Annotated in this window: 101 protein-coding genes and 2 pseudogenes (2 of these 103 cut by a window edge); 39 read left to right on the forward strand and 64 right to left on the reverse strand. The window is 64.7% G+C overall.

Translation table 11 applies throughout. The features are described from left to right. From M1E17_RS22425 to M1E17_RS22440, 4 genes are all read right to left on the reverse strand, one after another. A protein-coding gene (locus tag M1E17_RS22425; RefSeq protein WP_457964285.1) for an N-acetyltransferase family protein crosses the window boundary here: on the reverse strand, positions 1–251 show its 5' portion. It extends 301 nt beyond the left edge of the window; the window shows 251 of its 552 coding nt (coding positions 1–251); it begins with the start codon at positions 249–251; its stop codon lies off the left edge, out of view. 129 nt (positions 252–380) lie between these two features. Next, positions 381–1,544, reverse strand: a complete 1,164-nt coding sequence (locus M1E17_RS22430) for a mannitol-1-phosphate 5-dehydrogenase (RefSeq protein ID WP_457964286.1) — start codon at positions 1,542–1,544, stop codon at positions 381–383. Further along, positions 1,544–3,607 carry a PTS mannitol transporter subunit IICBA gene (locus M1E17_RS22435; protein WP_457964287.1) on the reverse strand — a complete coding sequence of 688 codons (2,064 nt, stop codon included), beginning with the start codon at positions 3,605–3,607 and terminating at the stop codon, positions 1,544–1,546. Before M1E17_RS22435 ends, M1E17_RS22430 begins: the two co-directional genes overlap by 1 nt. 128 nt (positions 3,608–3,735) lie before the next feature. Then, positions 3,736–4,464 carry a TetR/AcrR family transcriptional regulator gene (locus M1E17_RS22440; protein ID WP_457964288.1) on the reverse strand — a complete coding sequence of 243 codons (729 nt, stop codon included), beginning with the start codon at positions 4,462–4,464 and terminating at the stop codon, positions 3,736–3,738. A gap of 160 nt (positions 4,465–4,624) precedes the next feature. Here M1E17_RS22440 and ptsP point away from each other — a divergent pair, with 160 nt between their 5' ends. Continuing rightward, positions 4,625–6,310: a phosphoenolpyruvate--protein phosphotransferase gene (ptsP, locus tag M1E17_RS22445; protein WP_457964289.1), complete on the forward strand. Its 1,686-nt coding sequence runs from the start codon at positions 4,625–4,627 to the stop codon at positions 6,308–6,310. A gap of 119 nt (positions 6,311–6,429) precedes the next feature. Here the strand turns inward: ptsP and M1E17_RS22450 are convergent, their stop codons facing one another. Then, positions 6,430–7,212, reverse strand: a complete 783-nt coding sequence (locus M1E17_RS22450) for an alpha/beta fold hydrolase (protein WP_457964290.1) — start codon at positions 7,210–7,212, stop codon at positions 6,430–6,432. A gap of 48 nt (positions 7,213–7,260) precedes the next feature. Here M1E17_RS22450 and M1E17_RS22455 point away from each other — a divergent pair, with 48 nt between their 5' ends. After that, positions 7,261–7,680 carry a helix-turn-helix domain-containing protein gene (locus tag M1E17_RS22455; RefSeq protein WP_457964292.1) on the forward strand — a complete coding sequence of 140 codons (420 nt, stop codon included), beginning with the start codon at positions 7,261–7,263 and terminating at the stop codon, positions 7,678–7,680. A gap of 74 nt (positions 7,681–7,754) precedes the next feature. Further along, positions 7,755–8,090 (forward strand): hypothetical protein, encoded by a 336-nt coding sequence (locus M1E17_RS22460; RefSeq protein ID WP_457964294.1) that lies wholly within the window; start codon positions 7,755–7,757, stop codon positions 8,088–8,090. An 84-nt stretch (positions 8,091–8,174) separates the two neighbouring features. On the opposite strand, the gene M1E17_RS22465 is transcribed toward M1E17_RS22460, so the two are convergent. Continuing rightward, positions 8,175–9,395: a PucR family transcriptional regulator gene (locus M1E17_RS22465; protein ID WP_457964295.1), complete on the reverse strand. Its 1,221-nt coding sequence runs from the start codon at positions 9,393–9,395 to the stop codon at positions 8,175–8,177. Positions 9,396–9,628: 233 nt separating this feature from the next. Between M1E17_RS22465 and ald the strand changes: the two genes are divergently transcribed. After that, positions 9,629–10,747, forward strand: coding sequence for an alanine dehydrogenase (gene ald / locus M1E17_RS22470; RefSeq protein WP_267276866.1), 1,119 nt, complete (start codon positions 9,629–9,631; stop codon positions 10,745–10,747). A 159-nt stretch (positions 10,748–10,906) separates the two neighbouring features. Here the strand turns inward: ald and M1E17_RS22475 are convergent. From M1E17_RS22475 to M1E17_RS22500, 6 genes and pseudogenes are all read right to left on the reverse strand, one after another. Beyond that, positions 10,907–11,975: pseudogene (locus M1E17_RS22475) on the reverse strand (Gfo/Idh/MocA family protein). Positions 11,976–12,172: 197 nt separating this feature from the next. Continuing rightward, positions 12,173–13,891, reverse strand: a complete 1,719-nt coding sequence (locus tag M1E17_RS22480) for an ABC transporter family substrate-binding protein (RefSeq protein WP_457964297.1) — start codon at positions 13,889–13,891, stop codon at positions 12,173–12,175. A gap of 52 nt (positions 13,892–13,943) precedes the next feature. Next, positions 13,944–16,178, reverse strand: a complete 2,235-nt coding sequence (locus tag M1E17_RS22485) for a dipeptide ABC transporter ATP-binding protein (RefSeq protein WP_457964298.1) — start codon at positions 16,176–16,178, stop codon at positions 13,944–13,946. Beyond that, positions 16,175–17,149 carry an ABC transporter permease gene (locus M1E17_RS22490; protein WP_457964299.1) on the reverse strand — a complete coding sequence of 325 codons (975 nt, stop codon included), beginning with the start codon at positions 17,147–17,149 and terminating at the stop codon, positions 16,175–16,177. The genes M1E17_RS22485 and M1E17_RS22490 overlap by 4 nt, the downstream gene beginning before the upstream one ends. A 2-nt stretch (positions 17,150–17,151) precedes the next feature. After that, entirely contained in the window at positions 17,152–18,135 is a 984-nt protein-coding gene (locus M1E17_RS22495; protein ID WP_457964301.1) for an ABC transporter permease, read from the reverse strand. A gap of 362 nt (positions 18,136–18,497) precedes the next feature. Continuing rightward, positions 18,498–19,103: a TetR/AcrR family transcriptional regulator gene (locus M1E17_RS22500; protein ID WP_457964302.1), complete on the reverse strand. Its 606-nt coding sequence runs from the start codon at positions 19,101–19,103 to the stop codon at positions 18,498–18,500. Positions 19,104–19,228: 125 nt separating this feature from the next. Here M1E17_RS22500 and M1E17_RS22505 point away from each other — a divergent pair, with 125 nt between their 5' ends. Together M1E17_RS22505 and M1E17_RS22510 are read left to right on the forward strand one after the other, a co-directional pair. Continuing rightward, positions 19,229–19,786 carry an NAD(P)H-dependent oxidoreductase gene (locus M1E17_RS22505; protein WP_457964303.1) on the forward strand — a complete coding sequence of 186 codons (558 nt, stop codon included), beginning with the start codon at positions 19,229–19,231 and terminating at the stop codon, positions 19,784–19,786. A gap of 224 nt (positions 19,787–20,010) precedes the next feature. Continuing rightward, on the forward strand, positions 20,011–20,904 hold the full coding sequence (locus M1E17_RS22510; protein ID WP_457964304.1) for a GerMN domain-containing protein: 894 nt from the start codon (positions 20,011–20,013) through the stop codon (positions 20,902–20,904). A 29-nt stretch (positions 20,905–20,933) separates the two neighbouring features. Here the strand turns inward: M1E17_RS22510 and M1E17_RS22515 are convergent, their stop codons facing one another. Then, positions 20,934–21,779, reverse strand: coding sequence for an isocitrate lyase/PEP mutase family protein (locus M1E17_RS22515; protein WP_457964305.1), 846 nt, complete (start codon positions 21,777–21,779; stop codon positions 20,934–20,936). A gap of 99 nt (positions 21,780–21,878) precedes the next feature. Between M1E17_RS22515 and M1E17_RS22520 the strand changes: the two genes are divergently transcribed. The 3 genes from M1E17_RS22520 to M1E17_RS22530 all read left to right on the forward strand — a co-directional run bounded on the left by M1E17_RS22520 (position 21,879) and on the right by M1E17_RS22530 (position 24,158). After that, a complete protein-coding gene (locus tag M1E17_RS22520; RefSeq protein WP_457964307.1) occupies positions 21,879–23,171 on the forward strand; it encodes an aminotransferase-like domain-containing protein in 1,293 nt (430 codons plus the stop codon). A gap of 66 nt (positions 23,172–23,237) precedes the next feature. Continuing rightward, a complete protein-coding gene (locus M1E17_RS22525; protein ID WP_457964308.1) occupies positions 23,238–23,666 on the forward strand; it encodes a universal stress protein in 429 nt (142 codons plus the stop codon). A 111-nt stretch (positions 23,667–23,777) separates the two neighbouring features. After that, positions 23,778–24,158 (forward strand): hypothetical protein, encoded by a 381-nt coding sequence (locus M1E17_RS22530; RefSeq protein ID WP_457964309.1) that lies wholly within the window; start codon positions 23,778–23,780, stop codon positions 24,156–24,158. Between the two features lie 103 nt (positions 24,159–24,261). Here M1E17_RS22530 and M1E17_RS22535 read toward each other — a convergent pair whose 3' ends face one another. The 4 genes from M1E17_RS22535 to M1E17_RS22550 all read right to left on the reverse strand — a co-directional run bounded on the left by M1E17_RS22535 (position 24,262) and on the right by M1E17_RS22550 (position 29,318). Then, positions 24,262–25,782, reverse strand: a complete 1,521-nt coding sequence (locus tag M1E17_RS22535; RefSeq protein ID WP_457964311.1) for a dihydrolipoamide acetyltransferase family protein — start codon at positions 25,780–25,782, stop codon at positions 24,262–24,264. Positions 25,783–25,811: 29 nt separating this feature from the next. Further along, positions 25,812–26,792: an alpha-ketoacid dehydrogenase subunit beta gene (locus M1E17_RS22540; protein ID WP_457964313.1), complete on the reverse strand. Its 981-nt coding sequence runs from the start codon at positions 26,790–26,792 to the stop codon at positions 25,812–25,814. Continuing rightward, a complete protein-coding gene (gene pdhA, locus M1E17_RS22545) occupies positions 26,789–28,051 on the reverse strand; it encodes a pyruvate dehydrogenase (acetyl-transferring) E1 component subunit alpha (protein ID WP_457964315.1) in 1,263 nt (420 codons plus the stop codon). The genes M1E17_RS22540 and pdhA overlap by 4 nt, the downstream gene beginning before the upstream one ends. Positions 28,052–28,199: 148 nt before the next feature. Then, a complete protein-coding gene (locus M1E17_RS22550; protein WP_457964316.1) occupies positions 28,200–29,318 on the reverse strand; it encodes a histidinol-phosphate transaminase in 1,119 nt (372 codons plus the stop codon). Positions 29,319–29,410: 92 nt separating this feature from the next. Here M1E17_RS22550 and M1E17_RS22555 point away from each other — a divergent pair, with 92 nt between their 5' ends. Next, positions 29,411–29,839, forward strand: a complete 429-nt coding sequence (locus M1E17_RS22555) for a phage holin family protein (protein ID WP_267276882.1) — start codon at positions 29,411–29,413, stop codon at positions 29,837–29,839. Between the two features lie 4 nt (positions 29,840–29,843). On the opposite strand, the gene M1E17_RS22560 is transcribed toward M1E17_RS22555, so the two are convergent. Next, positions 29,844–31,298, reverse strand: a complete 1,455-nt coding sequence (locus M1E17_RS22560) for a hypothetical protein (protein ID WP_457964318.1) — start codon at positions 31,296–31,298, stop codon at positions 29,844–29,846. Continuing rightward, positions 31,298–31,600: a hypothetical protein gene (locus M1E17_RS22565; RefSeq protein WP_457964320.1), complete on the reverse strand. Its 303-nt coding sequence runs from the start codon at positions 31,598–31,600 to the stop codon at positions 31,298–31,300. The genes M1E17_RS22560 and M1E17_RS22565 overlap by 1 nt, the downstream gene beginning before the upstream one ends. A gap of 225 nt (positions 31,601–31,825) precedes the next feature. Between M1E17_RS22565 and purB the strand changes: the two genes are divergently transcribed. The 6 genes from purB to M1E17_RS22595 all read left to right on the forward strand — a co-directional run bounded on the left by purB (position 31,826) and on the right by M1E17_RS22595 (position 39,207). Next, positions 31,826–33,268, forward strand: a complete 1,443-nt coding sequence (gene purB, locus M1E17_RS22570; protein WP_457964322.1) for an adenylosuccinate lyase — start codon at positions 31,826–31,828, stop codon at positions 33,266–33,268. Between the two features lie 267 nt (positions 33,269–33,535). After that, positions 33,536–34,207 carry a histidine phosphatase family protein gene (locus tag M1E17_RS22575; protein WP_457964324.1) on the forward strand — a complete coding sequence of 224 codons (672 nt, stop codon included), beginning with the start codon at positions 33,536–33,538 and terminating at the stop codon, positions 34,205–34,207. Positions 34,208–34,343: 136 nt separating this feature from the next. Then, positions 34,344–34,847 (forward strand): GNAT family N-acetyltransferase, encoded by a 504-nt coding sequence (locus tag M1E17_RS22580; RefSeq protein ID WP_457964326.1) that lies wholly within the window; start codon positions 34,344–34,346, stop codon positions 34,845–34,847. A 239-nt stretch (positions 34,848–35,086) separates the two neighbouring features. Continuing rightward, on the forward strand, positions 35,087–36,172 hold the full coding sequence (locus M1E17_RS22585; RefSeq protein ID WP_457964328.1) for an extracellular solute-binding protein: 1,086 nt from the start codon (positions 35,087–35,089) through the stop codon (positions 36,170–36,172). A 57-nt stretch (positions 36,173–36,229) separates the two neighbouring features. Beyond that, a complete protein-coding gene (locus M1E17_RS22590; protein ID WP_457964330.1) occupies positions 36,230–37,297 on the forward strand; it encodes an ABC transporter ATP-binding protein in 1,068 nt (355 codons plus the stop codon). Positions 37,298–37,377: 80 nt separating this feature from the next. Then, positions 37,378–39,207: an ABC transporter permease gene (locus tag M1E17_RS22595; protein ID WP_457967898.1), complete on the forward strand. Its 1,830-nt coding sequence runs from the start codon at positions 37,378–37,380 to the stop codon at positions 39,205–39,207. A gap of 32 nt (positions 39,208–39,239) precedes the next feature. Here the strand turns inward: M1E17_RS22595 and M1E17_RS22600 are convergent, their stop codons facing one another. Together M1E17_RS22600 and M1E17_RS22605 are read right to left on the reverse strand one after the other, a co-directional pair. Beyond that, positions 39,240–40,427, reverse strand: a complete 1,188-nt coding sequence (locus tag M1E17_RS22600) for a 4-hydroxybenzoate 3-monooxygenase (protein WP_457964332.1) — start codon at positions 40,425–40,427, stop codon at positions 39,240–39,242. Positions 40,428–40,544: 117 nt separating this feature from the next. Further along, the gene (locus M1E17_RS22605; RefSeq protein WP_457964334.1) at positions 40,545–41,288 is read right to left on the reverse strand and encodes an IclR family transcriptional regulator; all 744 of its coding nucleotides are present in this window, start codon (positions 41,286–41,288) and stop codon (positions 40,545–40,547) included. 226 nt (positions 41,289–41,514) lie between these two features. Between M1E17_RS22605 and M1E17_RS22610 the strand changes: the two genes are divergently transcribed. After that, positions 41,515–42,351, forward strand: coding sequence for an ACT domain-containing protein (locus M1E17_RS22610; RefSeq protein WP_457964336.1), 837 nt, complete (start codon positions 41,515–41,517; stop codon positions 42,349–42,351). 67 nt (positions 42,352–42,418) lie between these two features. On the opposite strand, the gene M1E17_RS22615 is transcribed toward M1E17_RS22610, so the two are convergent. The 17 genes from M1E17_RS22615 to M1E17_RS22695 all read right to left on the reverse strand — a co-directional run bounded on the left by M1E17_RS22615 (position 42,419) and on the right by M1E17_RS22695 (position 58,786). Then, a complete protein-coding gene (locus M1E17_RS22615; protein WP_457967900.1) occupies positions 42,419–43,345 on the reverse strand; it encodes a diacylglycerol/lipid kinase family protein in 927 nt (308 codons plus the stop codon). Positions 43,346–43,438: 93 nt separating this feature from the next. After that, positions 43,439–43,753, reverse strand: a complete 315-nt coding sequence (locus M1E17_RS22620; protein WP_457964338.1) for a hypothetical protein — start codon at positions 43,751–43,753, stop codon at positions 43,439–43,441. Positions 43,754–43,858: 105 nt separating this feature from the next. Then, a complete protein-coding gene (locus M1E17_RS22625) occupies positions 43,859–45,232 on the reverse strand; it encodes an NAD(P)(+) transhydrogenase (Re/Si-specific) subunit beta (protein WP_457964340.1) in 1,374 nt (457 codons plus the stop codon). Beyond that, positions 45,229–45,543 carry an NAD(P) transhydrogenase subunit alpha gene (locus M1E17_RS22630; protein WP_457964342.1) on the reverse strand — a complete coding sequence of 105 codons (315 nt, stop codon included), beginning with the start codon at positions 45,541–45,543 and terminating at the stop codon, positions 45,229–45,231. The genes M1E17_RS22625 and M1E17_RS22630 overlap by 4 nt, the downstream gene beginning before the upstream one ends. Next, positions 45,543–46,721: a Re/Si-specific NAD(P)(+) transhydrogenase subunit alpha gene (locus M1E17_RS22635; RefSeq protein ID WP_457964343.1), complete on the reverse strand. Its 1,179-nt coding sequence runs from the start codon at positions 46,719–46,721 to the stop codon at positions 45,543–45,545. Before M1E17_RS22635 ends, M1E17_RS22630 begins: the two co-directional genes overlap by 1 nt. A 201-nt stretch (positions 46,722–46,922) precedes the next feature. Continuing rightward, positions 46,923–47,735: an IclR family transcriptional regulator domain-containing protein gene (locus M1E17_RS22640; protein WP_457964344.1), complete on the reverse strand. Its 813-nt coding sequence runs from the start codon at positions 47,733–47,735 to the stop codon at positions 46,923–46,925. Between the two features lie 118 nt (positions 47,736–47,853). Continuing rightward, the gene (locus M1E17_RS22645; protein ID WP_457964346.1) at positions 47,854–48,534 is read right to left on the reverse strand and encodes a 3-oxoacid CoA-transferase subunit B; all 681 of its coding nucleotides are present in this window, start codon (positions 48,532–48,534) and stop codon (positions 47,854–47,856) included. 1 nt (position 48,535) lies between these two features. Further along, positions 48,536–49,219, reverse strand: a complete 684-nt coding sequence (locus M1E17_RS22650) for a 3-oxoacid CoA-transferase subunit A (RefSeq protein ID WP_457964347.1) — start codon at positions 49,217–49,219, stop codon at positions 48,536–48,538. A 4-nt stretch (positions 49,220–49,223) separates the two neighbouring features. Further along, positions 49,224–50,441, reverse strand: coding sequence for a thiolase family protein (locus M1E17_RS22655; RefSeq protein WP_457964349.1), 1,218 nt, complete (start codon positions 50,439–50,441; stop codon positions 49,224–49,226). Positions 50,442–50,526: 85 nt separating this feature from the next. Further along, a complete protein-coding gene (gene pcaC / locus M1E17_RS22660) occupies positions 50,527–51,030 on the reverse strand; it encodes a 4-carboxymuconolactone decarboxylase (RefSeq protein ID WP_457964350.1) in 504 nt (167 codons plus the stop codon). Then, positions 51,027–51,845, reverse strand: coding sequence for an alpha/beta fold hydrolase (locus tag M1E17_RS22665; RefSeq protein WP_457964351.1), 819 nt, complete (start codon positions 51,843–51,845; stop codon positions 51,027–51,029). Before M1E17_RS22665 ends, pcaC begins: the two co-directional genes overlap by 4 nt. Then, on the reverse strand, positions 51,838–53,364 hold the full coding sequence (locus M1E17_RS22670) for a lyase family protein (RefSeq protein WP_457964352.1): 1,527 nt from the start codon (positions 53,362–53,364) through the stop codon (positions 51,838–51,840). Before M1E17_RS22670 ends, M1E17_RS22665 begins: the two co-directional genes overlap by 8 nt. A gap of 26 nt (positions 53,365–53,390) precedes the next feature. Beyond that, a complete protein-coding gene (gene pcaG / locus M1E17_RS22675; protein WP_457964354.1) occupies positions 53,391–53,954 on the reverse strand; it encodes a protocatechuate 3,4-dioxygenase subunit alpha in 564 nt (187 codons plus the stop codon). A 1-nt stretch (position 53,955) separates the two neighbouring features. After that, positions 53,956–54,825, reverse strand: a complete 870-nt coding sequence (gene pcaH / locus M1E17_RS22680; RefSeq protein WP_457964355.1) for a protocatechuate 3,4-dioxygenase subunit beta — start codon at positions 54,823–54,825, stop codon at positions 53,956–53,958. A gap of 38 nt (positions 54,826–54,863) precedes the next feature. Continuing rightward, complete coding sequence (locus tag M1E17_RS22685) at positions 54,864–56,801, reverse strand: bifunctional sugar phosphate isomerase/epimerase/4-hydroxyphenylpyruvate dioxygenase family protein (RefSeq protein ID WP_457964356.1); 1,938 nt, start codon at positions 56,799–56,801, stop codon at positions 54,864–54,866. After that, the gene (locus M1E17_RS22690; RefSeq protein WP_457964357.1) at positions 56,801–57,682 is read right to left on the reverse strand and encodes a shikimate dehydrogenase; all 882 of its coding nucleotides are present in this window, start codon (positions 57,680–57,682) and stop codon (positions 56,801–56,803) included. The genes M1E17_RS22685 and M1E17_RS22690 overlap by 1 nt, the downstream gene beginning before the upstream one ends. Before the next feature lie 174 nt (positions 57,683–57,856). Continuing rightward, a complete protein-coding gene (locus M1E17_RS22695) occupies positions 57,857–58,786 on the reverse strand; it encodes an IclR family transcriptional regulator (protein WP_457964359.1) in 930 nt (309 codons plus the stop codon). A gap of 236 nt (positions 58,787–59,022) precedes the next feature. Between M1E17_RS22695 and M1E17_RS22700 the strand changes: the two genes are divergently transcribed. Then, positions 59,023–60,342: an MFS transporter gene (locus M1E17_RS22700; RefSeq protein ID WP_457964361.1), complete on the forward strand. Its 1,320-nt coding sequence runs from the start codon at positions 59,023–59,025 to the stop codon at positions 60,340–60,342. Positions 60,343–60,669: 327 nt separating this feature from the next. Next, positions 60,670–62,234 (forward strand): annotated as a pseudogene (locus M1E17_RS22705) (DUF222 domain-containing protein). Positions 62,235–62,408: 174 nt separating this feature from the next. Here M1E17_RS22705 and M1E17_RS22710 read toward each other — a convergent pair. Further along, positions 62,409–63,497 carry an ATP-dependent DNA ligase gene (locus M1E17_RS22710; protein ID WP_457964363.1) on the reverse strand — a complete coding sequence of 363 codons (1,089 nt, stop codon included), beginning with the start codon at positions 63,495–63,497 and terminating at the stop codon, positions 62,409–62,411. Between the two features lie 97 nt (positions 63,498–63,594). Here M1E17_RS22710 and M1E17_RS22715 point away from each other — a divergent pair, with 97 nt between their 5' ends. Then, positions 63,595–64,623: a TIGR03885 family FMN-dependent LLM class oxidoreductase gene (locus tag M1E17_RS22715; protein ID WP_457964365.1), complete on the forward strand. Its 1,029-nt coding sequence runs from the start codon at positions 63,595–63,597 to the stop codon at positions 64,621–64,623. Further along, positions 64,620–66,314 carry an alpha-amylase family protein gene (locus M1E17_RS22720; RefSeq protein WP_457964367.1) on the forward strand — a complete coding sequence of 565 codons (1,695 nt, stop codon included), beginning with the start codon at positions 64,620–64,622 and terminating at the stop codon, positions 66,312–66,314. The genes M1E17_RS22715 and M1E17_RS22720 overlap by 4 nt, the downstream gene beginning before the upstream one ends. Before the next feature lie 22 nt (positions 66,315–66,336). On the opposite strand, the gene M1E17_RS22725 is transcribed toward M1E17_RS22720, so the two are convergent. Next, a complete protein-coding gene (locus M1E17_RS22725) occupies positions 66,337–68,082 on the reverse strand; it encodes a glycoside hydrolase family 13 protein (protein WP_457964369.1) in 1,746 nt (581 codons plus the stop codon). A 284-nt stretch (positions 68,083–68,366) separates the two neighbouring features. After that, positions 68,367–68,576, reverse strand: coding sequence for a hypothetical protein (locus M1E17_RS22730; RefSeq protein WP_457967970.1), 210 nt, complete (start codon positions 68,574–68,576; stop codon positions 68,367–68,369). Here M1E17_RS22730 and M1E17_RS22735 point away from each other — a divergent pair. Then, positions 68,523–68,654, forward strand: a complete 132-nt coding sequence (locus tag M1E17_RS22735; RefSeq protein ID WP_457967901.1) for a response regulator transcription factor — start codon at positions 68,523–68,525, stop codon at positions 68,652–68,654. The two genes, M1E17_RS22730 and M1E17_RS22735, sit on opposite strands and share 54 nt — an antisense overlap. A gap of 1 nt (position 68,655) precedes the next feature. Here the strand turns inward: M1E17_RS22735 and M1E17_RS22740 are convergent, their stop codons facing one another. The 6 genes from M1E17_RS22740 to M1E17_RS22765 form a co-directional block, all read right to left on the reverse strand. Continuing rightward, positions 68,656–70,515: a beta-galactosidase gene (locus M1E17_RS22740; protein WP_457964371.1), complete on the reverse strand. Its 1,860-nt coding sequence runs from the start codon at positions 70,513–70,515 to the stop codon at positions 68,656–68,658. 171 nt (positions 70,516–70,686) lie between these two features. Further along, on the reverse strand, positions 70,687–71,949 hold the full coding sequence (locus M1E17_RS22745) for an ROK family protein (RefSeq protein WP_457964372.1): 1,263 nt from the start codon (positions 71,947–71,949) through the stop codon (positions 70,687–70,689). 25 nt (positions 71,950–71,974) lie between these two features. Beyond that, positions 71,975–74,914, reverse strand: a complete 2,940-nt coding sequence (locus tag M1E17_RS22750; RefSeq protein WP_457964373.1) for a beta-galactosidase — start codon at positions 74,912–74,914, stop codon at positions 71,975–71,977. A gap of 2 nt (positions 74,915–74,916) precedes the next feature. Beyond that, positions 74,917–75,771: a carbohydrate ABC transporter permease gene (locus M1E17_RS22755; RefSeq protein WP_457964374.1), complete on the reverse strand. Its 855-nt coding sequence runs from the start codon at positions 75,769–75,771 to the stop codon at positions 74,917–74,919. After that, positions 75,771–76,745, reverse strand: coding sequence for a carbohydrate ABC transporter permease (locus M1E17_RS22760; protein WP_457964375.1), 975 nt, complete (start codon positions 76,743–76,745; stop codon positions 75,771–75,773). Before M1E17_RS22760 ends, M1E17_RS22755 begins: the two co-directional genes overlap by 1 nt. Before the next feature lie 16 nt (positions 76,746–76,761). Continuing rightward, complete coding sequence (locus tag M1E17_RS22765) at positions 76,762–78,057, reverse strand: ABC transporter substrate-binding protein (protein ID WP_457964377.1); 1,296 nt, start codon at positions 78,055–78,057, stop codon at positions 76,762–76,764. Between the two features lie 324 nt (positions 78,058–78,381). Here M1E17_RS22765 and M1E17_RS22770 point away from each other — a divergent pair, with 324 nt between their 5' ends. Continuing rightward, positions 78,382–79,137 (forward strand): class I SAM-dependent DNA methyltransferase, encoded by a 756-nt coding sequence (locus M1E17_RS22770; RefSeq protein ID WP_457964379.1) that lies wholly within the window; start codon positions 78,382–78,384, stop codon positions 79,135–79,137. 270 nt (positions 79,138–79,407) lie between these two features. On the opposite strand, the gene M1E17_RS22775 is transcribed toward M1E17_RS22770, so the two are convergent. From M1E17_RS22775 to M1E17_RS22795, 5 genes are all read right to left on the reverse strand, one after another. Next, on the reverse strand, positions 79,408–79,905 hold the full coding sequence (locus M1E17_RS22775; protein ID WP_457964381.1) for a hypothetical protein: 498 nt from the start codon (positions 79,903–79,905) through the stop codon (positions 79,408–79,410). Then, positions 79,902–81,209 (reverse strand): serine/threonine-protein kinase, encoded by a 1,308-nt coding sequence (locus M1E17_RS22780; protein ID WP_457964382.1) that lies wholly within the window; start codon positions 81,207–81,209, stop codon positions 79,902–79,904. The genes M1E17_RS22775 and M1E17_RS22780 overlap by 4 nt, the downstream gene beginning before the upstream one ends. Before the next feature lie 73 nt (positions 81,210–81,282). Further along, positions 81,283–83,166 (reverse strand): DUF2264 domain-containing protein, encoded by a 1,884-nt coding sequence (locus M1E17_RS22785; RefSeq protein WP_457964384.1) that lies wholly within the window; start codon positions 83,164–83,166, stop codon positions 81,283–81,285. Positions 83,167–83,194: 28 nt separating this feature from the next. Continuing rightward, positions 83,195–84,376, reverse strand: a complete 1,182-nt coding sequence (locus M1E17_RS22790; RefSeq protein WP_457964386.1) for a substrate-binding domain-containing protein — start codon at positions 84,374–84,376, stop codon at positions 83,195–83,197. Then, positions 84,363–86,705 carry a heparinase gene (locus M1E17_RS22795; protein ID WP_457964387.1) on the reverse strand — a complete coding sequence of 781 codons (2,343 nt, stop codon included), beginning with the start codon at positions 86,703–86,705 and terminating at the stop codon, positions 84,363–84,365. Before M1E17_RS22795 ends, M1E17_RS22790 begins: the two co-directional genes overlap by 14 nt. A gap of 186 nt (positions 86,706–86,891) precedes the next feature. Here M1E17_RS22795 and M1E17_RS22800 point away from each other — a divergent pair, with 186 nt between their 5' ends. From M1E17_RS22800 to M1E17_RS22820, 5 genes are all read left to right on the forward strand, one after another. Then, on the forward strand, positions 86,892–87,905 hold the full coding sequence (locus tag M1E17_RS22800) for a hydroxyacid dehydrogenase (RefSeq protein ID WP_457964389.1): 1,014 nt from the start codon (positions 86,892–86,894) through the stop codon (positions 87,903–87,905). A gap of 111 nt (positions 87,906–88,016) precedes the next feature. After that, positions 88,017–89,300, forward strand: a complete 1,284-nt coding sequence (locus tag M1E17_RS22805; protein WP_457964390.1) for an ABC transporter substrate-binding protein — start codon at positions 88,017–88,019, stop codon at positions 89,298–89,300. Continuing rightward, the gene (locus tag M1E17_RS22810) at positions 89,297–90,220 is read left to right on the forward strand and encodes a carbohydrate ABC transporter permease (RefSeq protein WP_457964392.1); all 924 of its coding nucleotides are present in this window, start codon (positions 89,297–89,299) and stop codon (positions 90,218–90,220) included. The genes M1E17_RS22805 and M1E17_RS22810 overlap by 4 nt, the downstream gene beginning before the upstream one ends. Then, positions 90,220–91,161: a carbohydrate ABC transporter permease gene (locus M1E17_RS22815; protein ID WP_457964393.1), complete on the forward strand. Its 942-nt coding sequence runs from the start codon at positions 90,220–90,222 to the stop codon at positions 91,159–91,161. The genes M1E17_RS22810 and M1E17_RS22815 overlap by 1 nt, the downstream gene beginning before the upstream one ends. Continuing rightward, positions 91,158–91,931: a hypothetical protein gene (locus M1E17_RS22820; protein ID WP_457964395.1), complete on the forward strand. Its 774-nt coding sequence runs from the start codon at positions 91,158–91,160 to the stop codon at positions 91,929–91,931. The genes M1E17_RS22815 and M1E17_RS22820 overlap by 4 nt, the downstream gene beginning before the upstream one ends. Here the strand turns inward: M1E17_RS22820 and M1E17_RS22825 are convergent. Next, positions 91,928–92,401 carry a hypothetical protein gene (locus tag M1E17_RS22825; RefSeq protein ID WP_457964396.1) on the reverse strand — a complete coding sequence of 158 codons (474 nt, stop codon included), beginning with the start codon at positions 92,399–92,401 and terminating at the stop codon, positions 91,928–91,930. The two genes, M1E17_RS22820 and M1E17_RS22825, sit on opposite strands and share 4 nt — an antisense overlap. A gap of 180 nt (positions 92,402–92,581) precedes the next feature. Between M1E17_RS22825 and M1E17_RS22830 the strand changes: the two genes are divergently transcribed. Beyond that, positions 92,582–92,818 (forward strand): hypothetical protein, encoded by a 237-nt coding sequence (locus M1E17_RS22830; RefSeq protein WP_457964398.1) that lies wholly within the window; start codon positions 92,582–92,584, stop codon positions 92,816–92,818. Between the two features lie 119 nt (positions 92,819–92,937). Here M1E17_RS22830 and ligM (M1E17_RS22835) read toward each other — a convergent pair whose 3' ends face one another. Both ligM (M1E17_RS22835) and M1E17_RS22840 read right to left on the reverse strand, forming a co-directional pair. Beyond that, positions 92,938–94,389: a vanillate/3-O-methylgallate O-demethylase gene (gene ligM / locus M1E17_RS22835; protein ID WP_457964399.1), complete on the reverse strand. Its 1,452-nt coding sequence runs from the start codon at positions 94,387–94,389 to the stop codon at positions 92,938–92,940. Between the two features lie 41 nt (positions 94,390–94,430). Further along, the gene (locus M1E17_RS22840) at positions 94,431–95,783 is read right to left on the reverse strand and encodes an aminomethyl transferase family protein (RefSeq protein ID WP_457964400.1); all 1,353 of its coding nucleotides are present in this window, start codon (positions 95,781–95,783) and stop codon (positions 94,431–94,433) included. 210 nt (positions 95,784–95,993) lie between these two features. Here M1E17_RS22840 and M1E17_RS22845 point away from each other — a divergent pair, with 210 nt between their 5' ends. The 10 genes from M1E17_RS22845 to M1E17_RS22890 all read left to right on the forward strand — a co-directional run bounded on the left by M1E17_RS22845 (position 95,994) and on the right by M1E17_RS22890 (position 106,582). Continuing rightward, complete coding sequence (locus tag M1E17_RS22845) at positions 95,994–96,725, forward strand: PIG-L deacetylase family protein (RefSeq protein ID WP_457964401.1); 732 nt, start codon at positions 95,994–95,996, stop codon at positions 96,723–96,725. Continuing rightward, positions 96,722–97,477 carry a 4-carboxy-4-hydroxy-2-oxoadipate aldolase/oxaloacetate decarboxylase gene (locus M1E17_RS22850; RefSeq protein ID WP_457964402.1) on the forward strand — a complete coding sequence of 252 codons (756 nt, stop codon included), beginning with the start codon at positions 96,722–96,724 and terminating at the stop codon, positions 97,475–97,477. Before M1E17_RS22845 ends, M1E17_RS22850 begins: the two co-directional genes overlap by 4 nt. After that, positions 97,464–98,543, forward strand: coding sequence for a 4-oxalomesaconate tautomerase (locus M1E17_RS22855; protein WP_457964404.1), 1,080 nt, complete (start codon positions 97,464–97,466; stop codon positions 98,541–98,543). The genes M1E17_RS22850 and M1E17_RS22855 overlap by 14 nt, the downstream gene beginning before the upstream one ends. Before the next feature lie 61 nt (positions 98,544–98,604). After that, the gene (locus M1E17_RS22860) at positions 98,605–99,558 is read left to right on the forward strand and encodes a VOC family protein (RefSeq protein WP_457964405.1); all 954 of its coding nucleotides are present in this window, start codon (positions 98,605–98,607) and stop codon (positions 99,556–99,558) included. A gap of 45 nt (positions 99,559–99,603) precedes the next feature. Beyond that, the gene (locus M1E17_RS22865) at positions 99,604–101,097 is read left to right on the forward strand and encodes an aldehyde dehydrogenase family protein (RefSeq protein WP_457964406.1); all 1,494 of its coding nucleotides are present in this window, start codon (positions 99,604–99,606) and stop codon (positions 101,095–101,097) included. An 86-nt stretch (positions 101,098–101,183) separates the two neighbouring features. Then, entirely contained in the window at positions 101,184–102,488 is a 1,305-nt protein-coding gene (locus M1E17_RS22870; protein WP_457964408.1) for an MFS transporter, read from the forward strand. Positions 102,489–102,619: 131 nt separating this feature from the next. After that, a complete protein-coding gene (locus M1E17_RS22875) occupies positions 102,620–103,513 on the forward strand; it encodes a methylenetetrahydrofolate reductase (protein WP_457964410.1) in 894 nt (297 codons plus the stop codon). A 10-nt stretch (positions 103,514–103,523) separates the two neighbouring features. Further along, positions 103,524–104,396 (forward strand): formyltetrahydrofolate deformylase, encoded by an 873-nt coding sequence (gene purU / locus M1E17_RS22880; RefSeq protein ID WP_457964412.1) that lies wholly within the window; start codon positions 103,524–103,526, stop codon positions 104,394–104,396. 85 nt (positions 104,397–104,481) lie between these two features. Further along, positions 104,482–105,894, forward strand: a complete 1,413-nt coding sequence (gene ligM / locus M1E17_RS22885; protein WP_457964414.1) for a vanillate/3-O-methylgallate O-demethylase — start codon at positions 104,482–104,484, stop codon at positions 105,892–105,894. Between the two features lie 67 nt (positions 105,895–105,961). Beyond that, positions 105,962–106,582, forward strand: coding sequence for a PadR family transcriptional regulator (locus tag M1E17_RS22890; RefSeq protein WP_457964416.1), 621 nt, complete (start codon positions 105,962–105,964; stop codon positions 106,580–106,582). A gap of 69 nt (positions 106,583–106,651) precedes the next feature. Here M1E17_RS22890 and M1E17_RS22895 read toward each other — a convergent pair whose 3' ends face one another. From M1E17_RS22895 to M1E17_RS22935, 9 genes are all read right to left on the reverse strand, one after another. Continuing rightward, entirely contained in the window at positions 106,652–107,908 is a 1,257-nt protein-coding gene (locus M1E17_RS22895; protein ID WP_457964418.1) for an ABC transporter substrate-binding protein, read from the reverse strand. After that, positions 107,905–108,972 carry a branched-chain amino acid ABC transporter permease gene (locus M1E17_RS22900; RefSeq protein WP_457964419.1) on the reverse strand — a complete coding sequence of 356 codons (1,068 nt, stop codon included), beginning with the start codon at positions 108,970–108,972 and terminating at the stop codon, positions 107,905–107,907. Before M1E17_RS22900 ends, M1E17_RS22895 begins: the two co-directional genes overlap by 4 nt. A gap of 8 nt (positions 108,973–108,980) precedes the next feature. Next, positions 108,981–109,862: a branched-chain amino acid ABC transporter permease gene (locus tag M1E17_RS22905; RefSeq protein ID WP_457964420.1), complete on the reverse strand. Its 882-nt coding sequence runs from the start codon at positions 109,860–109,862 to the stop codon at positions 108,981–108,983. Positions 109,863–109,867: 5 nt separating this feature from the next. Then, positions 109,868–110,578: an ABC transporter ATP-binding protein gene (locus tag M1E17_RS22910; protein ID WP_457964422.1), complete on the reverse strand. Its 711-nt coding sequence runs from the start codon at positions 110,576–110,578 to the stop codon at positions 109,868–109,870. Further along, positions 110,565–111,347 carry an ABC transporter ATP-binding protein gene (locus M1E17_RS22915; RefSeq protein ID WP_457964423.1) on the reverse strand — a complete coding sequence of 261 codons (783 nt, stop codon included), beginning with the start codon at positions 111,345–111,347 and terminating at the stop codon, positions 110,565–110,567. The genes M1E17_RS22910 and M1E17_RS22915 overlap by 14 nt, the downstream gene beginning before the upstream one ends. 122 nt (positions 111,348–111,469) lie before the next feature. Further along, positions 111,470–112,822 (reverse strand): aminomethyl transferase family protein, encoded by a 1,353-nt coding sequence (locus tag M1E17_RS22920; RefSeq protein ID WP_457964425.1) that lies wholly within the window; start codon positions 112,820–112,822, stop codon positions 111,470–111,472. A gap of 182 nt (positions 112,823–113,004) precedes the next feature. Then, on the reverse strand, positions 113,005–113,325 hold the full coding sequence (locus M1E17_RS22925; protein ID WP_457964426.1) for a MoaD/ThiS family protein: 321 nt from the start codon (positions 113,323–113,325) through the stop codon (positions 113,005–113,007). Beyond that, positions 113,285–114,391 carry a WD40/YVTN/BNR-like repeat-containing protein gene (locus M1E17_RS22930; RefSeq protein ID WP_457964427.1) on the reverse strand — a complete coding sequence of 369 codons (1,107 nt, stop codon included), beginning with the start codon at positions 114,389–114,391 and terminating at the stop codon, positions 113,285–113,287. Before M1E17_RS22930 ends, M1E17_RS22925 begins: the two co-directional genes overlap by 41 nt. A 63-nt stretch (positions 114,392–114,454) precedes the next feature. Then, on the reverse strand, positions 114,455–114,539 hold the 3' portion of the coding sequence (locus tag M1E17_RS22935; RefSeq protein WP_457964428.1) for a hypothetical protein. 116 nt of this gene lie beyond the right edge of the window; the window shows 85 of its 201 coding nt (coding positions 117–201); the start codon falls outside the window, past its right edge; its stop codon occupies positions 114,455–114,457.

Here is a 114,539-nt window from a genome sequence, read left to right on the forward strand (position 1 = left end):
CCCACCACCAGCAAGTGGTTGGGGTCCGCGTCGATCGCCCCGAAGGCCTCCTCGTAGGGCGCCAGATCCTCCGCGCTTTCGCGAGCGGCCCCCAACGAATCATCGGCGAGCAGCCCAACGATGGCCGCCACATCCGTCCGCAGGGCGCGGCGAAGGAGGAACCTACCGCCGTCGACGTCGGCAGTCAGCAGGGCGGAGAGGGCACCTGGGTTTGGGGTCACCAGCCCAGCATTGCATATCCGGATCCCCATGAGGCAAAGCAGAGCAAAAGCAGAGCAAGAGCAGAAACGTCCGACGCCGGCACTCGGGTGAGTGCCGGCGTCGTGCGGGGGAGGGTTCCGCCAAAAGCTGCCAAAGGCGAGAGAGCGTCGGGGAGGAGGTCAGGCCGGGGCCTTGGCCACCTCCGCCTGGCGTTCCTCCACCAGGGTGGAGATGGCAGCAAACAGCGGATGCCCGGGAGCCAGGCCCGTGATCCTCTCTGTCGCGGCATCCGGAGATGACGATGCCAGGATCTGTGCCAGTTCCGTTGCCTCTGCGTCGGCGGGATCGTTGAAGCGCAGCGCGGCGGCGATGGCCCCCAGGAGGGCCTCCGGCACGATCCCGCGTTCGGCCAGCTCAGCAGCCGGACTGATGAAGCGTTCGTTCCGGCTGAGTTTGCGCAGCGGGGCCCGGCCTACGCGGTGGACAGTATCGGGCAGGTGCGGGTTGGAGAACCGGACCAGGATCTTCTGGACGTAGGCTTCCTGCTCGTCGCTGTTGAAGCCGTGCTTGGCCACCAGGAGCTGCTTGGTTTCCTCCAGGACCGCCCGCACGTCCTCGGCCACATCCTGGTCAGCCATGGCATCCGAGATCTTCTCCAGGCCTGCCTCGAAGCCGAAGTAGGCCGCCGAGGCATGCCCGGTGTTCACCGTGAAAAGCTTCCGTTCGATGTACGGCGAAAGCTCGTCCACAAAGGTGGCCCCGGGAATCACCGGCGCGGCCCCGGCGAAGGGCGTCTGGTCGATGACCCACTCGTAGAACGTCTCCACCGTGACATCCAGGCCCTGTCCGGGTTCCTGGTTGGGCACGATCCGGTCCACGGCCGTGTTCGCGAACACGGCCATGGAGTCGAGTGAACCTGCGGCGTCGTCCCAGAGCGCGGCAACCTCTGCCCGCAGGATGTCTGTGGCATTGATGGCGTTCTCACAAGCCATCACCTGCAGCGGCGGCAGCGAGGTGTCCCGGGCGGCGATCCCCTTGGTGATGGTGGGCGCCACGAACTTCAGGACGTGCGGCCCCACAGCGGTGGTGACGATGTCCGCCGTCGCAATTTCCGCCACCAGCCGTGCTTCCTCCATGCCCGAATTGAGTGCGCGGAAGTTGGTCACGGTCCTGACTGTGGGATTCTCGCCCACCTCATGAACCGCGTAGCTGTCCGCCCCGGCGAGCTGGTTGATGAGCTCGTCGGCGACATCTGCGAAAACCACCTCATACCCGGCCTGGTGCAGCAGGAGGCCCACAAAGCCGCGGCCGATGTTGCCCGCACCGAAATGTACCGCCTTCACTATGAGTTGACCTTTCCGAACAGCGCCAGCACTTCATCCACAGTGGTTGCTGCTTCCAGCTGGGCCACCTGGGACTTGTCGGTGAACACCTTGGCAATGGAGGACAGGATGTGGAGGTGCTCATTGTTGATGCCGGCCACGCCCACCACGAACTTCACCTCTTTGCCGTTCCAGTCGATGCCGTCCGGGTAGCGGATCACGGAAACCGCTGACCTCTTGATGTGGTCCTTGGCTGCATTGGTACCGTGCGGGATGGCCAGGTAGCTGCCCATATAGGTGGAGACAGATTCCTCGCGCTCGTGCATGGCGGTGACGTAGCCCTCGTCCACGGCGCCCCGCGCCAGCAGGAGCCGGCCGGCTTCGTCGATCGCGGCATCGCGGGTGGTGGCAGTGCCGTTGAGGATCACGCTCTCCGGCGCCAGGATCTCAGCACGTCCGACGGCGGGACTTGCGGCAGCGCCGGCGGCAGCGGTTCCTGTTGCGACAGCGCCGGGGGCTGTTCCGGCAGGAACATCGGCCGCATGGGCGCCGTGTGCGGCGGCGTCGGGAGCCTTGGCCTCTGACATTTCCATCTCGGTTTTCCCAGTGTGGCTGCTCTTGACCAGCTCGACGATCTCGTCGTACCGCGGACTGTTCATGAAGTTGTCCACGGAGAAGTGTGCGGCGCTGGAGGTGACAGGTTTGGCGCGTTCGGTGAGGTCCTGGTGGGTGACCACAACGTCGTAATTGTCGTCGAGACTGGCAATGGAGGCGTTCGTGACTTTGACTTCCGGGAAACCGGCAGCCTTGATCTTGTTCCGCAGCACGGAAGCTCCCATCGCACTGGAGCCCATGCCGGCGTCGCAGGCGAACACAATGTTCTTGATGGGTCCGGCGATGACAGCAGTGCCTGCGGTGCCTGCGCCAGTCAGGGCCGAGGAGACCGAGCTCTTCTTGCCCTTCATGGCTTCCATGCGGCTGGTGGCATCGCTGAGCCCAACTTCGTCGCTGTGCTTGGTGGTCTTGAGGATCACTGAGGCAACCAGGAACGAAACCGCGGTAGCGAGCACCACCGAGAGGATCACGCCCAGGTAGCTGTCACGGGCGGTCTGGGCGAGCACCGCGATTATGGACCCCGGCGCCGCCGGTGCCACGAGGCCGGAGTTGGTGATGGCCAGGGTGGCGATGCCCGTCATGCCGCCAGCGATCGCGGCCAGGATCAGCAGCGGGCGCATCAGGACGTAGGGGAAGTAGATTTCGTGGATACCGCCAAGGAAGTGGATGATGGCGGCGCCCGGAGCTGAAGCCCTCGCCGCTCCTCTCCCGAACAGCATGTAGGCGAGCAGGATGCCGAAGCCCGGGCCGGGATTGGCTTCCAGCAGGAACAGGATGGATTTGCCCTGGTCAAGCGACTGCTGGATGCCCAGCGGGGTCAGCACACCGTGGTTGATGGCGTTGTTGAGGAACAGCACCTTGGCAGGCTCAATGAAAATACTGGTCAGCGGCAGGAGGCCGTTGTTGACCAGGAACTGGACCACGTTGCCCGCCGCGGTGCTGAAGGCAGTGACCAGCGGGGAGATGCCATAGAAGCCGAGCATCGCAAGCAGCCCGCCCCAGATGCCGGCAGAGAAGTTGTTCACCAGCATCTCAAAGCCGGGCCGGATCTTGCCGTCCCAGAGGGAGTCGATCTTCTTCATGGTCCAGCCGCCAAGGGGGCCCATGATCATGGCACCGATGAACATCGGGATACCGGCACCCACGATCACGCCCATGGTGCCGATGGCGCCCACGACGCCGCCACGGACGTCATAGACCATCCGCCCACCGGTGTAGGCGATCAGGAGCGGCAGCAGGTAGGTGATCATGGGGCCAACCAGGCCTGTGTTTGGCACACCGTTTGTCTCGCCAAAGCCGCCCAGTTGGGGAACGGGAATCCAGCCCTTTTCGATGAAAAGCGCCGTGATCAGGCCCCAGGCGATAAACGCCCCAATATTGGGCATGATCATGCCGGACAGGAACGTCCCGAATTTCTGGACGCCTACCCGCATGCTGGTGCGGGGCTTTGCAACTGTCTCTGTTGCCATGTGATTTCCTAACCGTGATTCCTGCTGCTCCGCAGGATGGTCCGATGGTGACGGCAACTGTGTTCGCTGTCGCCGTTCTAAGGTGTCGCCGTTGCAAAAGGGTGAAGCTGCCTGGCTGCGGGCGCTGACTAGCCGTTGGAGCTGGACGAGATCCGGTGCAGCCATTCGAGGAAGAGTTTGAGTTCGGAGCTGGAGAGCTGGTCGGAGTGCGATGACTGAAGCGCGGCGTTCAGGGCAATCGCTGCCACCACTACCGAGGACTTCCCGGAGTCATCCGGGCCCGCACCGGCGGACTGCTCGGCGGACACCGCAAAAATCATGGCATCCCGGGTCATGGTGGAGAGTTCAAGGTTCCGTTCAGTGGCGGGTTCCACTATCAGCATGAGCGTCACACCCACGTTCGCGGCCAGGATGGACCTGGCTGCCTCCCGCGGCTGGACATTCAGCTGGCCCGCCATTGCTGCCTTGTTCAGCATCTCCTCCATCAGCGCCTCAGCATCAGCCACGATGGCGGGGCGGCTTTCAGGCCGGATATTGCCGAACATCACCAGGTACAGTTCCGGCTGGTTGAGGCCGAACTGTACGTGGTTGTCCCACATCCGCCGGATGTCTTCCAGCGGATGCCCGGACGGGGCGAAGTCCCTCTCGCCCGCAACATACTCTTCAAAACCTGCGGCGACGACGGCGTCGAACAGACCTTCCTTGTCACCGAAGTGGTGGTACAGCGTGGGCGCCGTGACGCCCGCCAGCTGGGTGATCTGGCGGGTTGAAACGGGAGCCCCCGCAGAGTTTGCCAGCAATTCGGCCGCCGCACGCAGCAGTCTCATTTTGGGGGGAAGCTGGCCATCCAAACTCATAGCCGCTACCCTATCACCTATAGCGTTGCTATATGAACTGCATCACATACAATTTTTTCAGGCGCGTTTCCGCCGTCGCACACAGCGGTTGCGGCGGCCCCGGCATGGCGTCGGGACAACCTTGGCGGGCCTGGCTACCGGCAGAGAATGAGGACCTTCAGTGCAGAACTTCCCAGGAGTAGGCGTGAGCCCCGGCCGCATCATCGGCACCATCCGGCAGATGCCCAAACCGATCAGCGAACCTCCGGCGGGAGAGCAACTGGCAGCGGAAACCTCCGCCGAGGAAGCCACCGCCGCGCTCAAGTCGGCTTCCCAGGCCGTGCATGACGAGCTCAAAGCCCGTGCCGCCCATGCCACCGGCGACGGCAAGGCAGTCCTGGAAGCCACGGCACTGATGGCCAAGGACACCATGTTGATCAAGGGTGCCGCCAAGCTCGTTGCCCGCGGCGTATCAGCCGAACGCGCCATCTGGGAGTCCGGGTCCTCCGTCTCGGAAATGCTCCACAACCTGGGCGGCTACATGGCAGAGCGCGCCACGGACGTCCTGGACGTCCGGGCCCGCATCGTCGCCGCGCTCCGGGGCGTTCCCGCACCCGGCATCCCCACGTCCAGCACCCCCTTCGTTCTGGTGGCTGAGGATCTGGCTCCCGCGGACACTGCCACCCTGGACCCGAACAAGGTCCTGGCCCTGGTGACCTCAGGCGGCGGGCCCCAGTCACACACCGCCATCATCGCGCGCTCCCTTGGCCTTCCCGCCGTCGTCGCCGCAGTCGGGGTGGACGAACTTCCGGACGGCACGGAAGTGTATTTGGACGGTGCCGCCGGCACCGTCGTCTCCAAGCCGGACGAATCCCTGCGTGCAGCAGCGGAGGCATGGGCGGCCACGGCTTCGCTGCTGGCCGATTTCACAGGCACGGGCGCGACGGCGGATGGCCATCTGGTGCCGCTGCTGGCCAATGTGGGCGGCGGCAAGGACGCCGAGGCGGCCGCCAAGCTGGGCGCGCAGGGAGTAGGCCTGTTCCGCACCGAGTTCTGCTTCCTCGAACGGGATACGGAACCCTCAGTGGAAGAGCAGGCCGTCGCCTATAAGAAGGTTTTTGATGCCTTCCCCGGCAAGAAGGTTGTGCTGCGCACGCTCGACGCGGGCGCCGACAAGCCACTCCCCTTCCTGACGGACTCCACCGAGCCCAATCCCGCCCTGGGCGTCCGCGGTTACCGCACCGATTTCACCACGCCTGGCGTCCTGGACCGCCAGCTGGAGGCCATCGCACTGGCGGAGAAGCAGTCCGAGGCGGACGTGTGGGTCATGGCCCCCATGATCTCGACGGCCGAGGAAGCCGCACGTTTTGCCTCCATGTGCGCAGATGCCGGCATCAAGACTCCGGGCGTTATGGTGGAGGTTCCTTCCGCGGCCCTGACCGCAGAGGCCATCCTGCGCGAGGTGGGCTTCGCCAGCCTGGGCACCAACGACCTCACCCAGTACGCCATGGCGGCAGACCGCCAGCTTGGCCCGCTCGCCAACCTGAACACGCCGTGGCAGCCTGCCGTCCTGCGGCTCGTAGGCCTGACCGTTGAAGGCTCCCGCGCGGAAGGAAACAACAAACCCGTGGGTGTCTGCGGTGAGGCGGCAGCGGATCCGGCCCTCGCCGTCGTCCTCACCGGCCTGGGCGTTTCCACGCTGTCCATGACCGCACGGTCCCTGGCCGCGGTGGCTGCGGTGCTGAAGACTGTCACCCTCGCAGAGGCGCAGCAACTGGCCAAACTTGCGCTGTCCGCGCCAAGCGCCACTGAGGCGCGGGCCTGGGTGCGGGAGAAACTGCCCGTGCTGGAAGAACTCGGGCTCTGAGGCGGTAACGCCGGGCCGCGGGGTCAGACGTGTCCGGGCAGTCGCGTCCGGGCGGCAAGAGGGGTTCGGGCCGTCAGACGCGTCGCAGTCAGACGCGTCCGGGCGGCAAGTGGGTTCAGTCAGGCGGTCACTCCGAAGCCGTCTGCCGCCCGGACCCAGCTGCTGATCGCGGCCGCGGTGGCCGCCGTTGCCGTGTGCTGGAGGACGTGGCCTACGCCGGGAACTTCGGTCAGGCTCCCCCGGGGTGCCGCGGATGCCAGGCGTTCGCACCAGGGCCGGCGGGCCACCGGGTCTTTGCCTCCGCGCATGACCAGTACAGGCTGGCTCACGCCGGGCAGCCTTGTTTCGAGCGGATATTCCATCATCACGGGCAGCTCCGTGAGGTACCAGCGCAGCCCGGCACGGAAGTAGTCCGAGAATACTGTGAGGTTGGAGGAGAGGGTCTCATATAGCAGGGCATCGCGGGCCAGTGCCATCGCCTGCCGTGGCACGGACTTCCGTTCGTCGTCGACCACCGGGCCCATCAGCACCAGGCCAGCCACCGATGACGGCTCCTGCAGCGCGAGTTCCACGGCGTACTGCACGCCCATGGAGTGGCCAATAACCACAACCGGCCCGGCCCCAGCCTCCGTCAGGACGGTGTGCACAAAGGCTGCGTACTCGCCTACCGGCACCTGCCGACGCGGCCGTGGTGCGTCGCCGAAGCCCGGGAGGTCAAAAGTGTAGACGTTTGCCGAGAGGGCCAGCTCAACATGCAGCCGCGCAAGGTAGCGGTGTGAGACGCCGATTCCGTGAAGCAGCACGTACGTTGGCCGCGGACCGTGGTTTTTGTGTTCCACGGACGCATACACCCGCCCGGTCAGTCCACCGGACTCCACGTCACGGCCACCACTGAGTTTCATCTGGCGAGCATACCCGTTGTCCGCAGGCGCAGGGATAGGCTTGAGCGCATGGCATTGATCGCCCCAAGGATGACGGCCGGCCTGCCGGCCGAGGAAGCAGAGAAACTGCAGCGCGCCCTTCAGGGCAGCCATGACATCACCGTATTCGTGGATGGCACCGTCCACAGGCTCCCGCCCCAGGCGCGGGACGCCGTCGTCGATCTCCTCAGCCGCTTCAGCAGGGGGGAAGCGGTGACCGTCAGCAGCGTCGAAGAAATGCTGACCACATCCCAGGCCGCCGAACTTGCCGGCATCTCCCACACCTACCTGCGGAACATGACGGACCGTGGCGAGATACCGGTGGAATACCGCGGCACGCACCGGCGAATCCGGCTGGCCGCCATTATGGCGTGGCTGGACCAGCAGAAGAAAACGGCACAGGCAACGCAACAGTCAGGCGAAAATGACGGCGCATCAGCCGCAGGGTGACGGAGTGATAAGGATCAAGCAACGATCCTGATCAAGCCCTGAAACAGGCCGCTGGCCGGGGTTACGCTTTATTCGTGGCGAAATTCAGAGGGTTGCACGTGGTGGCGGGCATCGCCGCCATGATGGTTGCTGCCGTGCTGGGGTCCGCCATGAAGCTGAATAATACGTCCATCGTGATGTCCAGCTGCGTCGTATTTGTTGCCGTGGCCATGTGGACCGACAGTGCCCTCACCCGCCGCCGCCGTGAGGCGCTGACCCTCCAGCAGGCGGCTTCCCTGAAACAGGCCACCTCCCTTGAGCCCGGCCGGGACACTGCCGCCGCGCCGCACCAGGATATTTCCCACCAGCCTCAAGCCGGGCAGGACGAATCCAGCGGCGGGCAATCAAAACACGAGGGCAACGCGGCCTGAGAACCGCGCCTGATATCCGCCCTGTCTGTTCGCAACGCGCCTAATAACCGCTGCGCCTGACAACTGGCGCGCCTGGTCCGGGCACTAGATCCGTGGACGCGCAGCCCAGCGCCGCATTTTCAGGGCTGCATGGAGTTCAAGCCGGGCCATCCCCTTGAGCGGATCCACACCAAGGAGCTGGCGGATGCGGCCCAGCCGGTTATAAATGCTGCTGCGGTGCAGGTGAAGTTTGCTGGCAACATCCTGGACGGAGCCATCGTTGTCGCATAACAGCTCCAGCACGGGGATAAGCTCGCCGTTGCGGTCGTGTTCTTCAAGCATGCGGAAGTAGACAGATCCTGTATCGGCCCAGGCGCCGGCTCCACCGCCGGCCGTTGCCAGTAACTGGTAGATCCCCGTGGCCCGGGAATCTACCAGCTCGCCGAGCTGCGGATCCACCGCGGCGGCCTGGGCCGCCTGTTTGGACTGCCGGTACGCCTCGCCCAGTTCCCTTGGCTTGGCGAACCCCTCGCTGATGCCAAGGATGATACGGTCCACGGGCCGGCCGGAGCGCTTGGCCAGTTCCAGCTGGTAGTGCACCAGCACCTGGGCGTGGTTGGCGCGGCCCACAGATTCCTGGAACAGCACCACGGAATGGGTTTCCGTACCGGCGCTGAACAGGGCCGCGTCCACGCCCACGGTGGCCTGGAGGGCAGCAGACCGGTGAATTAGCGTGGAAGCGATCGGATCGGAACTGCCGGTCCAGCCGTCGGCATCCAGCACAGTGACTACCTGCCATGGTCCCCGGCCCTGGATTTCCTTCCAGCCGGCCACCGCCGCCACCGCATTGGCCTCGCCGGAACACGCGGCGAGGAATTCCCGTTCCCTGCTGCGCCGGAACTCGGATTCGGCAGTGTTGGATTCCAGCAGCAGCCCGGAGAGCAGCTCCAGCTCATGGCCCACATCAGGCAATTGGGTGAGAATCGCCGTCGGGTTTTCCTCTGCCGAGTCCTGCTGGACCCACAGGTAGCCCACGCGGAAGCCACGCACCATCAACGGAACGCAGACCCGCCCCAGCATCCCCAGATCCGGATTTGCCGGAACCACGACCGGCCGGACCGCCGTCGCAATGCCATGGGAAAGCTGCCACGCGCTGACGTCAGCGGGGACCCGCTTGCTCAGCAGGAAGTTGACCCGGACGCGGTCAGCGTGGGACTGGTTCGAGCTGTACGCGAGCAGCAGGCCGTCAAGATCCTCGAGGGAAAGCCCGCGCCCGAGTTTCCCGGCAATCCGCTCCACGAGCTGTTCCACATCCTGCTGCTGCATGCGGCAACACTACTGCCCACGAAGGGGTTTGGGCCAACGGACACGAGGCGACACCTGACGCTCCGTCACTGTACAAATGTCGAGCTGCGGTGGACGAAAAGCCCGGAATCACGCGGTTTTTCGTTCGGGCTTCCGCACCATTTCTGTCGACTGGCTCACATCCGGATTTATTGTGGAATCACAACCTACCCCGCAATTTCAGGCCGACCCCGCCTGTGAACCTGGAGCCCACAATGATCATCGGTATCCCTAAAGAGATCAAGAACAATGAATTCCGCGTAGCCATCACCGCCGCCGGCGTTCACGAGTTCCGTACCCACGGCCACACCATCCTGGTGGAGCGCGGGGCAGGCCTGGGTTCAGGCATCACCGACGAGGAATACGCCATCGCCGGCGCGGAGATCATCGCCGAAGCAGACGACGTGTGGGCCCGCGCAGACATGGTGATGAAGGTCAAGGAACCCATCAAGGCTGAGTACCACCGCTTCCGCAAAGGTCTGGTGCTGTTCACGTATCTGCACCTCGCCGCCGAGCCGGAACTGACCCGCGAACTCATCAATTCGGGCGTCACCGCCATCGCGTACGAAACAGTTCAGGAGGGACGCACCCTTCCGTTGCTCGCGCCGATGTCCGAAGTAGCCGGCCGCCTTTCGGTGCAGGTGGGGGCAACGTCGCTGATGGCCCCGGCCGGCGGCAAGGGTGTGCTGCTGGGCGGCGTCCCGGGAGTCCGCCCTGCAAAGGTCGTGGTGCTCGGGGCCGGCGTGGCGGGAACAAATGCCGCCGCCATGGCCCTGGGCCTGGGTGCCGACGTAACCATCCTGGACATCAACATCAACCGCCTCCGTGAACTGGACGCCCAGTACCAGGGCAGGCTGAAGACCGTGGCGTCCAACAAGTACGAAGTGGAGAAGTCAGTGGTGGACGCCGACCTGGTGATCGGCTCCGTGCTGATCCCGGGCGCCAGGGCCCCCAAGCTGGTGAGCAACGAGCTGGTGGCGCGCATGAAGCCGGGCTCGGTGCTGGTGGACATCGCAGTGGACCAGGGAGGCTGCTTCGAGGACACGCACCCCACCACCCACCAGGAGCCCACCTACAAGGTGCACAACACCATCTTCTATTGCGTGGCCAACATGCCGGGCGCCGTGCCAAACACATCCACCTATGCGCTGACCAACGTCACCCTCCGGTACGGCGTTGCCTTGGCCAACCTGGGCGTCCGCGCCGCCTTCGAGCGCGACCCCGCCCTGGCCGCCGGCCTCAACATCGCCGCCGGCCACGTGGCCCACCACTCCGTATCCGAGGCACACAACCTGCCCCTCGTGGCGGACTGGCACGAACTGGTGTCGGCGTAGAAGTTGTGGGTCCTGCTGCGCTGGACGATACACATCCTCGGCGTGCTGCGCCCCACCGGCCCCTAACCTCGCAAGCTCGGCTAGGGAACCCTGCCGGCGTGGGCCCACACCGTCGCTTTGAGGCACGCTGCCGGATGTCTATCGTTCAGCGCCGGAGGTTTAACGATGCGCCGAGGCCAGTTCTCTTGCTTGTTCTATTAGTTTGAGGGCTTCGACGGCGTCTTCCGGGTTTACCGGGCGGGGCAGCTGTGATGCTGCTCCGCCGTCGAGGATCTTGTCTGCCAGGATTCGGTAGAACTCGGGGTAGGCGCCGCGCTCGGTGGGGAGGGCGTCCAGGTGGCCATCGCGGCCCAAGGAACCGGCCCACTCGGCAGCCTCAACCCCGTACTCGGCATCCAGGGGACTGCCGCCGGCTACGATGTACGGCTCCTGGGGGTCGATCCCGTGCTTGGTGAATCCTGCTGCGGAGCCCAGCACGCGGAAGCGGGGACCCTGCTGGGCGCACAGCGCATTCATGGACAGGTGGCTAATGACGCCTGAGTCATGGCGCAGCGCCAGGAACACATCGTCCTCCGCCCGTTCGTCCGGACGCCGCGCGAGAAGCTCGGCATGGAGAATGGTAGCGGAGCCGAAGAGCTGCAGGGCCTGGTCGATCAGGTGTGAGCCAAGGTCAAAGAGCACACCCCCGCCGTCGGCTGCTGATGCCTGTGCCTTCCAAGCCTTGGAAATTGCCGGTGACCACCGTTCAAAGCGGGACTCAAACCTTGTCACAGTGCCCAGGGCATCGCCGGCGAGCAGCTTGCGCAGGGTCAGGAAGTCCCCGTCCCAGCGCCGGTTGTGGAACACGGTCAGCACGCGTCCCAGCCGCTCCGCGAGTTCAACCAGTTCCTGCCCTTCGGCGCTTCGCACGGCGAACGGTTTGTCCACCACCACATCCAGGCCCGCCTCGAGTGCAGCCCTGGCCAGCGGATAGTGGGTTGCGGGCGGAGTGCCCAGCACCACCAGGTCAAGGTCCGCGGCCAGCGCAACCACGGCGTCGCCGGGGCACAGTCCTGGCGCCCGGGTACCGCTCTTCGACGGCTGCCTGCCTCCCGGCGTCGGACGTTGCGATGACTTCCAGCGAGTAGCGGGCGTCCGCCGCAATCAGCGGCGCATGGAAGACACTCCCGGAAAGCCCATAGCCGACGACGGCGGTGCGGATGGTGCGTTCAGCTTCAGTCCCGGCCATAGGGCTACGCTACCCCCGCGCAGCTTTGTGAGAGAGGGTTCCGGAATTTCCTGCAGAAAGTGCGAGAGCGTTCAGAAAAAACTGCAGGAAATAATCGGGCGTTTGGGGCGGGGCGTCCGGGAACGGCGAAGGCCGGCGCCTCCCGTCGACAGGGAGGCGCCGGCCTCAGCGTGAATGCTGTGATTCAGTGCAGAAGGTTACTTCTTTTCCCAGCCCAGGGTGGTCCAGTCCGGAACCTGGGACAGGCTCTGGAACAGTGACGGGCCGTAGTTGGCCAAACCGGTGCGGACGAAGGAGATCTGCGGGCCGTTCATCACCACACCCATGGAGAAGTACTTGGCCATGTGCTCCTTTTCCACCTCCATGGCGGCCTTGTTGCGCTCAGCGTTGTCCTCGATGGATGCCAGGTCAGCGATCTTCTTGTCCAGCTCGGCGTCACCCAGACCGTTCTCATTGGTCTTGGAGTCGTAGTACTGCTTGACGGCAGAGGTGGCGTCGGCGCCCACGGTGTAGCCGGAGACGCTCATGTCGAAGTCGCGGCCGCCGATGACCTTGCCGAAATCGGCTGACGCGCGCTGGTCGATTCCAACATCCATGCCGCCGGCCTGCAGCTGCTTCTGCAGTGTCTGCGTGAAGGCGAGCGTGGTGGGGTCATCACCGAAGTTGCTGATCTTGAACGCCGCGGGGACGCCGCCCTTCTCCATGATTCCGGCAGCGTTCGGAGCGTAGCCGGCATCCGTCAGGACCTTCTTCGCTGCCTCCGGACCCGTCTCCTTCACGGGGTAGTTGTCCTGGTAGTACTCAGAGAACGGCAGGAGCATCATGGAACCGGAGCTGGGCTCCTCCCAGTTCAGGCCGTTGAAGCGCACCTTGCGGAGGGCCTCACGGTCCACCGCCGCGAAGATTGCCTCACGCACGGCAACGTCCGTGACCTTCTGGGCATTGATGTTCATGCCACCGGCGAAGAGCCGCTGGCCACGGCGGACCTCGGAGTCCTTGGTGCCGTCGAGCTGTTTGTAGAGCGCAATGGTGTTGGCTGACATCGCGTCGATTTCACCGTTTTTGAAGGCGGCGATCTGTGCGCTGGTTTCGAGCTGGCGGAAGACCACGTTTTCCAGCACCGGCTTGTTGCCCCACCACTTCTCGTTCGGAACGAGGGTCACGGTCTTGGCTGCGGCGTCGTACTGATCCAGCTTGAAGGGGCCGGCCATCCACTCGGGGTGCATTTCGCCCACAAAGCCTTCATTGAAGATTGCCGGCGTGTTCACAGCCGGGTGGACCAGGCCGAAGAAGAGGTCCTCCAGCGGGTACACCGGCTGGCTCATCTTGACGATGACTTCCTTGTCGCTGCTCCCTGCTTCCACCGATTCAACGAACTCGTAGCCACCGGAGGTCACAATGTCGTAGCCGGCATCGGGGCTTTTCAGGATGTTCCAGGTGTTCTGGAAGGCCTTGACGTCGATCGGAGTGCCGTCGTTGTAGGTGGCCTTGTCATTGACCTTGATGGTGACGGTCTGCTTGCCATCCTTGACTTCGCTCTCCACTGACTCGCAGAAGTCCTTGTTGGGGGTGGCCTTGCCCTCGAAGTCGAGCTTCCAGCAGCCACCGATGCCGCCGCTGCTCACGGCCACAGTGTTGATGGGGACCATCAGGGCCGAGTTGTCCGAGCTGTTGCCGTTGTTGGAGAAACCATTGAAGTCCGGGCCGATGCTGCCCAGGGGAAGTGTCACTTTGCCACCCGGCTGAAGATCCGCCGCGGGCTTCTCGTTGATGCTGATCAGCTTGGACAGGTCACTGCCGGCCTCCTGCCCCTTGGCCGTCTCCGGTCCGGTGGCGGTGCCACCGCCCCCGCAGGCCGTCAGCGCCAGAGCCGCAGCTACGGCTGCCACCCCGCCAATCCTGGTCAGATTCTTCATGGTATTCCCTTCATTGGTGCGAGTGGTGGTGCTTGTGATGGGTCGATAAAAACTAGGGCGCATGGTGGTCCCCCGGATCGTGGACAACCAGCATGTCCTCGTCGAGTTCACCGTCCGGGAAGAAGCAGGCGAACTGCTGGTCCAATGGCGGTATCGGCCCTGCCTCAAGGGCCCGGACAGCGGCCGAGGGGCGAACCGATTCCAGCGGAGGCTCCAGCGTGAGGCATTTCTCCTTCTTCGCCACCGGCAGCGCGGCAAACACCGGGCACCGGGAGGCGAAGTTGCAGCCCTTGGGTGCATCCAGCGGCGACGGCAGGTCTCCCTGCAGAATGATCCGTTCCCGGGTGCGCTCGAGCTGCGGGTCCGGGACAGGAATGGCGGACAGCAGTGCTCGGGTGTAGGGATGGCGGGGACTGTCAAAGACACGGTCCACCTCACCGATCTCCACGATCTTCCCCAGGTACATAACAGCCACGCGGTTGGAGATGTGGCGCACCACGGAAAGGTCGTGGGCCACCATCAGGTAGCTGAGGCCCAGTTCGGCGCGGAGTTTATCCAGCAGGTTAATGACACCGGCCTGCACGGAGACGTCCAGGGCGGACACGGGCTCGTCCAGCACCACCAGTTTCGGGTTCACAGCCAGGGCCCTGGCTATGCCCACGCGCTGCCGCTGCCCTCCGGAGAATTGGTTGGGGAACCGGTTAACGTGGTCCGGCTGCAGGCCCACAAGGTTCATCAGCTCCATGATTCGTTTCTTGATGGCGGCTTTTGAGAAGCCTGCATTCTGAAGCGGCTCCGCCAGGACCTCGTACACCGTAAACCGCGGATCCAGGGCGCCGGTGGGGTCCTGGAAAACCATCTGGAGTTCCTTGCGCATGGCGCTTTTGGTCTTGGCGTCGGCGGCTTCCTTGTTGCTGATGCCGCCAATCGTCACTTCGCCGTCCTGGTCCTTATGGAACTCCATAATTTCCAGCAGTGTGGTGGTTTTGCCCGATCCCGACTCCCCCACAATCGAGAAGCATTCCCCTTCGCGTATATCGAAGCTCAGCCCGTCCACCGCCTTCACGGTGCCGATGCGCCTTTTGAGCAGCGCCCCCTTGGTGAGCGGGAAATGCTTCCGCACGTCCTTCAGCTGGAGGACGGTGGAGCGTTCTTCGCGGGGAATGAGGTCGAACCGGGATACGGGCACTTCAGGTGCAGAGAAGACCGCGTGGACGTTCACGTCCTCGAGGGAACCGGACTTGATGCAGGCGGCCCGGTGTGCGGTGCCGCCTGCCACCGGCGCCAGGAGAGGCTCCCCGTCCAGGCACGCCTCCGTTGCGAGCGGGCAGCGGGGCGCAAAGGAGCATCCGGTGGGGGTGTGGATCAGGTTCGGCGGGATGCCATCGATGGGGACCAGGGACGTCTTCTCCGCTACGTCAACCCGCGGCACCGCGCCGAGCAGGCCCATGGTGTACGGCATCCGCGGGTTGTAGTAGATGTCATCCACGCCGCCCGTTTCCACCGGTTTTCCCGCGTACATGACCATGATGTCGTCCGCCATGCCTGCGACCACGCCCAGGTCGTGAGTGATCATCACCACGGCGGCGCCCGTTTCCTCCTGGGCCTTATGAAGTACCTCCAGCACCTGGGCCTGGATGGTGACGTCCAGGGCCGTCGTCGGCTCATCCGCGATCAGCACGCGGGGATTGTTGGCGATGGCAATCGCAATCATCACCCGCTGCCGCATTCCACCGGAGAACTCGTGCGGAAACGCCTTGAGCCTGTCCTTCGGACTGGGGATGCCCACCATCGCCAAAAGTTCGACGGCGCGGGCTTCTTTGGCCTGTTTGCTCATGCCGGGGTTGTGGATGGCCAGTGCTTCGGTGATCTGGGTGCCCACCGTGTAGACCGGGGTCAGGGAGGACAGCGGGTCCTGGAACACCATGGCAATGTCATTGCCGCGGTAGGCACACATGGCCTTGTCACTGAGGCCCAGCAGTTCCGTGCCCTTGAGCCGGACGGAACCGGTGATCTCTGCGGTGGGCGGAAGAAGCCCCATGATAGCCAGCGAGGTGACGGATTTTCCGGACCCGGATTCCCCCACGATTCCCAGCGTTTTGCCCGCCATCAGGTCGAAGTCAACGCCACGGACAGCGTGCACCACGCCGTTCTCGGAATTAAAGCGGACGTTCAGGTCCCGGACGGACAGGACGGCGTCCCCGGCCATGTGCAGCCCGGCAATGTGCAGCCGCTCAGCTGTGGAGGGAGTGGAGTCCGCCGGTTCGATGTATGTCTCGCTGCTCATGCGCTCTTCTTCTTTGTGCTGTTCTTCCTGGCGCTGCCAATGGAACTGGAGCTCGGATCAAAGGCGTCCCGCAGGCCATCGTTCATCATGGCGAGCGATCCGGTCAGGAGGAACATCACCGTCAGCGGAACCCAGAACATCCAGGGAAAGGTCTGGACCTGGGATGTAGCGCCGCCGATCAGGACCCCCAGGCTCACGTCCGGCACCTTGATGCCAATTCCGATGAAGGAGAAAGCAACTTCGGCAAGGATGGCGCCGGTGACTCCGCGGGTGATGTCCAGGACCAGGAGGGAACCGATGTTGGGAACGAGGTGCCGCCAGACGATCCGCCGCGGCGGCACACCCATGTACTGGGCTGCCTTGACGTAGTCACGCTGCATCAGGGACATCGAGAGGGAACGGATCAGCCTGGCGGTGCCCATCCAGCTGAAGACCAGGAGCACAATGATGAGGAGCAGCCAACTGGGGAGGCTCTTTTTCAGGCCCTCCCCGCCGCCGCTGGTGGCCACTGCCACCACCAGCAGGGCAGGCATCATGATGAGGGCTTCGAGGACAAAGAGCATCACCTTGTCCACCTTGCCGCCGAAATACGCCATGGTGCAGCCGTACACCGCAGCGATGAGGACGGAGACAAGACCAACAATGAGGCCAATGAGGATGGAGATCCTGGTCCCCTCCACGGTCATGGCATACAGGTCGATGCCCGCCTGCGACGTCCCGAGGAAATGGTCAGCCGATGGCGGCATGCCGATGTTGAAGGGATCAATGGTCTCCTTGTCCCACGGCGTCAGGTATCCCCCCACAAAGGAGAACACGGTCAGTGCCAGGAAGATGAGGAGGCCGGCGACGGCGGTCTTGTTCCGCATGAATCGGCGGAAGATGATGGTGGATTTGGTGATCATCACATCTGCGTTTTGCAGGTGCGCTTCCTCCGCGGCTGCCGCCGGATCCACTGCATTGAGGTTGGTCATGGCTACTGGACCCTCACTCTCGGGTCAACAAGCGTGGTGGCGAAGTCAGCCAGGATGGCGCCGAGGGCGAAGATCACAGAGCCATAGGCCAAGGTGGCTGTTGCCGCGTTGACGTCCTGCAGCGAGATGGCGTCGATGCTCCACGAGCCGACCCCGGGCCAGGCGAAGATTTTCTCGGCAAAGAAGCCGCCGGCGAATATGGCCGGAATGGTGAAGGCGATGCTCTGGGCCACGGGGATGAACGACACCCTCAGGGCGTGCCGCGTGATGGCCTGGTTGCGGGTGAGCCCCTTGGCGCGGGCGGTACGGACAAAGTCTGCGTTGACGTTGTCCAGCAGATACTGCCGCTGGGCGATCTGGTAGGAACCCCAGCCCACCAGCGTGATGGCGATGGTGGGGACCGCATAATGAGCCAGCATGTCAATGAACTGCGCCCAGCCGGGCTCCATACCGGGAGTGGAGATGCCGGTGACAAAAAAGATCCGTTCGCCCACGGTCTCGTTGATGTTGATGGCCCCCAGCTGCACCAGGAAGTACGCGATGGGTGCCGGAACGATATACGCGAGATAGCTGTAGGAGGTGATGACCCTGTCCTGGAATTTGTACTGGCGCGCTGCCGAGTACACTCCGAGGGCAACTCCAATGACCAGTGTCAGGACTATGGATGCCAGGAACAGCCGGGTGGAAATCCACACCCTGTCGCCGAACTCAGCGTTGATAAAGGCACCGTTGGGGCTGCGGCCCCAGTCCCAGCGTGTCACGATGCCCGTTAGCCAGTCCACATAGCGTTCCCAGGGACTGAGGTCAGGATCCAGGCCCTTGAGGCGCATGGAGTTAGCAACCTGCTCAGGGGTTGGGCGCGGTATGCGCTCCTGCTCCAGCAGGGCCGGCTTGAGCGAGGTAACTGCCAGGAAATAACCGGCCGAGGTGGTCAGGAAGATCATCAGGAGATACGTGATGCCACGCTTGGCAAGGTATCTGAGCATGTGGCCGCTACTTCTGTATCGTCGCCGCCAGCAGTCTTTCCGGATACCCCACGGGGGGCCGATGCTGTGCCGCGGGGGCCTGGGCCTGAACAACAATCACGAGCTGATCCTTCCGTTTCCCGGCGAGGCAGGGGGTGCTCCGCCACTTCCGGGTATTCCACCAGCGGGTAGCCGGCCTCCCGCGGCCTTTGCAGGCCAGGCCCTGGTGGACTATGTTGCGGGTCACATTCCAGAGGAAACTACCACACAGTAGCCGTTGAAATGTTGACGGAAGTGCGTAAATCCGATGCCCCGTATCAGATTGTTATGAATTTTTCTGTGGAATTGATTTGACTGGACGATTCAGCCGATTCGGGCGTAATCTACGCCCCGCGCACTACCCGTGTGACAAGTTCGCGCCATGAATTCGCGAGGCGCTCTGTGGTCACGCCATGGACATGGACCGCGTGCAGCACCCATTCCGGATCCAGGCTGGCGCTAAGGGACATTGCCAGGAGCCACGGGTCCGCTTCCACGCCTTCCTCGCGCAACAGATGCTCAATGTGGCGATGCCACAGCCCGGCCGCCGGCACATCAAAGCGGTTGTGGACTGATTTGTCGGCCGCGCGCGCCAGTTCGCCGTACTGCATGACAAACGCTATGCGTTCGACGCCGAACGCCATGAGCCGCTCCATCCCCGGCGCTCCGGGGCCCAGCGGCGGGGGACCAAACATAAAGCGGGCTTGGAAGTCCGCCTCGGCGTCACTCAGGAGTGTCATCATGAGTCCGGCCCGGCTGCCGAATCGGCGGAAGACCGTCCCCTTGCCCACACCTGCCCGTTCAGCGAGTCCGTCCATGGTGAGCCCGTCAGCTCCGCACTCCTCAATCAGCTCACGGGCTGCCCCCAGCAGGCGTTCGCGGTTTCGCGCCGCATCACTGCGTTCATGGGGGCCGGCCAACGAACCGGGCCGCAATGGGATGAAGCTCACAGTCCACATTCTAGACCCCGGGAATATTAACCGGACCGTGGTCCGTTTAGCACGTGTAGGCCCCAACAGCCTCCCCCGTAAAAACGGTTCGCGGCCCCGCCGCAGCCCGACCTTCAGGAGTTCCTATGAGCAAGAGCACCGTCCTTACCCTCGTCGGCAGCCTTCGCGCCGAGTCCACCAACCAGAAGCTTGCCGAGGCGATCCAGCTAAACGCCCCGGAGCAGGTGGACGTGATCATCCACGAAAGCCTCGGCAACATCCCGTTCTACAACGAGGACATCGACGTTGAGGGTCAGGTGCCGGCCGCAGCCGCCGCTCTCCGCGCCGCAGCCAACGAAGCCGACACCCTGCTGCTGGTTACACCTGAACACAACGGCACGGTGCCCGCTTCCCTGAAGAATGCCATCGACTGGCTGTCCCGCCCCTATGGTGCCGGCGCCCTCACCGGAAAGCCCACCGCCGTCGTCGGTACCGCATTTGGCCAGTTCGGTGGAGTCTGGGCACAGGATGAGGCACGCAAGGCAGTGGGCATCGCAGGCGCCAACGTGCTCGAAGACGCCAAGCTGGCCGTACCGGGTTCCATGGTGCGTTTCGCTGAACTGCACCCGAAGGACGACGCCGAGGTTATTGAGCAGATCAAGGGTGTCTTCGACGCTCTTGCCGCTGCCCAGCCTGTCGCCTGACACCGGAGCTTCCTCGCAACAGAGCTTCTTAACAAGAGCAGCAAATGCCCCGGCCGCCGCATGGTGCCGGGGCATTTGTTATCCCTCCGTGCATCCCCGGCGCGCCGCAACGAAAAGCGTGACCAAGTCTTATCCCAACCGGTACCGCCCCGGCATTCTCCCCGGCACCGGGGCGCCGTAACGTTAATACACGGAACGTACCGGGACGGGAATGCGGTGCAGGAATGGCAAAACGACGTGGTGCCACAGCGAAGGCAGTAACTCTGCTGCTTCTGCCGCTTTGGCTCGCGTCCTGCGTTGCCGGATCCGGGCCTCCCGCGGACACAGCAGCGGGCGAACAGTCAACCGGCCAGGACGCTCCGCTGGTCCCTGCGCCTCAGCCGCAGGTGCCGCCTCCGGCCGGAACTCCGGCGCATGCCGATCCAACAAGCACCACGTCCCCCGATACTCCTGTATCCTCCGGCACCCTGCCGGGTTCATCAGGTGCCGCGTCGCCGGGCGGTGCAGGGCCGCCGGGCGGTGCAGGGCCGCAGGGCGGTGCAGGGTCGCCGGGCGGTGCCGCCGCCACTGAACCTGGCAGCGGTACCACGCCTGGTTCAGCAGGCGGCGCTGGAAGCTCCGGTCACGGACAGGCTTTTACCGGCGCTGCCCCTGGTCCCGTCACCGGCCCGTCCGCAGCTCCCGGAGAGCCCCCGCCGCCTCCGTCCGGCGACACTGCCGGGATGCAGACGGTCACGGCCTACTACGTGCTTCTTGACGACGGCGGCAGCAGCGGCGTGCGTTTTGGCTGCAATGACAGCCTGGTGGGCGTCCGCCGGGCCACCTCCGGTTCAACAGAGCCGCTGCCGGCGGCCATCCGGGCCCTGCTTGATGGCAGCGCCCCGGCAGGCGGACTCTACAACTCGCTGTCCGCTTCGGAGCTGAATTTCCTCGCAGGCAGCTTCGACGGAACCACTGTGACGGTCTATCTGGCCGGGTCCCTCCGGCCTGGTGGAGTCTGCGACGTCCCACGGATAGAAGCGCAGCTCACCCAGACTGCAGTCTCCTCAGTGGGAGCCATCAGGGCCGAAATCTATGTAAACGGCGTGGGCCTGGCCGAGACCCTCAATCCCCGGTAACTGCCGTAGCGTCCCAAACAACTAATTGTTCAACCGCCGAAGAGGGCGTCCATCGACGCGTGGCTGCGGGCACCCGCCAGTTCGGACCAGTTGCCATCGCCCAGCACTTCAAGGGCCACCTTGGAGACCGTTGCATACGCCGCCTTGGCAGTGTTGCCGCCAATGCTGATACGGCGCACGCCGGCGTCGTGCAGTTCACCTACCGACGGCGCCCCCACCCCGGCGAGGGCGTTGAGTGGGGCGGGAACCCGGCGTGAGAGTTCGTGCAGGACATGCAGGTCCGTCACCCCGGGCACAAAGATGCCGTTGGCCCCGGCGTCCAGGTATGCACCGGCACGCAACAGGGTCTCGGCAAAAGCCTGCTCCGGAAAATTGCCCGAGAGGTAGGTGTCGATGCGGGCATTGATGAAAAGATCAACCCCGGCACCGGCGGCGGTTTCACGCACCACTTCCAGCCGCCGGCACTGTTCGGCCACACTGGTGAGCGGCTGGTCCCCGGAGTCCTCGAAATTGATGCCCACCGCGCCGGCGTCAACAACAGCGAGGATGGTCTCCCGAAGGAGCGCATCCTCATAGTGGCCATCACTGCCGGCATAGCCGGTTTCCACATCAGCGGTCACCGGAAGACTGGTGGCCGCGACAATCCGCTTGAGCGCTTCCATGGCGAGCCCGCGGGGCAGCCTGTTGCCATCCGGGAATCCCAGGCTCCAGGAAATGGCAGAGCTGGACGTGGCGAGTGCTGTGGCTCCGGCTTCCTCAACCAGCCTGGCTGAAGCGGCATCCCAGACATTGACCAAGACCAGCGGCTCGCCTCCCTCATTGTGGAGGGCATGGAACGCGGCGGCGCTGGCCGGGGAGTGCGAGGCGGGAGTCATTGCTCCATTCCAGTCCTTGAGCGGCCGCACGTAAAGTGGCGGGCATGTCAGATCAACAATCGTTGTCTATTTAGCAACTATGCGCTGTATCCTGAGGATGTGACCAACGAGACACTTGATGCCGCAGCAGGGCTGCTGCCAGCAGAAGCCATTGACGCAATCGAACGCGCGGCCACGTCCGCCCACCGCCACGAGAACCTCTTCTCGGAGCGCGCAGCCAACATCAAGCAATCCGCCGTCCGGGATGTTTTTGATATCTCAATGCGCCCCGGTCTGGTCTCCCTGGCCGGAGGCAGCCCGTACCTGCAGTCACTGCCGCTTGACCGTCTGACCGGCACGGCGGGCAGTATCATCGCCGAGGACGGCCTCACCGCGCTTCAGTATGGCAGCGGCCAAGGCACTGAGGAACTGCGGGCCCAAATCTGCGAGGTGATGGCCGCCGAGGGGATACTGGACGCCCTTCCGCAGAACGTCGTGATCACGGCCGGTTCGCAGTCCGCCCAGGACATCGCCACCAAGGTATTCTGCAATCCCGGAGACGTGGTGCTCGTGGAGAACCCCACTTATGTAGGGGCCCTCAATACCTTCGAGGCCTACCAGGTCCAGGTGGAAACCGTGGAAATGGACGCGTCCGGGATGGTACCGGACTTATTGGAGGCCAGGATCGCCGCCCTCCAGACGGCCGGGAAAAGCATCAAGTTCCTTTACACCATTCCCAGCTTCAATAACCCGTCAGGAATCACCTTGGCTCCCGAGCGCCGCCAGGAGATCGTGGATATATGCCGACGGGCGAATATCCTGGTGCTGGAGGACAACCCGTACGGTTTGCTCCGGTTTGACGGTCAGCCGTTGGAACCCCTCCGGGCTGCGAACCCCGACGACGTGATCTATATGGGCTCGTTCTCGAAGATCTTCGCCCCGGGCCTGCGCATCGGATGGGCACTGGTTCCCGAGCACCTTCAGCGCCGCTACTACCTCGCCGCGGAATCAGTCACCCTTTGCCCTCCCACGTTCAACCAAATGCTGGTGTCTGCCTACCTTCGGGACTATGACTGGAGGGGCCAGATTGAGACTTACCGAGGGCTGTATGCCCAGAGATGCCAGGCGATGCTGGCTGCCCTTGAGGAGTACATGCCGCCCGGCCTGAGCTGGACCACACCCGAGGGCGGCTTCTTTGTGTGGGTGACACTGCCTGAGGGCGTGGACACCTATCCCTTGCTGAAGAAGGCGATAGATGCCGGCGTCGTCTTTATCCCCGGCGCTGCGTTCACTCCATCAGTGGAATCGTCCAATAAGCTGCGGCTCGCCTTCAGCGCCGTGCCGCCTGACGCCATCGTGGAAGGCGTGAGACGTTTGGCCCCCGTGCTGCGCGAAGCCATCGCGGCGCTGTAGCGTTGGCCTCACTGACCGCAGTTAAACCGATTAAACATCAATTAAACATTGAGCAAAGGAGCAAATATGAGCGGAATTATTGTTGTAGGCGTTGACGGCAGCGGAACAGCCAGGAAGGCAGCCGAGGCGGCGCGGGACCTCGCTGCGGCTATGGGTGCCTCGCTGCACGTGGTGTCTGCCTTTGACAGCGACCGCACCGAGGTCTTTGGCTCCGGCAGCGACCAGTGGATTGTCTCCGATGCCGACAGCGCCGAGACCGTGGCCCGCGGGGTTGCCCAAGCCCTGGGGCAGGACATCAAGGTGAGCTACTCAGCAGCCCGGGGCAAGCCTGCCGATGCGCTGATCAAGGAAGCGGACCGCCTGGACGCGCGCATGATCGTGGTGGGCAACCGGAGGATGCGTGGCATCGGCCGTGTACTGGGCAGCGTGGCAAACAGCGTGGCCCACAACGCCCCCTGCGACGTCTACATCGCCAACACCTACGACGCCGACTAAAACTGCCGGACACCATGCACGCTGCCGCACCGGCACCGTGCGTGGTGTCCGTTCTCACTCCGCGCAGACTGATGTTCGTGCCTCACCCTCGATAAAATGGAAGTGCCCCCAATGATGCGGACAGCAAGCATCCGCCCTACCCAAGGGGTCCCCTTGATCGCCTTCCAGCACCGCCACCTTGTTGGCCACGACATCCTCCTGGCCCGCCACGGCAACCACTTCTGCTCCGTGCGGCTGGACCGCAGCGCAGGGCGCGTTGTGGCCCTGCTCGACGACGGAACCACCGACAGCGCGCCGAACCTCATCTCCCCCGACCTTCGCCTGCCGGAGACTGTCCAGGGTGTCCTCCGTGAGGACTGGAAGGTCTTTACGGCCATTTCGGCAGCCACCGCCGGTCTGGGGGCCCTGGTGTTTGCTGCAGCCTGGTCCTTCAGTGGCACGGTCATGGATCCCGCCGTGGCTCAGATGATCTCCACTTACCCGGCGTTCTGACCGCAGTTCTGCTCGCCTTCCTGCCGCCGGTCGCCTTCCTGCCGCGGGCCCGGCGAGAGCCGGGCCGGCACCCGGGTGATCCCTTGGCCGGACAGCTTCACCCCTAGTCGAGCAGGAGCGCCGGCTCCTCCAGGATGGCCGCTACGTCAGCCATAAAGCGGGCGGACAGATCGCCGTCGACCACCCGGTGGTCGAATGAGCCGCCAAGCGTCGTGATCCAGCGGGGGATGACTTCGCCGTCCAGCACCCAGGGCTTCTGCTTGATGGTTCCAAAGGCAACGATCGCCACTTCGCCCGGGTTGATAATGGGGGTCCCGGTATCGATCCCCAGGGCACCAATGTTGGTAATGGTGAGGGTCCCGCCCTGCATTTGTGCCGGCTGGGTCTTCCCGGCCCTGGCGGTGGTGGCGAGGTTGTTCAACGCCAGCGCCAACTCCTTCAGCGAGAGGTCCTGCGCGTCCTTGATGTTGGGAACCATCAGCCCGCGCGGGGTGGCCGCCGCGATACCCAGGTTCATATAGTGCTTGACATGGATCTCGGCGTTGTCGGCGTTGTCCACCCACGTCGCATTGACACTGGGGTTCCGGGCGGCGGCCCAGATGACGGCCTTGGCCAGGATCAGCAGCGGGGACACTTTGATGCCCTCGAAGTCCCGCGAGGCCTTGAGCCGCTTCACGAACTCCATAGTGCGGCTGGCGTCCACATCCACGAAGATGCTGACATGCGGTGCCGCGAAGGCAGATTCCACCATTGCCTTGGCCGTAGCCTTACGGACACCCTTGACGGGAATGACTTCGATCCGCTGGTCCTGCGGCTTTCCGGCCTTGCCCCAGAATCCTTCGGCCATGTCCAGTTCCGCATCACGCTGCGCCTGGTAGCTGACCAAGTCCTCCCGGGTGACTTCACCGCGGGAGCCTGTGGCCACAACATCGGCCAGGTCAATGCCCAGGTCCCTGGCGATTTTCCGCACCGGCGGCTTCGCCAGGACCCGGTTGACCAGGCCCGTGATGGTCCCGCCGAGTGTGGGGCGGTTGTCCAGCGGCTCGTCCAGTTCAGGGGCAGCCGTCGTTTGCGCTGTCGCGTTTGCTGTCACGTTTGTCGCCGATGCTGCCGGGACCGGCGCCGGCGGAGCAGGCTCAGCCGCTGCTGGACCGGCCGCTGCAGTATTGGCCGCCGCTGTATCGGCCCCTGCCGTGTTGGCGGTGGGGGAGGCCTTGCGCGGCCGCCGCTTGACGGCGTCAGCCTTGGGGCCGGAACCAACCAGCGGGCCGCCCGCCAGGGCACTGTCCGCCGTGCCGCCGTCGGGCTCGGGAAGCTTGCCGTACAACGGCTGCACCGGGGTTGCGGGGGCGGGGACATCCGCAGGCGTCGGATCTCCGGAGACGGCGTCGGAGACGCTGATAATGGCTGTGCCGACGTCGATGGTCACCCCCTCGGGGACAAGCAGCTCGGTTACCGTCCCGGCAAAAGGCGAGGGCAGCTCCACCAGTGATTTGGCGGTCTCGATTTCGCACAGGACGTCATTGATGGCGACGGTGTCACCGGGCTTGACTTTCCAGGAGACGATTTCAGCCTCGGTCAGACCTTCGCCCACGTCGGGAAGGTTGAATTTATTGAGAGTCATGGTGTCCTCTGTTTCGGCAAGGTCATGTCCTAGTACGCCAGGGCGCGGTCCAGCGCCTCGAGGATCCGGTCGATGTCCGGAAGGTAGTCTTCCTCAACCTTCGCCACGGGATACGGCATGTGGAAGCCGCCCACCCGGATCACGGGGGCTTCAAGCGAAAGGAAGGCCCGCTCGCTGATTCGGGCGGCGATCTCCCCGCCCAGCCCGCCGAACGTTGGGGCCTCGTGGGCAACAATCAGCCGTCCGGTCTTCGTGACGGACTCGGTGACGGTATCGAAATCGATGGGCGACAGGGACCTGAGGTCGATCACTTCCACATTGCGGCCGTCCTCAGCCGCGGCGTTTGCGGCGGCGAGTGCCACCGGAACCAGGGGGCCATACGCCACAATGGTGGCGTCCGTGCCCTCGCGGAGAACGTGCGCCTTGAACGGGTCGGCAGCAGGACCCGCCGCCTGGACATCAACATCTCCCTTGAGCCAGTAGCGGCGCTTGGGTTCGAAGATGATGATGGGGTCCTGGCAGTCGACAGCCTGCTGGATCATCCAGTAGGCGTCGTGCGGATTGGATGGTGTGATGATACGCAGGCCGGCCGTATGGGCGAAGAGCGCTTCAGGGGACTCCGAATGGTGCTCAACGGAACCGATGCCGCCGCCGTAAGGGATGCGAATGACCACCGGGACTGTGAGGTTGCCATGGCTTCGGGCGTGCATTTTGGCAAGCTGCGTGGTGATCTGGTTGAAGCCAGGGAACACAAAGCCGTCAAACTGGATTTCGCAGACCGGGCTGTAGCCCCGTAAGGCCAGCCCGATCGCGGTGCCAATAATGCCGGACTCCGCGAGTGGCGTATCCACCACCCTGTCCGGGCCGAACTCGCCGATCAAACCATCGGTAACACGGTAGACGCCGCCGAGGGGCCCGATGTCCTCACCCATGAGCAGGGATTTCGGATTATTGGCCAGGGCTGCGCGGAGGCCTTCGTTGATTGCCTTGGCAATAGTCATGGTGGTCATCGGCTGCCTGCCTCCGTGTCTGCCTGTGTGCCCGGACGGGCGTCTGCCCCTTCATCCGGCCCGCCAGTGGCAAAACCTGCACTGTATTCCTCGAACCACGCCAGTTCCTCGGCAACCAGCGGGTGGGCCTCCACATAGGTGTTGGCGAAGGCACTGCGGATGTCCGGGGTTTCAAGGTCATGCGTTGTGCGCCTGACATAGGACGCAAGCTCGTCGCCGTCAGCTTTGACCTGCGCAAAGAAGGCGTCGTCGGCCAGGTCCTGGGCGCGGAGGTACTTCTCCAGCCGGATCAGGGGATCTTTGGCCCGCCAGGCGTCTTCCTCGGCGGATTCGCGGTACTTGGTGGGGTCATCGGCGGTGGTGTGGGCTCCCAACCGGTAGGTAAAGGCCTCGATCAGGACCGGGCCTTTGCCTTGGCGCGCGTGGTCCAGTGCCCACTCGGTGACGGCATGCACGGCGATGACGTCGTTGCCGTCCACCCGGATACCGGGGAAGCCATAGCCCTTGGCACGGTTGGACAGCGGGATCCGGGTCTGGACAGTGCTCGGCACTGAAATCGCCCAGTGGTTGTTCTGGCAAAAGAACACCACGGGGGCGTTGAAGGACGAAGCAAACACCATGGACTCGTGGACGTCACCCTCAGAGCTCGCACCGTCGCCGTAGTAGGCCATCACTGCTGCCGCAGGTTCGGTGCGTGCCGGATCCGACGTGGCAGCAAGCTTCTGGTCGCGCTGGATGCCCATGGCGTAACCCACTGCGTGCAGGGTCTGGGCCGCCAGGACAAGTGTGTAGAGATGGAAATTGGTGTCCTTGGGGTTCCAGCCGCCATTGGACACCCCTCTGAACTGGCGCAGCAGTTCGGCCAAGTCCACGTTGCGGGTCAGGGCAACGCCGTGCTCACGGTAGGTGGGGAAGATGTAGTCCTGGGGTTGGCTGGCGCGCCCGGAACCGATTTGTGCGGCTTCCTGGCCTGTCAGCGGAACCCACAGGGCAAGCTGGCCCTGCCGCTGCAGAGCGGTAGCTTCCACGTCGAACCGGCGGATGGCTGCCATATCGGCATACAGCCGGCGCAGCTTTTCGGGGTCCAGCTTTTCGGCATATTCACTGAAGACGGGGTGTGTGCCAAGCTTTCCCTCAGGGCACAGAAGCTGGACCATGGGGGCCGGCGGCTCGCCCATGGCGGCCTCGGCCTCAGCCTCAAGCTGGTCGTCTACTGCAGTTCCATCGAACTCGGTGGAGGGCAGATGTGTGGCGCCCATACCGTCTCCTTGCTTGCCGCATGCGGATGCGTTGCAATGTCGCTGGGATATATGCCTTAATGGGAATGCATTCCATGATGGGCATATATATGGCTTACTGGTCCTTACTTTATCTTCAGTAGGTAGCGCAGCCGCAACACGTTAAGCGCTAGGAACGGCGTGGCGGCTTTGTATAGTTCGCACACAGTTGGAGGAAGCGGGTATTCGCCTCCACCTCACCAATGCTCACCCGGACGCCCTCGTTTCCGAAGGCGCGCACGGAGAGTGCCTGGGTAGCCGCCAGTTCGGCGAATTCCCCACTGTTGGCTCCCAGAGCCAGCCACACAAAGTTTCCCTGGGCCTCCGGAACAAACCAACCCAGCTCCTTCAGCCCTGCCGTCACCCTGTCGCGTTCCTCCACCAGGCTTTGTACCCTTTCTACAATCTGGGGGTAGTTCTGCAGGGAAACGATGGCTGCGCGCTCGGCGATTTGTGAGACCGCGAAGGGCGTGGCTGCCACTCTCAGGTGCTGTGTCAATTCCGGGTTGGAGATGCTGTAACCTACGCGAAGCCCGGCCAGGCCATGGGCCTTGGAGAAGGTCCGGAGCACCACCACGTTGGGATACTTGCGGTACATCGAAATGCCGTCCACAGCGTCTTCGGCCCGGACGAACTCCTGGTAGGCCTCGTCGATGACCACAATGACGTCCGCGGGGACCGCCTGGATAAACCGTTCTGTTTCGGCGGTGGTCAGGATGGGCCCGGTGGGGTTGTTGGGCGTGCAGAGCAGGACGACTTTGGTGCGAACCGTGACGGCCGCGGCCATGGCGTCAAGATCGTGCCGGCCGTCAGGGGTGACAGGTATGACAACGCCGGTGGCACCCACCAGGCCCACGCTGATGGGATAGGCCTCAAAGGAGCGCCAGGCATAAATGACTTCGTCCGGTTCGCCGTCGTCGTTCTGGCCGGCGAACGTGGCCAGCAGTTGATTCAGGGCGCCCAGGCTGCCTGCGCCGGTAACAATGTCCTCCGCCGGGACAGCCAGGAAATCAGCCAGCGCGGCACGAAGCTTGCTGCTCAGCGGATCCGGGTATCGGTTGAAGTCTGTCTGGTGCGCAATGGCGTCCACAACGGCAGGCAGCGGCGGCAGCGGGTTCTCGTTGGAGGAAAGCTTGTAGCTTGCCAGACCCTCAACGGCGACGGGCGGTTTGCCTGCGGCGTAGCGGGGAAGCCGGCCTATTACCGGGCGGGGGCGTACTCCCCCAGCCAGGGTCTCTGATGAAGTCATGCCAACTAGCCTACTTCTCCGGGACTGGATCGCAGGGTGGCAGGCTTTTGATTCCCCAGGGCTCACTCAGGACAATGTGAAAGCATTGGCGCATGCGCTCCTTTATCGTTCGGATCCTCATCAACGGACTGGCCCTCTGGATTGCCAGCTGGATCCTGCCCGGCATGGACATTTCTACGTCGGCCGCCACTGAAGCCGTTGCCAAGACCGGGGTGACCCAAGGGACGGACACCCTCGGGATCATCGGCGCCTACTTGTTCATAGGCGTGATTTTCGGAGTGGTCAACGCGTTTGTCCGGCCGCTTGTCAGCCTCCTCTCCCTGCCCATCACCATCCTTACGCTGGGCCTCTTCACCATCGTCATCAATGCAGCCATGCTCTACCTGACGTCCTGGATCAGCAGCTACACGCCGGTGCACTTCACCATTGACTCCTTCTTTTGGACAGCGGTGCTGGCAGCCATCATCATCACAGTCATTTCCCTTGTAGCGGGAAGGCTCCCCGGCGCGCGGAAGCGCTGAGAGCCTAACCAGCGGGTGGCCTCGGTGAGGATTGAGGTTTGGGATTCGGTACCGTCAGCGGCGTGGACTGCGGATCGGGCGGTTTCTGCCTGTTAAGTGAGAAACGGGTGGCGGTGGCCGTCCCTCCGGCTCCGAGCACGCCGCCCAGTACGGCAGTGGACGCCACGAGCGAAGGATCGTCACTGGCCTCCACCTGCCGGGCGCCATCCACATAGCCGCTGAGCCGGTGCCCCGGGCCCAGGCCAAATTCCTCGCCTTCCGGGATCCGGGCCGGGTCGGTCAGGGTTACCGTGACACGGTCCACGGTGTCAGGACTGGGGGTTCCATCGCTCCCGGGAACCCAGTCCTGCCTGTGTTCCAGATGCATGCTGCTGATGCCTGCGGCAGGAGTGATCCCGCCTACCGGGGATCCGGCGGTCAGCACATACTTCACGTCGTACTCGTCCAGGAAGAGCTCGTCGGCTGCCAGGTTCATGGCGTGGACACCGCCCTGGCTGTAACCCACTGCTACGACAGGCGATCCTTTCTCGGCTCCGGCCGCTTCCAGGGCCTGCAGAACGGCTGAATTCACCTCGGCCGACCCATAGCCCAATCCTTCCCCGATTCCGGCTAGATCAAAGGGATTGGTCCCGCCCACCTCAGTTTCTGTCTGCGTGCCAGGAATCACCACGATATAGGCTTTCTGCCCGCCGTTGTCCACCTCAATGACTTCGATGTAACCCTGGCCCCGCTCATCAACAGCCCGGGCACGTTCCAAGAGGCCGGCGGCCGAAGCATCCAGTTCCAGAGGCAGGGACTCTTCCCGATCCACGGTGACCGGACGCGGCTTCAGCACGGGAACGGACTGCCTTGCCAATGCCTTGATCAGGGGAGCTGCAACCGAGATGTGCTTTCCCGCCGCCAGGTCCGCCGCCACAGCCGTCACAAAGTGTGCCGGCGACGAGAAAGCCAAGAAGGCACCCATGGTGACGGGGACGTTGCCTAGCATAATTTCCGCGACTTCCCTGTTGGGTACCGGGCCAAGGCCAAGGTCGGCAACCTGCTGCCCCAGCAGCTCCCAGCTTGTCAGCCTGAGACCAAGCCCATGAACTACGTTCGCCAGTGCTTCTGCGGATTCGTAGTCCCGCTTGCTGGCACGCACTTGGCCACTTATCCGCTGCAGCTCTGTACGGACTGCCTGGACGCTGCGCCGGGCCTCGCCCACTGAAATGATTGCTTCCATGCCCGAGTAGCGTGAAGCATTCTGGTAGGGCGACAGGTCCTCCCAGATGTGGTGCATTTCCACTTCCACGGCGCTGAGTTCACTCGCCAGGACGTCGAGCTTCTCTGCCCCGCCCATGAGTTCCTCAAGCTGGAAGCTGATCCCCCCGATTCCGCCGGAAATTACCAGGCCGCCATCGCGGGCAGGGCCAGCCGGCCGGAGGGGGCCTCCACTGTCCGAAGGCGTCACTTCTGACATCAGTAGCCGCCGCCCGGCGGCGCTTCGCAGACCAAAACCGCCCGGGAGTGGCGGTTGACGGCGTCAGCGGCTCCCTGAAGACGGTCTCGCGTCCGGCCGAGCGCGGCGGCCTGCAAAGCCACGGAGTCCCGGTAGGCGCGGCCCGCAGGAGACTGCCAGTCCAGCAACTGAATCTTCCAGAAGCCAGCCAGGACTTCCTCAACCCGCCGGGTACAGCCGTCTACCCGGGCAGCCAGCTGCTGGATGTCGTGGCTTCGGGACATGCGGAAGGCCATGTCTGCCGCCGCGGTATCACTGCTCATGTACTTGCTCCCCTCAACGAATGCTCCCCCTGGCGGAAACGTCCGGATTCGTGTTCACCGCCCCCACGCTAGGGGCGCGCAACGAGTCAATGAAGCGCCGCCGTCGCGTATGTGGATAAGAAGGAAAGAGGGCCCACCGGACGGACGAAGGGGTGCTGTGTGCAGGACAAGTCACACGGAATGGCCGGCTTAAGGCGCAGACGAAGTTCGTGAAAGAATCAGCACATGCCTGAAACTGCTGCCACAGCTGATATCCGTACGCCCTCCGGACGCCTTGCCCTTGCCGCGTCACCGGAACAGATTGCGCTCGGCCCACTGGACGGCCGCTACCAGTCCGCCGTCGCGCCCCTGGTGGACTACCTTTCCGAAGCAGCCCTCAACCGGGACCGTGTGGCCGTCGAGGTGGAGTGGCTCATCCACCTGACCAGCAACAACGTCCTTCCCGGGGCCGGTCCGCTGACCAGCGCACAGCAGGACGAACTGCGCAGGATCGTCACGGAATTCGACGCATCTTCCGTGGCCGAGCTGGCCGAAATTGAGGCGGTGACGGTGCACGACGTCAAGGCCGTCGAGTACTACATCGGCCGCCGCCTGCCGGCGATCGGCATTGAGCACCTGACAGCTATGGTGCACTTCGGCTGCACCTCCGAGGACATCAACAACCTCTCCTACGCGCTGGGCGTGAAGGGCGCTGTGGAGGACGTGTGGCTGCCAGCCGCCCGTGGTTTGGTTGCCCAGATCAGCAGGATGGCCGAGGACAACAGGGCCGTTCCCATGCTGTCCCGCACACACGGCCAGCCTGCCACACCCACCACGCTGGGCAAGGAACTTGCCGTGATGGCGCACCGCCTGAAGCGCCAGCTGGACCGGATCGACACCACCGAATACCTGGGCAAGATCAACGGAGCCACGGGCACCTACGCCGCCCATGTGGCGTCGGTCCCCGGAGCCGACTGGGAGCAGGTGGCCAAGTCCTTCATCGAAGGGCTGGGGTTGACCTGGAACCCGCTGACCACACAGATCGAAAGCCACGACTGGCAGGCAGAGCTGTATGCGGACGTCGCGCGGTTCAACCGGATCCTGCACAATGTCTGCACCGATATCTGGAGCTACATCTCCATCGGCTACTTCGCGCAGGTCCCGGTGGCCGGGGCCACGGGCTCCTCCACGATGCCGCACAAGGTGAACCCCATCCGCTTTGAAAACGCCGAGGCCAACCTGGAGATCTCCTCTGGCCTGCTGGACGTCCTGGGCTCCACGCTGGTGACGTCCCGCTGGCAGCGTGACCTCACCGATTCCTCCAGCCAGCGCAACATCGGCGTGGCGTTCGGGCACTCCCTGCTGGCCATTTCCAATGTTGCCAAGGGCCTGGACCGGCTGGACGTTGCCGAGGACGTGCTGGCCGCCGACCTGGATACCAACTGGGAAGTCCTGGGCGAGGCAATCCAGATGGTCATGCGAGCCGAGGCCATTGCCGGCGTCGAAGGCATGGAGAACCCCTACGAACGCCTCAAGGACCTGACCCGCGGACAGCGCGTGGACGCGGCCCGCATGCAGGAGTTCGTCCAGGGCCTGGGCCTCTCCCCGGAGGCTGAAGCCCGGCTGCTCGCCCTGACCCCCGGCAAGTACACGGGCATCGCGGACCAGCTGGTGGACCACCTGAAGTAGCCCGAGGCCAGCCCCAGGGCTGTTCGGACAATAGGTACTACAGCGGAATAAGTACGACGGCGGCGCCGGGCTCCCCAGGGGCCCGGCGCTTCTTTTGGACTGCTGTGGGCTTCTTGTGGGCTTCTTATGGGCTGCTTTTGGCTGCTTTTGGGCTGCAGTGGCCTTTGTTCCACTGTCAGTTCGCTCATGACCCAGAAACCGGCCGGGCGCCGGCGCCTTTGGTGTTGCCCGCGCTCAAGCCTTGCCCGCAAGTGGGAAACTGGGAGCATGAAGCTGCTGCTCATCCGCCATGGACAGACCCCCGGAAACGTCCTCGGCCAGCTGGATACGGCCCACCCGGGACCAGGACTCACGGAACTTGGTGAACGGCAGGCGGAAGCCATGGCACGGTCACTGGCCAACGAGCCCATCTCAGCTCTGTATGCGTCCACCCTGGTCCGCACGCAGGTAACGGCCGCTCCCCTGGCCCGCGTGCATGGACTGGACGTTGAGGTGCTGGACGGTCTGCACGAAATCGAAGCCGGCGCCCTGGAGAAACTGACCGATCACGAGTCCCATAAGCGGTACATGGGAACGGTTTTCGCATGGGCCGCCGGAGACCTTGACCGTCGGATGCCCGCCGGCACGGACGGCCACGCATTTTTTGAGCGGTATGACGCCGCCATCACCCGGATCGCCGAACGCGCCATGAAGGACGGGGACAACGCTACTGCCGCAGCGGTCAGCCACGGTGCCGCGATCCGCACGTGGGCCGGGCGGCGGGCCGCGGATACGGATCACGAGTTCGCCGCCCACCATGTCTTATCCAACACCGGAATTGTGGCCCTGGAGGGTGATCCCGATGCTGGCTGGACGCTCCTCCATTGGGACGGCAGCCCCGTGGGCGGGCTGGCCCTGGCCGACCCGACGGCGGAGGACCCCATGGGCGAGCGCGCCTAGTTGGTTGACCCGGGCTCGCTCCCTCCGCCCGCTGCCGTTTCTGACAGTTCTCTGGGCGCTTACGCACAGGAAACACCGCGGTAACGGTGCCGCCTTAGGCTTATCAGGCATAACCCTTCGGCGAATCGAGGCAGTCATGCAGACCAATCCCCGTCTCAACATCAGGCAGGTCACCTGGTCCAACCCCGTGGGCGCCGACCTGCGCAGGGCGCAGCAGGCGGAACTGGACGCCCGCTTTGGTACGCCGAACCACGAACCGGGGACCCCGCCGTCGGGCGCGGACTGTGCTGTTTTCCTGGTGGCGTACGACAAAGGCTCCGGGCAGCCAGTGGGGTGCGGCGGCCTGAGGCTGCTGGATGATTCAACGGCGGAAATCAAGCGGCTGTATGTCCTCCCGTACACCCGGGGAAGCGGCGTAGCGAGCTCCATCCTGGCCGCACTTGAAGCCGAGGCGTTCCGGCAGGGAATCAGCCGGATCAAGGCGGAGGCCGGGTCTGCGCAGCCGGACGGCCGGAACTTCTACCAGAACTCAGGCTTCGAGCCCGTGCCCAACTTTGGCCCTTACATCGGGGTGGAGCACTCTTACTGCTACGCGAAGAACATCAACTCGTACAGCGCCGCCAATACCGCTATGGCATAGGCCATGAGCGGACGACGGCGGAACGCGCCGGAAGCGGCCTCGTCACCAACTCCCCTGCAGGCCGGCCAAACGTTCACGGCGCGTTAAGGCAGAGGGCTCTGACTGTTCCCATATCTGGACCAGACTCGACTGGCGTTGAGAGTTTATCGAATCGATAGCTATAAACGTCCACAACTGGCAAACCCCGCTATAGGCTTGCCGGACCTGCTCCGATTCCAGTCCAGAAATGAGTCCTGCCCGTGCGAAAATTTCAGACTTTGGTTGCTGCTGCCGTCGCCGTTACCCTTCTTTCGGGCTGTGCAGGGGGTGCCGCCACTCCCGCAGCCTCCGGTGATTCCTCTTCGTCCGCGGCAGGCGCATCGGGCGAAACACTGGTCATTTACACAAATTCCAACGGTGAAGGCCGCGGTGAATGGCTGACGGCCAAGGCGGCTGAGGCCGGTTTCAAAGTTGAGGTAGTGGGGGCCGGCGGTGCCGATGCCACAAACAAACTTATCGCCGAAAAGAACAATCCCATTGCCGATGTCGCGTTCGGCCTGAACAACATGTACTTCGCCCAGATCAAGGCTGCGGGGGCGATCGAGCCCTACGAACCCGCCTGGGCTGGTGAGGTGGACACCGCCCTGGGCGATGCCGGCGACGACAAAGCCTATTGGCCGCTGGTCAAGCAGGCGATTCTCCTGGGCTACAACTCCGACAAAATCACCGCTGACGCCGCGCCCAAGGACTGGACGGACCTGTGGACCAGGGACGAATTCAAGTCACGGTATGAGCGGGTGACCGGGCTGGGTACCGCCACCGCGCAACTGGTGTTCGCCAGCCTGCTGACGCGCTATAAGGACGAATCCGGAGATCTGGGCATCTCGGATGAAGGCTGGAAGCAGGTGGAGCAGTACTTCCAGAACGGCAGCCCGGCTGTTGCAAAGACAGACCTTTTCGCCCGGATTGCCGCCGGCGACGTGGACATGGGCCAGATGCCGTCCTCGATCATCGCCGAACGTGAGAAGTCCTTCAAGGTCAACGTGGAGACGGTAGCGCCGTCCGTTGGGGTTCCGCTGGCCGTGGAACAGGTGGCCCTGGTCAAGGGGACGGACAAGAAGGAAGAGGCGCAGAAGTTTATTGACTGGTTCGGCAGCGCAGATGTGCAGGGCGCGTGGGCCAAGCAGTTCAACTCGATGCCCGTGAACAAGGGCGCCGCGGCTCAGGCCAATCCGGAGGTGGTGGACTTCTTCGCTGACGTCAAGCAGCAGGACATCGACTGGAACTTCGTGCAGGAAAACATGGGCGCATGGGTGGAGAAGATCGAGCTCGAATACATGACGTAGCAGCCGTCCGCCTTGAGGTTCAGAAGTTCCCGCCAACCCATCCAGACAGGTTTGCCAATGATCCGCTTGGACAACATCGAAGTCTCCTTCGGCGATTTCGTCGCCATCCCCCACTTGGACCTTCACGTTAAACCCGGGGAGTTCTTCACGTTGCTGGGTCCGTCCGGCTGCGGAAAAACGACGGCGCTGCGCACCCTGGCAGGGTTCATTGAACCGTCAGCGGGAAGTGTCCATGTGGACGGCAGGAACGTGACCCGGCTTCCCAGCGACAAGCGGCAGGTGGGCATGGTGTTCCAGAACTATGCCCTGTTCCCCAGCATGAGTGTGTGGGAGAACATCGCCTTCGGACTCAGGGTCCGGAAGGAGAAGTCCGCCGAGACGGACCGCCTGGTGCGCGATATTGCGCGCCGGGTGGAGCTCAGCGATGAGCAGCTGCACAAAAACGTGGCGGAGCTTTCGGGTGGGCAACAGCAGCGTGTGGCGGTGGCGCGGGCCTTGGTGCTGCGTCCCAAGATCCTGCTCCTGGACGAGCCGCTCTCCAATCTGGATGCCAAGCTGCGGCACCAGCTGAGGCAGCAGCTCAAGGACCTCCAGAGCGAGTTCGGCATCACCACCGTGTACGTCACCCACGACCAGGATGAGGCGCTGGCCATGAGCGACCGCGTGGCCGTTTTCAACAAGGGCGTGATCGAGCAGGTGGGCACTCCGCAGGCGATCTATGATGAGGCCGCCACAGAGTTTGTCTGCACCTTCATCGGCGACAGTTCCCCGCTGTCCGCTGGCTTCATCACCGAACTGAACCGGCTCTCCGGTGCCGGCCTCAGCCCTGACGCCAACTCCTACCTGCGGGTGGAAAAGGCGTCACTGACCGCCCCCGCCAATGGCGGCACCGCCGTCGGGCTGGCTGGAACGGTGCTGTCACGCACCTATCACGGCCTCCACAGCCGCTACGTGGTGCGGAGCCACGGCGCTGATATCCGGCTGTTGGTCAGGGAAGACGGCGGCGTGCACCCCGACGCCGGCGCGGAAACGACCATCTATGTCCAGCCGGGCCACGTGCTTCAGTACCACGCCGATACGGGCGCGGCCCTGGCCCGGAAGGCCCAGGCAGTGGCCCTGCCATGAGCAGGGTCTCCGTCTCCCTGAAGAACAGGGGCAGGAACAGCGGCAGGAGTGGTGGCAGGAGTAGTGGCGACGCCAGGAGCATGCTCCGCTCGCCGTTCGTCCTGATGGTGGGCGCGGTGCTCACCTGGTTCATCGCAGCGTTCCTGGTCTGGCCCAACCTGAACGTCCTGATAGCAACGTTCTTTCCGGACGGCAGCTTCTCCGGGCGGGCGGCCGAGAAACTGTTCTCCTCCCAGCGCGCCATGAAATCCCTGGGCAACAGCTTCCTGCTGGCGCTTGCCCTGTCCGTCACCGTGAATGTTGTGGGCATCTTCATTGTGCTGGTTACGCAGTACTTCAGGATCCGCGGCTCCCGGATCCTGTTTTTGGGCTACGCCTCCACCTTCATCTACGGCGGCATTGTGCTGGCTGCCGGCTACAAATTCATCTATGGCGACAAAGGGATTGTCACGTCCTGGCTGCTCACGGTGTTCCCCGACATGGATCCGGCGTGGTTCTCCGGCTTCTTCGCCGTGCTGGTGGTGATGACGTTTGCCACCACCACCAACCACATGCTGTTTGTGGGCAATGCGCTTAAGGGCGTTGACTTCCAGACCATCGAGGCGGCCCGGAACCTGGGCGCATCCACTTGGACCATCCTGCGCCGGGTTGTGCTGCCCATGCTCAAACCCACTCTCTTCGCGGTCACCATCCTGTCCTTCCTGACCGGGCTGGGGGCCCTGAGCGCCCCGCAGGTGCTGGGCGGCCGGGAGTTCCAGACCATCACGCCGATGATTCTGACCTTTGCCAACAGCCCCACTTCACGGGACCTGGCTGCGCTGCTGGCTGTCATCCTGGGCGTTTCCACCATCCTGATGCTTGCGGTCATGTCCCGGCTGGAGAAGCGCGGCACCTATTACTCGCTGTCCAAAGTGTCTTCGGCAATGCAGAAACAGCAAATCACCAGTCCTGTCGCCAATGCTGCCGTGCACATCATCGCCTACCTGCTGTTCGCGTTGTACACGCTGCCCGTGGTGCTGATTGTGCTGTACTCGTTCGCCGACGGCGCGGCCATCCAAACCGGCCAGATCTCCCCGGGCAGCCTGACGCTGGACAACTACGTGCGGATCCTGACCCAGCCATCAGGCCTGCATCCTTTTATTGTCAGCGTGGTCTACAGCGGACTGGCAACAGTGATTGCGGTGGGCGGGCTGCTGTTTGTGGCCAGGCTGCTTCAGAAGTACAAAAACTGGGTTGCCTCTGTCTTCGAATACCTGCTCCACATTCCCTGGATCCTGCCCTCGGCCCTGCTGGCCCTGGGGCTCATCATCAGTTACGACCACCCGAATCCGATGGTGGGCGGCGCTGTCCTTACCGGAACCACAGTGATCCTGCTGATCGCGTTTGTGACGGTCAAGATCCCGTTCACCCTCCGGATGCTCAAGGCATCATTCGCGTCGGTCAACACCTCGATGGAGGAAGCCGCCGCCATCATGGGCGCCAAGACGCTGTACGTGTTCCGGCGGATCCTCCTGCCCCTGGTGCTGCCGGCCGCCGCAGCCATTGCCGCCCTGAACTTCAACAACCTGCTGGACGACTACGACACCGCGATCTTCCTGGCTCATCCGCTGGTCCAGCCTCTGGGGCTGGTGATTAAGGCGAACACCGACGGCGCCGAAGGGGTGGAGGGCGTGGCCAACACGTTCGTCTACACCGTGCTGCTGATGGTCATCACCGGGCTGACCATGTACCTCGTCTACGGCCGCTCCAGCAGGCGCGTGGCCGGCCCGGGCCTGAGCAGTGGTGCCGGTGCGGGCAAGGGTGCGGGCGGGAAGCGGCCCGGCGCTTTCCAGGGGACCTCTGGATCCCGGGACGCACCGGTGGCCGGGGCGGCAGGGCCGGAGGCCCCTGTCTTGAGCGGAAAGCGTTAGCCGTTTTGCGGCCGCGGGCCCGACGGGACCTTCTAAGAAGCTGGCCAGCCTGTGTACGCCTCAGCCAGGTACGCCATGCCGTGCCTGGAGGACACTACGGAATTGAGTTCGCCGAGCTGGCGGGCACGGGAGAACTCGTCAGCATCGGCCGGCGTGTGCAGCATGGTGGTCATCCAGTAGGAGAACTGCTGCGCCTTCCAGACCCTCTCCAGGGCGCGGTCACTGAACGAGTCCAGGAGCTGACTGGAGCCGGAGCGGTAGTAGCTGTCCAGTCCCTCGAAGAGCACTTTGACGTCCTGAATGGCCAGGTTCAGGCCCTTGGCACCGGTGGGCGGAACCGTGTGGGCGGCGTCGCCGGCAAGGAAGAGGTTCCCGTGGCGCATGGGGGTGTGGACAAAGCTGCGGAACGGCAGGACCATCTTGTCGATGACCGGCCCTTCCTTTAGTTCAAAGCCGTTACCGTTGACGCGGCTGCGGAATTCGGCCCAGATCCTGTCATCGTCCCAGTCAGCCACGCTCTCCTTGGGATCGCACTGGAAGTACATGCGCTGGACAGTTTCGGTCCGCTGGCTGATCAGGGCGAAGCCGTTGGCTGAGTTTGCGTAGATGAGTTCATCGGAACTGCGCGGCGCTTCGGCCAGAATCCCGAACCAGGCGAACGGGTACTCGTGGAAGTACCACTTCCGGCTGGCCTCCGGGATCTGGAGCCGGCAGTGGCTGCGTGAGCCGTCAGCCCCCACCACAAACTCTGCCTGGATCTCATACTCCACACCGTCAGCGTCGGTGAACCAGACCTTCGGCCTGCCCTCCAGGTCATGCACCATGGTGTCAGTGACGCTGTAACGGACGTCCCCGCCGTCGGCCTTCCTTGCGGCGGCGAGGTCAAGGAATACATCGGTTTGGGGGTAGAGCCAGACGGATTCGCCCACCAGCCCCTTGAAGTCAATGCGGTGGCTTTCGCCATGGAACCTGAGCTCGATGCCGTCGTGCCGGTCGCCGTCGCGCAGCACGCGGTCCGAAACCCCGCTCTCCACGAGCAGGTTAACCGTGCCATGCTCCAGGATGCCGGCGCGGACTGTCTCGGAGATCGTTTGATGGCTGCGGGCCTCGATCACGGTGGAATTGATGTCAGAGGAAGCCAGGAGGTGGGACAGCATCAGTCCCGCCGGACCGGCGCCAACGATGGCTACTTGGGTGGTGACGACCTTGCGTGCTGCCATGAGTCTTCTCGCTTCATTGCGGGCCCGGGGCTGACGGGCCGGTTGGTGCTTCCGACTTCCAGTGTGCGGCGGAAGACCCTAGGGGCGGCACAGCAATTCCATTGAACGGAAGAGTTCTTAAGCTTCGCTCAGACGGCGGGCTATCCCGCGCGCTGCGGTTTGCAGCGCGGGAACCAGCGACTGCAGCCGCATCTCATGCAGGGGAACCACGACGCCGAGGGCAGCGACAGCCCGCTGCCTGCCGTCGAGCACGGGAACGGCAATGCCCCAGGTCTCCGGATCCACCGCTCCGGCCAGCTGCGCGAAGCCCTGGCGGGCGCTTTCGCTGAGGAGGCCGCGCAGGGCTTGGGGGGTCACCTTTTCGGCCGGATCCGAGAACTGGTCCAGATACTCCCTTTGCAGGGCCTTGGGCTGGTGGGCCATGAGGGCAAGTCCCACGGACGAGACGTGGACCGGCATCCTGCCGGCAACCCGCGCCCTGTTGGCCACGGAACCCCTGCGCGAGAGACGCTCTACAAACAGCACCTCCCAACCTTCCAGCACGGCTAGGTTGACGTTCTGGTTGAGGACGGCCTGAATGTCCTCCATAAAGGGCAGCGCCGCCTGCCGCAGCGCCAGGGTGGGGGAATTGCGGTTCACGAGCTCCCACAGCCTCAGGCCCAATCGAACCGTCCCGCCCGGCCCGGGTTCCAGCAGTCCGTGAGCCGCGAGCTGCCGGACCAGCCGGTGGGCAGTGGTGAGGGGAAGCCCCGCCCGGGCCGCCAGATCGGACAACTGCAGGCTTCCGGCACCTTCCGGGAAGGCCGAGATGACACGCACCACGCGGTCCACCACGGAGTCTCCAGAAACGGAGTTGGCCACGCGAACCTGCTTCCATTGAATGGGTCTTGTGCCCAGATTACTCCTGGCGGAGGAGCGGCACGCCTTCTGCAGGGTGGGCTTCTGCAAGTGCGCTTCTGCAGGTTCGGGCTTCAGGAAGGGCCATGCCGCAGGCCGTTAGCTTCCCTCGAGTCTTGCCACGGCGGCGTTCCCACGATCGGAACGGCGGGGCAACACTGCGGAAACAGCGCCACGTGATGCTTGAGGCATGAAGCCCCCTGCAAGGAAACCTGCCACGGCTGATTTGAGCTGCGAAGTCTGCGGCCTGATGCCGGAACCCACCAAGACCCGCCTCACCATGGCCAACGTGGCCGTTATGCTCCCCATCGAACTCCTGGTCCACGCCCTGGTGGTCCAGACGCACCTGCCCTACCTGGCCAAGGTTCTGGTGCTCACCCTCACCGCTACCGTCCTGGTCATCTGGGTGGCGGAACCCTCTGCCGCCCGGGTACTGAAGGGCTGGCTGCACGCCCCGGCACTGCGCCACCGGAGGCGCCTGGGCGCTGCGCCGGCGCTCTGGCGGGCGCGCACCGTGCTGCGGGACCAGCCCGGTGCCCTGCAGAAGATCACGCAGGCGCTGGCCCGCCTGGATACCAACATCCTGAGCATTCACGTCCACCCCGTCCCCGGCGGAGTGCTGGACGAGTTTGTCCTCTCCGCGCCGGGCAACCTCAGCGAGCGCAAACTCCTGGATGCACTGCACGACGGCGGCGGCTCGCGGTCCCATGTGTGGCCCACCACCGCGCTGGCCATGGCGGACGGACAGACCAGGGCGCTGAGCCTGGCCGCCCGGGTCGCCGATGCCCCAGACGAACTGCCGCTGGCAGTGGCCGAGCTGCTGCGGGCACGGATCGTCCCGGCGGCGGATGCGGCTCTGCAGGAAACGGACGACGCCGGCACCCGCCTGAAAATCCCCACAGCCTGGCACGGACCCATCACCTTCGCCCGTCCCGACGAACCATTCACGCCGGCGGAGTCAGCCCGGGCTCATCGGCTGGCGGAGCTGGCCGAGATCCTGTCGCACCGCCCGGCAGCGCCTGTCTAAACCCCCGAGTGACTGCAAGACCCACTCACCGGCCTATCGGCCAACCGCCCTTTAGCCAGGTGACTGTTTAACCGACTGCCATGCGGATGGTCAGCGCTTCCGGGTCGATGTTCATCTTTACGTGCTTGCCTTCGCCCTCGTGGTCGCCGTCGAGCTGGTAATCGTCGTTGTGCTCCAGCGTGATCTCCACGGATTTGCCCTGGAAGTATTGAACCGAAGTGTCTCTGTTCCGCCCCTTGATGATCATTCCGCCGATGACGGAGAACCAGCCGAAGCGGCCTTTTGGCGCCAGGACCACCACGTCCAGGAGGCCATCGTTCACTGCAGCGTCCGGGAAGATCTCCAAATTGCCCTGGACTTTTCCGCAGTTGCCCACCATCACGCCGCGGATTCGGCGGTGAACCACAGACTTGCCGTCTATCACGATCGTGGCCCTGACCGGCTTCCCGGGCAGGTTCCTGATTCCGGCGTCCACGTAGGCCAGCCAGCCAACCTTGTCCTTGAGCTCCTCGTCGGTGTCAGCCATGATAGTGGCGTCGTAGCCCATGCCGGCCATGACCACGAAGAGCTGCTCCTTGTCCGGGTCGCTGCGGACGGCGCGGACCACGTCGATCCGGCGTTCCCATCCCACCAGCGCGCCCTTGATGGCGCCCTCCACGTCTGTGACATCCAGGCCCAGGTTGCGGGCCAGCAGGTTTCCGGTACCCAGCGGCACCAGGCCCAACGGGGTAGGAGTTCCGGCCAGGACCTGGGCCACGTAACGGACGGTGCCGTCGCCCCCCGCTGCAATAACGACGTCGGCCCCCTGCTTGAGTGCCTCCTCCGCCTGCCCGACGCCGGGATCCTCCTTGGTGGTTTCCAGCCAGATGGGCTCGCCCCAGCCATTGTCTGCGGAGTGCTTGGCGATCAGCCCGCGCACGTCGATATCCACCGGCTTGGCGGGATTGATAATGACGGCCGCACGCTTGAGGGCTGTGGAGCTGTTGGCTGGCATGGTGTCCTCCGTGAACGTGGGAATGTGCGCCTTGGAAGTAAGCGTACTTGCCATTCCGGGATGGTGGCGGCGGTATCAGCCTCCGGCTTACGGCTACGGGCGGTGCCGGGCGTCCTGGTTCCGGATCGTGGTGTTCTGGCTTGCCTGGTTCTGTGAACTCAGGTTCCGCGCTTCCTGGTGGCGGGCATTTATCCGGGCCGATCGGATGATGGTGAAGACGCCGATGGCATCCACCAGAGCGATGACGGCGATCATCCAGTACAGGCCCTGGCCGGCCACAAGGAACATGCCCACCACGCCCGTGGCGATTGTCATGATGACGGGCAACAGCCAAACGGGACGCGCCTGCCTGGGTGTGGCGGACGAGGGTGTGGTGGAAGAGTCAGGGGCTGCCTGCGGCTCGCTCACGGATACGTCTCCTTCTGAGGTGTCGGCGTATGAAGTCCCAAGACATAAATCCCAGACATAAAGTCCGAAATCTAAAGTCTCAGGGTCGATCCTACGGTCAGCAGGCTACAGCGCCTTCACCGCGCCCAGCACCTTGGCCAGGGAATCCTTGGCGTCGCCGAACAACAGCGAGGTCTGCGGCTCGTACAGCAGCTCGTTTTCAATCCCGGCGAACCCCGGCCGCATGGAGCGCTTCAGGAAAATCACCTGCCGCGCGTCAGCTACCTCAAGGATGGGCATCCCGTAGATGGGCGAGCCGGAGGAAGTCTTCGCGGCCGGATTAACCACATCGTTGGCGCCCACCACCAGGGCCACATCGGCCGTCCTGAACTTGGAATTGATCTCGCCCATCTCCTTGAGCGACTCGTACGGGACGTTGGCCTCGGCCAGGAGCACATTCATATGCCCCGGCATCCGGCCGGCCACGGGGTGGATGGCGAAGTCCACCTCGATACCACGGGCCTCAAGGGCGGTCGCCAGCTCGGCGGCCGTGTGCTGGCCCTGCGCCACCGCCAGGCCATACCCCGGAACAATGATCACCCGCTGTGCGTAGCCCAGCAGCACCGCCACGTCCTCCGGGCTGGAGGACCGAACGGGACGTTCGCTCACGGCGGTGGATCCCGCCGTCGAACCTCCCTTGAAGGCCCCGAACAGGATCCCGGCCACGCTACGGCCCATCGCCGCCGCCATGGCACGGGTCAGGATGGTACCGGAAGCGCCCACCAGGGTGCCCGCCACCACCAGGAGCACGTTGCCCAGCACAATTCCCGAGGCCGCGACGGCCAGGCCGGTGAAGGCGTTCAGCAGCGAGATGACAATTGGCACGTCCGCGCCGCCCACCGGCAGCACCAGCAGCACGCCGGCCACCAGCCCCAGGAGCATGAGCAGCACGGCGAGCACCAGCGAACCCGTCAGGATAATGGCGACGGCGGCCCCCACCGCGGCGAGCAGCACCGCCGCCATGACCACGGGCAGGCCAGGAAAGACCACCGGCCGGGTGGTCATCAGTTCCTGCAGCTTGGCGAACGTCACGCCGGACCCGGCGAAGGAAACTGCGCCCACCAGCAGCGTGAACACAATGGCAAGCCGCACCCACGGGTCCTCTGTGTGGCTGAGTTCCAGCAGGGCGACCAGCGCCGCGGCGCCGCCGCCCACACCGTTGAAGGCGGCCACCAGCTGCGGCATCTGCGTCATCTTCACTCCACGGGCCACCGGGGCAGCCGCCACTGTCCCTACCGCAATGGAACCGAGGATCCAGGGGATGTTATCCAGCCGCATGGACAGGAACACCGTGATGACGCCGATCAGGGCACCGAGCGCGCCGATCAGGTTGCCCCGGCGGGCTGTACGCGGAGAACTGAGACCCCTTAGTGCCAGGATAAAGAAGACCGCGGCGACGAGGTACAGGAGCGAGGTCCATACCGGATCGAGCATATTCACTTGTTGTCCGCCTTCGCCGCGGTCCGGGCAACCTCTTTTTTGCCGTGGAACATGTGGAGCATCCGGTCCGTGACCACGAAGCCGCCCACCAGGTTGGCGGTGGCAAGCACCACGGCGAGCAGCGCCACCGCGAGCACCCAGCCGTCGGTTGCCTGCCCGGCCACGATGACTGCGCCCACCAGGATGATGCCGTGGATGGCGTTGGCCCCGGACATCAGCGGTGTGTGCAGGGTGCTGGAGACCTTGGAGACCACTTCGAAGCCGACAAACACCGCCAGCACGGTAATCGTCAGCAGGCTCATTCCGTCCATCAGAGCCCCCCTTCCTGATGTGGCTGGGATCCGGCTGCGGGCGCGGCGAGTGCTTCCGCCGTCGGCGGGTGGACCACCACGCCGTCGTGGGTGAGGCAGGCGCCCGCCACCACGTCGTCGTCGAAATCGGGTACCACGGTGCCGTCCCGGGTCATCAGGGCGAGCAGGTTGGCCACGTTCTTGGCGTAAAGCCGGGAGGCGTCGAAGGCCATCGTGGACGGCGCGTCCTTCAGCCCCACCAGGGTGACGTGGCCCTGCCCGTCCGCGGTGGGCACCAGGATGTCCTCGCCGGGAACGCAGCCCTCCACGTTGCCGCCGGACTCCGCGGCGAGGTCCACGACGACAGAGCCGGCGCGCATGCCCTGCACCATCCCGCGGCTGACCAGGAGGGGCGCGCGCCTGCCGGGGACGGCCGCCGTCGTAATCAGGACGTCAGCCTGGGCGACATGCGGGGCGAGGAGTTCGCGTTGGAGCGCACCCCGGTCCGCGCTCAATTCCCGGGCATAGCCCCCTGAGGCCTCCGCGGTTTCGAGGTCCAGTTTGATGAAAGTGCCGCCCATCGAGGCGACTTCATCCGCCGACGCGGGGCGGATGTCATTGGCGGAGACCCGGGCGCCGAGCCTCTTCGCGGTGCCGATGGCCTGGAGCCCGGCCACCCCGGCGCCGAGCACCAGGACACGGGCGGGCGGGACTGTGCCGGCGGCGGTCATGTACAGCGGGAAGAACCGCGGCAGGCGGATGGCGGCCTCGAGCACGCAGCGGTAGCCGGCCACCAGGGCCTGCGAACTGAGGGCATCCATGGACTGGGCGCGGGAGATGCGGGGCACCAGTTCCAGGGCAAAGGACGTCACGCCCGCGGCGGCAAGTGCCTGAACCGTGGCCAATTCCGACGACGGCGACGCCAGGCCCACACTGACCGCTCCCCTTTTCAGGGACCTGGCTGTTGCGGTCTCCAGCGGGCGGACATGGGCGAGGACGTCCAGGCCGGGGGTTTCGAGCCGCTCCACGATCCGGGCGCCGGCCTGCTGGTACTCCTGGTCGCTGTAACCGGCCGAAACGCCTGCCATCGATTCGACCAGCACCTCAAGGCCGAGCCCGGCCAGCTGCTTCACTGTTTCCGGGGTGGCGGCCACCCGCCGCTCACCTTCGCGGCTTTCCCGCGGTATGCCGAGTTTCAACCGCCGACTCCCCTCACTGACGAGTGCGGCAGTGCGGCTTGGTGGTCCCGCCGCTGGTTCAGTGATTGAAGGGCGGGCTCCGCGTAGCTGCACTGCTGCACGTAGTTGGCTAGAGTCTATGGCCCCCCGCACGAACTGGCAGCTAATTACCTCAGTTTCGGTGTTTGAGGGCGTGTGCTGCCAGTTCGCGGCGGGCCTTGGCTACTGCCTCGCTGACAGGTCCGCCGAGATCAGCTTGGCTGTGGCCACGATCTCCTGCGCCACCGATCCCAGGTATGCCTCCCGGTCCGGCTTGGCCGCGACGGACTGGGCCTGCAGGGACACGTTCACCGCAGCCACCACTTTGCTGGGACCGTCATAGACAGGGGCGGCTACCGACATGAGCCCCAGTTCCAGCTCCTCGTCCAGCAGGCACCAGCCCTGGGCCCGGACGGTTTCCAGCTCAGCCAGGAGTTCGCGGGGTGTTCCCAGCGCGCGCGGAGTGAGGGGCCTGATGTCCGCTGCGGCCAGGTAAGCCTTCAATTCGGCCGGTGACAGCGCCGCCAGCAGCACCCTGCCCATCGACGTGGCGTAGGCGGGGAAGCGGGTGCCAACGGTGATGCCCACATTCATGATCCTTCGTGTGGTCACCCGGGCGATGTACGCGATGTCCGTGCCGTCCAGCACGGCGGCAGACGTGGATTCCCCGAGCTTGAGCGACAGCTCCTCCAGGTGCGGCTGGGCCAGCTGCGGCAGGGACAGCCCGGACAGATACGCGTAGCCGAGCTGGAGGACCTTGGCCGTGAGGGCGAACGTCTTGCCGTCGGTCCTGACGTAGCCGAGCTCCACGAGCGTATGCAGGAAACGCCGGGCCGTGGCCCTGGTGAGGTCGGTGCGGGCAGCCACCTCGGTGAGGGTCATGACCGGATGGTCACCGTCGAACGCGCGGATCACGGCCAGCCCGCGCGCCAGCGACTGCACGTACTGGTCACTCGCCTGGGGAGCGGCCTGCGTGGCGGCTGGTGCTTCGGTCATGGTTACCAATCCTATTGGCGCGAACGAACACTTCAGGCCCTCATGAAACGGATGTCCCGGGTGCTTAAGTGTTCGTTCGCGCAGGGTGCTTAAGTGTTCGTTCGCGCAGGGGTGGGAGTTAGGGTCCGACGGCGGGGGCTGCTTTGAGCGGGACAGGCACCAGTTCCTGGAGCTCCTCAAAGGTGCAGCCGAATGTCTCCCGAACGCTGACGCCATCCGGTCCGGTCAGGAACACGGCCTTGTCCGTATAGACACGGGTCACGCAGCCCACGCCGGTGAGCGGGTAGGTGCACGCTTCCACGATTTTGGATGCCCCCTCGCGGGTCAGGAGCGTCATCATCACAAAGACGTCCTTGGCGCCTGTTGCCAGGTCCATCGCTCCGCCCACGGCGGGAATGGCATCCGGTGCGCCCGTGTGCCAGTTGGCGAGGTCACCGGTGGCCGAGACCTGGAACGCGCCCAGCACGCAGATGTCCAGGTGCCCGCCGCGCATGATGGCAAAGGAGTCGGCGTGGTGGAAATAGGACGCACCCGGGAGCTCGGTGACGGGGATCTTGCCGGCGTTGATGAGGTCGCCGTCGATCTGGTCCCCTTCGGCGGCCGGGCCCATGCCCAGCATGCCGTTTTCCGTGTGCAGGGTGATGTCCTGGTCCTCGGTGAGGTAGTTGGACACCAGCGTGGGCTGGCCGATCCCGAGGTTCACGAACGAGCCTGGCGTGATGTCCTTGGCCACAAGCCGTGCGAGGTCGTCACGGCCCAGGGGTGTTGCGGAAGTCTGGAGGGACGTTGCGGTGCTCATGTCAGGCCGCCTTCTCTGAAGTGCCGCCGGCCACTCGGACGACGGTGTTGACGTAAATTCCCGGGGTCACCACGTTCTCCGGGTCCAATCCTCCGGTGGAGACGATCTCGGAGACCTGGACGATGGTGTGCTTCGCCGCGGCGGCCATGATGGGGCCAAAGTTCCGCGCCGTCTTGCGGTACACGAGGTTGCCCTTGCCGTCGGCCTTGAGCGCCTTGATCAGCGCGACGTCGGCGTGGATCGGTGTTTCGAAGACCTGGCCGCGGCCGTCGATGATCCGGGTTTCCTTGCCCTCGGCCAGCATGGTGCCGTATCCGGTGGGGGTGAAAAACCCGCCAATGCCCGCGCCGGCGGCGCGGATGCGCTCTGCCAGATTGCCCTGCGGCACCAGCTCCAGCTCAATCTCCCCGGCCTTGTATTTGGCGTCGAAATGCCAGGAGTCGGATTGCCGCGGGAAGGAGCAGATCATCTTTCTCACCCGGCCTTCCTTGATCAGCAGCGCCAATCCCTGGTCGCCCTGGCCGGCGTTGTTGTTCACCACCGTCAGGTCCCTTGCGCCGCAGTCCAGCAGCGCATCGATCAGCTCAAACGGCTGCCCGGCGTTGCCAAAGCCGCCGATCATGACGGTGGAGCCGTCCTTGATCCCGGCAACGGCCTCAGCCACGGAGTCAACAAAATTCAGCATGGCCCTAACCCTTCACTCCGGCAGACACGTTCTCCAGCACCACTGCCAAGCCCTGGCCCACGCCGATGCAAATGGCCGCCACGCCCCAGCGCTCCCCCGAGGCCTGCAGGCTGCGCGCTAGCGTGCCAAGGATGCGGGTGCCCGATGCGCCAAGCGGGTGGCCCATCGCTATGGCGCCGCCGTGCCGGTTCACAATTGTTGGATCAATGCCCCACGCGGTGATGCAGGCCAAGGACTGCGCGGCAAACGCCTCGTTAAGTTCGACGGCGCCCACCTGGTCCCAGCCGATGCCCGCCTTCGCGAGGGCCTTGTTCGCCGCCTCCACCGGGGCGTAGCCAAAGTACTGGGGATCGTTGGCGTGCGCGCCGCGGCCGGCGATCCGGGACAGCGGTTCCAGCCCGAGCAGCCCGGCGGCACTTTCGGAGCCGATCCAGGCCGCGGAGGCGCCGTCGGACAGTGGAGATGCGTTCCCGGCCGTGACGGTGCCGCCAACCTCGGCGCCTTCGGGCTCGGAGCGGAACACCGTCTTAAGGGCTGCCAGCTTTTCGGCCGTGGAGCCGGCGCGGATGCCCTCGTCGCGGACCAGGTCCGTGCCCGGGACAGGGGCTACCAGGTTGTCGTAGAAGCCTTCGTCCCAGGCCGCGGCGGAGAGGTTGTGCGAGTTAGCGGCGAATTCGTCCTGCGCCTGCCGGGTCACACCATACTTCTCGCGGAGCCGCTCGGTGGCCTCGCCCAGGGAGATGGTCCACTCCTTCGGCATGGCCTTGTTCACCAGGCGCCAGCCCAGGGTGGTGGAGGCCAGGGTCAGGTCACCTGCCGGGTAGGGCTTGTCCGTCTTGGGCAGCACCCACGGCGACCGGGACATCGACTCGGCACCGCCCACCAGCATCAGTTCCGCGTCGCCTGCATTGATCTGGCGGGAGGCGATGATCGCGGCGTCAAGCGATGACCCGCAAAGCCGGTTGACCGTGGTGCCGGGGATGGACACGGGCAGCCCGGCCAAAAGCGTTCCCATCCGCGCGATGTTGCGGTTCTCCTCGCCGGCACCATTGGCGTTGCCGAACACCACCTCGTCGATGCGCTCGGGATCCAGCTTCGGCGCCCGCTTCACGGATTCGGTGATGACGTGCGCAGCAAGGTCATCCGGGCGGACTGCGGCGAGGCCGGAGCCGAACTTCCCGAACGGCGTGCGCACGGCGTCGTACACAAAGGCCTGATTCATGATGTTCCTCTGATTCTGTCTGGGGGTTCCCAACTGGGTCGCAGTTAACGTCGTCATTCGCGCGAATGACGACGTTAACTGCGAGCTAGTTGGGTGGGGTGGGGGTGGTGGGTTGGTCGGGCTCTTTTGCGTCCATTTCGGTGCTGTCCATTGCGGTGCTGTCCATTTCATGGAACACCTGCTGGGCCGTCTTGAAAGCCGTGTTGGCGGAAGGGACACCGCAGTAGATGGCCGTCTGGAGCAGGATTTCCTTGATTTCATCCCTGCTGAGGCCGTTGGTGATGGCTGCGCGGATATGCATGGCCAGCTCGTCCCAGTGCCCGTGCGCCACCATGGCGGTGATGGTCACGGCGGAGCGCATCTGCCGGGTGAGGCCCGGGCGGGTCCAGATGCCGGCCCACGCGATCCGGGTAATCATGTCCTGGAAATCCTCGGTGAACCCGTCCTTCGTGGCGTTGGCCCGGTCCACGTGCGCCTCACCCAGGACTTCGCGCCGCACTACCATGCCGGCGTCGTAAATCTCCTGGGTGGTGGCAGTGGGCTGTACGGCCCCGTTTCGCTCGGAGACATTCTTGTCGACGCCGCTCATTTGGCTGCTCCGCGGGCTTCGGCCCAGGCAATGAGGCCGCGGAGCAGTTCCGCAACATGGGCGGGCGCCTCGGCCGGGGCCAGGTGCGCCACACCCTCCAGGGTCACGGCGCTTGCCGTGCCGCCGCCGGCGGTGATGCCATCGGCGATTTCCTGAACCAACGACGGCGGGGCCACACCGTCCAGGGCGCCGGCGACGGCCTGCGTGGGGACGGAAATACTGCCCAGTTCTGCCCGGACGTCGTACCCTGCCAGGGCCTCGCAGCAGAAGGCGTAGCTGAAACGGTCGGCATCCCGGAGAGCGTGGAGGAGCCTGCTGCTGCGCTCGGGTTCGCGGTCCATAAAGCCGGGCGCAAACCAGCGTTCCGCGGACCCCTGGATCATGACGGGCGTACCCTGGTTCCGCACGGTCTCGGCGCGTTCCAGCCAGCCTTCGGGGGTGCCCAGCTTGGCACCGGTGCACAGGACGGACAGGCTCTTGAGCCGTTCGCCGTGTTTGATGCCGAGCTGCAGCCCGGTGGCTCCGCCGAGGGAAACGCCGGCGTAGTGGAAGGCCTCACCCGGGGCGATGGAGTCAACGAGCTCCACCACGGCATCGGCAAGGCCCGCGACGTCGAACCCTTCGGTGGCTGCCGGTGACACGCCGTGGCCGGGGAGGTCCCAGGCCACTACGTCGAAGTCTTTGCCCAGGATCGACGCGGCCTCATTCCAGAGGATGGTGGAGGTCCCGAGGGAAGGACCCAGCACCAGGAGGGGGTGGCTGCCGAGGGCGCGCTGGGGCGAAAGCAGGACTGCTTTGAGGGCCGGTTTAGCCATGGTTGGCTCCGTTCGCGTCGGTGTGGGCGGATGACGTGGTCTTCGGAAGGGGGCTGTCCTGGGCGGCGAAATCCGGGAAGGCGGCCAGGATTCGGCGGGAGATCACGCCGGCCTGGCCCAGGTAGTTCGCCGGATCCAGGAGCTCGGCCAGCTTGTCATCGGGGAGCAGGTTCGCCGGGACGGCTTCACGAAGGAGCCGTCGGTAGGTGGCACCCTGTTCTGCGGCGGGCGCCTCAAGCGTGCGGTCCACCAGGGCCTGCAGTTGCTGCTTGCCGGAAGGGCCGCCCTCCTGCCCGTCGGCGTCCTTGAGCAGCGGGGCCACGGCGGCGGCCACTCCCTCGGCCAGCACCAGCGGCCCGGCGAGGTCAAGGTTGCGGCGCATGGCGTCGGGGTAGGTCCGGAGCCCTTCGACCAGCTCGCGGACGTGCCCGGCCGCGCCAAGCGACAGGGCCAGTAGCTGGCGGAGCGCGGGCCATTCGCTGTGCCATGCGCCGTCAGGGCGTTCGTCATTGAAGTTGGCCGCGGCCAGGTGCAGTTGGGCGGCGAGGCCGGGAGCCTGGAGGGCGGCGCTGCGGACCAGGACGGAAAGGACCGGGTTCTGCTTGTGCGGCATCGCCGAGGAAACCCCGCGACCGGCCGCCAGGGGCTCGGCGAGTTCGGCAACCTCGGGACGGCTCAGGAACACGACATCTGCTGCGATCTTGCCGAACGCGTCCAGTACTGAGGCCAGTGCGTTGCCCAGTGACGTGACGGCCAGGCGGTTAGTGTGCCAAGGTGTGGGTGCTGCCGCCAGACCCAGCTGGGAGGCCAGGCGATCCGCGAGTGTGAAGGGGGTGGAAACCGCACCGGAGGTGAGGGCTGTGCCGGCGGCGAGAGTTCCCGCCGCTCCGCCGAACTGGACCGGCAGCTCCAGGCTCTCCAGCTGCCGGCCCGCGGCGGCCACACCGTGGAACCACTGGGCCGCCCGCAGCCCAAACGTGAATGGAAGGGAGTGCTGCGTCAGGCTCCTGCCCACGCACAGCGTTTCCGCATGCTGTTTCGTCAGGGCGGCGAGCGCCGCCGTCGTGCGCTTCACGTCGCCGAGCACCGCCTGTACGGTGTGCCGGGCCACCAGCATGAGGGCGGTATCCAGCACGTCCTGGCTGGTCAATGACGTATGCACTGCTGTTGTGGCACCGATACCGGCGCTGTCCAGCGCCTGAACATTCTTCCGGAGGTCCGCCAGGAGCGGGATCACAGGGTTGCCGCCACCCTGGGCACGGCGGGCGATGTCCGCCACGTCGTAACGTCCAGCGTCCGCGGCGGAAACCACGACGGCGGCGGAACCGGCCGGCGCCAGGCCGGCCTTTTCCAGTACGGCGGCCCAGCCGGCTTCGACGGCGAGGATGGCGCCCAGCACTGCCCTGTCCCCGGTCAGCGCCGCGACCAGCGGCGACGCCGAAACAGGACTCAGCAGGCCGACGTCGCCGTCAGCTGTACTGCTGAAGTGGCCGGCGCCGGTGACTGGCGAATTAGTCACTGGAAGGTCAGCCGTTGGAGCGTCTGTCACTGGAAGTCCAGGAACACTGTTTCGCCCTCACCCTGCAGGCGGACGTCCCAGGTGAGCCCGCCGTCGGGGTCCCGGCGGGCGATGAGGGTCTTGCGGCGGTCCATATCAAGCGAGCTGAGCAGCGGATCGGCGGCCAGGGCTTCCTCGTTTTCGGGAAGGTAGATGCGGGTGAAGAGACGGTTCGTGAGGCCGCGGGCGAAAACCGCCACCGCGATGAACGGTGCGGCGCCTGCCTCGGTGGGACCGGGGTTGACGGTGGTGAAGGTGTAGACGCCGGAGTAGCCCACGGCAGCGCGGCCCCAACCGGTGAAGGTGTAGCCGTCGCGGACCAGGGAGCCGGTGCGCTGCACGACTTTGCCGTCGGCGTCGGGCTGCCAGATTTCCAGGATGGCGTCCGGGACAGTCTCCCCGGCGCCGTCGTACACAGTGCCCTGGAGCCGGATGGAACCTGGCGAGCCCGGCGCAAGGAGTTCGTTGTCCTTTTCATAGGGCAGGGCGTAGCCGTAGAAGGGTCCGATGGTCTGGCCGGGGGTGGCCACAAGTTTGGGAGTCGTGTTCACGTTATTCCTCATCTCCGGCCGCGCCGAGCGCCTCGTTTTCGGTCCAGGTCCGTTTGGATCCTGTCAGGACGATGTCCCAGTTGTAGCCCAATGCCCATTCGGGTTCGGTGAGGCTGTGGTCGTAGCTGGCCACCAGGCGGTCCCGGGCGTCCTGGTCCACAATCGACTGGTAGATGGGGTCCAGCGGGAACAGCTGATCCCCGGGGAAGTACATCTGCGTAATGATGCGCTGGGTGAACTCTGTGCCGAACAGCGAGAAGTGGATGTGGGCCGGACGCCAGGCGTTCAGGTGGTTCTTCCAGGGATAGGCACCTGGCTTGATGGTGACGAACCGGTAGGAACCATCCGTGCCCGTAATGCAGCGGCCAATGCCGGTGAAGTTGGGATCAAGGGGCGCGGGGTGCTGGTCCCGCTTGTGGATGTACCGGCCGGACGCGTTGGCCTGCCAGATTTCCACCAGCTGCCCTGCCACCGGGCGGCCGTTTCCGTCGAGCACTTTGCCCTGCACAATGATCCGCTCACCCTGGGGTTCACCGTTGTGCTGGATGGTCAGGTCGGATTCGAGCTGGTGTACGTCCTGGTGCCCGAAGGCCGGCGAGTACAGCTCGATGGTCTCCGGGTCCGCGTGGTGCAGGCTCTTGGTGGGATGGCGCAGGATACTGCTGCGGTACGGCGGGTAGTCCAGCCGGGGCTGCGTTTCGGCCGGGGTGCCCTCCTTCAGCTTCCGCGCGTAGGCGTCGCTCATGGCGTTGATCTCTGCACTGAGATCGGCCTGGGTTTCGATGGCGCGGTCCAGGGGCAGGTGCGCGGCACGGGGTTCCGCATGCGGTACGAGCTCGTCGGTCCCAAGCTGGTTGGCTTCTTGCGGCACGGCTGGCTCCTTTCGGGTGGGTGGTTGTTCTTGCGGATTTAGAAACGGTGGAGTGAGTCGTACTGGACGGCGTGGCGCACCGGAGCGTTGGGCGCCCCATAGCCGCCGTAGTTGCCCCGGCGTTCCACCATTTCGAAGAACACACTGCCTACGGTGGCCGTGTAGAAATGGAGGAATTCCCCGTCGGCATCCCGGTCATACAGGAGGTTGAGGTCCTGAAGCGTGGCCAGGAACTTCGGTTCAAGTTTGAACCGGGCGTCCAGGTCCTCGTAGTAGTTGGCCGGAATCTGCAGGAACTCAAGGCCCCGGTCCCGGGCGGACCGCGCCGTTGCCACGAGGTCGTCCACGGCGAAGGCGATATGTTCCTGGTACGTTTTTCGGATCTCGCTCTGGGCCTGCTGCACGGGTGCGAGATTCAGCACCAGCCGTACGGCGCCGTCGGAAGTCTGCATGACCTGCGAGCGGACCAGCCCGCTGGGGCTCGGAACTTCGGCGAAGGGCTGCGGTTCCAGGGCCAGCGCGCTGGTGTAGAAAAGAACGGCTTCGTCAAAGTGCTGCCACGGCTGGGCAAGGTTCACGTGGTCAATGACAGCATGAGCGGTGGCGCCGTCCCGCAGGGAAGGGTGTTCCAGGTCCCCTCCAGATTGCGCCTGTCCAGACTCATGCGCCTGGCCAGACTCGTTCGCCTGGCCAAATTCAGCAGTCCAGGCTGCGGTGCCGTCCGGGCTGCCTTGGCACAGGAAGATCTCGGTGGAGTCCGGCGCGGAGATGCCCTGGAAGACTTCCTCGTCGGCCTGCACCTTCCGGGCCACCACCGGCGCCTTGAGTTGCTGTGCCCTGGCGGAAGCAATCAGGGGCGAATCGACGTCGAACCCCAGCGCGGCGATAGCCGGTTCCGAGTGCGACGCCGCCTGCTCGTTGATGATCACGCGGGCCTGGCCCATGGTCCAGAGCTGGACGTCCTTGGTGCGGTGGCGTCCGTTGAATTCGAAGCCGAGCTGCCCCAAGAGCTTCTCGAGCTGAACGGTGTCCTCGGCCTTGACCTCGGCGAAGTTGAATCCGGCCGGTTCGCTCACCTTGGGCAGCGTGGCCAGTTCCATGGGATAACGACGGCGGGAGCCAGGAGCGCTGCCGGCCTTGACTTCGACGGAGGCCCCGGCAAGCCACGCGGCGCTCTGTTCCTCAAGCCAGATCAGCGAGCGCATGGCGTCCACGGCAGTGCGGTCAACGTCGGACTGGCGGAAGACGTCGTTGAAGACCTCCAGCGACACCGGCCCTGAATACCCGGCCCGGACAACATGGCCCATGAACTTGGCGAGGTCGAACTGGCCTTCGCCGGGGAACACGCGGTAGTGCCGGCTCCAGGAAAGCACGTCCAGGGACAGCTTGGGGGCATCGGCCACCTGAACGAAGAAGATCTTTTCCGGCTTGAAGGCCTCGATGGGTGCGGTGTCCCAGTTGCGGGAAAGGATGTGGAAGGAGTCCAGGCACGTGCCCAGGTTGGGGTGGTCCACGGCCTCCACCAGCCGGTGGGCGTGCTCGTAGTCGTTGACGTACTTGCCCCAGGCGAGGGCTTCGTAGGCGACGTTGACCCCGTACTCCCCGGCGAGTTCGGCCAGGCGGCCCAGCTGCTCGGTGCGGAGGTCGTCGCTGTCGACGCTGGCGGTGGCCACGTTGGAGCACACCAGGATGGTGTCCACGCCCAGGCGGGACATAAGCCTGAATTTGGCTTCGGCGCGGCGAAGGTTCGCGGCCAGCAGCTCGTCAGGAACACTGTCGAAGTCGCGGAACGGCTGATAGAGGTCCAGGGTGAGGCCAAGGTCCGCTGCCATCTTGCGGATGTCCTCCGGCGTCAGCGGTGACGTGACCAGGTCCTGTTCGAAGACTTCGATCCCGTCGAAGCCGGCGATGGCGCACGCCTGCATCTTTTCCTTCAGGGTGCCGGAGAGGCAGACGGTGGCAATTCCGGTGCGCATCAGGCGGCCACCTCTTCTGCGGCAACGAGCTCCAGGAAGTGCGAACGCATGCGCCCGGCGTCAGGTTCCAGGCCGGTGAAGATCCGGAAGGCGTCAGCTGCCTGCCCCACGGCCATGCGCCCGCCGTCCAGGACCTCGCAGCCTTTGTCCCTCGCAGCCAGCACAAGCTCCGTGTCGATGGGACGGTAGACGATGTCCGCCACCCAATGCCGGGGTTCCAGCAGGTCAAGGTCCAGGGGCACTCCCGGGTGGGCTGCCATCCCCACCGGGGTGCAGTGCACCAGGCCGTCGGCCAGCGGCATCAGCTGCGGCAGCTCCGCCGTCGTCCGCGCTGTCACGGTGCGGTCCGGGAAGAAGCCGGCCAGTTGGGCGGCTCGGGCCGCGCCCCGGGCAGGGTCCATGTCCACCAGGTTCAGCTGCTGCACTCCAGCGGTGAGCAGGGCATAGGCGACGGCGGATCCGGCGCCGCCTGCTCCGAGCTGGACCACGCGGTCCAGTCGGGCGCCGGGCAGTCCGGAGGCAAGGGCGGCAGCGAACCCGGAGAAGTCTGTGTTGTGGCCAACGAACCGGCCGTCCTCAATCACTACGGTGTTGACCGCGCCCAGCCTGCGGGCATCATGGGAAACCTCGTCCAGGTGCTGAAGGACCAGCTGCTTGCACGGGTGGGTGATGTTCAAGCCATTGAAACCCAGGCTGCGGGCGCTCTTCAGCAGGTCACCGACGGATTCTGCCGGCTCCTTGATTTCGAGGAGATCGATGGGCCGGTAAAGGTAGCGCAGGCCCTGCACGTCACCTTCGCGTTCGTGCATGTGGGGAGTGAGTGATGGCATCACGCCATCGCCGACCAGTCCCACAAGGTAGGACTCAGTTCGATTACTCATCCGGGCAGCTCCTTCGATACGGCACCGGGCGGGCAGCGTGGCTCAAGGCGGACGCTGCGGACCAGGTAGGGATTACAGTACAGCACTTGTTCACTGCTCGCACGCTTGTTCTAGATACGAACAAAGGAGTTCGACGACGGTCCGCTGGCGAGCATTGTGGCCTTCCGAAGCCGCTCATCTCTGGGGCAACCGGGCCGACAGCTCGGCTGCCGCATCCTGCAACAGCGGCACGTGGGCGAGCAACGCATCGAGCTCAAGGCGGAAGACCGGCACGGCGGTGGCCAGTGATGCGAAAGCATGGCCCTGTCCATTCAGGAGGGGAACAGCCACGGCCCTCATGCCGATTTCATTCTCCTCGTCCATGACGGCGTAGCCCTGGCGCCGAACCTGCTCGATTTCGGCACGGAAGGCCGCGCGGTCGGTGATGGAATGCTCGGTGAGTGGCTCGAGTTCCAGCTCCTGCAGCAGGCGTTCGCGCTCGGAGTCTTCGGCGAAGGCCACCAGCGCCTTACCCACAGCGGTGGTGTGCAGGGCGCCGAGGTGGCCAGGATCGCTGGTGACGCGGAACATCTGCGGGCCATCCACCTTGTTGACGGTCAGGTGATGATGGCCGTCCCTGACGCTGAGGATGGTGGCCTCGCCAGTCTGTTCCGTCACGCGGCGCAGGACAGGCAGCGCGGTGCCGGCGAAGCCGTGGTGGTTGGACGCCCGCTGGCCCAGCTGGAAGATCCGCAGGCCCAGGTGGTAGCGGCGGCCATCCGGTTCATAATCCACAAAACCGTCCCGGGTCAGCGAACCCAGCAACCGGTACGTGGTGCTGAAGGGCAACTCGGCACGGCGCGAGATCTCCGCGGCACTGGCCCCGCGGGGCTCATCACCGAGGAGCACCAGCAGGCCCAGGGCTTTGCCTACCATGTCCGTCCGGTCTGATCCTTTGGCTGCCGCTCCCTTGGTTTCAGCAGATGGCGCGTCAGCGGGTGGCGCGCCAGCGGGTTGGGCATCAGCGGGCTGGGCGTCAGCGGAGGGGCCGTGGGCGGGCTGGGCGTCAGCGGAAGGCTGGTGGGAGGTTGCGTCGTGGGCGGCTGTGGTTTGGTTCACACTCATAGATCGATGTTCCCACATCGTGGCAACTATTTCTAGATGGTGATTATTTTCTTGACAGGTGACCACCCTCACAGCCATCATTGCTGTATCGCACAAGTAGCTCCCACCATGTGGCTACTAGTCCGGGTCCTTCAGTGGATCCAGCCACACCCCCGCACTCCCGCCTTCACCCAGGCAGCGGCGGCTGCGACCCTCCAGGTCCATCCCAGACAATGTCGTCACACAAAAGGAACTCCATGAGCCAGACACTTCCGTCCGCGGAGCCGGGCACTGTCGCCCCGGCCGGGACACCGAAGAAGGCCGCCGTCGCCAGCTTCCTGGGCAGCGCCGTCGAGTACTACGACTTCTTCATCTTCGGTTCGGCGGCCGCCCTGATTTTTCCCACAGTCTTCTTCCCCAGCGCCGACGCCAACGCAGCCATCATGTCCTTCGCCACCTTCGGCTTTGCTTACGTGGCGCGTCCCGTGGGCGCGGTCATCCTGGGGCACTTCGGTGACAGGGTGGGCCGGCAGAAAGTGCTGATGTTCACCCTGGTGCTGATGGGCGCCTCAACGTTCCTGATCGGCTGCCTGCCGGACTTCAACACCGTTGGCTGGTGGGCACCGGCGCTGCTGGTGCTGGCTCGGCTGTGCCAGGGCCTCTCGGCAGCCGGCGAACAGGCAGGCGCCTCCTCCATGACCTTGGAACACGCGCCGGACAACCGCCGCTCGTTCTTTACATCCTGGACCCTTACCGGCACCCAGGGCGGCCAGATCCTCGCCGCCCTCGTCTTTATCCCGGTCCTGGCCCTTCCTGACGAGATCAAGTACGGCATCGGCTGGCGCGTCCCGTTCTGGCTGAGCGCCGTGGTGGTGCTGGTGGCGTTCTTCATCCGACGCACGCTGCACGAACCGCCGGCCTTCGAAGAGGCCCAGAAGACCGCCCAGATTTCCAAACTCCCCGTCGCCGATCTCCTGAAATCCCACTGGCGCGACGTGCTGCGTGTTGTCTGCTGCGCCTTCATCGCTGCCGTTTCCACCGTGTTCGGTACCCTCGCCATCAGCTACGCCAAAACAGTTGCCGGTGTTGACGGGACCACCACACTGTGGCTGGTGGTTGGCGCCAACCTGGTGGCCCTGGGAACGCAGCCCGTGTTCGGAATGCTCGCCGACCGGGTTGGCCGCAAGCCTGTCTTCATCTACGGCGCCCTTTCCAGTGCCGTGCTGACCCCCGTTTTCCTGCTCAGCCTGGAATCCGGCAGCGTCCCGCTCATGTTCCTCGCCGCCATCGGATTCTTCTCCTGCGGCTATGCTGCCTCCAATGCTGTCTGGCCGTCCTTCTACGCCGAGATGTTCAGCACCAAAGTCCGCTTCTCTGGCCTGGCCATCGGCACCCAGCTTGGCTTCCTGATGGCAGGTTTTGCGCCGGCTGTCGTGGCAGCCATGGGCGGGATCAAGCCAGGAGGCTGGGTCCAGATCAGCATCTTCACCGCAATCATCTGCGTGGTGGCGGCCACTTCAGCCCTCACCGCCAAGGAAACGTTCAAAACCCCCACAAAGCAGCTCGGCCTGAAGTAAGGCATTCGGCGGCAGCGCCCTGACGCTCCTGTCCGCTTGGTGGCCGGAAGCCCGGCGTGTCCCATGATGCGCCGGGCTTTCGGCGCGTTGGGTGTTTGCGCCTGGAACGTTCCGCGCCGTCGCGGAGCAAGAGGTCCAGAAGCTCGACGGCGTGGCGTGGCCCGTAGAGGGCGGAGCATTCAATAGGGCACGAACGTTCAACGGCGATCTGCTGGCTGGGACGCCGCTGCTGCAAAGTTCGACGTCGGATGGCTGGCTGGGACGCCGCCCCAGGTGCCGCACCTGGCCCGATCCTAAAATGTCAGACCCTCGCAAGATGATAGATACATGGATAGCGGGGCAGTGGTGAAGGCGTTTGCGGCAATCGACGCCGCCTTTGCTGCGCTGACTGCGGAAGTAACGGACGCTTCCCCTGCGGCCTCCTCTGGTGCCGATGCGCTCCGCCTTCTGGCCGATGGTTGCCTGGAAGTCCTTGAGGGGGCGAGGCGGACAGAGGCGCAAATGGCGGCTCTGAAGGCCCACGCTGCCGTGAAGTTCGCTGATACCACCAAGTCGATCGCAGGGCCGGCGGCGTCGCCACAGGATGCCACGGCGCAAGAGATGGCTGTGACTGCCGAGATCGCCTGCGTGCTGACCGTTGGTTCCCGTGCCGCTGGTGCATTGCTGTCCCAAGCACAGCAACTCACCACAGCATTGCCGCTCACCCTCACAGCGTTGCAGCTCGGAACTATCTCCTGGCAGCACGCCAGGGCAATGGTCGATGAATCCGCCTGTCTTGATCCCGCCGGCGCCGCCTCGCTGGAAGCGCATTTCCTCGATCCGGACGCCCTGGACGCGGCCCGCGGCTGCCCCGCGGGCGAAATGCCCGCGTCCCGGTTCCGCGCCATGGCGCGAACCTGGCGTGAACGCCACCACAAGGAGAGCATCGAGAAGCGGCACGCCAAGGGGCACCTGGACCGGCGGGTGGAATACACTCCGGATCAGGACGGCATGGCCTGGCTCTCCGCCTATCTTCCTGCAACCGAGGCCAGCGGAATCTGGAACCGGATCACCGCCATTTCCCGCAGCCTGCAGGGGCCAGCCGAGGCCCGAACCCTCACCCAGCTGCGGACCGACGTGCTCGCCACCGCACTCCTCAGCAGCGGAAACGGCGGGAGCAGCGGGGACGGCGACAGCAGCGGGAATGGCAAGAGTATCGGAAACGGCGGGAGCAGCGGGAATGGCCAAGAAATGGCCCCCGGGCAGGTCCCGTCGCCCCGGGCACAGGTCCTGGTCACTGTGCCGGTGTTTTCCCTGCTGGGGGCTCAGATGAGCCGGCGATGCTGGACGGGTACGGGCCCATCCCCGCTTCGATGGCCAGGGACGTCGTCGCGAACGGGGCCGACTCCTTCTACCGTGTGCTGATTGACCCGCGGGATGGGGCACCTCTGGAGATCGGCCGCACGAGTTACCGGCTCACCAAAGCGATGCGGAACTGGCTGCGGATGAGGGACGGCAAGTGTCCGTTCCCCGGCTGCAGCAACCAGTCGCTGGACAATGAAGCAGACCACCTCCTCGCATGGCACCATGGCGGAACCACAGGGATCAGCAACCTCGGGCAGCCGTGCCCCAAACACCATCGGCTCCGACACACCAGCGGCTGGAAACCCACGCCGGCCACAAAGAACGAACCGCCCGGCTGGATCTCACCCTCAGGCCGCCATTACAAAAGTGAACACCAGGACTGGGAACCACCACATTGGCCTAAAGCATTGAAGCCCGAACTGCAATCAAACACGGACCGGCCGCACGCAACGCCGGGTAATGCTTCCTGTCACTCCCCGGACTTCCATCACACCGGACTGTCCCTGGGAGAGAACGGCTTGGAGCGGTTCCTGCACGCCCGTGCGTAAGGAGGCGTGCTCCTGGTGATCATCCACACTTGGATACAAAACGGCAATCCAGAAACAACAATGCTGTGGAGGCCAATATCTCCGGACCATCGGCTCCTCTGGGCTGCTGGAAGGAGCCGCGCCTATGGCCGTGCCTCCATCTCCGATCAGCCAACACTTCCCGGGGCAGCACCCTTATGGCCTGCCCGTCTCCAATACAGACTCCAGATCGAAGTTAACCGGTTCTTCCAGCTGCTCGTAGGTGCATGACTCCGGATCCCGGTCCGGCCGCCAACGGTTGAACTGCGCGGTGTGGCGGAACCGGTCCCCCTCCATGTGGTCGTACCTGACCTCAACCACCAGCTCGGGGCGGAGCGGCACAAAGGACAGATCCTTGCCTGCGCTCCAACGGCTGCCCTCGGCGTTCCGCGGTGTGCGTTCACCTTCCTCCTGCTTGGCCCACGCCCAGGGGTGACCGTCGAAATCGGTAACCAGCGGCTGAAGCTCCCTAAACAGTTCCTGGCGGCGCTTCATCGGAAAGGCGCCAATGACCCCCACACTGGCCAGGACGCCGTCGTCCTTGTACAGACCCAGCAGAAGCGAACCGACAGCGTCCTCCCCATTCTTGTGGACCCGGTAGCCAGCCACCACACAGTCCGCCGTGCGTTCGTGCTTGACCTTGAACATCACGCGCTTGTCCGGCTGGTACCGGCCGTCGAGAGGCTTGGCCACTATCCCGTCCAGGCCTGCGCCCTCAAACTGCTGGAACCACTGTTCCGCCAGGTCTTTGTCCTGCGTGGCGGCGGTGAGATGGACAGGAGCCCGGCTGGCGGCGAGCGCCTTCTCCAGGGCAGCGCGCCGCTCGGCGAACGGCCGGTCCATGTAATCGTCGTCGCCGAGGGCCAGCAGGTCGAAGGCCACGAACTTCGCCGGGGTCTGGGCAGCAAGAAGCTTGACGCGGCTGGCCGCAGGGTGGATGCGCTGCTGCAGGGCGTCAAAATCGAGCCTGTCCCCGGAAGCGCCCACGAGCACGATCTCGCCGTCCAGCACACACTTCGGCGGAAGGTTCTCCTTCAGCGCTTCCACCAGCTCGGGGAAGTACCGGGTCATGGGCTTCTCGTTCCGGCTGCCGATCTCCACGTCGTCCCCGTCGCGGAAAATAATGGACCGGAAACCGTCCCATTTGGGCTCGTAACTCAGGGCACGCCCCGCCGGGATACCACCAATTCCGCTGACGGATTTGGCGAGCATTGGCGGGACAGGCGGCATCACGGGAAGTTGCATAGTGCCCATTCTTACCCGGCGGCCGCGCCGGCGGTAGGCCTAGGGCACCTCAAGCCGGCCCTCGACACAGGACACCGCCGGACGGTAGACCTTAACGATGGTCACCGTCGGCTTTCACGCCTCACATGAACAGATCAGTCCCGCCCAGCTGCTCAAGGACGTCCAGCACGCAGAACAGGCGGGTTTTGACGCCGCCATGTGCTCGGACCACATCGAGCCCTGGTCCGCCAGGCAGGGACACTCCGGCTTTGCCTGGTCCTGGCTGGGAGCTGCACTGGCCACCACCAACCTCAGCTTCGGCGTGGTGACGGCACCCGGGCAGCGCTACCACCCCGCCATCATCGCGCACGCCTCTGCCACGCTTGCCGGAATGTTTCCCGGCAGGTTCTGGATGGCCCCCGGCAGCGGGGAGAACATGAACGAGCACGTCACCGGCGATGCCTGGCCGCCGAAGGAGACCCGCCAGCGCCGGCTCGAGGAATGTGTGGACGTGATCCGGCGCCTGCACCGCGGTGAGGAAGTGACCCACCACGGCCTGGTGACCGTTGAACAGGCAAGGATCTGGGACGTTCCCGAGCCTCCGCCTCCCCTGATCGCGCCGGCCATCAGTGTGGACACCGCACGCCGCGCCGCCTCCTGGGCCGACGGCCTGGTGACAGTCAACCAGTCGGCCGCGAAGCTGAAGGACATGCTGGCCGCGTACCGGGACAACGGCGGCCGCGGAAAGGCAGTCCTGCAGGTGCATTTGTCCTGGGCCCCGAGTGAAAGAGAAGCAACGGCGGTGGCGCTGGACCAGTGGCGCAGCAATACTTTCGCTCCGCCCATCCCCTGGGATCTCCCCACCGCCGGGCATTTTGACGGCGTCAGCGGCCACGTGGGCGAGGACCAGGTGCGGAAATCCGTCAACGTCTCGGCCAGCCTGGACCGTCATGCCGAGTGGCTTGCCGGCTACGGAGAGCTCGGCTTCGAGGAGCTCTACCTGCATTTTGTGGGCCAGGAGCAGGGACCCTTCATTGAGGCTTTCGCAGCCGATGTCCTTCCCCGGCTCCGTGGGACCGTCGCAAGGGAGAATCCGGTCAAAGTGACGCAGGCAAACGAGACCATGGCAAAGGCGGCCACACCATGAGGATCGCGGAAACTTCAGACCTCTGGTGGAAGAACTCGGTCATCTACTGCCTGGACGTGGAGACCTTTTTCGACGACGACGGCGACGGCACCGGCGACTTCGCCGGCCTCACCCAGCGAGTGGACTACCTCGCAGCACTGGGCGTTACATGCATCTGGCTGATGCCGTTCTACCCGTCGCCGGACCGGGATGACGGCTATGACGTCACTGACTTCTTCACCGTAGATCCCCGGTTGGGCACCATGGGGGACCTCGTGGAGTTCATCCGCGCGGCCAAGGACCGGGGCATGCGGGTCATCGCCGACTTCGTGGTCAACCACACCTCCATCCAGCATCCCTGGTTCCAGGAAGCCCGGAAATCGACGGACAACCCCTACCGGGACTATTACGTCTGGCGGAAGGACACTCCGCCGGACACCTCGTCCGAAGTGGTGTTTCCGGGGGAGCAAACGTCGCTGTGGACCAAGGATGACGCCACCGGCGAGTGGTACCTCCACATGTTCGCGGAGCACCAGCCGGACCTCAACGTCACCCACCCGGCTGTCCGGAACGAGATCGCCAAGGCAATGGGCCTGTGGCTTGAGCTGGGGCTGGACGGCTTTCGGCTGGATGCCGTCCCGTTCTTCCTGGAAACCCGCGGCCAGCCCAAGGACGAGGCCGCGAACCTTGATCCGCATGAGTACCTGACGGCGCTGCGCAGCTTCGTGAACCGCCGGAACGGCAGCGCGGTGCTGTTGGGCGAAGTCAACCTGCCCTACAAGGAGCAGCTGGAATACTTCGGCGGGCCCGACGGCAATGAGCTGAACATGCAGTTCGACTTTATGTCCATGCAGCACCTCTACCTGTCCCTGGCGCGACAGGATGCCCGGCCCTTGGCCGAGACCCTCAAAAGCAGGCCCGCCCTGCACCCGGACAACCAGTGGGCCATGTTCGTCCGCAACCACGACGAGCTGACGCTGGACAAGCTCAGCGACGCCGAACGGCAGGAAGTTTTCGCCGCCTTCGGTCCCGAGAAATCCATGCAGATCTACGGCCGCGGGCTGCGCCGCCGGCTGCCGCCAATGCTCGGCGGTGATGCGGACAGGATCCGGATGGTCTATTCGTTGCTGTTCTGCCTGCCCGGGACCCCTGTGCTCTTGTACGGCGAGGAGATCGGCATGGGCGAGGACCTGAAGCAGAAAAGCCGGGCCGCCGTCCGAACCCCGATGCAGTGGAACAACGGGAAGAACGGGGGCTTCTCGGATGCCAAGGCCTCAGACCTGGTGGTTCCGCTGGTGCGCGGCGAGTACGGGCCGGAGAATGTCAGTGCGGCGGCCGCCAAACGGGATCCTGATTCCCTCTGGAACTTTATGGCCATCCTGATGCAGCGGTACCGTGAGTCGCCGGAGCTGGGGTGGGGCCACTTCGCCATGATGGACCAGCCGGAGCCTGCGGTCTTCGCCCACACCTGCAGCTCGGACGGCGCCACCATGGTGCTGCTGCACAACCTCGGCGAGGACCCGGTGAAAGTCGCCGGCAGGGCAGGGCCGGAGGACACCGGGCCGCGAGCGTACAAGGGTGCCGTCCTGCTGGACGTGCTCGACGGCGACAATGTGCCTTTGGAACCCGACGGCGCCTTCACGGTGGAGCTGGGCCGTTATGGTTACAAATGGTTCAGGGTGCACCATCCCGGCGACCGGCTGGCGCCGTGACTGGCTGCGGGCCCACCAGCGATTACGCTTCCCGGCGCAGCACCTTCACTTCCCACGGACGAAGCTCAAATCCCGGGGAGGCCGGGTAGTTCCCTAAAACCTGGACGGCATCTGACTGGACGATATCTGACCAGGCTGGGATCCCGACGTCGGCCGTTTGTGGCGCCCCGGAAAAATTGCCCAGCACCAGAAGCTCGGCGCCCGGCAGCGAGCGCCGGAAGGCGTAGACGTGCGGGTCCTCAGGCAGGAGCATGGTGAAATCGCCGTCGGCCACTACCGGATCCGTGTGGCGCAGCGCAATGACCTGGCGGTAGAAGTTGTACACGGAATCCGGGTCGTCCACCTGGGCAGCGGCATTGATGGTGTTGGCATTGGGATTTACAGCGATCCAGGGGGACCCGGTAGTGAAGCCGCCATGCCTGCTGGCGTCCCATTGGACCGGGGTGCGGGCGTTGTCCCGGTTCAGTGGCGCCAGGGCGGCGAGGACTTCGGCATCCGTGTGGCCAAGGTGGGTGGTGGCTTCCCGGTGGTGGTTGAGGACCTCGATGTCGCGGTAGTCGCTGATGGCGCCGAACGTCATGTTGGTCATGCCCAGCTCTTCGCCCTGATAGACGTACGGGGTTCCGCGGTGCAGGTGGAGGACAGCGGCCAGCATCTTGGCTGACAGCTCACGGTACTGGCCGTCATCCCCGAACCGCGAGACTGCGCGGGCCTGGTCGTGGTTTCCCCAGTACAGGCTGTTCCAGCCGCGCTCCCCCAGCGCCTCCTGCCAGCGGCCAAGGGACTTCTTGAGGTCTGTGAGCTGGAGCTTCCTGGGCCGCCACTTATTGCCACCCTCCTGGTCCAGCGCCACGTGTTCGAACTGGAACACCATGTCCACTTCGCCGCGCGCGGGATCGGTGAACAGAAGGGCGTCCTCAACCGTGACTCCGGGCATTTCCCCCACCGTCAGCAGATCCTTGTCCCTGCCCTCGAAGACCTCCTGATGCATTTCCTGGAGGAACTCGTGGATCCTTGGCCCAGAAATGTAGTGCGGAGCGCCGTCGCCGTACAGCATGCCGTCCGCCCTGGGCCCATCAGGCAAGGCAGGATCCTTGGAGATGAAGTTGATGACGTCCATCCGGAAGCCGTCCACGCCCCGGTCCAGCCACCAGTTCATCATGTCGTAGATGGCGGCCCGGACCTCCGGGTTTTCCCAATTCAGGTCAGGCTGCTTCTTGGAGAACAGGTGCAGGTAATACTCCCCGCTGGCCTGGTCGTACTCCCACGCCGGGCCGGAGAAGGCGGAACCCCAGTTGTTGGGTTCGGCTCCCGGAGCGCCCGGTTCCATGCCGTCGCGTGCCGGCCGCCACCAGTACCAATCCTGCTTGGGGCTGTCCTTGCCGGAACGGGATTCCATGAACCAGGGGTGCTCGTCCGAGGTATGGTTCACCACCAGGTCCATCACCAGCTTCATGCCGCGGGCATGCAGGCCGTTGAGCAGTTCGTCCAGCGTCTCCAGATCACCGAACACCGGATCGATGTCACGGTAGTCGCTGATGTCATACCCGTTGTCGTCCTGCGGCGAGCGGTACACCGGGGAGAGCCACACGACGTCCACCCCCAGCCGGTGCAAGTAGTCCAGCCGCCCGATGATCCCCCGGAGGTCGCCCACGCCGTCGCCGTCCGAATCGGCGAAGCTCCGCGGGTAGATCTGGTAGACCACGGCATTCCTGAACCACTCCCGTCCCGTGCGGGACATCTCGCGCTGGGTTTCCTGGCTGGTCATCTGTTCCTCCTGGGTACGGCGGCGGATGCAGGATCAGTGAACGCCATTCCTCCCCCGCCCGCAAGGCCATGCGCAGGGAATTTTGTGCAGACGCTGCGGCGGCCAGAAAAACCTCTCTCCTTTCCGGCTCAGCGCCCACCCTTTCTGCTCTGGAACGCAGCCCGTGCCAAAACAGCCCATCGAAACGCAGCCGTCTGAACACACACTCCTGCTGCGAAGAAGCCCACGGGCCCGCGCGCGCCCACGCGGGCGCCCACGCCGGAGCCGAGCATCGGAGCCCAGCCTTACCAGCGGGTGAAGCCGGCAAACGGTTCGTGGCTCCGCGGTGCCGCGCTGTCCCCCGCCAGTGCCTGGATCTTCTCGAGCACGCCGGCCCGGGGGGTGCCAGCGGGGAGCTTGAGGTGCTCGCCCTGGTCGCGGCCGGGGCGTCCAACCATGAGATCGCGGACCGGCTTTTCCTCAGCGACCGCACCGTCCACCGTCACGTGAGTCACATCTTCGACAAGCTGGGGGTGCACTCGCGCACCGCGGCTGCCGCGGTGGCTATCCGGGACCGGCTCATCGGCGCGTGAGCTACTTTTCGTAGGGTCCGAGGTCCGGTCCGGACACGAACCGGACTGTCCGGCTGGTGCTGCCGTGCAGTTCCAAGATGGCCAGTTCGTTGGTTCCCTTACGCAGCAGCGGGCCGGGGACGTACAGGGTCTTCTGCGGTCCGCGGCTCCAGTACCGGCCCAGGTTGAAGCCGTTGATGAAGGCGTTGCCTTTGGTCCAGCCGTCCAGCCGGAGGTACCGGTCCCCGGGTCCGTCCGCCTCGAAGTCTGCGAAGGAGACTGAGGGCCCGGGCACGCCACCCTGCCCGGCGCGTTCCTTGTCCCCGGTGCCTTCCCTGCCCGCGGCATCTTTCCCGGCGTCTACCCCATCCCCAGCGACGCCGCCCTCCCCTGCCACAAGGCCATCGAGGGATCCGCCCGGGAATCCGGCTGCCGCACGGAGTCCGCCCAGGTTCCCGAAATCCAACGGCCGGATGTCCCACTCCAGGAGCTCAACGCCGTCGAGCTTCACCGGTGCCATCAGGCCCTTGAACTCCCCGATCCGGGGGCCGTAGTTGACCCGGCCCTGGTCCTCCACCAGGACCTCAAGGCGGCCGCCGGACGGCAGGGCAATGGCCCGTTCGCCCAATTCGCGGCTGAGCACGCCCACGGGACGGCCGTCCAGGAAGAACTGTGCACGGTCCCGGACCTCGCCAACGGTCAGGACGCCGCCGCAAACAAGTTCCGTGCTGTACATGGTGAAGCCGCGGTAGTGCCCGGCGTCTTCGGTAGTGGGCGCCGGCCCTTCCACACGGGCGGGAGCGCCCAGGACGTCGAGGCAATCCAGGACGGACACGGAGCTGGTCACCGAAATGCTTTCCGATGGGGCCTCCCGGCGGCTGGCCGGACGTTCCGCCGGCACCGGGAAGTACTTGGCGATGACGTCCCGGAAGGCGAAGTACTTTTCCGTGGGGAAGCCGTCCTCGGTCAGCGGTGCGTCGTAGTCGTAGGAGGTGATGGTGGGCTCGTAAATGCCCTTGTCATTGGCGCCATTGGTGAACCCGAAGTTGGTGCCGCCGTGGAACATGTAGATGTTCACGGACGCTCCCGCGGCCAGCAGGGCATCCAGCTCGGCTGCGGACGCGGCGGCGTTGGTGGTGTGGTGGTGGGTGCCCCAGTTGTCGAACCAGCCGTTCCAGAACTCCGCGCACATCAGCGGTCCGTCAGGCTGGTGCTCACGGAGGAACGCCAACCGCTCCGTGGCCCGTGAGCCGAAAGTGGCCGTCTTGTGCAGTTCAGGAAGCGAGCCGTCTTCGATCATGGTGCCGAATGGCTGATCGCAGGTGAAGAGCGGAATGTCCACGCCTTCCCGTTTCGCCAGGTCCACGAGGTGCTGCAGGTACGCCTTGTCCTTCCCGTACGCACCATATTCGTTTTCGATCTGCAGCATAATGACGGGTCCGCCCCGGCTGATCTGCCGCGCCACCACGATGGGCAGTATGGCTTGGAAGAAGCTGTCGATGGCGGCAAGGTAGCCCGGTTCGCTGGTCCGGATTCCTACGCTGGGGTCGTTGAAAAGCCAGGCCGGAAGCCCGCCGTTGTCCCATTCCGCACAGATGAAGGGGCCGGGCCGAACAATGGCCTGCATGCCTTCTGCCGCCACCAGGTCAAGGAACCGGCCCAGGTCCAGCTGTCCTTCCGAGGCAAAAACTCCCGGCAAAGGGCAGTGTTCATTCCAGGGCACATACGTCTCGATGGTGTTCAGGCCCATCAGCCTGGCCTTGTGGATGCGGTCTGCCCACAGGTCCGGGTGGACCCGGAAGTAGTGGATTGCACCGGACAGGACCCGGAACGGCTCGCCGTCAAGCAGGAAGTCCTGGCTGCCGATTTCAAAAGTCCTCATGGAACGTAACTCTCCTTTAGCGTCCGGCACCAGGACTCGGACAAAATCTACATAATCTATCTCTTATTTCAACCATTAGAATAACTGGGGAAACCTGCCATGGGAAGGCATTTCTCCAGTCTGCGGATGACGTTCCCATTGCGGAACCGCCGCCGGCCTTTTTCCCAGGCCTTATTCCGCGCCTGCGGGAAGTTTCGCGCCCCGCCGGGTGGCTCCCGGCCCGGTGCGTCCCCGGCTGGGCACCCCCACCTGTTCCAGGAAGCTTTCCAGTGCCAGCGTGGCCATGCCCAGCGTGACGGAATTTCCCGCCACCGTAGACAGGCCCACCTGGACGGCGCGGCCGGCGCTGGGCAACATCTCCTGTGACAGGTACTTCTCAGTGACGTCCAGCAGCTCCTTGCCGATGCTTCCTGCTGTCCAGCCCAGGACACTGACGTGGTCCGGGTTGATGAAATTGATCAGGTTGCCCAGGGCCGCCGCAAAGTAGCGCCCAGTGACCTCAATAAGTTCCAGGCAGTCGGCATCGCCGTCGGACAGCCCCTTGGCGACATCCGAAACGAACTCGCGCTGGCGGTCACCCGTGAGGAGATCGTGGGAGGCATTGATTTCGGCCATGGTCTGCTGCAGGCCAGGGACGCCGAGGTAGGCCTCCACACAACCCCTGCGGCCACAGCGGCACAGGCGGCCGTCGAAGACCAGAGTTGTATGGCCCCACTCACCAGCCGTGTTGCTGGCTCCGCGAACCAGCTCACCGTCAATCGCCAGGCCTGCCCCCACGCCGGTCCCCAGGTTCACGGTGGCCACGTTGTTCACCAGCCGGCCCGCGCCAAACCAGAGTTCGGCAATGGCGATGGCGCGCAGCGGGTTGTCCACGTCCACGGGAAGCCCGATGGCTTCGGACAGCAGCGACTGGATCCGTACTTCATGCCAGTCCCAGTTCGGCGCGAAGACGGACACGCCGCGCTGGGGGTCCACCTGGCCGGGAAGGCTGACCCCCGCCCGCAGGAGCCGGTCCCTGGTGATGCCGGCGTCCGCTGCGGCTTGTTCGATGACGCCCGCCACGTGCCGGACCAGTGCGGCCGGCTCGTTTTCCTCGATGGCCAGCTCGCTTTCGGCCTTGCCGATCACCCCGAGGGCGAGATCGTAGATGTCCACGTGGATGTAGGTTTCAGCGACGTCCACGCCCACCAGGGCTCCGCGTTCAGGGGATATTTTCAGCCGGGTGACGGGCCGCCCTCCGCCGGAGTCCTCCCTGCCGGCCTCCACTAGCACTCCCACCTCGATCAGTTCCCCGACGATGTTGGATATGGTGGCGAAGCTCAGGCCCGTGGCGGCCGCCAACTCCTGGCGGGTGGCGGTGCGGAGTGAGTACAGGCCGCGGAGCAGCGCGAACCGGCTCTCGTTGCGGATGTCCCTTGAGGTTCTCTTCGGCATGGTCTGTTTCTACGTTCGATAAGGGTCAGCTATGCGCCCGTTGGCACAGCAGGGAGTCAAGCCGGCCCGCGGTGGTTCCGCGACTTTCAAGGAGCAGCGTGAGCCTGGCCTGCGGTTTCATCATAGGCGCCGGAAGCCAGATGACGCCGGGATCCCCGCCGCGCATTGAGGGCGCCGCACTGTCATCCTGGCGGCCAGCGCTGTGATCCTGGTGGCCGCTGCTGTCATCCTGCTGGCCGGGTATAACGCGGCCCAGCCGGATGCCGTCCAGCCAGGCGCTGATCATCAGCCCGGTTCCCTCTGCCCTTAGAAAGTATCCGCTGCCGGTTTCGAGCCCGGTCAGGTCAGGGGTCACCCAGCAGGCAGTGCCCGGAGGAACCTCAAGCGGAAGTTCCACCATGCCTGAGTCGGTCCCGGCGGCTTCTCCGGTGGGACTGGACCTGCCCAAGGTTCCGGCGGCGTGGGCCAGATCATCCAGCTGCTCCTGCGGAAGGGCCTGGACAGTGTACTCCCCGAGCATGGCGCCGGACAGGAGCGTGACGAAGCCGGGGCCGTTGGACGGATCATGCGGAAAGGACACCTCAACGTCCCACGCATCCGTCACGGGAGGCAGCCGCAGGTAGGCGTTTTCCGGGACGACCACAGCCGGTGCCAGGTTTCCGACACGTACGGTGATGGGTGAAACCAGCCCTGCAAAATGCAGATAGTTCTCCTCCTCCGGCGGCGCCGCAATCCTCTTCCGGTACTGGATGCCCACCCCCAGCCGGGAGCTGCTCCAGCCGCCGAAATGGCGAAGTGCACGGCCTGGCTCCGCCCATTGCCCGCCACCATGGACACGCCAGAGGCTGGAGACGTCGGTGGACCGGGTCACTGCCATGATTGCTCCGGGGCCACGGAGCGCACCCATGGCGAGCGCAGGCAACCTGGCGTCGTCAAAATTCGAGTGCCCCCAGATCTCAACGTCGGCAGTAAGTTCGCCGCCCCCTCCGGCCGGCAGGTCAACGACGGCCGCCGCCCCGAACGGGGTCAGCGTGCCCAGCGGCGTGGCTTCACCGGCGTCGGGGTTGAACGAGAGTGCGAGAATGTCTGCGGCCCCCGCGACGAGGAGCTGGGTGCACCCTGCCGGCACCGCCGCCCGATACCTGCCGCGGCCGGCGTAAACCCCCAACGCTTCCAGCGGCGGCGCCTCCGCGTGCAGGGCCGCCGGGATTTCTCCGTAGAGTTCCGCCGTTTCGGCCGCGAACACGGAAAGCCCGACGGCGGCGCCGCCGGTTTGATCCGTCAGCTCCTCCGGGTGCCCTGCCGCCGTTATTACTTCTCTTGGGGGCAAATCCATGCTCCACGCAAGCTGGGTGCCGTCGTCTAAAACCACTGAACCCGGCCCGGCTGACAGCTGCACCACCAGCTGGTTTCCGTTGTAGCTGACCTCGCCGTCCTGGACGGTGGGTGTCCCCGGGAATGCTGTGCTGAGGAACACCGCGGAGTCAGACACTGCGGGATCAGATGCCGCGGAGCCAGAAACCGCATAGTCAGACAGCGTGGACTCAAATACCGCCGAGACGATCAGCACGGCACCCGGTGAGGCGGCAAACGTCAGTTCAAGCCCAGCCGCCGTCCTGGCAACGCCGGTCAGTTCCGCCGTCGCCAATTCCAGGACGGCAGGGACTCCCCAGTCCTGTAAGGGCAGGCCAACCGGAACCAGGGGGCACTTTCCCGGCGGCACCTCAACGGCGGCCATGGCACCGCTGTCAGTCTTGACCTGCAACTGTCCTGGCTGCCCGCTGAGGTTGGGCAGGCCGGCCAAATAACCGCCGCCGGCCAGGGCGAGCACGGGTCGGACCGTGGACGTAGCGAAGTCCGGCACCAGCTCAACCGGGGAGTCGAGCACGGGAACCGCAGCCGCGAGCCTGGGGCCCAAGGCGTTGACGACCCCGGCCAGGATCTGGCCTTCGAAGAACTCAGGCCGCCGTGCGCCGTCGGAGGAGACGTACCCGCCAAAGTCATAGCTGTGGGTCATGAAGTTTCCGGGGCTGCCCCAATTCCCGCTGGAGGGATTCAGGCCGAAGTTCCAGCCGGAACTCTGCAGGTAGGGGGAGATGAGCCGGGCGCCGGCCAGCAGCTCCCGCCGCAGGGTCAGGTGCAGCCGGTTGGTCTCCGTCACCAGCAGGGGGTAGCCACGCGCCGCCAGTTCACGCTGGTAGGCAAGGACCTCGGCCTCAATCTCAGGTGATGAGTCATCGGGATAGAAGTTGGCCGCGGGCACCACTCCGGAGGCGCCGCCTGTTGCAGCCAGCAGATCCCCCTGGCCCGCGCAGGCGATGACCGGGACGGTGATTCCGGCCCCGGCAGCCTCGTCGGCGAGCGCCTGCATGTAGCCCGTGCGGTCCAGGCAGTCGAAGAAGTCGAGCTCGTTCTCGATCTGCAGCAGGATGATGCTGCCCCGCCGCCCGTGTTGGCGCTCCGCAAGGAGTGGAAGCACGGTCCGGTACCAGCCCAAAGCCTGCTCCAGGTACCGGGGTTCGTTTTGCCGCACTTTCAGCTCCGGATCCAGGCCCAGCCAGGCCGGCAGCCCGCCGCCGTCCACTTCTGAGCAGATGTACGGTCCCGGGCGGGCCATCACGTAGAGGCCCTCGGCCGCGGCAAGATCCAGGAACATGGCAACATCCCGGTGGCCGGAGAAGTCGAAGACGCCTGGCGCGGTCTCGTGAAAGTTCCAAGGGATGTAGACGTCCACGGCACGGTAGCCCGATTCACGGACCAGCCGCAGGCGTTCCTCCCATTGCTCCGGCGGAAGCCGGAAGTAGAACAGTGAAGAGCACAGCAGGAGCTGCGCTTCGCCGTCGATCATCAGCGCGCCGCCGTCGAGCATGACAGTGCTGCCTGGTGTGACGGTGCTGTTAGACGTGACGGTGCTGTCTGGTGTGATGGTGCTGGACGTAACGGCGCTGCCTGAAGCGGAACTCATGGCTACTTCACCCCTGCGCTTCCAGTGGAGATGTTCATCTCGTACATGTATCTCTGCCCGAAGTAGTAAATGATGATCATCGGCAGGGACAGGAAGATGGTGCCCACCATTACCAGGTTCCACGGGGGCGTCTGGAGCTCCTGGCTGGTGCTGGTCAGCAGCTGCACGCCCAGGGCCAGGGGCATCTTGGTGTCCTCGTTGAGGTAGATCAGGGGACCCATAAAGTCGCCCCAGGTGTAGGTCAGCGTGAAGATCGCAACGGCGATCAGGACCGGGGTCATCATGGGCAGGACAATCCGGCGGAAAATGCCGAAGTAGCCCAGGCCGTCAACCATCGCCGCCTCATCCATTTCCAGCGGTAGCCGCGAAACGAACTGCCGGATCAGGAAGATGTTGTACGCGTTGCCGAAGAAGTTGGGGATGATCAGTGGCAGGAAGGTGTTGATCCAGCCGAGCTCCTTGAACAGGATGAACTGCGGAATCATGGTGATCTGGGCCGGGATCATCATGGTGGCAAGCACCACCATAAAGGTGATGTTTTTACCCTTGGCCCGCAGCCTGGCGAAGGCGTAGCCCACCAGGGCGGACGAAAACACCTGCCCTATGGTGGAGAGCACCGAGATGATCACCGAGTTCATCACGAAGTTGCCCACCGGCTGCTGGGTCTGGAAGATCCGGACAAAGTTCTCCCAGCGGAACTCCGCCGGGATCAGGGAGAAGCTGCCCGTGCTGACGGTTTGGTCGCTGCTGAGCGCAATGGACACTACAAAGACCACGGGCGCGAAGAAGATCGCGGAGGCGACCAGCAGCCAGGCGTACGTGAACGCCGAGCTTTTGTAGACCTTAAGTTCGGCCATCAGTTCTTCACCTCAGTCTCGTAGAAAACCCACTTGCGTGCCGTGGCAAAGGCCAGCACCGTCAGCGCCATCACAATCAGGAACAGCACCCAGGAGATGGCCGAGGCGTAACCCATGCGGTAGTTCCGGAAGGCTTCGGTGAAGAGCAGCGGGACCACCATCTGGCTGGCGTTGTCCGGCCCGCCCTGGGTGAGGATGTACACCTGGGCGAACACCTGGAATGCACCGATGATGCCCATGATCAGGTTGAAGAAAATGATGGGGGTCAGCTGCGGAAAAGTGATGCTCCAGAACTGCCGCCTGGAGGAGGCGCCGTCGATCTCCGCTGCCTCGTAAAACTCCTGCGGGATGCCTTTCATGCCGGCGAGGAGCAGGACGGTGGCGCCGCCTGCCTGCCACAGCGAAAGCAGGATGATGGCGGGCTTGACCCAGTCGGAATCGAAAAGCCAGGCAGGGCCGTCGACGCCGAAAACAGCCAGGAACTTATTGAGCGGGCCGGCGTCGGGGGCAAGGACCATCTGGAAGATCAGGGCGACGGCGACGATGGGAACCAGGTGGGGCAGGTAGACCAGGGTGCGGAAGACCTTGCGTGCCCGCACCTTCTTGTTGAGCAGGGCCGCGAGCCACAGGGCGATGGCCATGCCGAGCGGAACGGAGAAGAAGGCGAAATAGAAGGTGTTCCAGAGCGACTTGTGGAACACCTCGTCCTCCGTCAGCAGCCGGGCATAGTTGGCGAATCCCACCCAGTTGGGGTCCGTGAAGGAATCCCAGTCAGTAAACGAAAGGTAGACAGAGGCCAGCATGGGCCCCAGGAGGAAGACCATAAACCCGACGATCCAGGGCGAGATAAAGAGCCAGAAGAACCTGGCTTCCTTGCGCCGCATGGAGCTGGGCCTGGCCCTTGGCTTGGGCGGGGTTCCGCCCCGCTCCGGCGCCGCGGCCGGAGCGGGGACAGTTTGCTCAACCGTAGTCATGACAGTTCCGGCGCTCCTAGGCCTTGACGACTGATTCGAGGCGCTTCTGAAGGTCGGCCGCAGTGGCAGCGGCATCGGACTTGCCCAGCCAGAAATCCGCCATGGCGTCCGTCATGGCCTTCTGCATTTCATTCCACTCCGGGATGAACGGCGGCTTGAAGATGGACGGGCCCGAATCCGGGAACACCTGCATATCGACGTCTGCCTTGAGCCAAGCCGGCTTCAGGAACTCCTGGCTCTTTTGCAGGTCCTGCCGGGCGGGAACGTCCTGCCCCAGGTCCATGATGGGCTTCTGGCCCTCGGCGGAGGTCATGAACTCGATGATCTTGAAGGCGTCGGCCGGGTTCTTGCTGCTGCGGGACACCGCCAGGCCGGACCCGAAGGCCGCGATGGCCTTTTCCTTGCCGCGCCAGATGGGGGCGACATCCCAGATGACCTTGTCCTGCTTGGCGAGGTTTCCGATGTTCCAGAAGCCAGTGCTGTTCATCATGACCTTGCCCGAGGCGAAGGCTGCGTCGCCGCCCACGCCGGCTCCCATGTTGGCGTAGTCCACCTTGGAGGGCGCCACCTTGTGCTTGTACAGCAGGTCCTGGCAAAACTGGAGGGCCTCGATGACCTCGGGGGTGTTCACCGTGGGTTTGCCGCTGGAGGGGTCGATGATGTGGCCCCCGTTCTGGTAGGCGAAGGACATCCAGATGGGCCACCATTCGGTGCCGCCGTAGCCGAAGACGCCGTCCCCGGTGAGTTCCTTGGCGGCCGAGAGCAGGTCATCCCACGTCCATTCAGCGGTGGGGGCGCCAATGCCCTTCTTCTCGAACTCGCCCTTGTTGTAGTAGAGGATCATGGCGCCGGCCCGGTCGGGAACGGCGTAGGTCTTGTCCTTGTACTTCCAGTTCTCGGCCACCGGGCCAAACGTTCCGGGGAGGTCCAGTGAAGCGCCGGAGATGTACTCATCCAGCGGCAGCAGCTGGTTTTTGGAGCTGTACGCGTTGGCGTCTTCGGCCACCTGCATGATGTCCGGTCCGGTGCCGCCGGAGATCATGGTTTGGACCTTCTGCGCGTAGTCCTTGTTGGGAATGATCTGAAGGGTGATCTTGTAGTCCGGGAACTTTGCCTTCGCCAGGTCCAGCCGCGCCTGGTACGCGGCCTTGTCCGGGTCGCCGCCCCAGACCGTCATCACGAATTCCTTGGGACCGGACGACGCCGGGGCAGCGGAACCGCCACAGGCTGTCAGCGTGATGATCCCGACGGCGGAGGCACCGAGCCCGGCCAGGACATTGCGGCGGGAGAGGTTGGTTTCCAGAAGCTTCATTGCATTCCCTTTCGAATGGCCGGCGCCAGCGCCGGCAACGTTTTTCTGAAATCTGGTTGCTGGACCCAGTCGGTGGATCAGTCGATGAAAAGGGTCGAACGGGTCCGGCTCGGGCTTACGCTATTGCTTATTCTAACCCTTGTCAATAGTCTGATGTGAGCCAGGACACGGCCCTGCCGCCGCATGCCAGCTGGCTTCGAAGGCCCACCAAAATGGCCCTTGGACCGTGGGACTTGCCGATTTGGATGGCGGTTTTTGTTGATCTGGAAGGCTTATGTGGAGTGCCTCTGGATGCCCGGCCCGCCCGGCTGGAATAGTGGCCGGATGATTAACCAGCAACAGCTCTGGGACGACGAGGCAGCGAAACAGTACGACACGCCCGGGGAGGGGATGTTCTCGCCCGAGGTACTGGCCCCTACGGTGGAGGTCCTGTCACGGCTCGCCGGCGACGGCCCGGCCGTTGAGTTCGCCATCGGCACGGGCCGTGTCGCCATCCCCCTCTACGAGGCAGGGGTCCGGGTCAGCGGAATCGAGCTGTCCCACGCGATGATCTCCCGGCTGCGCGAGAAGGTTGGAGAGGACAGGATTCCCGTGGTCCAGGGGGACATGACAGAGGCAACGGCGGGCGGGGAATTCTCGCTTGCGTTCCTGGTGTTCAACACCATCGCCAACCTCCTGTCACAGGAGGACCAGGTCCGCTGTTTCCAGAACGCCGCCCGTCATCTTGCCCCCGGCGGGCACTTCGTCATCGAGCTTTGGGTGCCGCAATTGCGTTCCCTGCCCCCTGGGCACGGCGGAACCGTGGAGGTGAGCCAGCCGGGCTATCTCCTGGTGGATACCTATGACGTGCTGCACCAGCATGTCATCTCCCACCACGTGCAGTTCGGCCCGGAACTGTCCGACGGGCGGGAAGCAAGGATCTCGCGCACACCTCACCGTTACATCTGGCCCAGCGAGCTCGACCTTATGGCGCAGCTGGCCGGATTTGAGCTGGAGTCCCGGTGGGCGGACTGGGACCGCAGCGAGTTCACCGCAGAATCCCGCAGCCACGTGTCTGTGTACCGGCTCACCGCACGCTGAAGGAGTGGCCAGGGCGGTGTTCGACCGGCGGAGCCCCGCTCGGTTGGGCAACGCCCGCCTGCTTGAGCGTCGCCCCACCACCGCTGCCCGTCAGCCCCCAGCGAAAGACGGGTCCCGGCCGGTCACGTCCGGAGCGGAGTCGTTTGTTCCGACCCCCGCCGCCGTGTGTTGCCGACGCAATATTTGCACGGAGTTCTCAAGATGGTGACGGCAATAGCTCAAGTTCTCCTCAAGACTCCGCGCCCAAACTGCGAACGGAATTGCCAGGGGTCAGTCGTCCTTCCCCTTATTTTTGTTTTCATCCTTGCCGTCTTCAGTTTTCCCGTCCTCGTCCTTGCCCTTCCCGTCATCCTCCTGGGGTGCAGCAGAGGAGACAGATGGGCTGGGTGTGGGGCGTTCGGCAGCGGCAATGGCAGCGTCCAGGTCGGCCCTGACCTTGGCAATTGCGGCCTCGATCCGGGACCGCCTCTCCTGTGACAGGCGTCCCTGGTCTCCGGCAGCCTGCACTTCATTGCCCAGCTGCTCCAGTTCAGCCACGGCACCATGGAACTCCTGTTCCGCGGCGAGCTGCTTCGCTGCGACAACCCGCGCCTGGAACTTTCCAGCCGCCTCTTCGTCCAGCTCAGGCGCACCGGCGCAACCAGCCAAGAGGGCGGCCGCCAGCAAGAACATGACGGCCCGACGAAGGAAACGGCGTCTGCGGGGAGGACCGACGGGCCCCAGTCCGGAGTCAGGAACCAACACGTTGCTGCGTTGAACGGCGGTCATGGCTTCACACTCTCTTCCAGTTCCTTGAAGTGCTCGCCCATCTGCCCTGGAATGACCGGTTCGGGAGCATTTGCAGGGCCAGGACCCGACGGAGGCACTGAATTCAGGAGCACAATGGCGATGAAGACAGCCACAGCCACAACCAACGCCCCGATGATCCATAGTTTTCGGCGGCCGGTGTTGCGGAGCAGCTTTCCCCAGCGCCGCGGCGAAACCTGCTCCCGGGGGACGGAGGCAGGCTTGCCGGAGGCCGGCTTGCGCGCCGGCGGCTGCGGAGGAGCCGGACGCCAGGACGTGGCGTTGGTTATCTCGCTGCTGGAAAGAGCCGGCAGCACTCCTCCTTCCCAACCACCTGGCGCTGCCGCATCAGGGCTTTGCCCTTGGCCGGCGCCCAGGATCAAGGTTCCCTGCGGACCCGGTGTTTCCACAGTGCCCGCGGGATCCACCGGCCCGGACAACGTGCGCCAGTCCCCGCCGTCGTGGAGGGCCGTGGCGATTGTTCCTGCATCCGGCCTCATGTCAGGATCGCGCGCAGTCATCGCGGTCAGCAGCGGTTTCCACCGGTTGCCCAACGCAGCCGGTACAACCGGGGCCCTGGACAACCGGGCCACAGCGGCCTCAAGCGGAGGGCCCGGAAATTCCGCTTTCCCGGTAAGGGCCTCCAGCAGCACCAGGCCCAATGAATAGATGTCCGCTGGCGGACCCACCGGTTCCCCGCTGGCCTGTTCCGGGCTCAGGTAAGCGGCTGTACCTGGAATCATGTTGGTGGCGGTGTGCCGAGTGCCGTCCAGCATCCGGGCGATGCCAAAGTCCGCGAGCTTTGCCCTGATGGTCGTATCAGAGCCATAGCGGGCCAGCAGGATATTGGCCGGTTTAACGTCACGGTGCACCACCTCATGGTGATGGATGTACTGCAGCGCCTCAGAAAGCTCCGCCCCTATCCGTGCTGCTTCCGTCCCCGTCAGAGGGCCTGCCCGCAAATGACGGTGGAGGTCGATCCCCGGGATCAGCTCCATCACCAGGAAGGGAACGTCCCTCTGCCCCTGGACGAGGGAGCCGGCGTCGAACAGTGTCACCAGGCCGTGATGGTTCAGCCGGGCAAGCAAACGAACTTCGCTTTGCTGCCTGCTGAGCTCAGCCGCGTCCGCAACGTCGGCGCGGAAAATCTTGAGGGCCACGTCGCGCCCCAGCGCCAGATCAGTACCGCGGTACACGGTGCCCATCCCGCCGTGGCCCAGTACCTCACCCACCCTGTAGCGCTCCTGCAGCACTGTTCCCTGCATTCCGGCATCAGTGTCCTTCACTGGCGGACCACCTTCCGTCAGCATTGATTCTAGAGCCCGGCGCCAGTGCTGAAACCCGCCTATGCCCGGCGCATCATCGCTCCGCCAGCGATTGCCAACGCAGCGATGGCACCTTCGCCAGCCGCGCAGCCTCAACGGCAGCCGGAACATCGTTTCCGCCGAAACCCACCACCACCCCGTACACACCATCTGATGCGGGTCCCGACGTCCCCGCCCAGGGCACAACCAGGCCTGTCCCCATGGGCTGCGGTTCCTCCCGCACCAGGCTGCCGGCGTCGTCGAGCGCCTCTCCCTGCTCCAGCGGCACCACCAAACTGAAGAGTTCCGACGCCGGATCCAGCGGCCAGCCCCCGATCCGGAGGCGCGCCGGCGGGCAGTCAGCCATTCCGCGGAGCCGGACCAGCCGCACCTCCACCGGGCCGCTGGTGAAGGAACTGACCGTCACTTCCGGCCCTGGCGTCACCAGCCCGGCAACGCCGCTCCCATGGTCCGGACCCGCGGCGCCTGGCAAGGATATCCAGCTAACCGGGCCACCGGATGATCCCTCCAGGCTGCCGTCGGCGGCGGCCAGGTGGTGCGTTGCAAAGCCGGTGCGGTGGGTGAGGCGGCCGGCGTCGTCCACCAGCACGACGGCGTTATCCATGGATTCCGACGAAAGGTCAGGGAAGCTGTGGGTGGAGTACCCCAGCCTGGCGTAGAGGGCTGAGTCCGTCAGCCGGTCCCCCTTGCGCGCATGGTCCGTGCCGTGGTTGGTGACCCTGACGATGCCGTCCGCCCGTGTGCCGTTCACCATCCAGCCCGGAGCGGAAATGAGCCGGCTGGTGTCGCCGGACTCCACCGGCAGCGGCTCCTCCACGGCAGTCCACACGCGGTGGCTCGCCGGAAGGGCCAGGCCCAGCATCCCCTTGGCCGCCCAGTAGGGTGACCCTGCGCCGGAGTAGGACTGCTTCATGCCGCTGAATTCGCCGTGCCAGCCGATGGAAAGCAGGCCCTCGCTGTTGATGGCGCCGTGGCGGGTGAAATAGTCCAGCATCCCGGAGGCGGCCCGCCGGCTGGTGCCCGGCGAAAGCCGGGAATGCCCGGAGAGCTCGCCCACCCAGAACGGCGCGGCGGCAGCAAACCGGTAGATCAGGCTGCGTCCCTGGATCAGGGGCGAGCCGTTGGCGCCCACCAGGTGGACGGCGTCGTCGAGGTAGTCCGCAAGACGGTCGCCGTCGAGGGTTCCGCGGGCCTTTATCCGGGGGTCCTCCGGCGCCATGAGGGCCCAGAGCTGAGGGTAGACGTGGAAGGCCCAGCCCACGTAGTGGTCGTAGGCGCGCTCCGGGCCGTCCGCAAACCAGCCATGGCCGCGGTAAAGGGAATCGTGGACCGCCAGCCCGGCCTCGATGTCCGCGGCGGAGGACTTGCCGCCCACACTTTCCAGGAAGGTTTCCACCACGATCTGGAACCATACCCAGTTGATGGGTGGGTAGTCGCCGCCGATCACCGTCTCAAACCAGGCGATGAGCTGTTCCTTCACGCGCTCGGGCAGCTTGTCCCACAGCTGCTCCCGCGTCAGCGCCAGGCCCACGGCCAGCGAGGCCGCCTCCACCTTGGCCTGCCCCAGTTCCGCGGGGGTGGGCCAGCGGTCCGGCGAGCGCGGATCGGTTCCCGCGTCCAGGCCCTTGGCGTACCACTCCGCAAGCCAGCCGGTACGCTCAGGCTCCCCTGCCATCCGGAAGGACGCCAGCAGGAACGTGCGGGCAAAGGCTTCCAGGGAATCACTGCGGGGACCATAGGCGCTGTTGGCCCCGGGCAGGTGGATGTTCGCGTGGTCATCCGTCGCGAACCGGTGGGCCGAGCGCAGCAGGAAATCGGCGTAGGCGCACCAGTGTTCCCTGGTGAGGCCGGTGTGGGGCGAGAGCTCCCGGTTTTCGGCGGGAAGATTCAGCGGCGGGACAGTCTGCGGGATAGTCATCAACGTTGGTCCTTGGAAGGTAGGAAAGTCAGGTTGCGGGGGCCATGCCTGCGGCGGGGACGGCCTGGTCCCCGGCCTCTGCCGGGGTGCGGGGACCGCCCAGCGAGGATTCACGGACAATCAGGTCAGGGTTCAGCTGGATCCTGTGCACCGGACGTTTCCGGCCCTCGGCCAGCCGTGCGGTGACCAGCTGGACCACCACCCGTCCCACATACTGCTTGGGCGGCCGGACCGCGGAAATGGCGGGCTCGGCCAGGTAGGCCACTTCGTCGTCGTACCCCACCACCGCCATGCCGCCGGGAACGTGGACGCCGCGGTCCACACAATGCTGCACAAAGGCGACGGCCTGGGTGTCCGAATGAACCAGCATGGCAGTGGTCCCGGTTTCCCGGCACCACTCCAGGATGCGGTCAAAATGCGCGGCACGGTTCCCCGCCGCCACCTCGGCCGAATCCTCGCTGACCGACTCCTCCAGCGGGATCCGCAGGGCGGCCAGTGCCTGGCGCCAGCCCCGGACCACGTGCGAACTGGTGGGGCTGGATGAATCGGTCATGCAGCCGATCTTGCGGTGCCCCTCCTGCCACAGGTGGCGGGTGGCCATTCCGGCCCCGAAGGCGTGGTCCGTGGCCACCCACTCCAGGCGGTGGGCGGGAGTGTCCGTCGGTGCGCGCCGCTCTGCCAGCACCACCGGAAGGGGCAGGGCGTTGAGCCACCGCAGCAGTTCGTGGCCTCCCTCGCCCGTCATATCCGGCGCCACGATCAGGCCATCGAGATTCTGGGTGTCCAGCAACGCCTGGACTTGCCGGCGGTTGTCCGCGGCGTCGTAGCTTGAACCGCGGACCACAATCCTTGCCTGCAGTTCCTCGGCCTCCGCACGGGCGCCGCTGATGACCTGGGGCCAGTAGTAGTCCAGGGACGGGACCACCATGCCGATCGAGTACCTGTGTGAATGTTGGTGGCGTGCTTTGGAAGCCGATCTGTCCAGCGGGCTGGGCAGAGTGGCGCCGCCGTGAACCCGCGACACCAGGCCCTCCTCGGCCAGAAGGTTCACATCCCGGCGGATGGTCAGCTCACTCACACCCAGCTCAGCCGCCAGCCCCCGCACCGTGATGGAGCCGTGGGCACGCAACTCCTCCATCAGCCGCTCCCGGCGCTGCAGCGAAAAGAGTGACCTGCCGGCCGGTTCCGCGGTCCCTTCAGGACTCATCATTGGCCTCCACAGTCAGGGTGAACGCGCCGGCGGCGCGCATGTGTGCGGGCATCCGGAACCGGAGCCTGGTCAGTTTGCTGCCCCAGATGTTTGCCAGGAGGGGATCATCGAGGAGCCACTCGTCCACCAGTACGACGGCGGCTGCAGGCTCCCAGCGCAGCAGCCCGCCGCGCCGGTCTTCGTTGGGAATGAGGTGGGAAATCCCGCCGGGAGTCGCGATGGAAGTTCCGCCGGGAACCCTGCCTGGAACTCCGTCAGGAATTTCCCTGGGGCGGATGGTTGCCATCCCTCGCGGAGTCCGCTCAAGAGTCCTGCCGGGAACTCCGCCGGGAATTCTGCTGGGGCGGATGGTTGCCGTCCCGACCGGGCCCATCGTCACGGTTCCGGAGAGCAGGTAGTGGATGTCGACGTCGGGGGTTCCGGAGGGAGCCTCGGGGGTTCTGCTGACGGCAGGGTTTGGTGACGGCAGGTTCCAGCGGTCCTCAATCAGCACCCGGGCTTTTCTCCTCTCGGAGGCCCCGTTGCCGGCAGGGTTCGGCGGCGACGAAGCCCTGACCAGTGACGCGGAACGTACCCAGCGGTTGGCGGGGCCCAGCCCGTATGCTTCCCCCAGCCCGAGGACCAGCCGCGGTTTCTCCGGGGTGGGCGCCTCCTGCACGGCTGCGGCGAACTTCCGGCCGGTGCCCTGCTCCAGGCCGAACGGGGCAGGGACGTTGTGCCATGCACTCTGCATCGCCCTGATGGCGTACCTGTCCGGGCCGAACGTTTGGGCGGTGTACGTGGGCTGGCCGGCGTCCACCAGCAGCGGCACGCCGTCCACGGCCACCACCACAGAGCCAACATCCCGGTGGTTATGGTGTTCGCCATTGTGGCCGCCCTTGGCAGCAAGGACCAGGCCATCGGTCCGGCCTGGATTTTCGCGGGCCAGCATGATCTGCACCGATTCCAAGTAGGTGAAGCCGATTAATGGCGGTGCGGGCGGTTCCGGAATCCCCTCGCCGCCGGTTCCCTTCCGTTGCCCGGCGTCCGCGAGCGCCCGCAGTGTCCTGCCCAGCCCACGCCGAACATCGAGGACGTCCGGCTGTGGTGCCGTGCTGTGTTGTGTGCGTTGGGCCGTCGCGTGGCGTGCGGCGTTATGGTCCCCAAGCCGTTCGCCCCACCGCCGGACCAGGTCCCAGGGGAGGTCGGTACCACCCTTGGCCGGACCGTCCGCCACGTTCAGGTACCAGTCGTGGCCAAGGTGCATGCGGTGCGGGAAGGCCACCAGTTCCCGGACCACCGGGATGTTGCCGTCGAGCCTTCCTGCCGTTGCGTCCTCCAGGACGGCCAGCGCTTCCAGGGCCCGCCCGGCTCCGTTCCACCAGTACGAAAAGCCTTCGTCGACGGCGCCGTCCGCCGGCATCGATGCCAGGAAGCGGTCCAGTCCTTCAATGGCCAGGGCGATAGTTTTGGCCTGCAGCCCGGGATCGTCCACGAGGACGACGGCGGCAGCAATCACGTTGGAGTGGATCCAGGGGTTCCAGTTGTGGACGTCGCCGTCCAGGCCCAGCCAGTGCCAGTCATGGCGGTTTAGGAAGGGGCGGACCACGCGATCCAGGACCTCCCCGCGGATCCGGCGGCGCAGGCCGGGGGCCCGCTGGTCCAGTTGGTCACCCAGGAGCAGGTCCAGCCAGGCCAACTGGGCAGCAACTTCTCCTGCCCCGAGGTCCAGATAGGGCTCTGATCGTTCCGGGACCACGTGTCCCAGCCGATGATAGGCGTCCTCGTGGGCGGCCCAGCACCAGGAACTTTGCTCACAGAGCAGGTACGCGCCATCAATGACGTCGTCCAGCCATTCGTTGAAGGCTGCCACGGAGTCCGGCTCCCCGGGCTTCTCTGTGCTTGGCCCGTCGCCCGGCTCGGCGCCCTGTTCGACGCGTCGGGACAGGCAGGCCATGACCACCGCCCGGGTCAGCCGCTGCTGCCTGGCCGCCACCAGGTCCTCGTAAGCTGTCCGGTTGCCGTCCCTGAAGTACCGGGCGTAGTGGGAGAGCAGGGGCTGAGGCCAGGGGGCACTGCGTTCGGCTTCCGCCTCCCCCTGCAAACCCGCCAGTGCCGTCCCGGTCGGCCACGTTTTCTGCCCTTCTGCTTCCCTGTTGGCCAGGCGTTCGCGGCCACCCCGCAGTGTCCTGAGCAGTGCGTCCTGTGTGGCTTCAGTTCCCCAGGCGGCCGCCAGCGGTCCCTGGAAGGTTCCGCGTGCGGATATGTTTTTCGGGTGCCGGGTTTTCAGCTGCCCGCGGCCAACCTGCTCGTCGGCGTCCGGCTGGGAAGCGCTCACGTGAGTGGGCATCCGGCCCGCCTTCCTCTGAGAATCGGCAAACCAGCAATGTTCGAACTTGAATGTTTGTGATCAATGCTGTTTGAACTGATTGATTTCTTGTGAGTATGAGTATGTACTGCTTTCCAGACGTGATGCAAGACATAAAACGGCCGGGTAGTCCAGGCCGGACGATCCCGGAAAGGACGGCCAGAGGCAATGCCGCGGAAACCCAAAGCGCTTCTGCTGATGAACCGGTCCACCCTGAATGACCAGTTCGATTCCAGCCGCCTGGAGCGGCTCGGCGGCCTGGTGGAACTGGACACACCTCACTGGGCAGACAGCTTGGCCGACCCTCAGGTTGCTGCCCGCCTGCCCGAGGTCGAAGTCCTGCTGACCAGCTGGGGCGTACCCCGGCTGGACCGCGAGGCACTCGACCGTATGCCCCGCCTCCGGGCCGTCTTCCACTGTGCCGGTTCCGTCCGCTCCTTCGTCACCGAGGAACTGTGGGAGCGCGGGATCGTGGTGACAACCGGAGCGGAAGCGAATGCCATACCTGTGGCGGAGTTTACGTTCGCGTCCATCGTCCTGGCCGGCAAGAAAGCACAGGTCCTGGCGAACGCTTCGCGCATTGCGCGGGAGGACTGGACGTACTCAACCGCCTACGGCGAGCTCGGCAACGTTGGCCGGACCATCGGCGTCGTCGGCTTCTCCCGGATCGGGCGCCGGGTTGTCCAGCTCGTCCAGCAACTGCAGGACGTCACCTGCCTTGTCTCGGACCCGTATGCCGAACCTGACACCGTGGCGGCCGCAGGCGCGCGGCTGGTCACGCTGCAGGAGTTGCTGCAGACCTCCGATATTGTCACCATCCACGCCCCCGCGCTCCCGGAAACGCACCACATGATCGGCGCGGAACAGCTCGCCGCAATGAAGGACCATGCCACCCTCATCAACACTGCCCGGGGATCGCTCGTGGATACAAAGGCCCTGGAAGCGGCATGTACCACCGGCCGGCTCCACGCGATTCTGGACGTGACAGAACCCGAACCGCTGCCGGCCGGATCCGTGCTCTATGACCTCCCAAATGTGGTGATAACTCCGCATATCGCCGGCTCCCTGGGCACCGAAACCCGCCGCATGTCGGACGTTGCCATGGACGAACTTGTTCGGTACCTGGCAGGGAAGGACCTTACTGCCGAGGTCCTTTCAAAACACCTTGACCTCATCGCCTAGCCACCACCGCTGCCAACCAATTCCGTTTCCACCAGCACCTTTTCAACCAACCCCGCTACACCACACCGCCGCAGCAGCAGCGAATCCAACCCCAGTAAAAGGAGAACCGCAATGAAGCGCACCACTCTCGTGGCGATAGCCCTCGCCGCCACTGCCAGCCTCGGCCTGACCGCCTGCGCGGGTGCGGCCGGCCCCGCCGAAACGGCCAGTGTGGACGAAAAAACCACACTCAGCATTTCCGTCTGGAACTACGAGGGGACACCGGAATTCAAGGCGCTGTTCGACGGCTACGAAGCTGCACATCCCAACGTCGACATCGAACCGGTGGACATCCTTGCCGATGACTACCCCCAGAAAGTAACCACCATGCTGGCCGGTGGCGACACCACCGACGTCCTCACCATGAAGAACGTCATCGATTACTCCCGCTACGCCAGCAACGGCCAGCTCCAGGAAATCAACAGTGTGGTGGACACCCTGGACAAGGACAACCTCGCCGGGCTGGACGCCTTCGACGTCGGCGGAAAGTACTTCGCCGCCCCGTACCGCCAGGACTTCTGGCTCCTTTACTACAACAGGGACCTCTTTCAGGCCGCCGGCGTGGAAGATCCCGCAAACCTCACGTGGGATGAATACGCAGCCCTCGCCCAGAAGCTCACCACCAAGGGCGCGGACGGCAAGACCGTCTACGGCACCTACCAGCACGTCTGGCGCTCAGTTATCCAGGCCATCGCCGCCGCCCAGAACGGCGGCGACCAGGTCGGCGGCGATTACGGCTTCTTCAAAGACCAGTACAACACGGCCCTGGAGCTGCAGAAGAGCGGCGCCACTCTGGACTTCGGCACCGCCAAGAGTCAGAAGACCAGCTACCGCACCATGTTCGAAACCGGCCAGGCTGCCATGATGCCCATGGGCACCTGGTACATCGCCGGCATTCTCCAGGCGAAGAAGGACGGAAAGACCAACGTCAACTGGGGCCTGGCTCCGATGCCGCAGAAGAACTCCGGCGGCGATGTCACCACCTTCGGCTCCCCCACGGCATTCGCCGTCAACAAGAACGCGGCACACTCTGAGGAAGCCAAGAAATTCATTGCGTGGGCCGCCGGTGAAGAAGGCGCCAAGGCCATTTCGAAGATCGGGGTCGTGCCTGCCCTGCAAAATGACGCGGTAACGGACGCCTACTTCACCCTGGATGGCCTGCCCACCGACGAACTGTCGAAGAAGGCCTTCACCCCTGACGAAACAGCACTGGAAATGCCTGTGAGCGACAAGTCCGCCGCGACCGACAAGATCCTCAACCAGGAGCACGACCTCATCATGGTGGGCGAGCGCTCCGTGGCTGACGGCATCACGGAGATGGGCAAGCGGGTCAAGAGCGAAGTCCTGGGCCAGTGACAACAGAAACACTCAAGCGGGCCCCGGCTGTCATCAGCCGGGGCAATCGGAAGCAGGCCCGGCGCAACACGCTGGTGGGCTGGACCTTCATCCTCCCCAACTTCCTGGGGTTCCTGGCCTTCACCCTCATTCCCGTCCTCGCCGCGTTCGCCCTCTCGTTTATGGAATGGACCTCCTTCAGTGCCCCGCGCTGGGTGGGCCTGGCAAACTTCCAGAGGATGGTCCAGAGCGACACCTTCTGGGTAGCACTGCGCAACACGGTGGTCTACGCCCTGGGGCACGTCCCGCTGACCATGGCCCTTGCCCTGGTCCTGGCGTTGCTCCTGAACCGCAAACTCAAGGGCATCGGCTTCTTTCGGGTAGCCATCTTCTTCCCGTACATCACCTCCCTGGTGGCGGTCGCCGTCGTCTGGAACATGCTTTTCAGCCCGGACAGCGGCCCCATCAACCAGTTCCTGCATGCCGCGGGCGTCGCAGAAGCTCCGGGCTGGACCTCCAGCTCCGACTGGGCCATGCCGGCGGTGATCATCACCAGCGTCTGGCGGGACATGGGCTACTACATGATCCTGTACTTAGCCGGGCTCCAGGCCATCCCCACCGAACTCTACGAAGCAGCGGAAGTGGATGGCGCCAGCCCCTGGCAGCGCTTCTGGAACGTTACGCTGCCGTCGCTGCGGCCCACCACATTCTTTGTAGTGGTCATGCTGACCGTATCCAGCTTCAAGGTCTTTGACTTGATTGTGGTGATGACCAACGGCGGGCCGGGCCGGGCCACTACGGTGCTGTCCCAGCTCATCTACCAGGAGGGAATCGGCGAGGGCAAGTTCGGCTACTCCTCGGCCATCTCCCTCGTGCTCTTCGTCATCGTCCTGACGATTACCGTCCTGCAATTCAAGCTCCAACAGCGGAGGGAACGCTGATGACCGACATGGCCGAAGACCTCAAGGCCCCTGATCTCAAAGAGACAGGGCCCTCGAGGGGCGGGGCATTCAGCCCGGAAGACCGCCGTCGTTCCCAGCGCAGGCGGTCCACGCGCGAACAGAAGAAGCGGACCAGCGACGCCATCATCTACTGCGTCCTGGCGGTGCTGGTGGTAGCGCTGATGGTGCCGTTCATCTGGATGGTTTCCTCCTCCCTGAAGGAGAACAACCAGGTCCTAACGGTTCCCATCCAATGGATCCCGTCGGAGTTCGTGTGGAGCAACTACACCGATATCTGGACCCGCATCCCGATGACGGGGTACCTGCAGAACTCGCTCTACCTGGCCGTGATCATCACCTGCCTGCAGGTCCTCACCGGGTCCCTCGCGGCGTACGGGTTCTCGAAGGTCCGCTTTCCGGGCCGGGACGTGCTGTTCCTTGCCTACATCGGCACCATCGCCGTGCCGTGGCAGGCCTACATGGTGCCGCAGTACATCATGATGCAGAACCTGGGACTGACCAACAGCTTTAACGCCCTCATCCTGCTCCAGGCCTTCGGCGCGTTTGGAGTGTTCCTGATGCGCCAGTACTACATGACCATCCCCGATGAGCTCTGCGAGGCCGCCCGCATCGACGGCCTTAGCGAGTACGGCATCTGGGCCCGGGTGATCCTGCCCCTGTCCAAGCCGGCCCTGGCCAGCCTGGCACTGCTGACGTTCGTGAATACCTGGAACGACTACATGGGCCCCTTCATCTACCTCACCAGCAACAGGTTGTGGACGGTGCAGCTGGGACTGCGCTCCTTCGTGGGCCAGTTCGACGCCGAATTCGCCATGATCATGACAGGCTCCGTCATCTCTGTGGTTCCCATCCTCATCATCTTCCTGGTGGGTCAGCGTTACTTTATCCAGGGCATCGCGACGAGCGGGATGAAGGGATGAGCTCTGTTCGCCAGCATGCGACACCGCCGATGCGGCACCGCTGGACCGGGCTGGGGTTCGAAACCTTCGGCAGCATCTTCGGGTTCGTCTACACGTTCCTGGCGGGGAACGTGATGCTGGCCCTGGCCAACGCCCCGCTTGTGCTCTGCCTCGCCCTCGTGGCCGACCCCATGGCATCGTGGCCGTTCTTCCTGGCGGTTTCGGTCACAGTCCCGCCGTCACTGGGCGGCCTGTTCGCCGCTTTCCAGGCACTGAACGACGACGGCGGTGCAGTCAAGCCGTTTGCCTCCTTCCTCCGGGGCTACGTGCGCAGCTTCCGCCACACCGCACCGCTGGGGCTGGCAGCCATTGCGCTGCTGCTGTTCCTGGGCGTGGACCTCGTGGCTGTTCAGTCGATGCCCGGGGCAGGGCTGCTGGTACCGCTCATCGTGCTGGCGGCTGCTGTCACGGTGAGCGCCGCTGTGATGGTGATCGCCGGCGTCGTACTTCTCCCCGGGGCACGGCTCAAGAGCCTGGCCAAGGCATCGCTCTACCTGTGCGTCCAGCGCTGGTACCTGAGCCTGGCCCTGCTGGTCCTGCTCGGCGTCATCGCTTCGGCGGCGTTGCTGCAGCCGGTGATCGGCGTGGCCCTGGCACCTGCGCCGCTGCTTTTTGTTGTGTGGAGTAACGCGTCGTTTGCGTTCCAGGCGGTAATGGCCCGCCCTGCCCCAACTACCCGCCCTGCCCCAACTAAAATCCCTGGAGTGGCGTGCCAGCTACGCGAGGGCTAGGGGCGGGCGGACCGGGCGTCCGCTGCGGCGATGAGCTTTTCAGCTTCCGCCAGGATCCCGTCAACAACCGCGGGACGATCTCCGGCCCGCCGGCCGGAACGCCCGTGGGACTGTTCGTGAGCAGGTCCGTCGGCACGAAGCCCGGGAGCGCCGGCGGAGAGCCGAGAGAGCTCCTGGGCCTGGATTCCCACCGCCAGCGCACTCATCAGGTCAGCGTCCTCCGCCGTGGCCAGGTCGCTGCCAACGAGCTGGACCAGCACGCGCATCCCCGCGAGGCGTCGCTGCGGATCAGCATCGTTCAACGCCGAGTCGATGGCCCACTGCGCGCGTTTCCACCACTGGTCCCGCCTGTCCGCGTGGGCCTTTTGCCGGTAGGCCAGGTACGCCACCAGGACCACTCCGAACGTGGCCAGCGGTGCTATCGCGGACACGCCCAGCACACCGTTCCAGATCACGTCGAGGATCTCCATGTCCCTACTCTAGGCAGGCGCATCGTCACAGAGCCGCTGACGCACTCACGTGGCAGAAACAGGGCTGGTTCAGAGAACTAACCGGCACCTAACCGTGAGGAAACGCGGCTGCAACATTGGCCCGCCACACTGGAAGGGCCGGCAAGAGCAGGCACCAACTCCAGCTCGGGAGGCCACGCCATGTTGAAGGAAGCCAAAGCCCATGTAACGAGAGTCCGCGCCCTGGACCAGCTCCACCGCGGTGACGAAATCGAAGCCCGCCTCTCCGTGGGCCCCAGCTACGACGACGTGGTGATCCGCCGCGGCAGCGTCCAGGAGACGGCGCCCGGCATTGGCGTTGTCTGGATCATGGACCGGCACACCGGCCTCCGCAAAGCCATCAATACCGACGAGTGCAGCGTCTGGCGGGTCGCCTGAACCGTCCTGCTTCACCGGCAGCTTTTACCCGGCACCTTTACCGTAGGCGGGCGTAGTCAGTAAGGACTGCCCGCCGCCCGGAACGCCGGCAGCTTCCCGGCGCCACAACCTGCTCTCCCTCACATGACCGGCCCGGAGCCGCCGTCGGCCCCTCGGCTTCCCGTGCCGGCAGCGGCGGCGGTCCGCCAGCCGCCGTGGTATTCGGTGCGGGCAGTGACAGCGTAGGGCGCGGGGCTGACCACCGCGCGCACACTGAACTGCTCGTGTGGTTCCACCGTGGTCTTCGTCGTTCCGCCGTCTGGTTCACCCCAGATGACATGGACCTCCGTACCGATATCGACGTCGGGGTCCACGGTGGCCAGGGACAGCCCGCGCCGTTCATTGGCGGTGACGCCGGTGAAGAGCGAGAGCCCAACTCCGGTGCCGTCGGCGTCCACCACGGAGTCATAGTTCGATGATCCGTAGTTCGCGTTCGGCACGTCAAAGAACTGGTAGCCCACGCTGTCGCGGTCCAGGAAGGAGGCCCAGATCTTCGCCAGGTCCTCATCGTTCCAGGCCAGCGTGACCTTCTTGCGCTGCCTGGCAGGATCAATCTTCTCGAGGGCGTCGCGGCCAATAAAATCGTGGTCGAACTTCACGAACGAGCCATAGCCGAGCTCCCACGGGGTTAAGTAATAGTCCTCGATGTTCTGGGACACGAAGGAGCCGGCGAGAGCATTGATCGCTTCATAACTCGTGGCGGGCAGCCATTCACGGTAGTTCCGTTCGGCTTCGCTGCTGTAAATCGCCGGCAAGGGCGACGGGATCCATCCGGATTCCAGGGTGTTCGAGGAATAGGCGCGGGACCCGCATGGTTCCAGGCCAAACTCGGCGCCAGCCTCCAGCACGGCATCCCGGATCTTCCCGTGCTGCTCATAGGGCCCCCAGATCTCCAGCCCGGGTGCGCCGGCCATGCCGTGGCGCAGGGTACGAACCTGCTCCCCGGCAATGCCCAACTGACCCATGTGGAAAAACTTCACCGGTTCAAGCGTTGCCTTGTTGAGCTTCTCGATGATCTGCCAGGCGTTGGGGCCCTGGATCTGGAAGCGGTAGAACTCGCGCCTGACCGCCTGGCCATAGGGACGCGACGGCGACCGGTCGTCATACCTGCACTCGACGTCGTACCCTCCCGTCTCGGCGTGGAACTGGAGCCAGTTCGCGGTGGGGGCGCGCCCGACGTAGACGAATTCGTTCTCGGCCAGGTGGAAGAGAATGCCGTCGCCGATCACGCCGCCGTTGGATGCCGTCGGTACGAACTGTTTGGCGGTGTTCACCGGAAAGTTGGCGAAGCTGTTGATTCCTGTGTCGGACAGGAGCTTGAGGGCGCCCGGACCGTTCATAAAGAAGTTGACCATGTGGTGTGACTGGTCATAGAGCACGGCGGTCTCGCGCCAGGCCCGCTGCTCGCGCCGCCAGTTGGTGAACTCGGCCGGGACCACCGGGTAGATATACGTGCCAAGTTGTGAGTTGCGCAGGAGTTCGACGGTGTTGCCTGCTTCGTCAAGAACATCCTGCAGGGTCTTCTGCGCCATGAGATTTCTCCTTCGGGTCGGTCCGGCTCAGGCCTGCGCCGTCAGGCGGCGCGGTAGTTTTCGCGTGCAAATTGCACGAAGGGGGCGGGGGCGACGGTGGCGTGCATGGCAACCTGCCGGTGCGGCTCCACCTGGAGCTTGGACGAATTGGGCTGTTCGCCCCAGATGACAGTGACCTCCGTGCCGGTTTCCGCGAAGGCTGGGTCAACGCTGGCAAGCGAAACAAACGACTGCTCGTTGGCGATGTAGCCACAGTCAAAGGACTGGCCGATGGTGGCGCCCTCGTGGAGCACACTATCCACCTGGTACAGGGCGTACCGCGCCTTTGGCAGGTCGATGTACTTGGCCGGGAGGCCAGGGCGCAGGAGTGAGCCGATGGCGTCCTGGACATCATCGGGGTTCCATACGAGCGTGACTTTGCGGCGGTGTGAATCCAGGGGAAGGGCCTCGAGCGCGTCCCGTCCGATGAAGTCGTGGTCAAACGCCACCGCACGCCCGTAGTCCAGGTCGTAGGGTGTCAGGTAGTAGTCCTCGATGTTGGGCGAATCGAAGCTGCCGCCCAGCGAGCCGGCCGCCGGTGCCGGCAGCCATTCCCGGTAGGCCCGCAACCGGCTGTCCGAGAAGATTGCGGGCACCGGCGAGGGCACCCATCCCGATTCAAGGTTGGCCGTTGAGTAGCCCTTGGCGCCAACCTGGGTCAGGCCAAGCCCGGCACCGGCTTCCAGCAATGCGTCCCTGACCCGCACCCCGTCAGCCCATGGCCCGAAAAGCTCGTAGCCGGGCTGGCCGGCCATCCCGTGCCGGATGCCGCGGACCTCGAGCCCGGCGATCCCGAAACGGCCCATATGGAAGAAGCCGATCTGCGGCACCGGACCGCCGATGAGCTTCTCCACGATGGCTGGTGCTGTTGGTCCCTGGAGTTCGTACCTGAAGAGCCGGGGGTCGCCGGGGCGCACGATGGAATTCCCGTCCCGCTCAACGTCCACATCGTGTGCGCCCGTCTCTGCGTGGAACTGCACCCAGTCGATCGCCATGTGATGCCCCACCAGGTTGTAGGAATCCACGTCCAGGTGGGTCAGGATGGCGTCGCCAATAAGATAACCCTGGTGGTTCACGGCGATGAACTGCTTGGCGCGGTCCACCGGGAACCTTGCGAAGGAATTAACAGCCAGACTGCTGAGCAGGCGTTCGGCGCCGGGACCGCTAAGGAACAGATCGGTCATGTGGTGTGACTGGTCCAGCAGTGCGCATCCCGTGCGCCATGATTGCTGCTCGGACCGCCAGTTGCTGAATTCCGGCTTGACGGGGAACACGGTGGGCGGCGCCTGTGAGTTGCGCAGCAGCTCGACCGGAGAGCCCAGCCGATCGATCGCTTCCTGCAAGGTCTGCGTCACGCTGACTCCTTTGTCCACTGATGATTTTGGCTACCGATGAGGCGAGGTTCGCGGGGGGCGAATCGACCTGTGGCAGCCACTGTGGCAGCAACAAACATGAGGATCAGGATTGGTAACAAAATTGTAGCCGATGTCTTGACCGCAGTACCAGAGAGTGGTTGTCTGGCAAGAGGATGCGGAGATGGGACAGCAATCCGGGAGGGACCCATCATGGCCAATGCAGGCACCGTGCTGGTGGTAAGCGCGCACGCCGGGGACTTCGTCTGGCGGGCCGGCGGCGCCATTGCCGCCGCCACCGCCCGGGGTGATCGCGCCGTCGTCGTCTGCCTCTCCTACGGCGAGCGCGGCGAGTCTGCCAGCCAATGGCGGGCGGGGAAATCACTGGATGAGATTAAGGCCATCCGGCGCGGAGAGGCCCAGGCCGCCGCCGAGGCCCTGGGCGCCGAAATTGAATTCCTCGACGCCGGCGACTACCCCCTGCTGCCCAGCCGCGAACTGCTGGATGAACTGGTGCGGATCTACCGCCGGGTCCAGCCCACCGTTGTGCTGACGCATCCGCTGCTGGATCCTTACAACGGCGACCACCCGGCTGCCGGAAAACTGGCAATCGAGGCCAGGATCCTGGCCCAGGCCATTGGGTACGAGGCCCCGGGCGAAGTGCTGGGTGCACCGCCCGTGTTCTTCTTCGAGCCGCATCAGCCGGAACAATGCGATTTCAAACCCGATGTCCTGCTCGACATCACGTCCGCTTTCCCCGCCAAGGAGCAGGCAATGAAGTGCCTGCCCGCCCAGCAGCATATGTGGGACTACTACACGTCGCTTGCGGTCCGCCGCGGAGTCCAGGTCAAGCGCAACGCTGGCCCCAACCTCGGCCTGCCGGTTGACACCAAGGGAGAGGCGTACATGCGCTATTACCCCCAGGTCACCGAGGTCCTGGAATGAAGACCGTTGTGGTCACCGGCATCCCGCGGGCGGACGCTTCCGCCATCGATGCGCTCGGATCGCACGGCGTCGCAACGGTGCACGAAGCAATGGGGCGCACGGGACTGGCGGGCGCCTCGCTCCGTCCCATCCAGGAGGGGGTCCGGATTGCGGGTTCGGCGGTTACAGTCCTGTGCTGGCCCGGCGACAACCTGATGATCCATGCCGCAGTGGAGCAGTGCCGCGAGGGTGACGTCCTGGTGGTGACCACGGCCTCCCCCTCCCTTGACGGCTCGTTTGGCGAACTGTTCGCAACGGCTCTGCGGCAGCGCGGAGTGCGAGGGCTGGTGACAACCGGCGGGGTCCGGGACGTGGCCGACCTGCGGATCATGGGGTTTCCTGCCTGGTCTGCCGCGGTCAATGCCCAAGGGACGGTCAAGGCCACGGCCGGCTCTGTGAATGTGCCGATCACGGTGGGCGGCACGGTGGTGCGCCCGGGCGACGTCATCGTGGCCGATGACGACGGCGTGCTCTGCGTGCCGCGCGCGGACGTGCAGTCTGTCCTCGAAGCGGCCCATGCGCGGGTGATGAAGGAGGCGGAGTCACGTGCGGCCTACATCGCCGGTGAACTGAGCCTGGACCGCAACCGGCTGCGCGGCGTCTTGGAGGACCTGGGCGTACGGTACGTGAGCGCCGCTGAATACAACCAGGCTGAGCACAGCGCGGCTGAGCACAACGCGGCTGAGCACGGGGCGGATCATGGCCGGGGTTGAGGGAATCCCCTGCCTCTATATGCGTGGGGGCACATCCAAGGGTGCGTTCTTCCTCGCTGCGGACCTCCCGGCCGACCACGAGGAACGTGACAACCTGCTCCTGCGCATTATGGGCACGCCGGATCCGCGCCAGATCGACGGGCTGGGCGCTGCGCATCCGCTGACCAGCAAGGTGGCAGTCATTTCACCATCTCCCGACGACGGCGCCGACGTCGACTATCTTTTCCTCCAGCTGGGCATCGACAGCGCCTTCGTGACCGACCGCCAAAACTGCGGCAACATTCTGGCCGGCGTCGGTCCGTTCGCGGTGGAGCGCGGCCTCGTTCCGGCCGGCAACGGGCAGACCGAAGTGCGGATCCGCATGGTCAATACTGACAGCCTGGCCACTGCCACGTTCGCCACTCCGGGCGGGATGGTGGATTACGACGGCGACCTCGAGATCGACGGCGTCCCCGGTACGGCGGGAGCGATCAGGCTCAACTTCGAGGGGACCGCCGGATCCTCCACCGGGGCGCTCTTCCCGTCCGGCAGCGTGCTGGACAAGGTTGCCGGCGTGGACGTCACGTGCGTGGACAACGGTATGCCCACCGTCCTGATCCGCGCCGCCGATCTCGGGCTGACGGGCGGCGAATCACCTGAGGACCTGGAGGGCGACGGCGGCCTGGCCGACCGCCTGAGGGCGCTCCGCCTTGAGGCCGCAAAGGTGATGGGCATGGGGGATGTCACGGACGCCACCGTGCCGAAGCTTGTGCTGCTGGCCCCACCCACCGCGGGGGGCTCCATTGCCACCCGCAGCTTCCTGCCGGTGCGGGTGCACACGTCCATCGGCGTGTTGGGGGCCCTGACCGTGGGCGCGGGAGTGCTGGCAGAGGGATCGGTGGGCCACGCACTCGCTGCGTTGCCGTCCACCGGCGATCCGCTGCGGATCGAACACCCCACCGGGCACTTCGACGTCGACATTGCGGTCGAGTCAACCCCGGACGGGTTCACCGTCACCAAATCGGCTGCCCTCCGCACGGCGCGGAAGATCTTCGACGGGCGTGTTTTCCCGCGCCCCCGCCTGTGAAAACGAGTGTGCCTGTGAAAGCGACCCTGGCTGTGAAAGCGACTCTGGAGAGGACAAGTCCATGACCGAGTACACCTCATTCGACGTCGCCCACGTGGGGAACGTGGAACTGCTGACGCCCACCTTCGACAAGAGCCTGTGGTTCTTCCGCGACCTGCTGGCCATGCGTGTCGTCGCCGAGGCCGGCGATTCGGTGTACCTGCGCACCTGGGACGAATATCAGCTGTACACGCTGAAGCTCACAGCATCCGCCGACGCAGGAGTGGGCCGGACGACGTTCCGTGCAACGAGCCAGGAGGCGCTCGAGCGGCGGGTGGCCGCGATCGAAGCCACTGGCCTGGGCATCGGCTGGGTGGACGGGGAAGTGGGCACGGGCCCCGCCTACGCTTTCCAGGATCCTGACGGGCACGACATGGCTATCTATTATGAAACCGAGCGGTACGTGGCCACCGACGACAAGCCCGCCCTGAAAAACCAGGCCTCTGCGTTTCCCGGCCGTGGCGTCAACGCCAGGCGGCTGGACCATATCAATTACCTGGCCAAAGATGTGGTGGCCAACGGAGAGTTCGTGGTTAACGCCCTGCGGGGACGCGAAAGTGAACGAATCAAGCTTAATGACGGCGGTTACGCCGCCTGGTGGTTCCACTTCAACAACAAGTCCTACGACATCGTGTACTCCGACGACTGGCTTAAGCACGGCAACCGGCTGCACCACGTCGCCTTCTCCCCCGACACCCGGGAGGACATCCTCAAGGCAGCTGACATCTTCCTCGAGAACGGCATCCACATCGAGTCAGGCCCGCACAAGCATGCGATCAACCAGACCTTTTTCCTCTACGTCTGGGAGCCCGGCGGCAACCGCATCGAACTCGCCAACGCCGGCGCACGCCTCCTGCTGGACCCCGACTCGCCGGTAGTGGAGTGGACGCAGGAGGAGCGAGCAAAGGGGCAGGCCTGGGGCATGAAAACGATCGAAACGTTCCACACCCACGGAACACCCGTCGTCCACCAGTGACGACATAGGAGAACCTGCAGTACTCATATAGAGAGGTGCGAAGCCATGACCGACACAGTGAACACTTCAGCGCCGGTGACCACCGGCCTGTACATCGGAGGGGCCGAACGTCAGGCCGCCGCCACCCTGGAGGTGGCCGATCCGGGAAAACCGGGCGCCATCGTGGGGCATGCGGCAGCGGCAGGCCCCGCCGACGTCGACGACGCGATTGCCGCGGCCAAGGCGGCCTTCCCCGGATGGTCCGCACTGAGCGCACGGGAACGAGCGGACCAGATGCGCGCCGCCATCGAGGGAATCGCCGACTTCCGTGATGAGGACGCCGCCATCCTGTCGCAGGAGAACGGGAAGATCCGGATGGAGGCGTGGATTGACTCACTGGTGTTCGAGCTCCGGTGGAACCTTGCACTGGAGCTGGCGGACGAAGTGGACGCGACCAAGGTCCTCCCCCCGGCGCCAGGGATCCCCGTGTCCACCACGGTGGAGTACCAGCCGCTGGGCGTGGTGACGGTCATCGTGCCGTTCAATTGGCCCATCGCGATCCTCGGGGCATCACTGCCACATGCGCTTCTTGCCGGCAACACCGCTATTGTGAAGCCTCCGCCCACCACTCCGCTAGCCACTACCCGTGTGGTCCAGAGAGTCGCGGAGAAGCTTCCGCCCGGCGTGCTCAACGTGGTGACCGGCAAGGACGCGGACATGTCGGCTCTCATCACAAGCCCCGATGTTGCGAAAGTCTGCTTCACCGGCAGTGTCTCCGGCGGCAAGCGCATCATGGAGATGGCCTCCAAGTCCCTGACCCGGGTAACGCTGGAATTGGGCGGGAACGACGCGGCCGTGGTGCTGGAAGATGCCATCCTTGATGACGCCCACCTTGACCGTCTGTACGCTTCAATCTTCGACACCACCGGGCAGATCTGTATGGCCGCGAAACGGGTTTTTGTCCACCGTTCGCGCCTGGATGAGCTGGTGGCAGGACTGTCGGCCCGGCTCGAGAAAGCCGTCGTCGGTTACGGATTGGACGAGGGGACCACCATGGGACCGTTGCACCAGCCGGCCCAGAAGGCTTTCGTCACCGAGATCATCGAGGAGGCAAAGGAAGCGGGCGCCGACGTCAGGGAGTTTGGGACGCTGCCCTCTGATCCGGACCTTCGAAGCGGCAACTTCCTGCGGCCGGCGCTGGTGATCAACCCGGATCCGTCGCTGCGCGTTGTTACCCAGGAGCAGTTCGGCCCGGTGATTCCGCTTATCCCGTTCGACATCGAGGATGAGGCCATCCGTGCCGCTAACGATTCCTGGTCCGGGCTTTGCGGCTCGGTCTGGACTGCCGACCCGGAGTCGGCCAACCGCGTGGGCGGACGGCTGGTCTGCGGCTACGTCTGGGTGAATGACCACGGCGCCACGCGGCTGGACCTGCGTGCTCCCTTCGGGGGAATGAAGCAGTCCGGCATGGGCCGTGAGCAGGGCATCGAGGGAGTGCGTGCCTTCCAGGACACCCGCTCGATCGCCCACCTCGATCCCGATGCCCTGGCCGCGGGCTGATTCGACCGGGGGCCAGGAGGAGCCGGGGAAGTAGATCCGCCGATCGCGAATCCCGCGACGCGGGAGGTTACGGGGAAGGTGCGGGGATGCCACCATCAGAGCAGGTAAGGCATCCCCGCCTCCTCCTTTTCGCCGCCGTGCTGCTGATCGCAGCAAACCTGCGCTCCACGATCACGGGCGTGGGGCCACTCCTTGCGCAGATCTCCGCAGATCTGGGCACCACTGAGGCTGCACTGGGGCTGCTGGCCGCCATCCCCCTGATTGGCTTCGCCGTGGTCTCACCCCTGGCCCACGCCCTCGGCATGCGCTTTGGCATTTCGCCTGTGGTGTTCTGGTCCCTGATCGGGCTTGGAGCCGGCACCGTGTGGCGCTCACTCCCGGGAACGAACCTGAACCTGTGGGCCGGAACGGTCCTGATCGGAGCGTCCCTCGCGGTGGCCAACGTCCTGCTCCCCGCGGTGATTAAGCATGAATTTAGCGACCGCCTGGCGGTGGTGACGGCACTTTTCACCGCCTTCCTCAGCGGCACGGGAGCACTGGCGTCGGGGATCGTGGTTCCGGTCTCGCAGGTACCTGCGGGCGAGGGAGTACTTGGTTGGCGTGGGGCGTTGCTCTTCTCGGGAGTACTGATTCCACTGGCAACCGTTGCCTGGCTCGCGGTCCTGGCGCGGAAGCGTGCCGGTGGGACCGTGCGCGTCTCCGGGCCGGATACTGGGGGGCCTGATACTGCGGGGTCTGATACGGAAGGGCCGCATGCCGTGGCGTCCTCCGCGGAACCGGGGGCAGCACAAGATAGCCGCTGGGGCGTCTGGGGCGACCGCGTCGCATGGCAGGTGCTCTCGTACATGGGGTTCCAGGCCATGACGTTCTACATGATGGTCACGTGGCTTGCCCCACTCGCACAGAGCATCGGACGTTCAGAGATAGTGGCGGGGATCGACGTCATGGTGCTCCAGGTAAGCTCGCTCGCGGGTTCACTTACCGTCCCGCTGATGCTTCGCGGGCGTTTGGCGCGGTGGACGCCCGCCCTCATCCCGGTGCTCGGCCTGGTGGCAATTATGGGACTCATCACCACGCCGGCGCTTTTCCCGGGCTGGGTGATCCTTTACGGACTCTCGTCAGGAGCATCGCTGGCGATGTCCTTCAGCCTGTTCGGCCTGCGTGCACGCACGTCCGGGGCTGCGGGGCGGTTGTCGGGCATGGCGCAGTCAGGCGGCTATGCCATTGCCGCTGTGGGTCCCGTTGCGTTCGGCAGCCTGCTTGCGCTCACTGGGGGCTGGCTCGTGCCACTGCTGCTCGTGGAGCTCACCCTCGCAGCACAGCTTGCAGTCGGCCTTTTCGTTGGGCGGGAACGGCATGTGCTGCCAACTTCCAGCTCTGCCGCCGGCTGAACCCACTCAGGTTGAGTCTCCTTTGTCAGTGCTTCCTTATTCAGCAGGATACCTATGGACAGTACCTATATGCATAGGTAAAATTTAAGGTGGCAGGTGCAGCGGGGGGCCCAATGAAGGGACGTGGCATTGTGACTAAAAGCACACAGACGATCAACCGCGCGGCTTCCCGCGAACTCATGAAGGACTTCTCCCTGGAGATGACAGGCAAAGACGTGCCTTCTCTCCTCGAGGCAAGAACGCTCATTCCCCTCGGGACGAGAATCAATGTGACCTTCCTGGGGAATGAAGACCTTGAAATGCGCGTGGCCGCCGCCAAGTCGGTCCGGGAGATGGGCTTTGTTCCCGTACCCCACATCTCGGCCCGGCGGCTGGAGTCCGAGCGGCGGTTTAGGGAGTTCCTCGGCCGCCTGAAGGACGTTGACGCGGCCCAACATATTTTCGCCGTCGGCGGTGATCCCGCCCAGCCCGAGGGTCCCTACAGCGACTCCCTCTCGCTGATACGCAGTGGCATCCTCCAGGAGTTCGGAGTACGCGAAGTCGGGATCGGAGGGTACCCCGAAGGTCATCCGGACATCCCGAAGGAGGTCCTGTGGCGCGCACTGGAAGACAAGTACGCAGCGCTCCGGGACCAGGGTCTTGACCCGGTCATCCTCACCCAGTTCGCGTTCGATACCGATCCTGTGGCCGAGTGGATCGCGGAGGTTCGGGCCAGGGGCATCAACGCTCCAATCCGCGTCGGAACTCCAGGGCCGGCGGGGATCAAACGCCTCCTGGGCTTTGCCCGCCGCTTTGGCGTCGGCGCGAACGCCATGATCGTGAAGAAATACGGATTCTCACTCACCAACCTCGTCGGCGAGGCAGGGCCCGACAACTTCGTCAATGACCTTGCCGCAGTTCTCGCCCATCAATCCGCGCGCAGAGGCCCCGGCCTCCGTGGACAGGTAGGGCTGCACTTCTACACCTTCGGCGGACTGGCGGAGACGGCGGGCTGGGCCCGCCGGTTCACGGGCCGGCAGGAGTGAGGCGGCCCCGATGGCTCTGCACAGCCAAGGGCAGAGGGACCAGGCCTGTCTGATTGTCCATGGCCCCGACCGGCCAGGGATCGTCTCCGCGGTTGCGGCCTTGGTCACCCGAAACCAGGGAAACATCGTCTCCCTGGACCAGTACTCCAGCGATCCCACCGGGGGCGACTTCTTTCAGCGGATCGTCTTCAGCCGGGCTGACCTGACAGTTGCCTTGCCCGAGATCGAGGCAGATCTGGGCAGGACGCTGGAGTCATTGGGGCTGGCCTGGAACCTCACCGACCGCTCTGTTCCCAAACGCATGGCCATCATGGTCTCCACGTCAGACCACTGCCTGCTCGAACTGCTGTGGCGGCACCGCCGCGGTGAGCTGCATGTCATCATCCCGATGGTGATTTCCAACCACACAAACACCGCCGAGGACGTCCGCTCGTTCGGGGTGCCCTTCTTCCACGTGCCGTCCGCCGGCAGTGACAAGTCGCACGCGGAGGCCCAGATCCTGAAGCTGCTGGAGGGCAACGTGGATTTCGTTGTTTTAGCCCGCTACATGCAGATCCTGTCGCCGGAGTTCCTCGACCAGGTTGGCGTGCCGCTGATCAACATCCACCACTCCTTCCTGCCCGCTTTCATCGGGGCGGCCCCCTACCGCAAAGCCAAGGAGCGCGGCGTGAAACTGATCGGCGCAACGTCGCACTACGTGACCAAGTACTTGGATGAGGGGCCAATCATCGAGCAGGACGTTGCCAGGGTGACACATGCCCACACCGCCACCGATCTCCAGGCCCGTGGCGCGTATGTGGAACGTGCCGTCCTTTCAAGGGCTGTCGAATGGCACGCCGACGACCGGGTCATCCGGCACGGCAACCACACCATCGTCTTCTGACTCCCCGCAGCCAATACTGCAAGCCAACATTCAGGCCCAACCACAACGGATCCAAAAACAACCCATACAGAATGAGAGGTTCATCGTGGCACCGAAGAATCTGCAGGAAGTCCTCGACTCGTCCAGCGGCGCAGTGGATTTGCTCCGCAACTCACAGATCGGGTCCTACATCTACCCCGTGGTTCCGGCCGACTTCCAGAACTGGATCAAGGAGCAGACCGCGTGGCGCTCGACCGCTGTGCTCTTCGACCAGTCCCACCACATGGACAACCTGATCATGAAGGGTCCGGACGCTATCAAGCTGATCTCGTCGACGGCCATCAACTCCACGGCAGTGTTCCCCGTCAACAGGGCTAAGCAGTACGTCCCCACCACCGAGTCCGGACACGTCATCGGCGATGGCATCCTCTTCCGCCTTGCCGAGGAGGAGTATGTCTACGTGGGACGCGCACCTGCCGCCAACTGGCTGCTTTACCATGGCGAAACCGGCGGCTACCCGAACCTGGACATGACCATCGACCGCCGTTCGCCGTCCCGGCCCTACGGCCAGCAGGTCACCCGCCAGTACTACCGATTCCAGATCCAGGGGCCGAACGCCTGGCAGGTCATCGAAAAGCTGAACCGCGGCCCGGTGGAGCAGCTGAAGTTCTTCAACATGTCCAACATGACCATCGACGGGACAAACGTCCGCACCCTTCGCCACGGTATGGCGGGCGCTCCGGGTCTTGAAATCTTTGGGCCCTATGCCGACCACGGGCGTATCAGGGAGGCGATCATGGAAGCCGGCGCCGAATTCGGGCTGGTGCCGGTCGGTTCGCGGGCCTATCCCTCCAACACCCTCGAGTCCGGCTGGATTCCGTCTCCCTTGCCGGCCATCTACTCAGGCGAAGCGGAGCGCGGCTACCGCGAGTGGCTTCCCGCGGACGGATACGAGGCCACGGGAACACTGGCGGGATCGTTCGTGTCCGGGAACATCGAGGACTACTACCTGACTCCCTGGGAGCTTGGCTACGGCACGTTTGTGAAGTTTGACCATGACTTCATCGGCCGCGATGCCTTGGAGCGGATGGACCAGGATTCGCAGCGCAAGAAGGTCACCCTTGCCTGGGACGGCGACGACGTCACGTCGATCTTCGCATCGCTGTTCAAGGGGGAAGGACCGAACTACAAGTTCTTCGACCTGCCCCTCGCCAACTATGGTTCGGCGAACTACGATTCCGTCATCGACGCCGACGGCACGGTGGTGGGGTACTCCATGTTCACCGGCTACAGCGCGAACGAGCGGCGCGCGCTCTCGCTCGCAACCATCGACCCCAACGTGCCCGAAGGCACCGAACTGAGGGTGGTGTGGGGCGAACCCGACGGCGGCACCGCTAAGGCGGCAGTGGAACCGCACGTTCAGACCGACGTACGGGCGGTGGTCAGCCCCGTGCCATACTCGGCCGTCGCACGCGCCAGCTATCGTGGCGGGTGGCGGACCAACTATAAGTCGGCCTAGGCTGGAAGCCGGGTCCAGGGGGCGGCAGCGCCCCCTGGAACCCGTCCGGTTACTGAAGGAGTGCTGCATGAGCCTGCGATACGCGCTGCTTGCATTGCTTCGCGTGGGCCCGCTCTCCGGCTATGAACTGCAGAAGCAGTTCTCCATGTCGGTGGGTCACGTGTGGCATGCGCCTGACTCGCAGATCTACCCCGAGCTTCGCAAGATGGAAGCTGAGCACCTCATCGAGGGTGAGGAGCAGCCACGGGGCCAGCGTGCCACCAGGCGCATCTATCACGTGACCGACGCCGGGGAGCAGGCCTTCCTCGCCTGGATGCACACGCCCCTGGAATACGCGCGGGTCCGGGACCCGGCCCATCTCCGGGCTGCCTACCTGGAGGCGGCGGCTCCCGAGGCAGCCCGGGACTTCTTCCGTTCGCACATCGCGCAGTGGGAGAGCGAACTGGCCCAGTGGGAGGGCGAACTCCTGCGCATCGCTGAAATTGCCAACCCGATGCTGGTGCGGCGGCTGGCAGTCACAGCACCAGAGGACCGTGACCGGACCATCGCGTTCAAACGCTTTACGTACGAGGGCCTTGTTGACCGGGCCCGGGGCGAAATCGCGTGGGCGAAGCGCGGACTCAAGCTGATCGATGAGCTGGCAGAAGCGGACGGCGTCTGGGCTGACCAGAACGCCGCCCGCGTCTAGTGCCCTGGAATCCTCTAGTGCCAGGTCCAGTGCTGGGATGAGCGCTACTGCTGGAATAAGGCTGCGCGGCTAGCCGAAGTTCTCCACCGTGCTGTATCCCCTCCCGTCGTACTTCTGCACGAGAACCGAAGATACTGCCGGCTGACCGTCGACTGTAGTGTCCACGGCCGTGCCTTCCAGCATCAGTGGAGCCTGCAGTCCCTTGATGTCCCGCAGCTTGGCCATAAAGTCCTCACGCGTCGGTTCGGTCATCTTCTTGAAGGCTTCCTCGAGCGTTGCTCCCACCATGTAACTCCACATGCAGTGCGGGAAGGCCGGCATATCCGGGTAGTTGCCGTACTGCTTGAGGTCCGCCAGGAACTTGACCACGTCCTCATCCTGGGCGAAGGCCGGGCTTTGCGGCGCCTTAGAGAACGACACCGAGTAGATGCCGGGGTATGCCGCCGCACCACCGGGCTGGAGGATCGCCGTCGGGCTTGATGTATTGGACGGGAGGAACCAGCTGGGCTTCCAGCCGATCTGCTGCGCCTTCTGGAGCGATGAGATCACCAGCGGAGTGATGGACATCGCGTTGAAGAAGACATCGGCGCCTGAGGCGGCGAGCTGGGTGAGCTGGGCGTCTACTGATGTGTCAGTCGCTTCGTACGTCAGTTCTCCCACGACCGAGACGTTGGATGCGTCCTTGACGGCATCCTTGAATCCCGAAACGTAGCCCTTGCCGTAGTCGTCGTTCTGAGACAGGATGGCTACCTTGTGCTGATTGCCTGACTCTGCGAGCAGCTTGCCGAAGGCAGAGCCCTCATTCTGGTAGATCGGCACGAACCCCAGCTGCCACGGGCTCTCATCCCGGTCGCTGAACAGTGGGTCACCGGTCATCACCAGCACCTGGGGGACCTCCTGGCTGATGGCGGCATCACGGAAGGCGCGGTTGGTGGGAGTACCGAGGCCGGATGTGACGGCAAAAACGTTGTCGGAGACCATCTGCTGGAAGTTCGACAGCGATTTCTGCGGATCATATCCGTCGTCGTAGGACTTGATCTCGACTGTGCGCGTCTTGCCGTCGCCGAATTTCACGCCACCGGCCGCATTCACGGAGCCGAAGTAGGCTGCGAGGCCCGCGACGGTACAGGTTCCGGGCCCGGCTGTGGGGCCGCTGAGCGGAGTGGTAACACCCAGCGTGATCGCGGTGTCGGTGATGCCGGGGCTTGCCCCGGAGCCGTTACCCTGTCCGGCGCCGTCACGGGCGCAGCCTGCAAGGGAGAGCGCGATGATCGACGCCATCGCGACGATACCGAGGACCCCGTCTGGCTTTTTTCTAATCTTCATGATCGATCTTGCCTCTCTGTTTTTTCGAGTCCCTCCGGCGCGGCCCCGGGAGCGGGCTGATGCACAGGAGAGTTCTGCGGGGGATTCCCCGGTAGTGCTGAGCGGGACGTGCGCCGGCGGAGCAGCCAGCGGATCACACGTGGAAGACTGACCAGTCCCTGGGGCAGCAGGAAGAGCACCACGAGGAGGATCGCGCCCTGGCTGATGGTGGTTAAGTTCGGATCGATGGCGTTCGTCAGCTGCGGGACGAAAACGTAGTAGGCGCCGCCGATCAGCGCGCCGATGATGCTTCCCGCGCCGCCGATGACCATCGCGGCCACCAGGCCGATGGAGTGGCCGAAGCTGAGGGTCTCGGGCGATGTGTACTGCACCGCCGCAAGGTAAAGGAAGCCGCTCGCCCCGCCGAATATGGAGGCGACAGTGAAGGCGAGCACCTTGGTGCGGTACGGCGAGATGCCCATGGACGCTGCCACGGCTTCGTTTTCCTTCACCACACCGAACGCCCGGCCGTACTTGCCGGTTACCAGGCTGCGGCCCAGCAGGAACGCGGCAACCGTCACCAGCAAGACGATGTAGAACTGCCACTGGTCGTTGTACAGCCCCGACCAGTCCGGCGCATCGGTGAAGCGGGCCGAGATCCCCTGGGAGCCGCCAGTGAATTCATCAAGGCGTTTGGCCAGCGGGACGCCGACAATCGGCAGGGCGATGGTGACCATAGCGATGGCCAGGCCACCAAGCCGGGCTGCAGCCAGGGCCACCAGCAGCCCTACGATGCCCGGAACGACGCACGCCGCGACGAACACCACGATGATGTTCCAGTCGTGGTTGACTCCGTAGGCTGTGACATAGGCCCCGAGGCCGACAAAGAAGATCTGTCCAAGGTTTACTTGCCCCGTGTAGCCCATGACGATGTTCAGTCCCAGTACCGCCACGGCATACACACCAATGCGCACGAGCGTCTGGTTGGTGAATGCCGGGAGGATGAGTGGGGCAACGATCAGGGCGATGGCCACCACCGCTATGAGGATGACGCGGGTGGATCTCTTGGCAAGAACGCTGGACATGGCAGGCATCAGACCCTCACCACGACCTTTCGCCCGAACAGTCCTTGGGGTCGGATGACGAGGATGACGAAGATCAGCACAAACGGCACGGCAATCTTGAGGTCGTGGCCGATGAGCGGCACGTAAACGGCCACGAGGTTTTCAAGCACGCCGATGGCGGAAGCGGCCACCACACATCCGATCGGACTGCTGAGGCCACCGAGGATCACGGCGGCGAGCGCGTAGACGAGTGCCGTATCCAGCATGCCGGGGGTGAGGGTCAGCTGCGGGGCGACGAGGACGCCGGCGATCGCGCCCAGAACCGCGGCGAGCCCCCAGCCCACCATCAGGAGCCGGCCGACGGGCAGGCCCGAGAAGGCAGCGGAGCCCGGGTTGTCGGCAACGGCCCGCAGCGCGAGCCCCAGCTTGGTACGCAGGAAGAGCACCTGCAGAACCACCATGATGGCCACAATTGTCACCGTTGTCGCCAGCGACCGCACACTCACCACAGCACCGAGGAGCTCCACGCTGTCCAGCGGGAAAAGCGAAGGGAACGCCAGGTTGTTGTAACCCCACAGGACGGCAGCGATGCCGGTGACCAGGGTCAGCAGGCCGATGGTGACCACCACGGCCGTGTCGGTCTCGCCTCCCTCGAACCTGCGGATGAGAAACCGCTCGATCACCGCGCCGATAAGGAACGAAATCACCACCGCGGCCAGGATCGCGAGGATGAGCGGCAGGCCGAGCTGCGTGAAAGCGTAGGCGATGTAAGCCGACAGCACGGCCATGCCGCCCTGGGCGAAGTTGATCAGTCCGGTCGCCTGGTTCACGAGCACGATGGCGAGCGCCAACGCCGCGTAAATTGAGCCGGTGGCGAGCCCGTCGACTACGAGTTGTATGAAGGTGCCCAAGTCACTCAGCCCCCCAGGTAGGCACGGCGGATCTCGTCCATGCCCTTAAGTTCAGCCGAAGTTCCCGTTAGCACGTTGCGCCCCGTTTCAAGCACGGTGGCAGTATCAACCAGGGAGAACGCGAGATTGGCGTTCTGCTCCACCACCAGCATGGCAATGCCTGACTCGAGCCGCAGCCGCCTGATTGCCTGGTACACAGCCTTTGATGTGCTCGGTGCAAGTCCGAGGGATGCTTCGTCGAGCAACAGCAGCTTGGGCTTGGCCATAAAGGCCCTGGCTACCGCAAGCATCTGCTGCTCACCGCCAGAAAGTGACGCCGCGCGCGAACCCACCCGGTCCTGCAGCTGCGGGAACAGGTCAAGGCAGTACTCGATATCGCCGGAGATCGCCTTCCTGTCCTTGCGGAGATAGGCGCCCACCAGGAGGTTTTCCCGCACGCTCAGCTGGCCGAGGGTTCCGCGGCCCTCCGGAACATGGGCGACCCCCAGCGATGCCACTTGATCGGGGCGCAAACCGCGGATGTCGCGTCCCTCGAACCTGATCCGTCCACCGGTGCGCACCGTGCCGCTGATGGCGCGCAGCGTCGTCGTTTTGCCTGCCCCGTTTGCGCCGAGGATCCCCACCGAGCCACCCTCGGGCACGCTCAGCTCCACCCCGTCGAGCACCTGGACAGGTCCGTAGGAAGCGGTCACACCGGCAAGTTCAAGTAGCGTCATCCGCCGCATCCTTCCCGATGTAGGCTTCGATCACCCGGGCGTCGGACTGCGCCTCGGCAGCAGTGCCCTCCATGAGCTTGCGTCCATGGTCCAGCACCACCACGCGGTCGGTGAGGGCGGAGATAAGCCCCATGTGATGCTCGACGATGATGATCGTAATGTCCTGCTCGGCCCGGAGCCGCCGCACGGTCTTGATGAATTGCTCCACCTCGCCATGCGAGAGTCCCGCGGCAGGTTCATCCAGCAGCAGGAGCGCCGGCTTGGAGAGCAGCGCACGCCAGAGCTCCACGCCCTTATGCAGGCCATGCGAAAGCTCCCCGGCCGGCAGATTGGAGGCCCAGCCCAGCCCGGCCCGGTTGAGCAGCTCGAGTGCTTCCGCCCGGATTCCTTGCTCGGCCCGCACCGTGAACGGCAGCCGCAGCGACCACGCAACAGGCCCGCCGGGGAGCCTGATGTGCCCTCCGAGCAGCACATTCTCCAGGACGGTGGCGTGCAACTCCAGTGCGGGTTGCTGGAAAGTGCGTGCCAGCCCCAGGCGCGCCAGGCGGTAGGGGGCACTCCCCAGCACCTCTGTGCCGCTGATGGTAATCGATCCGGCGTTGGGCTTGTAGTGGCCGCTGATGCAGTTGAAAAGAGAAGTCTTGCCGGCGCCGTTGGGCCCCACCAGGCCGAAGATCACTCCCGGTTCGACATCAAAGGTCACTTCCTGCAGAACCTTGACGCCGCCGAAGTGGAGGTCCACTCCCTTGAGGCTCAGGCTTGCGGCCACCACCTCTACCTTCCTGTCGCATCATTGCTCGGGATCGGTGCGATCTTCACGACCGCTCGAAACCGACGCTACGGATCGGAAACGAAATTGTCAACGATTTTGGGCGAGGCTTGATCCGACCGTTACGGGGCCCGGTAACCGGCCCTCGCAAACTCGCTGTACGGTGCCGGAGCAACCGTTGCCCTGATCTCCACCTGGCGGTGCCGCTCCACCTGGACCTTGCGGGAGTTTGGCTCCTCGCCCCAGACCACCACCACCTCCGTTCCGGTCTGGGAGTGCTCGACGTCGATCGTCGCCAGGGAGAGGAAGGCCTGCTCATTGGCGAGGTAGCCGACGTCGAGCGACATTCCGACGGTCTCGCCTTCCTTCAGGACCCGGTCTGTCTGGTACAGCGCGTAGCGCGACTTGGGAAGCTCGATGTACTTGGCGGGAGTGCCTTCGCCCAGGATGGATCCGAGCGCATCCTTCACGTCGTGGTTGTTCCACACGAGCGTAACTTTGGTGCGCCGCTTGTCTTCGGAGTGCCGCTGCAGGGCTTCCTTGCCGAGGAATTCATGGTCGAAGGACACCGAACGGCCGAGCCCGATGTCGTAGGGAGTGACGTAGTAGTCAGTGATGTCAGTCGAGTAGAAGCTGCCTCCCAATGAACCGGCCTTCGACACGTCCAGCCATTCGCGGTATGCCTGGAGCTCAGGCTGGAAGATCGCCGGCGGCGGGGAGGGCACCCATCCGGAGCCCAGGTTGGCCGACGAATATCCTTTGGCCCCCACCGGAGTGATGCCGAATTCCTCCCCGTCGGCCAGCAGTTGCGCATGCACCGCGGCCGCGTCGGCCCACGGGCCCCACAGCTCGAAGCCCGGCTGGCCCGCCATGCCGTGGCGCAGGACGCCCACGGGGCGTCCGCCAATGTCGATTTCACCCATATGGAAGAACTTGAGCTCAGGTGCCGGCTTGCCGGTGACCTTCTCGATGATCGCGAGCGCGTTCGGCCCCTGCAGCTCATACCGGAAGAGTTTCGGATCGCCCTGCCTGATCAGCGAGTGGTCGTCGCGCTCGAGGGTGACGTCCCAGTCGCCGGAGGAGATGTTGTATTCGACCCAATCACTCAGCATGGGAAGGGCCACCAAGTCGAACGAGTCCTCGCCGAGGTGGAACAGGATGCCGTCACCGATGAGGTACCCGTCGTGGTTAACGGCTACCAGTTGCTTCGCCCTCCCCACCTGGTAGCCGGCGGCGGAGTTCGTCCCGATCCAGGTGAAGAACCTTCTTGCATCGGGGCCGCGGACGAAGAGGTCCGCCATGTGGTGCGACTGGTCCAGCAGGGCGCACGAATCCCGCCACGACGCCTGTTCGCTTCGCCAATTCGTGAATTCAGGGGTCACCGGGAAGGTAAAGGGCCTGGAGTATGCATTACGCAACACCTCGACGGCGCTGCCCTGCTGGTCAATGGCGGACTGAAGGCTCTGGTTTGTCATGGCGATCCCTCCGTAAGACGGCGACACAGCGCACTGGAATGAACGGCGTCGTTCTTCCTGAATCTCACGATACGCCGCACGGACGCAGCATGGCAGGGGCTTGCTGGGAGGGGCTTGGGTGGCCGGGCCGCCACTTTGCAGGCGCACTTGTCCGAGCTGAAACTGTGGTCAGCTGAAACTGTCTAGCCGCCCGCGACTGACTGGATGACCAGCACTTCCTGGCCGGCAGCCACCTCGGTTTCAAGTCCCTGCAGCCGCCGCACCTCGTCACCGTTGACGTATATGTTCACGTAACGGCGCAACGCCCCGGTTTCGTCCCGCAGGCGCCTTGCCAGCACCGGGTAGTTCCCGGTCACCGAGTCCAGCAGCTTCGCCACGGTAAGCGGCCCTTCGGCAGGTGCTGTCAGGACAGGCCGACCACCGGCCAAGGGCTGGAGGACACTCGGAAGCACCACGCTGATGTCAGGCACCGGCCACCACGGCTGCCCGCACACAGAGGACATCGGGAAGGTGTGCCGCCACCTCCGTGAAGGTCTCCCCTTCATCCGCGCTGGCATAGACCGTGCCGCCGCGCGTGCCGAAATAGACGCCCGCCGGTTCCGCGGCATCCACTGAGGCGGCATCGCGAAGCACACTGTTGTACTCGTTTTCCGGCAGCCCGGAGTCCAGCCGCTTCCAGCTGGCCCCGGCATCGTCCGTGCGGTGAACCGCGAGCTGCCCGTCCGGCGGGATCCGCTCGCCGTCGGCCTTCAGTGGCACAACCCACGCCGTTCCTTCACGGCGCGGGTGCGTCAGCATCACAAAGCCGAAGTCAGCAGGCAGGCCTTCCGCGATGGACTCCCAGTTTTCGCCATTGTCATCGGTGCGGTAGACGCCGTGATGGTTCTGCGCATAAAGACGGCCTTCGACGGCGGCATCCGCCGCTATCTTGTGCACGCACTGTCCGAACTCCGGGTTTGGATCGGGCATAAAGTACGCGGAAATTCCCTTATTCCTCGGCTCCCAGGACGTCCCGCCGTCGAGCGAACGGTAAACTCCGCCGGTGCTCATGGCGACGTGCACGTTATCCCCGGCAGGGTTCACCACAATGGAATGGGCTGCCGCTCCCCCAAAGCCCGCGCCCCATTCGCTTCGGTGGGGGTGGTCCCAGAGCCCCCGGTTCAGCTCAAAGTGTTCTCCGCCGTCGGTGGATTTCCACACGGAAATCGGCTCGGCCCCTGCCCATACCACCCCGGGCCGCGACTCTGCGTCGGGGTAGATCTGCCAGATTCGTTCCAAGGCCGCGCCCGTATCCTCAGGAAAGCCAATCGCACCTTGTTCAGGCTCCGTCCAGGACGCGCCCAAGTCATCCGAGTGCGCCACCGTGGGGCCCCAGTGCTCGGACCTCACGCCGACCATGATCCGGGTCCGGCCGTCCCGCGTATCGATGCCAATGCTGGGAATCTCACTCATCAGGAAATGCGGTCCGGAAAAGGACCAGTCCTTACGGTCAGGGCTGGTAGCCAGCCACAGGCCTTTTTTGGTTCCGATCGCCAGGACATAACTCTCTGCAGTTGACATGCACCCCATGCAACCACTCCCACCCGGCGGTGGCAACGGTTGTGAGCGTGAAGCATGTCCTACGTGGGGCGGTCAGTCCACGAATTCAGACTGGGTCTCGATGAAATCCCAGTCGGCTTCGGTGAGGACCGAGACGGGGTTATCCGGATGTGGTCCG

This window comes from Arthrobacter sp. D1-29, from assembly GCF_054130585.1.

What these genes read in the sequence shown, in the direction of transcription:
- M1E17_RS22435 (WP_457964287.1), bottom strand. Translation starts at nt 3,607, where the DNA reads ATGGCAACAGAGACAGTTGCAAAGCCCCGCACCAGCATGCGGGTAGGC.
- M1E17_RS22440 (WP_457964288.1), bottom strand. Translation starts at nt 4,464, where the DNA reads ATGAGTTTGGATGGCCAGCTTCCCCCCAAAATGAGACTGCTGCGTGCG.
- M1E17_RS22450 (WP_457964290.1), bottom strand. Translation starts at nt 7,212, where the DNA reads ATGAAACTCAGTGGTGGCCGTGACGTGGAGTCCGGTGGACTGACCGGG.
- M1E17_RS22455 (WP_457964292.1), top strand. Translation starts at nt 7,261, where the DNA reads ATGGCATTGATCGCCCCAAGGATGACGGCCGGCCTGCCGGCCGAGGAA.
- M1E17_RS22465 (WP_457964295.1), bottom strand. Translation starts at nt 9,395, where the DNA reads ATGCAGCAGCAGGATGTGGAACAGCTCGTGGAGCGGATTGCCGGGAAA.
- ald (WP_267276866.1), top strand. Translation starts at nt 9,629, where the DNA reads ATGATCATCGGTATCCCTAAAGAGATCAAGAACAATGAATTCCGCGTA.
- M1E17_RS22480 (WP_457964297.1), bottom strand. Translation starts at nt 13,891, where the DNA reads ATGAAGAATCTGACCAGGATTGGCGGGGTGGCAGCCGTAGCTGCGGCT.
- M1E17_RS22485 (WP_457964298.1), bottom strand. Translation starts at nt 16,178, where the DNA reads ATGAGCAGCGAGACATACATCGAACCGGCGGACTCCACTCCCTCCACA.
- M1E17_RS22490 (WP_457964299.1), bottom strand. Translation starts at nt 17,149, where the DNA reads ATGACCAACCTCAATGCAGTGGATCCGGCGGCAGCCGCGGAGGAAGCG.
- M1E17_RS22495 (WP_457964301.1), bottom strand. Translation starts at nt 18,135, where the DNA reads ATGCTCAGATACCTTGCCAAGCGTGGCATCACGTATCTCCTGATGATC.
- M1E17_RS22505 (WP_457964303.1), top strand. Translation starts at nt 19,229, where the DNA reads ATGAGCAAGAGCACCGTCCTTACCCTCGTCGGCAGCCTTCGCGCCGAG.
- M1E17_RS22510 (WP_457964304.1), top strand. Translation starts at nt 20,011, where the DNA reads ATGGCAAAACGACGTGGTGCCACAGCGAAGGCAGTAACTCTGCTGCTT.
- M1E17_RS22515 (WP_457964305.1), bottom strand. Translation starts at nt 21,779, where the DNA reads ATGACTCCCGCCTCGCACTCCCCGGCCAGCGCCGCCGCGTTCCATGCC.
- M1E17_RS22525 (WP_457964308.1), top strand. Translation starts at nt 23,238, where the DNA reads ATGAGCGGAATTATTGTTGTAGGCGTTGACGGCAGCGGAACAGCCAGG.
- M1E17_RS22530 (WP_457964309.1), top strand. Translation starts at nt 23,778, where the DNA reads ATGATGCGGACAGCAAGCATCCGCCCTACCCAAGGGGTCCCCTTGATC.
- M1E17_RS22535 (WP_457964311.1), bottom strand. Translation starts at nt 25,782, where the DNA reads ATGACTCTCAATAAATTCAACCTTCCCGACGTGGGCGAAGGTCTGACC.
- M1E17_RS22540 (WP_457964313.1), bottom strand. Translation starts at nt 26,792, where the DNA reads ATGACCACCATGACTATTGCCAAGGCAATCAACGAAGGCCTCCGCGCA.
- pdhA (WP_457964315.1), bottom strand. Translation starts at nt 28,051, where the DNA reads ATGGGCGCCACACATCTGCCCTCCACCGAGTTCGATGGAACTGCAGTA.
- M1E17_RS22550 (WP_457964316.1), bottom strand. Translation starts at nt 29,318, where the DNA reads ATGACTTCATCAGAGACCCTGGCTGGGGGAGTACGCCCCCGCCCGGTA.
- M1E17_RS22555 (WP_267276882.1), top strand. Translation starts at nt 29,411, where the DNA reads ATGCGCTCCTTTATCGTTCGGATCCTCATCAACGGACTGGCCCTCTGG.
- M1E17_RS22560 (WP_457964318.1), bottom strand. Translation starts at nt 31,298, where the DNA reads ATGTCAGAAGTGACGCCTTCGGACAGTGGAGGCCCCCTCCGGCCGGCT.
- M1E17_RS22565 (WP_457964320.1), bottom strand. Translation starts at nt 31,600, where the DNA reads ATGAGCAGTGATACCGCGGCGGCAGACATGGCCTTCCGCATGTCCCGA.
- purB (WP_457964322.1), top strand. Translation starts at nt 31,826, where the DNA reads ATGCCTGAAACTGCTGCCACAGCTGATATCCGTACGCCCTCCGGACGC.
- M1E17_RS22575 (WP_457964324.1), top strand. Translation starts at nt 33,536, where the DNA reads ATGAAGCTGCTGCTCATCCGCCATGGACAGACCCCCGGAAACGTCCTC.
- M1E17_RS22580 (WP_457964326.1), top strand. Translation starts at nt 34,344, where the DNA reads ATGCAGACCAATCCCCGTCTCAACATCAGGCAGGTCACCTGGTCCAAC.
- M1E17_RS22590 (WP_457964330.1), top strand. Translation starts at nt 36,230, where the DNA reads ATGATCCGCTTGGACAACATCGAAGTCTCCTTCGGCGATTTCGTCGCC.
- M1E17_RS22595 (WP_457967898.1), top strand. Translation starts at nt 37,378, where the DNA reads ATGCTCCGCTCGCCGTTCGTCCTGATGGTGGGCGCGGTGCTCACCTGG.
- M1E17_RS22600 (WP_457964332.1), bottom strand. Translation starts at nt 40,427, where the DNA reads ATGGCAGCACGCAAGGTCGTCACCACCCAAGTAGCCATCGTTGGCGCC.
- M1E17_RS22610 (WP_457964336.1), top strand. Translation starts at nt 41,515, where the DNA reads ATGAAGCCCCCTGCAAGGAAACCTGCCACGGCTGATTTGAGCTGCGAA.
- M1E17_RS22615 (WP_457967900.1), bottom strand. Translation starts at nt 43,345, where the DNA reads ATGCCAGCCAACAGCTCCACAGCCCTCAAGCGTGCGGCCGTCATTATC.
- M1E17_RS22630 (WP_457964342.1), bottom strand. Translation starts at nt 45,543, where the DNA reads ATGGACGGAATGAGCCTGCTGACGATTACCGTGCTGGCGGTGTTTGTC.
- M1E17_RS22640 (WP_457964344.1), bottom strand. Translation starts at nt 47,735, where the DNA reads ATGACCGAAGCACCAGCCGCCACGCAGGCCGCTCCCCAGGCGAGTGAC.
- M1E17_RS22645 (WP_457964346.1), bottom strand. Translation starts at nt 48,534, where the DNA reads ATGAGCACCGCAACGTCCCTCCAGACTTCCGCAACACCCCTGGGCCGT.
- M1E17_RS22650 (WP_457964347.1), bottom strand. Translation starts at nt 49,219, where the DNA reads ATGCTGAATTTTGTTGACTCCGTGGCTGAGGCCGTTGCCGGGATCAAG.
- M1E17_RS22655 (WP_457964349.1), bottom strand. Translation starts at nt 50,441, where the DNA reads ATGAATCAGGCCTTTGTGTACGACGCCGTGCGCACGCCGTTCGGGAAG.
- pcaC (WP_457964350.1), bottom strand. Translation starts at nt 51,030, where the DNA reads ATGAGCGGCGTCGACAAGAATGTCTCCGAGCGAAACGGGGCCGTACAG.
- M1E17_RS22665 (WP_457964351.1), bottom strand. Translation starts at nt 51,845, where the DNA reads ATGGCTAAACCGGCCCTCAAAGCAGTCCTGCTTTCGCCCCAGCGCGCC.
- M1E17_RS22685 (WP_457964356.1), bottom strand. Translation starts at nt 56,801, where the DNA reads ATGCGCACCGGAATTGCCACCGTCTGCCTCTCCGGCACCCTGAAGGAA.
- M1E17_RS22690 (WP_457964357.1), bottom strand. Translation starts at nt 57,682, where the DNA reads ATGAGTAATCGAACTGAGTCCTACCTTGTGGGACTGGTCGGCGATGGC.
- M1E17_RS22695 (WP_457964359.1), bottom strand. Translation starts at nt 58,786, where the DNA reads ATGAGTGTGAACCAAACCACAGCCGCCCACGACGCAACCTCCCACCAG.
- M1E17_RS22700 (WP_457964361.1), top strand. Translation starts at nt 59,023, where the DNA reads ATGAGCCAGACACTTCCGTCCGCGGAGCCGGGCACTGTCGCCCCGGCC.
- M1E17_RS22710 (WP_457964363.1), bottom strand. Translation starts at nt 63,497, where the DNA reads ATGCAACTTCCCGTGATGCCGCCTGTCCCGCCAATGCTCGCCAAATCC.
- M1E17_RS22715 (WP_457964365.1), top strand. Translation starts at nt 63,595, where the DNA reads ATGGTCACCGTCGGCTTTCACGCCTCACATGAACAGATCAGTCCCGCC.
- M1E17_RS22720 (WP_457964367.1), top strand. Translation starts at nt 64,620, where the DNA reads ATGAGGATCGCGGAAACTTCAGACCTCTGGTGGAAGAACTCGGTCATC.
- M1E17_RS22725 (WP_457964369.1), bottom strand. Translation starts at nt 68,082, where the DNA reads ATGACCAGCCAGGAAACCCAGCGCGAGATGTCCCGCACGGGACGGGAG.
- M1E17_RS22740 (WP_457964371.1), bottom strand. Translation starts at nt 70,515, where the DNA reads ATGAGGACTTTTGAAATCGGCAGCCAGGACTTCCTGCTTGACGGCGAG.
- M1E17_RS22745 (WP_457964372.1), bottom strand. Translation starts at nt 71,949, where the DNA reads ATGCCGAAGAGAACCTCAAGGGACATCCGCAACGAGAGCCGGTTCGCG.
- M1E17_RS22750 (WP_457964373.1), bottom strand. Translation starts at nt 74,914, where the DNA reads ATGAGTTCCGCTTCAGGCAGCGCCGTTACGTCCAGCACCATCACACCA.
- M1E17_RS22755 (WP_457964374.1), bottom strand. Translation starts at nt 75,771, where the DNA reads ATGGCCGAACTTAAGGTCTACAAAAGCTCGGCGTTCACGTACGCCTGG.
- M1E17_RS22760 (WP_457964375.1), bottom strand. Translation starts at nt 76,745, where the DNA reads ATGACTACGGTTGAGCAAACTGTCCCCGCTCCGGCCGCGGCGCCGGAG.
- M1E17_RS22765 (WP_457964377.1), bottom strand. Translation starts at nt 78,057, where the DNA reads ATGAAGCTTCTGGAAACCAACCTCTCCCGCCGCAATGTCCTGGCCGGG.
- M1E17_RS22770 (WP_457964379.1), top strand. Translation starts at nt 78,382, where the DNA reads ATGATTAACCAGCAACAGCTCTGGGACGACGAGGCAGCGAAACAGTAC.
- M1E17_RS22775 (WP_457964381.1), bottom strand. Translation starts at nt 79,905, where the DNA reads ATGACCGCCGTTCAACGCAGCAACGTGTTGGTTCCTGACTCCGGACTG.
- M1E17_RS22785 (WP_457964384.1), bottom strand. Translation starts at nt 83,166, where the DNA reads ATGACTATCCCGCAGACTGTCCCGCCGCTGAATCTTCCCGCCGAAAAC.
- M1E17_RS22790 (WP_457964386.1), bottom strand. Translation starts at nt 84,376, where the DNA reads ATGATGAGTCCTGAAGGGACCGCGGAACCGGCCGGCAGGTCACTCTTT.
- M1E17_RS22795 (WP_457964387.1), bottom strand. Translation starts at nt 86,705, where the DNA reads ATGCCCACTCACGTGAGCGCTTCCCAGCCGGACGCCGACGAGCAGGTT.
- M1E17_RS22800 (WP_457964389.1), top strand. Translation starts at nt 86,892, where the DNA reads ATGCCGCGGAAACCCAAAGCGCTTCTGCTGATGAACCGGTCCACCCTG.
- M1E17_RS22805 (WP_457964390.1), top strand. Translation starts at nt 88,017, where the DNA reads ATGAAGCGCACCACTCTCGTGGCGATAGCCCTCGCCGCCACTGCCAGC.
- M1E17_RS22815 (WP_457964393.1), top strand. Translation starts at nt 90,220, where the DNA reads ATGACCGACATGGCCGAAGACCTCAAGGCCCCTGATCTCAAAGAGACA.
- M1E17_RS22820 (WP_457964395.1), top strand. Translation starts at nt 91,158, where the DNA reads ATGAGCTCTGTTCGCCAGCATGCGACACCGCCGATGCGGCACCGCTGG.
- M1E17_RS22825 (WP_457964396.1), bottom strand. Translation starts at nt 92,401, where the DNA reads ATGGAGATCCTCGACGTGATCTGGAACGGTGTGCTGGGCGTGTCCGCG.
- M1E17_RS22830 (WP_457964398.1), top strand. Translation starts at nt 92,582, where the DNA reads ATGTTGAAGGAAGCCAAAGCCCATGTAACGAGAGTCCGCGCCCTGGAC.
- ligM (WP_457964399.1), bottom strand. Translation starts at nt 94,389, where the DNA reads ATGGCGCAGAAGACCCTGCAGGATGTTCTTGACGAAGCAGGCAACACC.
- M1E17_RS22845 (WP_457964401.1), top strand. Translation starts at nt 95,994, where the DNA reads ATGGCCAATGCAGGCACCGTGCTGGTGGTAAGCGCGCACGCCGGGGAC.
- M1E17_RS22850 (WP_457964402.1), top strand. Translation starts at nt 96,722, where the DNA reads ATGAAGACCGTTGTGGTCACCGGCATCCCGCGGGCGGACGCTTCCGCC.
- M1E17_RS22855 (WP_457964404.1), top strand. Translation starts at nt 97,464, where the DNA reads ATGGCCGGGGTTGAGGGAATCCCCTGCCTCTATATGCGTGGGGGCACA.
- M1E17_RS22860 (WP_457964405.1), top strand. Translation starts at nt 98,605, where the DNA reads ATGACCGAGTACACCTCATTCGACGTCGCCCACGTGGGGAACGTGGAA.
- M1E17_RS22865 (WP_457964406.1), top strand. Translation starts at nt 99,604, where the DNA reads ATGACCGACACAGTGAACACTTCAGCGCCGGTGACCACCGGCCTGTAC.
- M1E17_RS22870 (WP_457964408.1), top strand. Translation starts at nt 101,184, where the DNA reads ATGCCACCATCAGAGCAGGTAAGGCATCCCCGCCTCCTCCTTTTCGCC.
- purU (WP_457964412.1), top strand. Translation starts at nt 103,524, where the DNA reads ATGGCTCTGCACAGCCAAGGGCAGAGGGACCAGGCCTGTCTGATTGTC.
- M1E17_RS22890 (WP_457964416.1), top strand. Translation starts at nt 105,962, where the DNA reads ATGAGCCTGCGATACGCGCTGCTTGCATTGCTTCGCGTGGGCCCGCTC.
- M1E17_RS22895 (WP_457964418.1), bottom strand. Translation starts at nt 107,908, where the DNA reads ATGAAGATTAGAAAAAAGCCAGACGGGGTCCTCGGTATCGTCGCGATG.
- M1E17_RS22900 (WP_457964419.1), bottom strand. Translation starts at nt 108,972, where the DNA reads ATGTCCAGCGTTCTTGCCAAGAGATCCACCCGCGTCATCCTCATAGCG.
- M1E17_RS22910 (WP_457964422.1), bottom strand. Translation starts at nt 110,578, where the DNA reads ATGACGCTACTTGAACTTGCCGGTGTGACCGCTTCCTACGGACCTGTC.
- M1E17_RS22920 (WP_457964425.1), bottom strand. Translation starts at nt 112,822, where the DNA reads ATGACAAACCAGAGCCTTCAGTCCGCCATTGACCAGCAGGGCAGCGCC.
- M1E17_RS22925 (WP_457964426.1), bottom strand. Translation starts at nt 113,325, where the DNA reads ATGTCCTCTGTGTGCGGGCAGCCGTGGTGGCCGGTGCCTGACATCAGC.
- M1E17_RS22930 (WP_457964427.1), bottom strand. Translation starts at nt 114,391, where the DNA reads ATGGGGTGCATGTCAACTGCAGAGAGTTATGTCCTGGCGATCGGAACC.